This window comes from Companilactobacillus nantensis DSM 16982 (assembly GCF_001435815.1).
In the GTDB taxonomy this organism is placed as follows: Bacteria; Bacillota; Bacilli; order Lactobacillales; family Lactobacillaceae; genus Companilactobacillus; species Companilactobacillus nantensis.
Map to the genome: position 1 here is coordinate 1 of NZ_AZFV01000010.1, position 97,686 is coordinate 97,686.

At 36.6% G+C, this 97,686-nt stretch carries 82 protein-coding genes and 1 pseudogene; 62 read left to right on the forward strand and 21 right to left on the reverse strand.

What is annotated here, in order from left to right:
• The first annotated feature begins 231 nt into the window (after positions 1–231).
• From FD31_RS05590 to FD31_RS05600, 3 genes are all read left to right on the forward strand, one after another.
• Entirely contained in the window at positions 232–993 is a 762-nt protein-coding gene (locus FD31_RS05590) for a helix-turn-helix domain-containing protein (protein ID WP_147007305.1), read from the forward strand.
• 136 nt (positions 994–1,129) lie between these two features.
• Positions 1,130–3,133 carry a lectin-like domain-containing protein gene (locus FD31_RS13905; RefSeq protein WP_235805333.1) on the forward strand — a complete coding sequence of 668 codons (2,004 nt, stop codon included), beginning with the start codon at positions 1,130–1,132 and terminating at the stop codon, positions 3,131–3,133.
• A 270-nt stretch (positions 3,134–3,403) separates the two neighbouring features.
• The gene (locus FD31_RS05600; RefSeq protein ID WP_057891788.1) at positions 3,404–3,955 is read left to right on the forward strand and encodes a ClbS/DfsB family four-helix bundle protein; all 552 of its coding nucleotides are present in this window, start codon (positions 3,404–3,406) and stop codon (positions 3,953–3,955) included.
• A 391-nt stretch (positions 3,956–4,346) separates the two neighbouring features.
• On the opposite strand, the gene FD31_RS05605 is transcribed toward FD31_RS05600, so the two are convergent.
• Positions 4,347–5,456: an SLC13 family permease gene (locus tag FD31_RS05605; RefSeq protein WP_057891789.1), complete on the reverse strand. Its 1,110-nt coding sequence runs from the start codon at positions 5,454–5,456 to the stop codon at positions 4,347–4,349.
• A gap of 188 nt (positions 5,457–5,644) precedes the next feature.
• Between FD31_RS05605 and FD31_RS14570 the strand changes: the two genes are divergently transcribed.
• The 4 genes from FD31_RS14570 (at position 5,645) to FD31_RS05615 (ending at position 7,694) form a co-directional block, all read left to right on the forward strand.
• The gene (locus tag FD31_RS14570) at positions 5,645–5,797 is read left to right on the forward strand and encodes a DUF6095 family protein (protein WP_222592673.1); all 153 of its coding nucleotides are present in this window, start codon (positions 5,645–5,647) and stop codon (positions 5,795–5,797) included.
• Between the two features lie 57 nt (positions 5,798–5,854).
• Positions 5,855–6,025, forward strand: coding sequence for a hypothetical protein (locus FD31_RS14080; protein WP_157049147.1), 171 nt, complete (start codon positions 5,855–5,857; stop codon positions 6,023–6,025).
• Positions 6,026–6,244: 219 nt separating this feature from the next.
• Positions 6,245–6,982, forward strand: coding sequence for a class I SAM-dependent methyltransferase (locus tag FD31_RS05610; protein ID WP_057891863.1), 738 nt, complete (start codon positions 6,245–6,247; stop codon positions 6,980–6,982).
• 196 nt (positions 6,983–7,178) lie between these two features.
• A complete protein-coding gene (locus FD31_RS05615) occupies positions 7,179–7,694 on the forward strand; it encodes a hypothetical protein (RefSeq protein WP_057891790.1) in 516 nt (171 codons plus the stop codon).
• 87 nt (positions 7,695–7,781) lie between these two features.
• On the opposite strand, the gene FD31_RS05620 is transcribed toward FD31_RS05615, so the two are convergent.
• Positions 7,782–8,726, reverse strand: a complete 945-nt coding sequence (locus tag FD31_RS05620; protein WP_057891791.1) for a Dyp-type peroxidase — start codon at positions 8,724–8,726, stop codon at positions 7,782–7,784.
• A 545-nt stretch (positions 8,727–9,271) separates the two neighbouring features.
• Between FD31_RS05620 and FD31_RS05625 the strand changes: the two genes are divergently transcribed.
• The 8 genes from FD31_RS05625 (at position 9,272) to FD31_RS05660 (ending at position 17,967) form a co-directional block, all read left to right on the forward strand.
• On the forward strand, positions 9,272–10,261 hold the full coding sequence (locus tag FD31_RS05625; RefSeq protein ID WP_057891792.1) for a choloylglycine hydrolase family protein: 990 nt from the start codon (positions 9,272–9,274) through the stop codon (positions 10,259–10,261).
• Between the two features lie 143 nt (positions 10,262–10,404).
• The gene (locus FD31_RS05630; protein ID WP_057891793.1) at positions 10,405–11,133 is read left to right on the forward strand and encodes a GntR family transcriptional regulator; all 729 of its coding nucleotides are present in this window, start codon (positions 10,405–10,407) and stop codon (positions 11,131–11,133) included.
• A 337-nt stretch (positions 11,134–11,470) separates the two neighbouring features.
• Complete coding sequence (locus FD31_RS05635; RefSeq protein WP_057891794.1) at positions 11,471–13,822, forward strand: phosphoketolase family protein; 2,352 nt, start codon at positions 11,471–11,473, stop codon at positions 13,820–13,822.
• 320 nt (positions 13,823–14,142) lie between these two features.
• A complete protein-coding gene (locus tag FD31_RS05640) occupies positions 14,143–14,637 on the forward strand; it encodes a prolyl-tRNA synthetase associated domain-containing protein (protein ID WP_057891795.1) in 495 nt (164 codons plus the stop codon).
• Between the two features lie 457 nt (positions 14,638–15,094).
• A complete protein-coding gene (locus tag FD31_RS05645) occupies positions 15,095–15,280 on the forward strand; it encodes a hypothetical protein (RefSeq protein WP_057891796.1) in 186 nt (61 codons plus the stop codon).
• 130 nt (positions 15,281–15,410) lie between these two features.
• Positions 15,411–15,884 (forward strand): FMN-binding protein, encoded by a 474-nt coding sequence (locus tag FD31_RS05650; RefSeq protein WP_057891797.1) that lies wholly within the window; start codon positions 15,411–15,413, stop codon positions 15,882–15,884.
• A 15-nt stretch (positions 15,885–15,899) separates the two neighbouring features.
• On the forward strand, positions 15,900–16,700 hold the full coding sequence (locus FD31_RS05655; protein ID WP_057891798.1) for an FAD:protein FMN transferase: 801 nt from the start codon (positions 15,900–15,902) through the stop codon (positions 16,698–16,700).
• Positions 16,678–17,967: an FAD-binding oxidoreductase gene (locus FD31_RS05660; protein WP_057891799.1), complete on the forward strand. Its 1,290-nt coding sequence runs from the start codon at positions 16,678–16,680 to the stop codon at positions 17,965–17,967. The genes FD31_RS05655 and FD31_RS05660 overlap by 23 nt, the downstream gene beginning before the upstream one ends.
• Before the next feature lie 42 nt (positions 17,968–18,009).
• Here FD31_RS05660 and FD31_RS05665 read toward each other — a convergent pair whose 3' ends face one another.
• Together FD31_RS05665 and FD31_RS05670 are read right to left on the reverse strand one after the other, a co-directional pair.
• Complete coding sequence (locus FD31_RS05665) at positions 18,010–18,399, reverse strand: winged helix-turn-helix transcriptional regulator (protein WP_057891800.1); 390 nt, start codon at positions 18,397–18,399, stop codon at positions 18,010–18,012.
• 52 nt (positions 18,400–18,451) lie between these two features.
• Positions 18,452–19,660, reverse strand: coding sequence for an MFS transporter (locus FD31_RS05670; RefSeq protein WP_057891801.1), 1,209 nt, complete (start codon positions 19,658–19,660; stop codon positions 18,452–18,454).
• A gap of 1,094 nt (positions 19,661–20,754) precedes the next feature.
• Here FD31_RS05670 and FD31_RS05675 point away from each other — a divergent pair.
• The 4 genes from FD31_RS05675 (at position 20,755) to FD31_RS14330 (ending at position 26,614) form a co-directional block, all read left to right on the forward strand.
• Positions 20,755–21,723: an ABC transporter substrate-binding protein gene (locus FD31_RS05675; RefSeq protein WP_057891802.1), complete on the forward strand. Its 969-nt coding sequence runs from the start codon at positions 20,755–20,757 to the stop codon at positions 21,721–21,723.
• A 25-nt stretch (positions 21,724–21,748) separates the two neighbouring features.
• Entirely contained in the window at positions 21,749–22,699 is a 951-nt protein-coding gene (locus FD31_RS05680; protein WP_057891803.1) for an ABC transporter permease, read from the forward strand.
• The gene (locus tag FD31_RS05685; protein ID WP_057891804.1) at positions 22,644–23,402 is read left to right on the forward strand and encodes an ABC transporter ATP-binding protein; all 759 of its coding nucleotides are present in this window, start codon (positions 22,644–22,646) and stop codon (positions 23,400–23,402) included. Before FD31_RS05680 ends, FD31_RS05685 begins: the two co-directional genes overlap by 56 nt.
• An 803-nt stretch (positions 23,403–24,205) precedes the next feature.
• Positions 24,206–26,614, forward strand: coding sequence for a BspA family leucine-rich repeat surface protein (locus FD31_RS14330; RefSeq protein WP_157049148.1), 2,409 nt, complete (start codon positions 24,206–24,208; stop codon positions 26,612–26,614).
• Between the two features lie 64 nt (positions 26,615–26,678).
• Here FD31_RS14330 and FD31_RS05700 read toward each other — a convergent pair whose 3' ends face one another.
• On the reverse strand, positions 26,679–27,482 hold the full coding sequence (locus tag FD31_RS05700) for a tyrosine-protein phosphatase (RefSeq protein WP_057891806.1): 804 nt from the start codon (positions 27,480–27,482) through the stop codon (positions 26,679–26,681).
• Positions 27,483–27,547: 65 nt separating this feature from the next.
• Here FD31_RS05700 and FD31_RS05705 point away from each other — a divergent pair, with 65 nt between their 5' ends.
• The 21 genes from FD31_RS05705 to FD31_RS05810 all read left to right on the forward strand — a co-directional run bounded on the left by FD31_RS05705 (position 27,548) and on the right by FD31_RS05810 (position 57,980).
• On the forward strand, positions 27,548–28,660 hold the full coding sequence (locus FD31_RS05705) for a glycerate kinase (RefSeq protein ID WP_057891807.1): 1,113 nt from the start codon (positions 27,548–27,550) through the stop codon (positions 28,658–28,660).
• Positions 28,661–28,739: 79 nt separating this feature from the next.
• The gene (locus FD31_RS05710; protein WP_057891808.1) at positions 28,740–29,231 is read left to right on the forward strand and encodes a universal stress protein; all 492 of its coding nucleotides are present in this window, start codon (positions 28,740–28,742) and stop codon (positions 29,229–29,231) included.
• Between the two features lie 256 nt (positions 29,232–29,487).
• Positions 29,488–30,033 carry a DNA-3-methyladenine glycosylase I gene (locus FD31_RS05715; protein ID WP_057891809.1) on the forward strand — a complete coding sequence of 182 codons (546 nt, stop codon included), beginning with the start codon at positions 29,488–29,490 and terminating at the stop codon, positions 30,031–30,033.
• A gap of 406 nt (positions 30,034–30,439) precedes the next feature.
• Positions 30,440–30,928: a hypothetical protein gene (locus FD31_RS05725; RefSeq protein ID WP_057891811.1), complete on the forward strand. Its 489-nt coding sequence runs from the start codon at positions 30,440–30,442 to the stop codon at positions 30,926–30,928.
• Positions 30,928–31,755: an ATP-binding cassette domain-containing protein gene (locus FD31_RS05730; RefSeq protein ID WP_057891812.1), complete on the forward strand. Its 828-nt coding sequence runs from the start codon at positions 30,928–30,930 to the stop codon at positions 31,753–31,755. Before FD31_RS05725 ends, FD31_RS05730 begins: the two co-directional genes overlap by 1 nt.
• Positions 31,745–32,419: a hypothetical protein gene (locus tag FD31_RS05735; protein ID WP_057891813.1), complete on the forward strand. Its 675-nt coding sequence runs from the start codon at positions 31,745–31,747 to the stop codon at positions 32,417–32,419. The genes FD31_RS05730 and FD31_RS05735 overlap by 11 nt, the downstream gene beginning before the upstream one ends.
• 70 nt (positions 32,420–32,489) lie before the next feature.
• Entirely contained in the window at positions 32,490–33,014 is a 525-nt protein-coding gene (locus FD31_RS05740; protein ID WP_057891814.1) for a GNAT family N-acetyltransferase, read from the forward strand.
• Positions 33,015–33,133: 119 nt separating this feature from the next.
• Positions 33,134–34,303 carry a metallophosphoesterase family protein gene (locus tag FD31_RS05745; protein ID WP_057891815.1) on the forward strand — a complete coding sequence of 390 codons (1,170 nt, stop codon included), beginning with the start codon at positions 33,134–33,136 and terminating at the stop codon, positions 34,301–34,303.
• Between the two features lie 14 nt (positions 34,304–34,317).
• A complete protein-coding gene (gene asnB, locus FD31_RS05750; protein ID WP_057891816.1) occupies positions 34,318–36,231 on the forward strand; it encodes an asparagine synthase (glutamine-hydrolyzing) in 1,914 nt (637 codons plus the stop codon).
• Positions 36,232–36,584: 353 nt separating this feature from the next.
• Complete coding sequence (locus FD31_RS05755) at positions 36,585–39,257, forward strand: BspA family leucine-rich repeat surface protein (protein ID WP_057891817.1); 2,673 nt, start codon at positions 36,585–36,587, stop codon at positions 39,255–39,257.
• Between the two features lie 492 nt (positions 39,258–39,749).
• On the forward strand, positions 39,750–42,509 hold the full coding sequence (locus FD31_RS05760; RefSeq protein WP_057891818.1) for a BspA family leucine-rich repeat surface protein: 2,760 nt from the start codon (positions 39,750–39,752) through the stop codon (positions 42,507–42,509).
• A gap of 200 nt (positions 42,510–42,709) precedes the next feature.
• Entirely contained in the window at positions 42,710–44,020 is a 1,311-nt protein-coding gene (locus FD31_RS05765; protein ID WP_057891819.1) for a BspA family leucine-rich repeat surface protein, read from the forward strand.
• A 653-nt stretch (positions 44,021–44,673) separates the two neighbouring features.
• Entirely contained in the window at positions 44,674–45,894 is a 1,221-nt protein-coding gene (locus FD31_RS05770; protein WP_186811236.1) for a carboxylate--amine ligase, read from the forward strand.
• 17 nt (positions 45,895–45,911) lie between these two features.
• Positions 45,912–46,376: a universal stress protein gene (locus FD31_RS05775; protein ID WP_057891821.1), complete on the forward strand. Its 465-nt coding sequence runs from the start codon at positions 45,912–45,914 to the stop codon at positions 46,374–46,376.
• Between the two features lie 641 nt (positions 46,377–47,017).
• On the forward strand, positions 47,018–48,961 hold the full coding sequence (locus FD31_RS05780) for a M13 family metallopeptidase (RefSeq protein ID WP_164480486.1): 1,944 nt from the start codon (positions 47,018–47,020) through the stop codon (positions 48,959–48,961).
• 524 nt (positions 48,962–49,485) lie between these two features.
• Positions 49,486–51,432 carry a M13 family metallopeptidase gene (locus FD31_RS05785; protein ID WP_057891822.1) on the forward strand — a complete coding sequence of 649 codons (1,947 nt, stop codon included), beginning with the start codon at positions 49,486–49,488 and terminating at the stop codon, positions 51,430–51,432.
• Positions 51,433–51,824: 392 nt separating this feature from the next.
• Positions 51,825–53,078, forward strand: coding sequence for an MFS transporter (locus FD31_RS05790; protein ID WP_057891823.1), 1,254 nt, complete (start codon positions 51,825–51,827; stop codon positions 53,076–53,078).
• Between the two features lie 455 nt (positions 53,079–53,533).
• A complete protein-coding gene (locus FD31_RS05795) occupies positions 53,534–54,235 on the forward strand; it encodes an ABC transporter ATP-binding protein (RefSeq protein ID WP_057891824.1) in 702 nt (233 codons plus the stop codon).
• 9 nt (positions 54,236–54,244) lie between these two features.
• Positions 54,245–56,770 carry an ABC transporter permease gene (locus FD31_RS05800; RefSeq protein WP_057891825.1) on the forward strand — a complete coding sequence of 842 codons (2,526 nt, stop codon included), beginning with the start codon at positions 54,245–54,247 and terminating at the stop codon, positions 56,768–56,770.
• A gap of 15 nt (positions 56,771–56,785) precedes the next feature.
• Positions 56,786–57,490 (forward strand): SDR family oxidoreductase, encoded by a 705-nt coding sequence (locus FD31_RS05805; RefSeq protein ID WP_057891826.1) that lies wholly within the window; start codon positions 56,786–56,788, stop codon positions 57,488–57,490.
• 43 nt (positions 57,491–57,533) lie between these two features.
• On the forward strand, positions 57,534–57,980 hold the full coding sequence (locus FD31_RS05810; protein ID WP_057891827.1) for a MerR family transcriptional regulator: 447 nt from the start codon (positions 57,534–57,536) through the stop codon (positions 57,978–57,980).
• 208 nt (positions 57,981–58,188) lie between these two features.
• Here FD31_RS05810 and FD31_RS14575 read toward each other — a convergent pair whose 3' ends face one another.
• On the reverse strand, positions 58,189–58,389 hold the full coding sequence (locus FD31_RS14575; RefSeq protein WP_083483602.1) for a putative holin-like toxin: 201 nt from the start codon (positions 58,387–58,389) through the stop codon (positions 58,189–58,191).
• 330 nt (positions 58,390–58,719) lie between these two features.
• On the opposite strand from FD31_RS14575, the gene FD31_RS05815 reads away from it, so the two are divergent.
• From FD31_RS05815 to FD31_RS05850, 8 genes are all read left to right on the forward strand, one after another.
• A complete protein-coding gene (locus tag FD31_RS05815; RefSeq protein WP_041501259.1) occupies positions 58,720–59,043 on the forward strand; it encodes a carboxymuconolactone decarboxylase family protein in 324 nt (107 codons plus the stop codon).
• A gap of 2 nt (positions 59,044–59,045) precedes the next feature.
• Complete coding sequence (locus tag FD31_RS05820) at positions 59,046–59,456, forward strand: cupin domain-containing protein (protein ID WP_057891828.1); 411 nt, start codon at positions 59,046–59,048, stop codon at positions 59,454–59,456.
• A 9-nt stretch (positions 59,457–59,465) separates the two neighbouring features.
• Positions 59,466–60,101 carry an NAD(P)H-binding protein gene (locus FD31_RS05825; RefSeq protein ID WP_057891829.1) on the forward strand — a complete coding sequence of 212 codons (636 nt, stop codon included), beginning with the start codon at positions 59,466–59,468 and terminating at the stop codon, positions 60,099–60,101.
• A gap of 12 nt (positions 60,102–60,113) precedes the next feature.
• Positions 60,114–60,854 (forward strand): SDR family oxidoreductase, encoded by a 741-nt coding sequence (locus tag FD31_RS05830; RefSeq protein ID WP_057891830.1) that lies wholly within the window; start codon positions 60,114–60,116, stop codon positions 60,852–60,854.
• Positions 60,855–61,151: 297 nt separating this feature from the next.
• Positions 61,152–62,240, forward strand: a complete 1,089-nt coding sequence (locus FD31_RS05835) for an ABC transporter ATP-binding protein (protein WP_057891831.1) — start codon at positions 61,152–61,154, stop codon at positions 62,238–62,240.
• Complete coding sequence (locus FD31_RS05840) at positions 62,233–63,174, forward strand: carbohydrate ABC transporter permease (RefSeq protein WP_057891832.1); 942 nt, start codon at positions 62,233–62,235, stop codon at positions 63,172–63,174. Before FD31_RS05835 ends, FD31_RS05840 begins: the two co-directional genes overlap by 8 nt.
• On the forward strand, positions 63,174–64,001 hold the full coding sequence (locus FD31_RS05845; protein ID WP_057891833.1) for a carbohydrate ABC transporter permease: 828 nt from the start codon (positions 63,174–63,176) through the stop codon (positions 63,999–64,001). The genes FD31_RS05840 and FD31_RS05845 overlap by 1 nt, the downstream gene beginning before the upstream one ends.
• Positions 64,001–65,353 (forward strand): ABC transporter substrate-binding protein, encoded by a 1,353-nt coding sequence (locus tag FD31_RS05850; protein ID WP_057891834.1) that lies wholly within the window; start codon positions 64,001–64,003, stop codon positions 65,351–65,353. Before FD31_RS05845 ends, FD31_RS05850 begins: the two co-directional genes overlap by 1 nt.
• A gap of 18 nt (positions 65,354–65,371) precedes the next feature.
• On the opposite strand, the gene FD31_RS05855 is transcribed toward FD31_RS05850, so the two are convergent.
• Complete coding sequence (locus FD31_RS05855) at positions 65,372–66,298, reverse strand: DMT family transporter (RefSeq protein ID WP_057891835.1); 927 nt, start codon at positions 66,296–66,298, stop codon at positions 65,372–65,374.
• A gap of 107 nt (positions 66,299–66,405) precedes the next feature.
• Here FD31_RS05855 and FD31_RS05860 point away from each other — a divergent pair, with 107 nt between their 5' ends.
• From FD31_RS05860 to FD31_RS05870, 3 genes are all read left to right on the forward strand, one after another.
• The gene (locus tag FD31_RS05860) at positions 66,406–67,302 is read left to right on the forward strand and encodes an ABC transporter ATP-binding protein (RefSeq protein ID WP_057891836.1); all 897 of its coding nucleotides are present in this window, start codon (positions 66,406–66,408) and stop codon (positions 67,300–67,302) included.
• Complete coding sequence (locus FD31_RS05865; protein WP_057891837.1) at positions 67,295–68,518, forward strand: ABC transporter permease; 1,224 nt, start codon at positions 67,295–67,297, stop codon at positions 68,516–68,518. Before FD31_RS05860 ends, FD31_RS05865 begins: the two co-directional genes overlap by 8 nt.
• 156 nt (positions 68,519–68,674) lie before the next feature.
• Positions 68,675–71,605 carry a glycoside hydrolase family 84 protein gene (locus FD31_RS05870; protein WP_057891838.1) on the forward strand — a complete coding sequence of 977 codons (2,931 nt, stop codon included), beginning with the start codon at positions 68,675–68,677 and terminating at the stop codon, positions 71,603–71,605.
• 82 nt (positions 71,606–71,687) lie between these two features.
• Here FD31_RS05870 and FD31_RS05875 read toward each other — a convergent pair whose 3' ends face one another.
• Positions 71,688–72,407, reverse strand: coding sequence for an MIP/aquaporin family protein (locus FD31_RS05875; protein WP_057891839.1), 720 nt, complete (start codon positions 72,405–72,407; stop codon positions 71,688–71,690).
• Between the two features lie 776 nt (positions 72,408–73,183).
• On the opposite strand from FD31_RS05875, the gene FD31_RS05880 reads away from it, so the two are divergent.
• Together FD31_RS05880 and FD31_RS05885 are read left to right on the forward strand one after the other, a co-directional pair.
• Positions 73,184–74,128 (forward strand): D-2-hydroxyacid dehydrogenase, encoded by a 945-nt coding sequence (locus FD31_RS05880; RefSeq protein WP_057891840.1) that lies wholly within the window; start codon positions 73,184–73,186, stop codon positions 74,126–74,128.
• Positions 74,129–74,560: 432 nt separating this feature from the next.
• Positions 74,561–74,884, forward strand: coding sequence for a hypothetical protein (locus tag FD31_RS05885; protein WP_147007300.1), 324 nt, complete (start codon positions 74,561–74,563; stop codon positions 74,882–74,884).
• Between the two features lie 218 nt (positions 74,885–75,102).
• Here FD31_RS05885 and FD31_RS05890 read toward each other — a convergent pair.
• From FD31_RS05890 to proB, 4 genes and pseudogenes are all read right to left on the reverse strand, one after another.
• A pseudogene (locus FD31_RS05890) lies at positions 75,103–75,573 on the reverse strand (GNAT family N-acetyltransferase); the annotation flags it as partial.
• Entirely contained in the window at positions 75,554–76,801 is a 1,248-nt protein-coding gene (locus tag FD31_RS05895; protein ID WP_057891842.1) for a glutamate-5-semialdehyde dehydrogenase, read from the reverse strand. The pseudogene FD31_RS05890 and the gene FD31_RS05895, both read right to left, overlap by 20 nt.
• A 668-nt stretch (positions 76,802–77,469) precedes the next feature.
• Positions 77,470–77,892 (reverse strand): MarR family winged helix-turn-helix transcriptional regulator, encoded by a 423-nt coding sequence (locus FD31_RS05900; protein ID WP_057891843.1) that lies wholly within the window; start codon positions 77,890–77,892, stop codon positions 77,470–77,472.
• 21 nt (positions 77,893–77,913) lie between these two features.
• Complete coding sequence (proB, locus tag FD31_RS05905; RefSeq protein ID WP_057891844.1) at positions 77,914–78,726, reverse strand: glutamate 5-kinase; 813 nt, start codon at positions 78,724–78,726, stop codon at positions 77,914–77,916.
• A gap of 92 nt (positions 78,727–78,818) precedes the next feature.
• Between proB and FD31_RS05910 the strand changes: the two genes are divergently transcribed.
• From FD31_RS05910 to FD31_RS05920, 3 genes are all read left to right on the forward strand, one after another.
• Entirely contained in the window at positions 78,819–79,103 is a 285-nt protein-coding gene (locus FD31_RS05910; RefSeq protein ID WP_057891845.1) for a hypothetical protein, read from the forward strand.
• Between the two features lie 1,250 nt (positions 79,104–80,353).
• On the forward strand, positions 80,354–80,629 hold the full coding sequence (locus tag FD31_RS05915) for a hypothetical protein (protein ID WP_057891846.1): 276 nt from the start codon (positions 80,354–80,356) through the stop codon (positions 80,627–80,629).
• 74 nt (positions 80,630–80,703) lie between these two features.
• Positions 80,704–81,456 carry an alpha/beta fold hydrolase gene (locus tag FD31_RS05920; protein WP_057891847.1) on the forward strand — a complete coding sequence of 251 codons (753 nt, stop codon included), beginning with the start codon at positions 80,704–80,706 and terminating at the stop codon, positions 81,454–81,456.
• A gap of 323 nt (positions 81,457–81,779) precedes the next feature.
• Here the strand turns inward: FD31_RS05920 and FD31_RS05930 are convergent, their stop codons facing one another.
• The 3 genes from FD31_RS05930 to FD31_RS05940 all read right to left on the reverse strand — a co-directional run bounded on the left by FD31_RS05930 (position 81,780) and on the right by FD31_RS05940 (position 85,520).
• The gene (locus FD31_RS05930) at positions 81,780–83,150 is read right to left on the reverse strand and encodes a DHA2 family efflux MFS transporter permease subunit (RefSeq protein ID WP_057891849.1); all 1,371 of its coding nucleotides are present in this window, start codon (positions 83,148–83,150) and stop codon (positions 81,780–81,782) included.
• Positions 83,150–83,575 carry a MarR family winged helix-turn-helix transcriptional regulator gene (locus FD31_RS05935; protein ID WP_057891850.1) on the reverse strand — a complete coding sequence of 142 codons (426 nt, stop codon included), beginning with the start codon at positions 83,573–83,575 and terminating at the stop codon, positions 83,150–83,152. Before FD31_RS05935 ends, FD31_RS05930 begins: the two co-directional genes overlap by 1 nt.
• A 487-nt stretch (positions 83,576–84,062) precedes the next feature.
• Positions 84,063–85,520, reverse strand: coding sequence for an AMP-binding protein (locus tag FD31_RS05940; protein WP_057891851.1), 1,458 nt, complete (start codon positions 85,518–85,520; stop codon positions 84,063–84,065).
• 111 nt (positions 85,521–85,631) lie between these two features.
• Here FD31_RS05940 and FD31_RS05945 point away from each other — a divergent pair, with 111 nt between their 5' ends.
• The gene (locus FD31_RS05945; protein ID WP_057891852.1) at positions 85,632–86,000 is read left to right on the forward strand and encodes a PaaI family thioesterase; all 369 of its coding nucleotides are present in this window, start codon (positions 85,632–85,634) and stop codon (positions 85,998–86,000) included.
• Here the strand turns inward: FD31_RS05945 and FD31_RS05950 are convergent.
• A complete protein-coding gene (locus FD31_RS05950) occupies positions 85,997–86,518 on the reverse strand; it encodes a DUF308 domain-containing protein (protein WP_057891853.1) in 522 nt (173 codons plus the stop codon). The two genes, FD31_RS05945 and FD31_RS05950, sit on opposite strands and share 4 nt — an antisense overlap.
• Positions 86,519–87,280: 762 nt before the next feature.
• Here FD31_RS05950 and FD31_RS05955 point away from each other — a divergent pair.
• Positions 87,281–89,005 carry a pyruvate oxidase gene (locus FD31_RS05955; protein ID WP_057891854.1) on the forward strand — a complete coding sequence of 575 codons (1,725 nt, stop codon included), beginning with the start codon at positions 87,281–87,283 and terminating at the stop codon, positions 89,003–89,005.
• A 358-nt stretch (positions 89,006–89,363) separates the two neighbouring features.
• On the opposite strand, the gene FD31_RS05960 is transcribed toward FD31_RS05955, so the two are convergent.
• Positions 89,364–89,567 (reverse strand): hypothetical protein, encoded by a 204-nt coding sequence (locus FD31_RS05960; protein WP_057891855.1) that lies wholly within the window; start codon positions 89,565–89,567, stop codon positions 89,364–89,366.
• A gap of 226 nt (positions 89,568–89,793) precedes the next feature.
• Between FD31_RS05960 and FD31_RS05965 the strand changes: the two genes are divergently transcribed.
• The 4 genes from FD31_RS05965 to FD31_RS05980 all read left to right on the forward strand — a co-directional run bounded on the left by FD31_RS05965 (position 89,794) and on the right by FD31_RS05980 (position 93,801).
• Positions 89,794–91,158, forward strand: coding sequence for an aspartate aminotransferase family protein (locus FD31_RS05965; protein ID WP_057891856.1), 1,365 nt, complete (start codon positions 89,794–89,796; stop codon positions 91,156–91,158).
• A 19-nt stretch (positions 91,159–91,177) separates the two neighbouring features.
• The gene (locus FD31_RS05970) at positions 91,178–92,632 is read left to right on the forward strand and encodes an APC family permease (protein ID WP_057891857.1); all 1,455 of its coding nucleotides are present in this window, start codon (positions 91,178–91,180) and stop codon (positions 92,630–92,632) included.
• An 82-nt stretch (positions 92,633–92,714) separates the two neighbouring features.
• Positions 92,715–93,065, forward strand: a complete 351-nt coding sequence (locus tag FD31_RS05975; protein WP_057891858.1) for a DUF2200 domain-containing protein — start codon at positions 92,715–92,717, stop codon at positions 93,063–93,065.
• 487 nt (positions 93,066–93,552) lie between these two features.
• Positions 93,553–93,801, forward strand: a complete 249-nt coding sequence (locus tag FD31_RS05980) for a P8 family protein (RefSeq protein ID WP_057891859.1) — start codon at positions 93,553–93,555, stop codon at positions 93,799–93,801.
• A gap of 458 nt (positions 93,802–94,259) precedes the next feature.
• Here the strand turns inward: FD31_RS05980 and FD31_RS14090 are convergent, their stop codons facing one another.
• The 4 genes from FD31_RS14090 to FD31_RS05995 all read right to left on the reverse strand — a co-directional run bounded on the left by FD31_RS14090 (position 94,260) and on the right by FD31_RS05995 (position 97,243).
• Positions 94,260–94,430 carry a hypothetical protein gene (locus FD31_RS14090; RefSeq protein WP_157049149.1) on the reverse strand — a complete coding sequence of 57 codons (171 nt, stop codon included), beginning with the start codon at positions 94,428–94,430 and terminating at the stop codon, positions 94,260–94,262.
• 1 nt (position 94,431) lies between these two features.
• Positions 94,432–94,803, reverse strand: a complete 372-nt coding sequence (locus tag FD31_RS05985) for a hypothetical protein (RefSeq protein WP_147007392.1) — start codon at positions 94,801–94,803, stop codon at positions 94,432–94,434.
• 248 nt (positions 94,804–95,051) lie between these two features.
• Positions 95,052–95,900 (reverse strand): SLAP domain-containing protein, encoded by an 849-nt coding sequence (locus tag FD31_RS05990; RefSeq protein ID WP_057891861.1) that lies wholly within the window; start codon positions 95,898–95,900, stop codon positions 95,052–95,054.
• Positions 95,901–96,094: 194 nt separating this feature from the next.
• Positions 96,095–97,243, reverse strand: a complete 1,149-nt coding sequence (locus FD31_RS05995; protein ID WP_147007391.1) for an RNA-guided endonuclease InsQ/TnpB family protein — start codon at positions 97,241–97,243, stop codon at positions 96,095–96,097.
• Positions 97,244–97,686: the final 443 nt, after the last annotated feature.

Sequence of the window (97,686 nt, forward strand, 5' to 3'; positions counted from 1 at the left end):
CCTTGACTAAGGGTAGAAAAAAGCATCTCAAAAAAATATTTTTGTCTAGACCGTTTCTCAAATTTAAATTCTCGAAAAATCTATGTATAACAATACATTCAACCATAAAATAAAAATAATAATACGGTATTTTGAATCAATAACTGCGAGTTTATAAATAGATTTATATGCTTTTTTTTGTTAGGATAACTTCTTGTTTTGATGCAATCTAATTCTTTGGAGGGAATTTTCGTGGAACAGGATTTACAATATACGCAATATTTAGATTCGATGCGATCATATACCGAACGCAATCAAGCAGACAAAGCTTTAATTTTAATTGGCTACGTTGAACGAGATTTTATTCGTTTTTATCGAGCTGGAAAAGTTGAAAAAGGAATCCAATTTGCTCAAGAAAACTTAGCACGTTCTAAGACATTGTTGAATAAATTGACGCCTGAGGAAAAGGTGGCTCAACTACATGCGTTAGTTGATATTTTGTCATTTGAGGGGATTCAAAACCATGTTGAAATCTATGATTTTATCCATTTACGAACACGATATCATCAAAAATTAGTTAGCTTACCGTTCAATCAAAAAAAATATATTCCGTTGATGAGAAAAATTGCTGAAGACTTTGGTGAATTAACTAAAAAAGATGGTTTGTCATATTCTCATCGTTTGGAATCAACACTGGACGTAATTTATTACGTAAATTCACACTTACAACAAAAATTAACTGTTAAAAAGGTTTTATCCCACGTTACGAATCGTTGTAATACAAACGTTGTTCAACAGGGATTTAACATCGAAATGAAGATGTCAATTCGGGATTATATTAATGCCAAACGAATTCAAGAGTCCCAGCGAATTTTATTGACCAGTGATACTTCGATTCGCGATATTTCTCAAGAATTAAACTTTTATGACGCAGCTGATTTTTCGCGACGTTTTAAGCGTGAAATTGGGATGACACCGCTAGAGTACCGCCAACAACACAGTGAAATAGACTAAAATTTATAATTGTATTTTTAGCGTTATCTTTTAATATTTTTATACAAATTGCCGTTTTGACTGTCCTTAAACCGATATACTCATGGCTAGAAAATATACAAGTTGAGTTATTTAAGTTTAGGTGGGGGCAATGAACATGAAAAAAAGACGATTTTATCACCGAATAGCGCTTTTTGTGGGAGCGGCGATACTTGGGGTAACCTTTGGGATGAAGCCGATTCAAATTGAGGCTGTCGATAATACAAGCACAGCAGTTGGGTTAGCAGCAACTAAGGCTGATACTTTTTCACACGTTGATGCTAGTAATTTTTTGGATTATTTTAAACTTAATGGGTCGGCAGAGTATGACTCTGGCTCAGGAATAGTGACAATCACACCGGATGAAAATAATCAGGTGGGAAATTTTGCTTTGAAAAGCAAGATTGATATGAATACAAGTTTTGAACTGGATGGGCAAGTTAATCTTGGTGATAAGACTTCTGACAAGGGTGGTGCTGATGGTATTGGTTTTGCCTTTCATAACGGTAATATTGATGACATTGGTAATGCTGGTGGCAATCTTGGTATTGGTAATTTGATTGATGCTTTGGGTTTCAAATTAGATACTTGGCATAATTCGTATTATCAACCACAGGCCGGAATTCCTGGCTCACAAGTATTACCAGGAGATTCAAACGGATATGGATGGGCAGCTGATCCTAGTAACCCTCAATTCGGAGCCTTTGTGACAACTAGTCTCAAGCAGATTACTACTGCTGATGGTAAAGAGCATGACCGTTGGTGGGCTGAGACTGATAGGTCTTCAGTGCAAGATTTAGATGCAGCTGATTTGGACGGTCAGTTTCACGATTTCAATGTTAGCTATGATGGCTCAACACGTGAATTAACGATTAAGTATACTCAAACTAGTAAGACTGTTTTAACTTGGAAAAAAACTGTGCCAGATGCAGACCAAGCAATGGCAATGATTGTCAGTGCTTCGACAGGTGGCGCAAGAAATTTACAACAGTTTAAATTGACTAAATTTGATTTTCAACAAGCTGCCACAGTTAACGTACGATATCTAAGTACGACTGGTCGTCAAATTGGACAAGCAGCCGTTGATTATCCTTCTGGTGCAATTGTTGGTGGTGAGTATCAAACTTCACAACTAGATATTCCAAATTATCATTTTGTTCGGATGGATGATGATGGCAAAGTTAGTGGGACTCCAAGTTTACCAACGACCGGAACTTTAAAAACAGCAGGTAACAATGGAACCGTAGTTTACTTGTATGAACCTGAGTATCAAATTGATCAAAAAGTTGTGAATGAGACAATTCATTACGTTGATGAAGATGGAAATCCGGTGGCTGATGATTATCAAGCTAAGCCGATAACTTTTATTTCAGTTAAGAATCCCACAACTAGTGAGATCAAAGAGTACTTTGCAGTAGGAAAACAGGATAATCCTGCAGTCACTTCAGATGGAGTGCCCATCAGTCAAAATGGTATACAGTGGTTTGTGGGGAATGAAACTAGCTTTAATGCAGTTGACCACCCTGAAGTTGATGGCTATAAAGTCATTTCGAATGATGCTCCAGATGGTGATTTGACGAAAGTTACGGCTCAAGACATTCAGTCAGATAGTTCTGATTTAGTTTTCACGGTTGTTTATGGTAAGGATGAAGGAACACCTGGAAAACCTGTAGAGCCAGAGAAGCCCGTTTGTCCAGAGAAACCTGTCTGTCCATGTAAACCCGTTTGTCCAGAAAAGCCTATCTGTCCAGAGAAACCTGTTTGCCCATGGAAGCCGATTTATCCGTGGAAACCTATTTATCCGGGAAAACCAATTCATCCATGGAGACCAATTTATCCTGGTAAGCCAGTTGATCCAGAGAAACCAGTTTTACCAGTAATTCCGTTGAACCCAGATGTTCCAGCTGGAACTGAAAATTCTACAAATCCAAATGGATCTAATGGAACAAACAATAATATTTTGATAAATTCAGGTTTACCAACGACAGCAACTTCCAAAAGTGGTATCAATAAGTTTCCACAAACAGGTGAAAAGTCGTCTAAGTGGCAAGTTGGGCTTGGCTCAGCGTTGCTAATTGTTGTTGGAGTTTTCAGTCATATGATTTGGCGTCGCTCACATTAAAATAAAATATATATTCTCCCGTAAGGTGTTTTAATTCATTTCAATTAAGAATGAATTAAGGCATCTTTTTTAGTTTCCATATCTTTAAACAATGAAAACTGGCTGAACTAAGTAAAAAATCTGTGGATTTTTTTGCATAACTTATTAATATAACACAAATAAAACGTTTTCTAACAACAAATTCGCTATATCATGAGCGTTTTTTACCCATAGTGACAATTTCCGGGCTATAATAGATATTGGGACTTTCCCAGATTGGGATTAAAATCAATGAAAGGTAGCGAAGGCATGCAGGTATATAAAAATTCACAAGAATTAATAGACCAGATTAGAGAGAGTTATCATAAGTTCATTGATGAATATGAGGGGATTAGCGATGATGTCGCTGATGAAAGAATCGATCAGGTAGATAAAACACCTCGAGAGATGCTCTCATATCAAGTTGGTTGGATTAATATGATTTTATCATGGGAGAAGGCTGAAGCTGGTGGAGCTAAAATCACCACACCTACTCCTGGATACAAATGGGACCAAATGCGTGAGCTGTACCATGATTTCAATATTAAATATGGTTCAGATGGTATTAAAAACGAAAAGGCTGAATTAGGCAGTGTGGTAGCCGAGCTGATTGCTTGGATTGAGGACATGTCACACGACGAATTGTTCAAACCAGGAGAACGCAAGTGGGCTACAACTAAGGCTATGTGGCCTGTTGCTAAGTGGATCAGAATAAATGCCGTTTCACCATTTAATAACTATAGTAGACAAGTTAGAAAGTGGAAGAATTTTAATTTACGCGATAAAAAGCCAGTTAATTCATAGAAACTTTCTTTTAAAAAAGCACTCAGGTCATTAGACTTGAGTGTTTTTTTGTCTTCTAAGTTTTAGTATTTAGAGCATTTGATGATAATATCTTCTTGATATGTATTCTATTTGATAAACTTAAGGAGTCTATGATTGGTTTATACCATTTTTGAATGATGATTATCTTAAGAAAATAAATTAGTCGGAGGGAAGGAGAAATTTTAACCTGCAGTGAAGGTGGCGTTAGAGCTTTAGCTCTTACACCACGGGGCGAGTTTTGAGACTTGCGTTTTTTGCAAGGCTCAAAATCGAGTCTGGAGACCTTGGCTCCAGACGGTCCCCACAGCAGGTTAAAATTTTCTTCTTCCCGGAGACGGCAACAAAAAAAGACCGCCCCGAAGAGTAGTCTTTAAAGTCCTAGATCGATTAAGAAGTAACCAATTGTACCGATTATAATCAACATCGTAAAGTTGATTAGTGTAAAGTATAACAAATATTTACCAGGTTCCTTCTTAAAGAAGAATCTATATTGTTTGAAAGCCAACAAGTTAGCTAGTGAACCAACGACTGTACCAAGTCCACCAATATTCGTACCTAAGAAGATAGCGTGAACATACTTAGAGAATTTGGAAACTAAGATGGTTGTCGGAACATTACTAATGAATTGACTAGTAATAATCGATGTTAAGTAAGTACTTGTTCTTGTTTGCAAAAATTGATGTAGATTATTAACGATTGCTGGTTCACGGTTGATATTACCAACGGCAATAAAGAAACACATGAATATCAGCACGATAGAATAATCAACTGACTCAAGGATATGCGGGTTAATAAAAATTACTAACAGCAATGCCGCAATCAATGAACCCCACATTGGAATAACTGAAAAGATTCCAAGGAAAATTACGACTGTAACAACAACAGTTAAGCTTAAACTAGGAATATTCAATTCCACAGCAGGCAATTCAGTCAGTTCGATGGGATCTTTTGGAAAGAATCGAGTGACTAAGAAGACAGCGATGAAAGTAACAATTGTTATCGGTGTTGACATGATAAAGAATTGTTTAATTCCCAAGTTAAAGTGTGTTAACAGAAATAAATTATGGGTGTTACCAAACGGAGTAAAAATACTACCAAGGTTAGCGGCCATCGCAATGATGATCACTGGAAAAATTGGATTGACTTTTATATGTTTGGAAAGTTGATAAAATAAAGGAACTAAAGTTAAAATCGTAACATCATTTGTTAAGAACATAGCTCCAAAAAAAGCTAATGAAGCTAACATAAATATCATTTGTCGCGTCGTTTTCGCTTTATGCGTCATATACGCCGCGTAATATTTTAGAAAGTCCAAATAATCATAGATTTGGATTATAATCATCATAGATAGTAGCGATGCGAGCGTCTTCCAATTAATGTCCATCAGTTGCGGTGGACTAATGAAGATAGATGTCAAAATTGCTGCGGCACCAGCGATCCACAACACCCTATCTGAAAATACACGTTTTAATACGGCCATTTACGTTTCCCCTATAAAAAAGAAGTACCTTATATAGTATAAAGATAAAAGTACGGTTAAAAAAGATAATTATACAAAAAATACCAAATAAGTTTTCAATACTTAATTTTTTCAAAAATTATTTATATAAAAAGCATAATGTATTGTAACCTAACTATAATAAATATCAACATGAGGGAGGATAATAAATGCAAATAATTTTATCAATTTTAATGTTCGCAGTAGGAATCGCCGTAATGACCATATCTTTCAAAGCTAAGAAGGAATTGATATATTATCTAACCTTATCAATTGGCATAATTATATTTTTTGCCGGAATTTTCGTAATTTTTCCAAAATAGTGGTTTCAACCATTTGAGATTGGTATAATCTTCGTAATAAATATGGAGGGGATTACCATGGATTTGAAACGTACTTATATGTTGGTCCTTGTTTCGATGCTTGTGAGCGTCGTTGAAATGACAGTGGATCCTGGGTTCTTTGTGGGACGAATTTCGTTGGCATTTTCAGGACTATTAATGGTCGTATTGTCGTTGTCGTTTGTTAGAAGTTTGCGACGCGCTAAATAGTGGTGTTGAATCGTGTATTTTGAATTTAAAAAATTAAACTGAAGCGGTGTCTTTTAAAATGGGCAACGCTTTTTTGATATCCTTTGGAAAAGGTTTTAATTCGTAGATAATCGGGTTAATATGGTGATTAAATAACGAATCGTTGGAGGATAATAATGATTGCCTTTAAGAGAGTATTAATCCATGTGGTTTTAAGCTAAATCTAACTACATGGAGCGTATTATGAAAAATATATATGATAATAAAGATTTTTTTGAAAAGTATAATCAAATGAACCGAAGTCAAAAGGGATTAGCCGGTGCTGGTGAGTGGAGCACGCTGCAACCAATGTTGCCTGAATTTGATGGCAAAGACGTGCTTGATTTAGGCTGTGGCTATGGTTGGCATGATCGTTATGCTGTGGAAAATGGAGCTAATTCAGTTATTGGTGTTGATATGTCAGAAAAAATGTTAGGCATGGCAAGGTCTAAAACTGCAACTAAAAAAATCATTTATATGCATGATGATATTACGAAGGTCAATTTTAATCAAAATCAATTCGATGTTGTCCTCAGTTCGCTGGCATTACATTACGTGCCATCATTTGATAAAGTAGTTCAACAAGTCAGTGGTTATTTGAAACTGCAAGGAACATTCATTTTTTCCGTTGAACACCCAATTTTTACGGCACAAGGTCGTGAAGAATGGAATTACGATAATGATGGTAGGATTAAAGACTTTCCAGTTGATAATTACTTTTACGAGGGTAAACGAGAAACTGACTTTTTAGGTGAAACAGTTGTTAAGTATCACAAAACTTTAACCACTTATTTGAACGGTTTGCTTAAAAATAACTTTCAAATTACACAGGTAGTTGAGCCAATGCCACCGAAGAATATGATGAATTTGCCAGGTATGAAAGATGAAATGCGTCGACCAATGATGTTGATTGTCTCGGCAGTTAATCAAAACAAGTAATGTTTAAATGAGAAAAATAAAAGCAGACATTCCGATTTTTCGGATGCCTGCTTTTTTGAGTTAGGTATTATCACGATTTGAAAACTGTAGCAATAATTTAACAACAATAAATTAAAATTAATTCACTGTTTTCCATATTTTGAAGAGACATTGAGATGATACTATTTCCCTAAATCAGATAGGGAGAGTGAAAAGAATGAAAAAGTTTGTTAGATTGGTACTTGTTTCAGCTTTGGCACTTATTTCTTTTGAAAGTTTTAGTCAAACAGTTCATGCGGCAGGGGCTTCAGACAATGATTATGTGCATACTTTTAAAACAACTAAGTTGTATGCTATGAAACCTGAGACCAGCAATGATTGGACACCAGAATTTACTGAAGTAACAGATAGAGCACTTTCAGCTAATACTGATTGGTATACCGATGGATTTAGGCATGCCCCAGAGCAATTAAGAGGTTATCATAGAGTGGCGACTAATGAATGGGTCAAAGCAGAGGATATAATATATGTCGAAAATCCTGACATAAAATATCCAACAGAAGTTGATGGTCCACTTTATAGCTTTGATTTTAATTCTTATAAAGGAAAAGAATTGAATAAGACATTACCTTCAGGGAATTGGGTAATTGGTTCTACAGTGTCATTGCCAGATCACACCGGTTTTATGCAAGTTGGTGACAATGAATGGCTTAAGACTTTTGGTGAAGGCTAAAACTTTAAAAAGAGTCGAGTCTCTTAAGTAGAGGCCTGACTCTTTTAAATTACCATGAAACAAAAAATGTTTCACAAGAAACATCTTCTAATATTCACCTTCAGCAATTTTTTCCAAAGTAACTTTTGAAGGGATGAAGAACAACGTACCACTAATTGCTGTACTGAAGTCTAGCAGTCTATCGCTCTTCGTAAACATCCCCTCCAACATGCGATTAGTAATTGAGAAATCTTTTGTATAAGCAATGAAGTAAGTTCCCGTAATATCTTTAGCTGGGTCAGAGTAAGGCACATTCATTCTGACGATTTTATGCTCAACATCATCTTTCATATCTTTTGATACGACATTATGAGCGTTTGGCAATTTTTCATCGTCTTCAAGTTCGCGGTCAGAAAACTTATGACGTCCAATGGCACGTTCTTGATCATCAGTTGATAAGTTTTTCCAAGCTTCCATATTATGGATATATTTTTGAGCAAAAGCATAAGAACCATTCACAAATTCTGGGTCTTGGTCTTCGTCAATCAAGGTGTAATCCATTGATTCAACACCAGCGGGATTTTCAGTTCCATCGATAAATCCAATGATGGCACGACCTTCGATGTATCTAAAACCATGAGTTTCATCTTCAACGTCAGTAATAGGACGTAGTATTTCCATAAATTGATCCATTAGTTCGTAGCAGACTGCCATATTTTGGGCACGAACATGTAAGAAAATATCTCCAGGAGTGGAAACGGCAGTATATTTAGGACCTTTAATTTCTTCAAAAGTATTTAACTGAACTGGTTTGGGAGCATTAGGGAAGAGGTAATCCCAAGCATCCGAACCAAATCCCCAGGCAATGTTAGCCTGAGCTTCAGGGTCACGAATCCGCATACTATTAATAATTGAATTGGATAAATCGGCAAATTCAGCAACAGCAGCTTTTTCGTCAGGTTGATTAGTATGATTCAATAGTAAAGTTGCAAAAATAACACTTTCACCAGCATCTTTATAAACGTCTTGGGCTTGCTTGATATCTACAGTCATGAAATCCTACCTCCAAAGTATTTGATTACAAACATACTTTATCATATGGGATGATTTAAGTAATGCATTAGGAATGAATGGTAAAATAATTTAATTTATACTGTTAATCCGCATGATTGAGCGGAAATCAGACATTATACACACTCTAAAAATATCATGGATTACAAAGTGTATACATCAAGTTTATTTTGAAGTATATTTACAAAAATAACAGTTAATAATTATATTTTATAAACAAATTAGTCGGAGGAACTGAGAAAACTTAACTAGCAGTGAAAGTGGCGTTAGAGCTTTAGCTCTTACACCACCGGGCGTGTTTGGAGACTCGCGTACTTTGCGAGGCTTCAAACCGAGGTCTGAGACCTTGGCTCAGGCCGGTCCGCACAGCTAGTTAAGTTTTTCTCAGTTCTGGAGACGGCAACCTAAATAATGTTTAAAAAATATAAATTAAAATTCTTGATTATGCTTTAAATTAGGATAATAATTAAATTAATAATAGAAAAATGTTTTACTTAGGAAAAACGCCGAAAGGAAGTACCAATAATATGTGCACAAGTCTTAGTCTAGGAGCTTTAGATGGCTCAAAATTTTTAGCCAGAACCATGGATTTTGCGTTTGAATTAAATGGTCAACCAACATTCTTGCCTGAAAATTATGAATGGATTTCTTCATTTGATAAAAAAACTTATACAACTAATTACGCCATCATGGGAACTGGTGCCAAATATGGCAGCAATTATATGGTGGCTGATGGATTTAATGAATATGGATTATCTGCCGCAGAGTTGTATTTCGTCAATGCTGCTAAATATGATGAGGAACCAACTGCAGGTAAAACTAATTTAGTTTCTGAAGAGTTTATCCTTTGGGCATTAGGTAACAATAAGAATATTGAAGAATTACGCAAGAATTTGGAAAATGTTCGTATTGTTGAATCAGATGCTGGTGTTATGGGTCAAAATCAACCACTTCACTTCATTTTCAGTGATGCTACTGGTGCAACTTATGTTCTTGAACCAGAGGGTGATGGCTTAATTCTTGAAGAAGATAAAGTTGGTGTAATGACTAATACACCTGACTACGATTGGCACAAAACTAATTTGGCTAACTATTTAGGAACACAGACGACAGGCTTTAAGGCTAAGAAATTCGGCGATGAAGAAGTAGTCCCAGCAGGTTCTAATGGTACATTCAGATTACCTGGTGGTTTTACAGCCGTGGATCGTTTCGTGAGAACAGCCTTTATTCGTAATGAAATTGAAGAACCTAAGGATGCTAAACAAGCGGTTAACACGATTTTACACATTCTTGATAGCGTAACTGTTCCTCGTGGCATCAATATGAAAGATAACGGTGAACCTAGTTATACTCAATATCAAACTGTTTTGGATTTAACAAATAAGATTATGTACTACGTTCCATATGGCAATCGGACAGTCTTTGCATTAAAAATGACCGACGACATGATTAAGAATCAAAAAGAACCAAAGGAATTTGAAGTGGCACTTAACCAAGACTTTATAGCTTTAAATTAGAAAAACCAAGAGTGATACCTAAATTAAGGTACCACTCTTTTTTTGGTATCTAAGTTGGATATGTTATAAGATGTAGTTAAGAAAAAAGATAATCACCATGTCAAAAATTGGTGCGACCCAATTATGAAACGAGGAAATATATAATGGCCGATTTAGTTTATCAAAAAATTATTACATCACTTAAACAAGCAATTGATGCCGGGGAATTTTCAGATATGCGTTTACCTGACGAAAGATCACTTGCTGAAAGTTATAGTGTTAGCCGCAGTTCCATTAAGCGCGCTTTAGGATTAATGGCTGACCAAGGAATTATTTTTAAGAAACGTGGTTCAGGTACATTTGTGAATCCACTTTATTTAAAGCAAGGCTCATCATTCAATTACAGTGGTAAAAACCTTGGCATTACTGACAGTTTCAACGCCAATGGTCAAAAGCCAGGCGTGAAAGTTATGAGCTTTGATGTTGTACATCCTAATAAAGATTTACAAGACAATTTATTTCTCAAACCTTCTGAATTTGTTTATGCATTCAAACGTTTACGTTTATTAGATGATGTGCCATTTATGATCGAAACAGGCTACATTCCCATCAAATTAGCACCGGAATTGTCAGAACAAATTGCTTCCGAATCTATCTTCAATTATGTAGAATCAGAATTAGGTAAGGAAGTTAACAAAACTTACTTAACAATTTCAGCCGAACCATCAGATGAAGAGGGTAAGGAATTGTTGCATTTAAAGGACAATGAACCAGTCGGATTGATGGAAGGAATTTTCTTCTTAGACGACGGAACACCATTCGAATTTTCAACCATGAAGTTGCATTATAAGTATTTCAAGTATGACTCATTTGTTGATTTAGCAAATAAGTAAGAGTTTTCAGAAATTGGAACGCACCAATTATCTAAATGGTTGACTTTTATAACTATTGTAGTTATGATATCCAATGTAAATAGATAACCAAAGATTTGGAAAATGTACTTTATCTATACTAATTAAACTAGCCGGAGGGAGAGAGAAAATTAGGTAGCAGTGAAGGTGGCGTTATGGCTTCAGCCATTACACCACGGGACGAGTTTTGAAATTCGCGAACTTTGCGAAGTTCAAAATCGAGGTCTGAGACCTCGGCTCAGACCGGTCCCCACAGCAACCTAGTTTTCTCTCTCCCGGAGGCGGCATATTTTAAATATAATTAGGAGTGTGTGCTGTAATGACAGATTACTCATCAAAAGAATACTTAAACTTACTAGATAAATATTGGCAAGCAGCAAACTATGTTTCTGTTGGTCAACTTTACTTAAAAGACAATCCTTTATTGAGACGTGAATTAAAAGCTAGTGACGTTAAAGTTCACCCAATTGGACACTGGGGTACTATCGCTGGTCAAAACTTTATTTATGCTCATTTAAACCGTGCTATTAACAAGTATGGTCTCAAGATGTTTTACATCGAAGGACCTGGTCATGGTGGGCAAGTAATGGTTTCAAACTCTTACCTTGATGGTAGTTATACAGAAACTTATCCTGAAATTACCCAAGACACTAAGGGGATGCAAAAGCTATTTAAGCAATTTTCATTCCCAGGTGGTGTCGCATCTCATGCTGCTCCTGAAACTCCAGGTTCAATGCATGAAGGTGGAGAATTAGGTTATTCTCTATCACACGGTGTTGGTGCAATCCTTGATAATCCTGATGAAATTGCCGCTGTCGTTATCGGTGATGGTGAAGCTGAAACTGGTCCATTGGCTGCTTCATGGGTCTCCAATGTTTTCATTAACCCAGTTGATGATGGTGCCGTGTTACCAATTTTGAATCTTAATGGATTCAAAATTTCTAACCCAACTATTTTGTCACGCAAGAGTGATGAAGACTTAACGAAGTACTTTGAAGGTATGGGTTGGGACCCAATGTTTGTTGAAGGTACTGATCCTGAAAAGATGCACCCAGAAATGGCTAAAACTGTTGATGCTGCTATCGAAAAGATTCAAGCTATCCAAACAGAAGCTAGAAAACACCCAGCCTCAGAAGCTAAGATGCCTAAGTGGCCTGTTATCATCTTCCGTGCTCCTAAGGGCTGGACTGGTCCTAAGACTTGGGATGGCGAACCTATCGAAGGTTCATTTAGAGCTCACCAAATTCCAATTCCTGTTGATCAAAATGACATGCAACATGCTGACAAATTGGTTGAATGGATGGAATCATACAAGCCAGACGAACTATTTGATGAAAATGGTACTTTGAAGAGTGACATTGCTGCGATTGCTCCTAAGGGACAAAGCAGAATGGCAATGAACCCAATCGTTAATGGTGGGGTTGATCCTAAGCCACTTAAGTTACCAGACTATAAGAACTATGCATTGAACTTTGACAAACGTGGTACAAAAGTTGCTCAAGATATGATTGAACTTGGTAAATATTTGGAAGATGTTATCAAGAACAACCCAGATAACTTTAGACTATTTGGACCTGATGAAACAATGTCTAACCGTTTGTATGACATCTTTAAGACAACTAACCGTCAATGGATGGAACCAGTTCATGAACCTAATGATCAATATGAAGCACCAGCTGGTCGTATCATTGATTCACAACTATCAGAACACCAAGCAGAAGGCTTTAACGAAGGTTATACTTTGACAGGTCGTCACGGTATCTTCGCTAGTTACGAAGCATTCTTGAGAGTTGTCGATTCAATGTTGACACAACACTTCAAGTGGTTGAGAAAAGCCAATGAATTAGGTTGGAGAAAGAAGTATCCTTCACTAAATGTGATTGCTACTTCAACAGCTTTTCAACAAGATCACAATGGTTACACTCACCAAGACCCAGGTATCATTACACATTTGGCTGAAAAGAAACCTGAATACATTCGTGAATACTTCCCAGCTGATACAAACTCATTGTTGGCTGTAATGCCTAAGATTTTGGATGACCAAGAAAAGATTAATTTGTTGGTTACATCAAAACAACCAAGACCACAATTCTACTCAATTGAAGAAGGTCAAGAGTTAGCTGATAAAGGACTCAAGGTAATTGATTGGGCTTCAAATGACAACGGAGATCCCGATATCGTGATTGCTGCTGCCGGAACCGAACCAAACCTTGAAGCTTTGGCTGCAATTAGTATTCTTAGAAAAGAAAAACCAGAACTTAAGATTAGATTTGTAAACGTTGTTGATTTATTGAAATTAAGATCACCAAAAGTTGACCCTCGTGGCCTAACAGATGAACAATTCAATGAAATCTTCACCGTAGACAGACCAGTATTATTCGCATTCCACGGCTTTGAGGACATTATTAAAGATATCTTCTTTGATCGTGAAAACCATAATCTATATGTTCATGGTTACCGTGAAAATGGTGATATCACAACACCATTCGATATGCGTGTCGTTAATGAGATGGATAGATTCCACTTGGCAGAAGAAGCAGCCGTTGCCGTACAAGGAGACGCTGCAAGTGACTTTGCTGATGAAATGGAAGCTAAAGTTGATAAGCATAACAAGTATATCCGTGAATATGGTGATGACTTGCCAGAAGTTCAAGAATGGACTTGGGAATAAAAAGAGAGCGTAACAGGCCTGGGAATTTCCGAGCATTTTCGTAGGATTGTGAATTGCACACTGGTTTTGTGTGCGATTTACAGTCCTATGAAAAGCGGAAGAAATTGGCCTGTGTAGCTCGTTTCAGAGCCACTGCATGTCCAACCGTCCTAAAATACAACTGAATAATATATTTAATAAACAAACTAAAAAAAGACTAACTTCGCAATAAAGAAGTTGGTCTTTTTTGTTCCATGTGTTTTATTAGAAAGATTTTAATGCTAAAGTGAATATATAATTATTAATGTAATCGAAATCATAAAATGGAGGGAAAAACAATCATGGATCCAGCAAAACAAGTAGAAGAAGCATTGGATAAAATGGACATCAAGTATCAAATAGTTCATCACGGTGTTGCTCACACAACAGAAGAAGCCGATCATTTCATCGAAGGAATTGAAGGCGTACGAACAAAGACAATGTTTTTGACTAACAAAAAGAAAACAGAATGTTACTTATTAGTTATGGATGATTCTAAACGATTAGATTTCCATCAATTTGAAGATTTGACTGGTGCAAAGCGTCCAAAGATGGGACACAATGATTTATTGTTTGAAAAGCTTGGCTTGGAACCAGGAATTGTTTCTATCTTCGGATTATTAAATAATAAAGATCACGATGTCAAAGTTTACTTTGATAAAGCAATCTTGAGTGAGAAACGAATGAGTTTCCACCCCAACATTAATACCAGCACCATTTTTGTCGATAGTGATGATGTTTTGCAGTTTGTTAAGAATTTAGGTTATGATTATCAAATTTTGGAATTAGAAGAATAATATAAAAAATATATTTTTTAATAAAAGAAAGACTCAAATTTTATAGCAAAGTTTGAGTCTTTTTTTGCATCTAAGATTCGGAGTGCATATGAAATTCTTAAATTAGAGAACATCACATAATAACAAGCTAAACACTGTTCATACATTGTAAACACTTGTCTACAAACCCCGCCACACCAACCTTTATAGCAAAAATAAGTTTAAAAATAATTGTATAAGTTTAATTCTAAGAAACCTTCATAATTAATTTGAAAAAATGTGAGAGCTTTTTGTAGGCCTACTGCGAGTAGAATGTAAACTTTAATTTGTTCTAAGACAATAATAGGTATTATTAGAATGATACAAGTGTATTATTGAAAAGGCTGTAACGCCTGGTATGACGGGGTTGTTAAAGGCTTTTTAGCATGGTACTATCAGTTATGGAAAAAGAGAAAAAAGACACTAAGGGGTGGATGTTATGACAACAAGAAACGTAAAATTCATGAAAGTAGCACTAATGGCGGTAGTGGCCATATTATTAATGATGTTATTCGTTTTGCAAAGTCGATACATCATTCCAGCAGTTGCAATTGCCGCAATCGCATTAGCAGTCTACTCAGAAGATAAAATTTCAAAGACACACACATTCAAGTTTGTTGATTAATCAATCAACACAAACAAAAAATAACCTTTCGATATCCCAATCGAAAGGTTATTTTTTTTCGAATTTTAATCATGAATAATTCAAACAATGCTCTTATAATCAGCCTTAAATAAGTGAAAAGGTGATGCAAATGATCAAAAAAGTAGTTGGTGTGGCCTTGTCATTTGGTGTAGCAGTGGCTATGGCAATTGACGGTTACATCGTCTTTTTCAAAAATCAACAAACTAGTTCAGCGGCCAATTCCGATACTTCTAAGACAACGACTAAAACAACTAGTTCTACAAAATCTCAAGCATCTTCAACAAGTAGTTCAACGACTGGTAAATATAAAGACGGAACTTATACCGGTAGCTCCACAAGTACCCGTTGGGGTGATGTTCAAGTTCAGATTACAATTGCTGGTGGTAAATTGACAAAAATCAATGTTCTTAATTCGCCTAATTCTGAACAAAAGTCAGTTGAAATCAATGAACAAGCGTTGCCGACCTACAAGTCTGAAGCTATTAAAGCTCAGAGTGCCAGTATTCAACAGATATCTGGTGCCACTGAAACATACAAAGGTTTTACAGGTTCTCTTCAAAATGCTTTAAATCAAGCTGAATAAACGAGGTGTAACAATATGCGAGCGACTAAATATTATTTTCCTAATCAAGTGATTCAACAAATGAATATTCCCTTTACTGTCAAAATAGCAACGACTGATCCTGATGACATTGTGATGACACAGTTAAAGTCTGCTTCAACAAAAATTAATGAAAAACTAGCGCAAATTGATCAAACTTTCTCACCGTTTCGATTTGATTCACTAGTTTCAAAATATCAACGTGGTGACAATAATCCGCTGTTGTACTCGAGTGATTTTCAATCAGTTTATGGACAGACCATTTTGGCAGAGCAAATGACTGATGGCATTTTTACGCCTTACTTTGCTGGACGTTATGATCCGACTGGTTTGGTAAAAGGTTGGGCAATTGAACAATCATTTGATGAATTTTTGATGCCATTATTGGAAGATACAAATATCGATGGCGTTTCGTTAAATGGTGGTGGTGACCTGAAATTTGCGACGAAACCAAGCTCTGATTTTCACTGGGGCATTGGAATTGAAAACCCACATAATTTACAAAAAGTGATTGCAACGTATTATTTACAAAATGGAGCCATTGCTACGTCTGGGAACAGTAAACGTGGTGAACACATTATTCGTAAGTATCCTAGCGATGTTCAACAGGTCACTGTTGTTAGTGATAGTTTAGTTGATGCCGATATTTGGGCGACGGTTGGTGTGGCAGCAGGCTTAGCTAAATTCACTGATTTCGTTAACGAATATAAACTTTCAGGTATGCTGATAAATGGTAATCATGCCCCAATTAATTTTAACGAGGGGACGATAGCCAATGCTCAAAAGACACCGCTATAGCTTTGGATTATTTTGGTTGATAGCAATTTTTTTGTTACCACTACCATTTATCCAAACGCTCTCAAATGGATTACCAATTGTTTATCAAAGTGAATTTCGAGCGATTTATTACGGCACGATAGCTTATGTCTGGATGTTATTTGCAATCTATTTGAGTACTAAGCCCAAGTGGCTAGATAGATTAATTGGTTTGCCAGAAATGTATATGGTCCATGGCATGTTGAGCATTGCAGCGATTGTATTAGCTTATTTGCACAAAGAAGGAACGGCCTCAACTGGTTGGATTAAAACAACTGGCGATTGGTCGTTCGATCTCTTCTTAGGCTTAATGATTTATTCACTAATCTTCATGGCTGGATGGCTAACAAATCGAGTGCCAGTTTTGAAAAAGCTTAAGCAATTGCTAGAGAAAATTTTTAAACATGAATTGTCAATCTGGATTCATCGTTTGAATATTTTAGCAGTTATTTTGGTATTTATTCATGTGCAATTAATTAGTTATATTGTGGCAATTAAGCCATTTATTTACTTATTTGACGTAGCTAGTGCCTTCGTCTTGGGATGTTATTTGTTTAGTAAATTTGTACAACCACTAACGTATGAACAAGGTTATTTATTAGCTAATCGGACAATTGCCCAAAATGTCCAAGAGTTGAAAATTAAAATGCCACGTAGTTCACATCTGGATTTGTTAGCCGGGGACTATATTTTTCTATCGTTCCCAGACTATCCAGGATTGCGAGAAATGCACCCGTTTTCGATTGCTAATGCTCCAGATAAGACACGTGAAATCACATTGGCTATCCGTGGTGATGGTGATTTTACACGTCAACTGACAGAAGTAAAACCAGAGTCAATGGTTAAAATCGATGGTGGATATGGTCGCTATCAGGAGTTTCTCAATGATCAACCGAAGTCAGCAAATATTGTAATCTTGGCTGGAGGCATTGGAGTCACACCGCTGTTATCAACAATCGATGCTAATTTGAATCGTAATTTACAAATTTTTTATACAGCTCATAAGCAGGCTGATTTGTTGTATTTGGAACGATTCGATCAATGGCAAAAGTATTCTAATATTGGCTGTCATCTTCAAGTTGGTCGTTTTAAAGATGTCCAAGTACTTGAACAGTTGCCGAATGATTGGCAACATAATACTATCTTTTTAATTGGTGGGCCAAGTTCGATGATGCATCATTGGGTTAGATTTTTGAAACAACATGGTGCCGGTAATGGTCAGATTTATTTTGAAGAGTTTAGTTGGTAGATACAAAAAAACGTTGAATTCAATTAAGAATCCAACGCTTTTTTAATCGGCATAAGGCAAAGCATCGTTGGAAACATCTTCTTTATTTAAAAGAATAATATTTTCACCTTTTTGCTTGCGCATTTCGATATCATGCTCACCCCAGACACAGAGTGCTTCCAAAATTTTGTTTAGTGAATGTCCATATTCGGTCAATGAATATTCAACTTTAGGTGGAATTTGATTGTAAACTTTGCGAACAACAATTCCGTCATCTTCTAGTTCACGGAGTTGTTGGGTCAACATTTTTTGAGTGATGTTAGGGATGGCACGACGTAATTCACCAGTACGCATCTTGCCGTGTTTTAAATGACAAAGAATAATTGGCTTCCACTTGCCACCGATAATTCTCATAGTTGCCTCAACACCGATATTATAAATTGCCTGTTTCATTACTCGTCATCCTCTCAATCCAGTATTTGTATCTTAACATCACTAGTTAGTCTTAGCAATTTTCCAAATCTAAATCTTTTGAATCAACAGTTGAACCTTCCATTTTCATTAGAACCCAAATCAAGACGATACTTGCTATTAACATGATGATCCCGATAAATGGTGTATTCAAAATTTGATGATGAGCTACAGCTATACCACCCATTGTTGAAGCAGCAGAGATGCCGACGTTAAATGCTGAGATATTTAATGCTGATGCCAAAGGTACTTCATTAGGAGTATATTTTTCAGCTAATTGAACGATGTAGAGTTGAAGTCCAGGAACGTTCATGAAAGCAAAGAGTCCCATCAATAAAACAGCTAATAATCCAAGGAAGTGGAGATTGATTGTTGCTCTGATAACTAACAAAGCCACGCCAAGTCCAATAAACATACCCATCAAAGCCTTGAGTGGTTTCTTGTTAGCCCAGCGACCACCAAGAGTATTTCCAATCGCAACGGCTACTCCATAGAAAATCAAGATAACAACAATAGCACTTTCAGACCAACCCATATTTTTGTTCAAAATGGTTGTTAGGTAAGTGTAAACAGGGAAAGTAGCCCCGTATCCTAAAGCTGTGATAACTAAAATCAAAAGTAATTGTGGTTGTTTGATAATGCGCCAAATTCCCTTAACACTAGTTGGCTTTGGCAATGGCAATTCATTTGGTACAAGAACAGCGTTACTGATTAGTCCAATTAAACCAAGCGTTACGAGAAAGGCAAATGACATTCTCCAACCAAAAGTTTGACCAATAAACGTTCCAATCGGAACACCAGTAATGGTAGCAACAGTTAAACCTGTAAACATAACAGCAATAGCTGAAGCACGTTTGTTAGGTGCCACAACATCAGCAGCAATCAATGATGCAATTGTCATGAAAATTCCGTGTGACAAAGCAGCAATGACACGACCAGCCAACAAAATAGCAAAAGTTGGTGCCAAAGTTGCTAGCAGATTTCCAATGATAAAACTAATCATGATACCAATCAATAATTTTTTACGGTTCCAACGATTAGTTACTAAAGCTAAAACAGGTGCACCAAACATAACACCTAAAGCATAGATGGAAACAGTTAGTCCACCTTCAGAAATTGAAATGCCAAAAGTTTTGGTAAGTAATGGCATAATTCCGACACTGATAAATTCAGTTGATCCAATGGCAAAAGCACTAATAGCTAATGACAATAGAATCCAATTTGGAGATATTTTCTTGTTCATATTATTTTCGCCCCTTAAGTAAAAATTGAGTATGTGTAACATTATATGGGGTTGGGATAAATAAACAATTACGTACTTTAAAGTGCAGTAGGGACTAAAAAGTACCTATAACTTTGGGGGATGGTTTTGTTGCCGTCTCCAGTTGCGAGAAATTCAACCTGCTGTGCGGACCGACTCGAGCCAAGGTCTCGAGTCTCGGTTTGAAGCCTTACAAGCAAGTCTCCAAACACGTCCGGTGGTGTAAGACTGGCAAAAGCGGCCAGCCTAACGCCACTTTAACGGCAGGTTGATTTCTCGCAACTTCCGGCTAAATCATTTTTAAGCTTCTATGATACTTTTTTAGCTGCAACACTTTTGAACTTGTTTTTTTATTTGTTGGTTGTTTGGAGTGGAATTTTTGAAGTTAACTTTTTAACTTAATTTGAATGTGTTCATTTGTTAGAAAATATTAATTATTCAAAAAATTTTAAACTCAAATATATTGAATGTTTTTGAGCCTAACATTTAATTGAGAAAAAGGGTTTATTACTAAAATACTTTCCAAACCAAAGCCATACTCTAGTCGGAGGACGAAATGAAGAAGTCAGCAGTGGTAGTGGTGTTAGCGATTTATCGCTTACTCCACTGGACGTATTTTGAAATTCGCGTACTTTGCGAAGTTCAAAATCGAGCTCGGAGACCTTGGCTCCGGGCGGTCCTCACAGCGACTTCTTCGTTTCGTCCGGAGACGGCAATAATTAAATAATTCTAATAAACTTATTGACACATTAATTTTAAAATGTTTTACTAGTCATTGTAAATTGAAAACGAGGGGAACTTTATTATGAAAATAAATAATAATCTTAGCTCACATTTAAATAGTCAATTTGCCTTTAGCTTTTTCTTTAGATAGCGTTTGTATCCGGTTGTTGGATACGAACGCGTACGTGTTCGTATCTATCGATTGGCTAAAGCTTTTAAGCATGTCATTTAAAGCCAGATAGATACAGGGTTGAATCTATCTGGAGAAAATATTTGGGCCCAATTATTTAACCAGTTAGATTCGTATCCGAATCTAGCTGGTTTTTTTAATACATTTGGGAGGATGAATTTTCATGAAAAAGACATTAATCGGATTATTAACAATAACAATGGCAGCACTTTTACTAGTAGGCTGCTCAAACAAATCAGCAAGTTCAAGCAAAAATTTAAATGTTGGGATTTTGCAAATCGTGCCACATGGTTCACTTGACGCCGCACGTAAAGGTTTCAAAGAAGAACTTAACAAAGAAGTTAAGGACCACGATAAATCAATCAAAATTAACTACAATTATCAAAATGCACAAGGGGATCAATCAAATTTAAATTCAATGGCACAACAATTGACACAAAAGAAAAGTGATTTGATTTTAGGTATCGCGACACCATCAGCACAAGCTTTAGCTAAGAAAACTAAGTCAACTCCAATAGTTGTTACAGCGGTTACTAATTTGGAAAGTGCCGGCTTGATTAAAAATGACAAGAAACCTGGTACGAATGTTACTGGTACTAAGGATCTTGGCCCAGTCGACAAACAAATTAAGCTTTTAACTAGTTTGACAAAGAGCAACAAGCCTATCGGTGTAATGTACAACTCATCTGAAGAAAATTCGGTACTTCAAATCAAGATGGTTAATAAATACGCTAAAAATCACAATTTGAAATTAAATATCGTCAGCGTTACAAGTACTAACGATGTTGCCAGCGCTTTATCAGGTATGGCCGACAAGGTTTCTGGAATCTATCTACCAACTGATAATTTGATGGCCAGTTCAATGAAGACTATCGGTAAAAAAGCTCGTGAAGCTAAATTGCCCGTTGTTACAGGTTCAATCGAAATGGCTGAAGATGGCGGTACAGCAACTTACGGTATCAACTACAAAGATCTTGGTAAACAAACAGCTAAGATGGCTTACAAGATTTTGATCGACAAAAAGAAGCCTCAAGATATGCCAATTGAAACATCACACACATTGAGACTTTACGTTAACAAGGATAATGCCAAAGCAGTTGGAATTAATCCTGATCAAATTCAAAAGCCTTAGTTAGAAATTTTTGGAGGTAACAAATATGCTTATATCTAGTCTTGGACAAGGATTACTGTGGGCACCCTTAGCAATCGGTGTCTTTATCACATTTAGAATTTTGGATATTCCTGATTTAACGACTGAAGGAAGTTTTCCTTTTGGTGCAGCTATTGCAGTCAGCTTAATGTTAAAAGGTCAATCAGCTATTGTCGCTTCATTAGCCGGGTTCATTGCAGGCTGTTTGGCAGGATTGATCACTGGAATCTTGGATACGAAATTACGTATTCCATCACTTTTAGCCGGAATTTTAACAATGACTGGTTTGTACTCAATCAATATGCACATCATGGGCAAATCCAATGTGCCACTTTTAAACGAAAAAGTTTTAACTGAATATTTACCAGCTAGTTGGAATTTAGACATTCAAACAATTATTTTAGGCTTGATTGTCACAGGCATCGTCGTTACATTGCTTTATCTGATGTTCAAAACTAGATTAGGCTTGTCACTAATGGCAACTGGTAATAACAAAGATATGTCAGCTGCTAATGGTATCAATACTGATGGCATGATTATCTTCGGTTACATGATTTCCAACGGATTCATCGCTTTATCAGGTGCCTTGATTGCCCAAAGTAACGGTTACGCTGATATCGGCATGGGTATCGGAACAATCGTTATCGGCTTAGCATCAGTTCTAGTTGGAGAAATTTTCCTTCGTGGACACAATATTTTGACACGTTTGATTGCTATGGTCGTCGGGGCAGTCGTTTACCGATTACTTTTGACAATTGCGATGGGATTAGGCTTCCCACCAGATGATTTGAAGATTCTTTCAGCAATCATTTTAGTAATCGTAATCTGTGTACCAATTATTCAAAACCGCATCAGAACGAAACGTCAATTGAAGAAGTATTTAGAACAAGTGGAGGACAAAGATGATGAAAGTATTACAAGTGAAGCACCTGCAAAAAGTATTCTTTCCCGGGACTGATAATGAACGTCACGTATTAAAGAATATTAATTTACAAGTAGATGAAGGCGACTTTATTTCTGTTATCGGAAACAACGGTGCTGGTAAATCAACTTTGTTAAATACGATTGCTGGAACATTGCACGCAGATGCCGGAGAAATCGACTTGGCCTCACATAATGTTTCTAAGAAATCAGTTGCCTACCGTTCACGCTGGATGTCACGCGTATTCCAAGATCCTAAAATGGGTACAGCAGGTGACTTAACAGTGATGCAAAATTTGGTGTTAGCACAGAGCCATACCAATACGATTAATTTGAAATGGTATCAACGAAAAGGCGATGTCGAAGAATATCAAGAATTGTTAAAAACGTTGAATATGGGCTTAGAAAATTTCATGGATACGCAAGTAAAATATTTATCAGGTGGACAAAGACAAGCTTTATCACTTTTGATGGCAACATTAAGTAAACCCAAGTTGTTGTTACTAGACGAACATACAGCAGCGCTTGATCCAAAGACGAGCCAAGAAGTTATGAGAATAACTAACGAAATGGTTCAACGAGAACATTTAACAACCATGATGATTACACACAAAATGTCAGATGCCTTGAAGTATGGCAATCGCTTGGTGATGGTTCAAGATGGTCAAATCAAGCTAGATGTTCGTGGAGCTGAGAAAGATAACCTTGATACAGCTCAATTGTTGGAGGCATTTGAATAAAGTGGGTTTGAAATAAATCTATTTCACATATCTTGATTATTCTGGAGTCTTGTTTTGATTATTTTAAATATATGAAAAATCAATCATCATTCTTAAAATAAATTAGCTGGAGGTCGGTAGGGATTGATGTCAGCAGTGACAGTGGCGTTAGGGATTTATCCCTTACGGCACAGGACGTATTTTGAGATTCGCGAACTGTGCGAAGCTCAAAATCGAGGGCCGAGACCTTGGCTCGGGCCGGTCCCATAGCAGACTTCAATCCCTACCGACCTTCAGCGGCACCAAACCAACACAAATAAAAAGCCAATTGCTGAAGTAGAATTCAGTAATTGGCTTTATTTGTGTTAATCCATTTATCAGGGGGGAAGGATGGATTACGAATTGGTTATGTTTAATGAGAATCATTATCTATATCTATTTTTTATATGAAGAAGATTACTTTATAGGGGGGATAAGTTAAAGCTTTTTGATTTCCTTTAACTTACAAGTACATCATAACTAGCAAATGTGAAGAAATTATGATGCCAATGTTTTAAAAATGCGAAGATTGCTTAAAAATGTTGTTTTTGAGTGAGTTAGCTATTTTTAATCATTTTCTATAATCGAAACTATCGAAATTCTTTTATACAATTGAGACTACCGATATTTGTTTTCTTATGAAATCACTAAAGCGGCTATTATGTAAGATGTTTTAAATTAAAAATAATTTTTCTATTTACGGATTAGTATGTTTTACCTTTGATAAAATTTTAAAGCATTACAATTTTACATAGTTTTTTAAAACTAGGAGGGAAAATCACACTATGAGGTTTAATAAAATTAATGAAACCCCGGACTCAATTATGAGGAAGAAATGGATTATTGCATCAACACTTGCACTTGGGGGAGCTGCAGTGTTGGGAACTACAACAATTGTTACTGCGGAATCTATAACTCCAACTATCTTGAAATCATCTAATGTTCGTGATGTTATATCGAACGATAAAAATAATCTTGATTTTGAATTACCAGAAGGCTTAGGAACTGATGATGTTATAGCATATGGGAAAGATGGAACATCTAATTACGTTATTTCTAAAAAAGGTGTTCTGTACTTTCTAGGGGGAGAATTGTCAGTTAAAGATACTCAAGATATTGGTAAAAAATACGGTAATCAAATTAAAAAAATCCAAATTAACCCCCAAGTAAAAACTCCAGTAGATTCGTCGTCGTTATTTGCAAATTATTTTGGTAATGTTTCAGATTTCAATGCTTGGGGATTGGATTTAGGAAAAACAGAGAATGCATCTTTAATGTTTGCAAACATGACATCTTTAAAAAGAATTGAAAATTTAGGAATAACATTTTTTGAAGAAAATAAATTGATTAATATGCATGGGATGTTTAAAGATGATAAGAATCTTGAACAATTACGTTTAGAACATCTTTTTGAAACAAAAAACGTAACAGACATGTCAGAAATTTTTTCTGGAGTTTCTAAATTAAAGGAATTAGATATTTCTAATTTTGACATGAGGAAAGTTACTAATTCTATTAACATGTTTGAAAAAACTAATTTAGAAGAAATCACATTAGGAATTAATAATAAATTTACGGATTCGGATGTATTACCTAATGAAAATAATTTAACATGGAAAGCTGTGGACGCGGAAAGTGACCTAGAAGAACCAGATAAATTATTTTTTTCATCTAATTCCATTGCGGGGAAATCTTTAGTTAAGTATTATGACGGAAATCATCTAAGAGGAAGACATACTTTCAGAGCAAATTATCGTGTATTAATAATTCCTAGTAATTTAGGCAACCAAATTGTTGAAGATATTAAAGGTGATATTATGAAACATGTGGATATAGACGTTCCAAAGGTTACTGGTTATAAGTCTGACAAAAAAACAGTTAGTGCATATATAAATTACAATGGAATCGTGGTCACGGATGAAAAAGTTCAGTATACATTATCTAATATTATAAACCCAAACCCAAACCCAAACCCAAACCCAAACCCAAACCCAAACCCAAACCCAAACCCAAACCCAAACCCAAACCCAAACCCAAACCCAAACCCAAACCCAAACCCAAACCCAAACCCAAACCCAAACCCAAACCCAAACCCAAACCCAAACCCAAACCCAAACCCAAACCCAAACCCAAACCCAAACCCAAACCCAAACCCAAACCCAAACCCAAACCCAAACCCAAACCCAAACCCAAACCCAAACCCAAACCCAAACCCAAACCCAAACCCAAACCCAAACCCAAACCCAAACCCAAACCCAAACCCAAACCCAAACCCAAACCCAAACCCAAACCCAAACCCAAACCCAAACCCAAACCCAAACCCAAACCCAAACCCAAACCCAAACCCAAACCCAAACCCAAACCCAAACCCAAACCCAAACCCAAACCCAAACCCAAACCCAAACCCAAACCCAAACCCAAACCCAAACCCAAACCCAAACCCAAACCCAAACCCAAACCCAAACCCAAACCCAAACCCAAACCCAAACCCAAACCCAAACCCAAACCCAAGTCCAAGTAAACCAGTAGGGACTTCAAGACCATCAGGTTCCGGGAATGGATCTTCATCACATTCAAAAAATAAAGATAAAGTAATTAAAACTAATGTAAAAATCACTACAAATTTAGGTGATATTGAAGTTCCAGTATCAGGTAAGGCTAATGAAAAGAAGACTGTTGAAGTACCATATCGTGAAGGTTATACAGCAGATAAAAAAACAGTTACTATTTTGATTAATCATGATGGCACAGCAACAACTACAGAATCCGTTAAATATACAAAGAATAATATACAAGTTATTAGAAATAACTCACTTTTAACGACCTTCAGTGATAAAGGAAATGTTATCTTATATCACATTAATGGAGATAAATTAATTAGATCAGATAGATTATTAGCTCCAAATACGGATTGGTTTAGTGATCAACAAAAAACAATTGATGGCGTAACCTATCTACGTGTAGCAACTAATGAATGGATTAAGGCTACTAATGTTTATGCATATGAATCAAATAACCAATCAATTAAAACTAAGGGACTTACAGCATTGGTTGATACACATGGCAACAAAGTGAAAGATAGAGCGTTATATGGTGAAACAAGTTGGTTTACTGATAGATCTGTTATGATTAACGGAAAGAAATACTATCGGGTGGCAACAAATGAACTAGTTTCTGCAAATGACGTTTATTAACCATCAAAAAGAGCATTCCTAATTTAAGGGATGCTCTTTTTACGCGTATATAATTTTAAGTTAACTATTCAAGATAAATCTTCTTCAAAGACTCAATCTCTGAAGAACTAATCTTCAATTCGTTTTTGATATAATTGTTGATATTGCCGTAAGTTTTATCAATTGTCTTAATGGCTGTGGCTAAGTAATTATAATGAACGGTCATTAAATCTCTAACTGAATTTATAACATCAGGATCTTTGTAACCCTTAGAATCCAATAATCCCAACAGATCATCAACGAATTCTTTGTTGGCAACATTTGTTAATAGATAATCTTCTTTAATTGTTTCAAAAGGTACGCCTAAAGCTGTCAAGAAGAAGACGGCACCCATACCAGTTCTATCTTTACCAGCACTACAATGGAAAATCAAAACTTCGTTATCGTTCTTATTTAGTAATAATTGCGTAAAGAATTTTCGATAAGCAGCTTTTGAACTATCCTTTGTGATAATATCACGGTAAACATCAATCATATGTGCATAACCATCAGTTGGATCACCGTCAATTTCAGGAATGTAGCCGTCACTTTGGACCTCTGATGACTTAGTTTCATCTTCTTCAAAAACAGGTGCCCAAACGTAACGTACACCCTCAGGTCGTCTGTCTGGTTTCTTGTCGATTTCTTGTTTTGAACGGAAATCAACATCAATCTTCAAACCGTAATTTTTCAACGTTTGTAGATCATTGTCAGTTAAGTCAGCTAAACCTGCTGATCTCAAAACTTTATGATACTTAACTGTTTTCCCATCGGTTGTTTGATAGCCGCCAAGTTCACGGAAATTAACACCTCTTTCAAGGTTTAAAACACGTTCATTATCGTTAGCCATTCTCATTTACCTCGGTTGTTTTATTCTATTTACTATTATAACAAAAAGGAAGAGTCATCCTTATTATGAAGTTCATAATTGCACCCGGAAAATATAATAATCATGTTAGCTCGGAAAAAATCGGCCAAGCTATCTATAGTGGAATATTACGTGCCTTGCCAGATGCTGAAATTGCAACTATGCCGGTGACAGACAGCAAGGACGGTATGCCAGCGCTAGTTGAGCACACTATTGGTGGACAGTGGAATGAACTGCCTTTTTTTGATGCATTTTGGACGAGTAAAACAGGACGGTATCTTATTACTAATATCGATAGTCAAGATACCGCTATTATTGATTCGGAGCAAGTTGTCGGAGTCGATTTAGCTAAAAATAAATCCCGAGATCAATTGTTTCATGCGACAAGTTATGGTATCGGTGAATTAATTGTAGATGCTGTGACGAGTGGTATTCGCAATATTGTGCTTTGCTTGGGGAAGACTGCTGTGGCTGATGGGGGCTTAGGCGTCTTACAAGCCTTAGGAGCTAAAGTTTATGATGAGAGTGGGTCATTGATACCAGAAGGTGAAAACCCGCTAATAAGTGCTGATAGAATAGATTTGGAAGATGCTTATCAATTACTTGGCAAAAGAACCCGCATAACCGTATTATTAAACTATTCAAGTGCTTATAAATTATGTGATACAGTCGAGTATTTAAACGAAGCACAAGAAAGTTTTTTGGAAGATAATTTAGTTTATATTACCGAAAAAATGAATCAGAAGTATAATTTAGATATACACCCGATGCCACATTCAGATTCAATCAAGACTTTGGCAGGGGCGTTTGCAATGATTAATGCACGGATTTCGCGCTCGTCATTTGAATGGGTCGCTAAGGTAACAGGGATGAATGAAATAATTCGTTCCGCTGATATTCTAATTACAGCGACCGATAAAATTTCTGGCGATTCGATGCATGATGATATCTTGTATCACCTGAGTCGGATAGCTGGATCTGAGAAAATTCCAACGTTTGTTTTATGCAATAATTTTGTTGATAATTTTAATAATTATGAACAACTGTTTACAGGTATATTTTCAACACAAATGACAGAGTACGACGATGAAATCACTATTTTTGAAAACTATGAATCCACGGCAAACCAATTGGCGCGAACTCTTTTAGCCTTTAGATAGTTATTTTATTGAATAATAGATATGAATGCATTAATCTAAAATTAAAGGATTTTCAATAAGTGCATTGGAGGATTGAATTATGGAACAAGATTATAAGAGAATTTTGGTTCCGGTAGATGGATCAAATGAAGCAGAAATGGCTTTCAAAAAGGCCGTAACAGTTGCTAAGATGAACGGTGGTCACATCGACGTTTTGACTGTGCTAGATACAAAACAATTCATCGGTTTACATGGTGGAATGCTTAATGGGGACGTTATTTACCAACTATCCGAAGATGCCCAAAAGTATCTCAACGAATTAAAAGAAGATGCCGTTAAAGACGGATTTAAAGAAGACGACATCGACATTCACGTTCGTTTCGGTGAACCAAAGACAGTTATTTCACAAGAATTTATCGATGAATACAAGAACGACTTGATCATGATCGGTTCAACAGGTATGAACGCAGTTACACGTTTGTTAGTCGGTTCAGTTTCAGAGTATGTTACAAGAAATGCTAGAACGGATGTTATTATCGTTAGAACAGATATTGATAATAAGAAGTTAGTGGATAAGAAACACAAAAAATAGAGAGCGAAGATGGGGCGCTTAGCTCCCGAGCATTTTCGTAGTATTGTGAATTGCACGCTGGTTTTGCGGGCGATTTACAATACTATGAAAAGCGGAAGGAGTTGCCCCATCGTAGCTCGTTTCAGAGCCACTGCCTATCCAGACGCTCTAAAATAAAATTACCTATATAAAAATATTTTAAAATCACAACAAAATATATCAACATAAAACCCAAAAGCTGGCAACTGCCAGCTTTTTTGTTGGAAGGAAAAAAATTATGAGATGTGAATGGGGCAACAGTTCCGAAGAAATGAAATCGTACCATGACAAAGAGTGGGGAAAACCCAACCATGACGAACGCTACTTTTTCGAAATGTTAACACTCGAAGGAGCCCAAGCGGGCTTATCATGGGCAACAATTATCAAACGACGTCAAACATATCGTCAGGCGTACGATAACTTTGACATTGAAAAGGTAGCGGCTTTTGACCAAACCAAACGAGATGCCTTGTTACAAGATAAAGGCATCATCCGTAATCGTCTAAAAGTAGATTCATCCATCAACAATGCCAAATTAATTCAATCAATGCACGATAACGGTCAAACTTTTTTTGAATATATCTGGAAATTTGTTGATAATAAACCAATAATTAATCATTATAGTGATATGAGCGAAATGCCTGCACAAACAGAACTATCACAAAGAATCAGTAAAGATTTAAAGAAAAAAGGCTTCCGTTTTGTAGGCCCAACAATCATCTATTCATTCTTACAAGCAGTCGGGGTAATTAATGATCATCTAGATACCTGTGATTTCAAGTGAAAATTAGTATAATAGTACTGAACATTATAAGTATTACGTGAGGTGTTAGCTTTCTCGGTTCTTCCGAATGTTTTTTTATGGAATAATAAAAGCGACTTGCACTTTTGTTAATACTAATAAATTCGTCAGTGATGTTTAAAAACAATCTATTTATCTTAAATCCAAGAAAATAACTGAAATTTTTTGATTTAATTAGCCGGAGGTTGTAGGAAAATGAAATCAGTAGTGACAGTGGTGTTAGGGCTTTAGCCCTTACAGCACAGGACGTATTTTGAAATTCGCGTACTTTGCGAAGTTCAAAATCGAGGTTCGAAACCTTGGCTCGAACCGGTCCCACAGCAGATTTCATTTCTCCTACAACCGGAGGCGGCATATTTAAAAGCAACAGTAATATCGGAGGAGAATTATGAATTCTGAAACTATTAGTAAACTAGCTGAAAAGCTATACGAAGACCGTAATAAAATCGAAGACAAGTCTCAAAAATTTGATGCCCAAGAAGTTTATGACATTTTGGACTCACTAGAAGTCTTGAGAAAGCCTATCAAAACTTACCTTGATATGACAGAAGACGACTACTACCAAAATGAATCAGATCACCGTTTAACTTTGCAAAATCCTAAACAAAGCTTGAGTGAATTGCATGACCGTGTTCAAGTAAATCACGTTGATGGTTCATTGGATGCACATGAAATCAATTTTACTTATAACCACGAAGACCCATACGCAACTGGTGATTATAAAGTTAAGACTGACCTTAATTTAGTTAGCTTTGCTTTCACAGTTATTGGGGCAGTGTACGATAATACCATTGTCGCTGATGTAAGAAATTCACTTTCAAAAGATGCAGTTTTATCAATCGGATTGGCTGCACACGCAATTGAGGCTTGGCAATAATGAAATTAATATCAGTCAATGATTTATCATTGCAAAACAACGGCTACTTTGCATTCAAGCATGTAGCTTTTTCTTTATCTCAAAATGAAATTATCGGCATCAACGGTGACAATGGCACTGGCAAAACACAACTTTTGGAGGCAATTGCTAATAGTCAGACACCAGATAGTGGCACGATTGCTTATACACCAGGAGTCAGAATTGGCTATGTTCCGCAAGTAAATCCCCAATTAATTGATCAGACTGTGGCCAAATATTTGGAAGAAATTAGACGTTTGTCAAAAGATTTGGCTGTTCGAAAAGAGCAATTACAAGGGATGATTACTTTTCTGGGTGTCAGTCCTTATTTGAATCAACCAGTTAGACAGTTGTCGGTGGGGCTTCAGAGACGAATTGATTTCTTGGCGGCAGTGGCAGGACATCCGAATGTTTTGTTGTTAGACGAGCCCTTTGCTTTTCAAACTTCTAAGACGATTCAAAAGATATTGAGCTTGATTCAAGATTTAAAGACGAATGGTTCTGGGATTATTTTGAGTGGAGCCCATTTTGACGAAGAAATTAATCAATACTTAGATGCTGGTTATTTGCTAGAGAACAACACTTTGACCAAGATTGAATCGACTACGAATCACGAATTGAAATGTTTATTGGTTTTCAGCGTGCATCCTAATTCAGTGGCGGTCACGTCTGATATTGAACGTTACATCACTTCTAATCTCAATAATGTCGTGAAGTTGGAGTTACCTTTGGCGATGAAAGATGCGTTGGTAGAAAAAATGACACGTCTTAATTATCGACTAGAGGAGGTGAAACGTGTTGAAGATTAAAATTTTGTTGAAAAGCTATCTCCAATTATTCTTTCAAGACTTTTTGTATTTAACGGCACTTTTCACGTTGGTCGTCTTTGGCTTAACGGGTGATTATTTGTTAAATATTAATCCCATCAAAAAATACAGCTTATTGTTAATTGGAACTTTCTTTTTAGGGTTAGTCGTAACGATGAATATTTATCGTAAAGATAGTCGTCAAAATAAGTATCTCAAGCAAAAAGTTGCTAGTTATTGGGCTGATGTAATCAGTCAATTTTTAGTAGCGTTGATTGTCAATATTTTTTCTGGTGTGATGATTTTCATCTTTAGTTTGATTTTGAATCAAAACGTCAAAATGGATATGGTTGGAATCTTAACTTTGATTGGTGTTGGCTTGTTAGGTAGCGGAATTGCGACATTGTTTAAAATGCAGTGGGGCCGTTACACAACACTGGGTCAAATTGGCGTGTTGGTTTTCATATACTTAGCTTTATCTGGTAGCGTGGTCAATGTATTAAGTTATGTTGAATGGCTTTTGCCTCCTTTATCGAAAGCAGTTGTAGCTTTACAAAATAAACCATCAATAACGCAACTTTTGCCGATTACAGGACAAATTTTTCTATATGCGTTGGTTTTATTCGTTATTAGTAGTCTGGTTTATTATAAAAAGAAAAAAAGTTAACTAAAATTGTTGCAATGTGGTGTACTTTTCTGTTTTAATACTCTGATGAAATAAGGAGGCAATATCATTTATGAGTAATATTTATTTACGTCAGGCTACTGTTGACGATTTGCCAAGAATTGTTGAAATTATTGATAGTGCGAAGAAAACCTTACGGGACCGTGGCGTTGATCAATGGCAAAGTGGTTATCCTAATAAAGAAATCCTGAAACAAGATATTCAAGAAGATATAAGTTATGTTTTAATACTTAATGGTGAGGTCGTTGGAGCAGCTGCTTTACAACAGGGCTACGATCAAAATTACCAAAACATGACTTCTGGTACATGGGACAGCAATTCTGAAGTGACTTACTCCGTGATTCATCGGATTGCAATTGAAGCAGATCATCAAGGCGAACACCTCAGTGCAGCGTTGATTCAACAACTATTGACGATGTCACATTACCTTGGTTATCGTGACGTTAGAATCGATACACATCCAGATAATCTAGTGATGCAACACATCATTCAGAGTAACGGTTTTGAAGAAAAAGGAACTATCACAATGGATGAAGATCATGGAATCAGAAAGGCTTACCAAATTCTTTTGAAATAAGCTAAGATAGATTATTTTTCATATTTTTGATATATAATTGAACCATAATTAACCATCGTTAAGATGGTTTTTTTAATATATTTGTATCCATGGTTTGGATATTAGGAGAGAACGGTAAATTGAAAATCAAAAATATTGCAAGAAGTGTGCTTTCACCTAGACCTTCAGAATTTATTTCAACTCAAACAGATAATTTTTTGAGAAGATTAAAGCCGAGACTTTTTGTCGTTGATTATATCGAAGGTGTTTATAAAAATAATGTCTTACCACATGTCAATGATGATACAGTGACAATTTCTGTTCTAACCGATACTCATGCTAAGGCCGTTGTTAGTGCTTCCTACTATGGAATCAATGGCATGCGGCACATCATTGAGGCCAATAAAGTCAGCGATGACGTTGGGGTTGACCTGAATGTTCATTTAGGCGATCTGATGGATGGCAGTGATAAACCTGAGATTAGTCGTGGTATTTTACGATTTGCGGTTGAAAATTATCAAGCAAGCAAAGCTCCATTTTTCATCATTGAGGGAAATCACGATGAGAATGATAAATATGACGAACATCGATTCTTTAAAACTGCATCATTTCATCGAGATGATTATGATTCATTAGTTACAAAATATGATTATGAACAACCTGAGATTCTACGTTTGAATCCCGTTTCTAGAGTGGGTTGGTATGATAAAGGTGACATCCGAGTTATCTTTATCGATACTAGTGATATTCCTTATATTCTAAGTAATGGTTCGAAGAAGTACGATTTTAAGAAGGTTCGTGGTGTCCGAGAACAACAATTAGAAGATTTGACCACCGTTTTAGAGCGTACTGTTGATAAGCATGTAGTCGTAATGGGACATGCCAATATCGTTAGTCCAAGTGGGCGCAGTGCGTTAAACTTTAATGGTGATCTTGTGCAACAACTATTGGTCGCATTTAATAACAAAGCTTCGGGACAATTGAAAAATGAATTAACTGGAGATTTTGGTGTTAATATCCGCTATGATTTCTCGTCTACCGGCATTTCTAAGGTGACAACTTATCTTTGTGGACATATGCATTACGAAAAAAACTACAAAGTTTCTGAAATTAATCATATAATATTAAATTGTTCGGCCCTTATGGGGAAGAAGCACGGTTTAACGACTGATTACAATAAAAAATGGGACAGACGATATAATGAAATTTCCGAATTAGCCGGATATTTCATTAATATCGACCCGAATAAACTACGCTTACAGATTTTTGGTTACGGAGCCGCAACAAGGTATGTAAGTTTTGAAATATAAGGGAGAATTATTTTATGTGTGGAATTGTCGGATTCGTAGATAAAAACATTGCAGATAAAAAACCTGTAATTGAAGCGATGATGGAAACAATCAAGCACCGTGGACCAAACAGTTCTGGTGAACTATTTGAAGGAGACGCTGCTTTAGGCTTTCGCCGTTTGAGTATCATTGATATTAACAGTGGTATGCAACCTATTTATAACGAAGATAGATCAAAGGCCATTATTTTTAATGGTGAAATTTACAATTATCAAGATATTAGAAAAGATTTGAAGAAAGACGGACACATTTTCACAACTGATACTGATACCGAAGTTCTTTTGCATGGTTTTGAAGAATGGGGCATCGAAGGTTTATTGAAAAAGGTTCGTGGGATGTTTGCATTCGTTATTTATGACCTTAAGACTGGTGATATGACTGGTGCTAGAGACTTCTTTGGTATCAAGCCTTTGTATTACTATAACCGTGAAGGTACATTTATTTTTGGTTCAGAAATTAAAGCATTCTTGAAGGAACCAAACTTCAAGATGGAACTAAATAAAGCTGCTTTGAAGCCATATTTGACTTTCCAATACTCAGCTATGAACGAAACATTCTTCAAGAACGTCTTCAAGATTCCTGAAGGCCACTACTTTACATTTAAGAATGGTAAGTTGAGTATCAAGAAGTACTGGGATATGGAATTCAAAGCTAACAACTTGTCATTTGAAGAAACTGTTAAACGTATCGACAAGTCATTGCGTGAATCTGTTGAAGAACACTCAATCAGTGATGTGCCAGTTGGTTCATTACTTTCAAGTGGTGTTGATTCAAGTTACGTTACAGCTATCTTGAAGCCACAACATACTTATTCAATTGATTTTGATACAAGTACTTATGAAGAAGGTACAGCTGCCAAGATGTTAGCTGATAAGCTAGGTCTTGAAAATACACGTGGTATCGTTACAAAAGAAGAGGCCATCAAGTCACTTCCTTTGATTCAATACTATATGGATGAACCAGACGCTAACCCTTCATCAGTGCCACTATACTTTTTAACAAAACTAGCTAGTCGTGATGTTACGGTTATCCTTTCTGGTGAAGGTGCCGATGAATTGTTCGCCGGTTATGCTAACTATGGTTTCCACTCACATTCCAAGGCAATTCGTGTAATTGCTGAAGATTTGAAGAAACTACCTAAGGGTGTTAAGTACAAGTTGGCTCATGGTTTGAAGAAGATGCCAAACTTCCCAGGAAGATTACACTTGTACGAATCAACAGCTAAGGCTGAAGAATTCTTTATCGGACAAGCTAAAGTCTTTACTGAAAAAGAAGCTGCTGCTTTAGTTAAGCCAGAATTTGAAAAATCACGTTCTGTACATGACATCGTTATGAAGAGTTATAACAAAGTTCGTGACTACAATGATGAAGTTAAGAAGATGCAATATCTTGACCTTCACCAATTCATGGCTGGCGATATCATCCTTAAAGCTGACCGTATGAGTATGGCCAACTCAATGGAATTACGTGTACCATTCCTAGATAAAGAAGTTGCAAAAGTTGCTGCCGGCGTACCTACAAAGTATCTTTTGAACAGTAAAGATAGTAAGTATGCATTGCGTGTTGCTGCTGAACGTGCACTTCCTTCAGAATGGGCTAAGCGTGAAAAATTAGGTTTCCCAGTACCAATTCGTGACTGGATTAGAACTAAGGAAGTTTACGAAGACTTCCGTAAGTTGTTCAGTGCTGATTTTGCTGCCGAATTCTTTGATCAAGATGCTATTTTGAAGATGCTTGATGGTTGTTATCGTGGTGAAAACGATGATCGTCGTAAAGTATGGACAATTTATTCATTCTTGATTTGGTATAAAGTATTCTTCATCGATGGTGGTAAGAAACCAGATGTTGATCCTCAAGTATTTGTACCTGAAGATGAAAACAAAGATTAGTTTTATAGTCTTAATATAATAATTGTAGAAAAGTAAAAGAAGTTGTTTCTAACTTGATGATATTTCAAGTCGGAGACAACTTCTTTTTGTTATAGTGAAAAATTAGTTAAGTGAAAATCTCACCTTTTTGGTGAATTATGGGTTATGGCATTTCACAACCAAAATAACGCTTATGAAAGCGCTTTATTAAATTGCTTATAGAGTTATTATTAAATGTATCAAGGATGTTTTTGCTTTAAAGTTAAAGATTTAAAAGGAACCCATGGCTCTGGTATTAAAGGTATTGATTGATGTTTATTGTTTGGCAAGAGAATTTATTAATTAAGTAAATAAATTTTTCCGGGAGGCAACGAATGAGATTTAATCAATTGAAAAGAGACCCTAACACGGTTATCAGAAAAAAACTTTATAGGAAAGGTAAGAGTTGGGTAGTCGCTTCGTCTTTAGCTTTGGCAAGTGGACTGATATTTTTAGGAACTAGTGGCATTTCAGTACAGGCTGATGTAGTTAACTCAGATACAGAAGAGCGGTCTGTGGCAGATGTTGATGATATTCAACAAAAAGAAACTACTCCAACAGAAACCAGCCAATCTACAGGATTGTTAGATACTCCAGCTGATGAAACACAAGATAAAGAGGGATTAGTTTCTACAGAGGAACCAGTTTCTGATGAAACATCTTCAAACGATGCAACAGATGAAGACCAACAATCAATTGAAAATGCTAATTCTGATGACCCTCCAGCTGGAACTGAAACACAACAAACAATAATAAAAGATTATAATCCCGATGCAGACTTTGTTGATAATACCAATGAATATTACCAGTCTGGAACAGATTATACGATTCCAGATGAGCAAATTCCGGATAAAATTCATCAAGAAGGTATTTTTCAAAGTGGAATGGATGGGACGTCTCCTTACTTTGTAACTAACGAAAAAAATCTTTATTTTCTTGATGGGACATTGGATGCTACTTATACTAGAAACTTGATTGGTGATTCTGATTTTATGAAGAAAAATGTTCTTAATATTGATACATCATTAGCAGATCGCGTATATTTTCCAAAAAAATCGGATGGAATGTTTTCCCAACTTGGAAATGAAGAGTTTTGGGGGATGATTGCGGAATATTCTCCAAAGTTGAATCTTTCTAAAGTTGATACAAGTAATGTGACGAGTATGAATGGATTGTTTAGTGGTGACTATCTTTCATCACTTGATTTAAGTAGTTTTAATACACGGTTTGTGACTAATATGTCTAATATGTTTGGTGGTACGACAGTACCCGAGCTTGATTTAAGCTCCTTTGATACAAGTAATGTGACCGATATGTCTGACATGTTTAATAGTACAGCGATACCAGTGTTGGATTTAGGTGGCTTTAATACAACTAACGTGAAGAATATGTCTAATATGTTCAGTGGTATTAATTACCAAAAAGCAATTTCAGGACAAGCTGTTACATCACTTGATTTAAGTAGTTTCAATACAGGTAATGTAACTAATATGTCTAATATGTTTAGTTCTTCAGTGTTCTCAACACTTAATTTAAAGTCCTTTGATACCAGTCAAGTGACTGATATGTCATATATGTTTTCAGAAGCAGCAGTTCCCATACTTGATTTAAGTAGTTTCGATACAAGTAATGTTCAAACAATGAAGTGCATGTTTGATCAATTTAATGCGGTGCAAAATAGTAGTAATAATGAGTTTGCATACCCTCTGGCTACTTTAAATGTTTCTAGTTTTAAGGGTGGTGGGTTAAATACCTCAGACGCTATTGATAATATGTTTAGCAGTGCAAGAGTTACAAATATAAATATGCCTAATTTTAAGATCGATTCAGATGCAATTACTTCTGAAACTTCAATTTTTAACGGACTTACTGCGGATACAGTTTCGATTCCTAATTTCGATGGTTCAAAGATTAAAAATTGGGATAAGACCTTTACGGATGCGCGCATAAATAAACTAGATATTAGTAATTGGAGTATGTTAACTAATTCAGATACGGAAATGTTTTTTGGAGCAGTTATCAAACAAATTACGTTAGGACCAACCAATAGTTTTATAGAGGACATAATCCTGTCTTTTAGGGACAATAATGATGGGATGAATATTCCGGATAAAGATGATCAATGGATAAGCATTGGTGAAAATGGTGTAGTTGATCCTACAACGACTTTCTACGCACTTCCAATAAGTGAAGAGGCTGCGAAATATAACGATGATGATGCAGTTCAGTATGGTGTAGGTCATTATTACAATGGTTCAGGAGAATTAGGAGTTAAAACCTTCGTGCCAGATGTCGATATCATTGGTAAAGTTACTTTGAATGTTTCTACTACAGTTGACGGCAAAGATGATGAAGATGTGACATATCCTGATTTATATGGAAAAATTGGTATTCCAATCACCCTTGATGTACCTCCTAAGGAAGGCTATCAAGCAGATAAAAAGACTATCACAGCAACCGTAACGGATAGTGGCATCACAACGGAAGATGATATTAACTATACAAAGATTTCAACCGGAGGAACTGGTGGAAGTAGCGGCACCTCACAAAATATTTTCATCTCTGACAGACCTCAAACAGCAAATTACCAAAGAATAGCCATTTATCCCGACCAAGGTAGTGTGACTTTATACAAACAAGAAGGTCAGAAATTTGTACCTATCACAGACCGTGCATTGGAAGCGGATAGTGGTTGGTATTATGATAAAGTGGCTTATGTTGGTAGTGAAAATTCTGGGATGAAGTATTATCGTGTATCGACCAATGAATGGGTTAGAGCTAACCAAGCGTATCTTTATCAACCTAATAAAGTTGTTATTAGAACTAAAGCTGGTGACCCAAAGCAATTGATTCATTCAGAGGGAACTTTGGCAACAAGTAGAATGATCAGTCCAAATACCGATTGGTATAGTGACTTGATTGGCTACCTCGGTGAAGGACAATATTATCGAGTAGCTACGAATGAATTTGTTAATAAAGCAGATGTTACAGTAATTCAAGATGCATAGATTTGAAATGAATTAGAATAAAATTTAAAAATAGACCGGATAAATTTATCTGGTCTATTTTTTCGTACTGGTGTAAAAAGTCATGATATTTTTAATACGACTTTCTATATTTTAAAAACTAAATATGTCTTAAAAATTAATAAAGAAAGAATAATTTATTCGATATAAATTGACCGATAAATTTTATATAGCGTTATTATTAAGGTATTAAGGAATTGGCATGTTAATTAAACACAGTATAAGGAAATAAAGAATATCACTAGAAAAGATGCATGTATTTAGTTGACCGCCTTGAGGAAGGTGAGAGCTACAAACTAGTTACCAGTAAGCTTGTATAAAATTCAAACGTTAATTGATATTTAAAGTTAAAGGAATAACTGAAAAAAATAACTTATAGGAGAGTTTATTTTTTTAGTTTTGATATTTTTGGAAAATTTTATTATTTGTAAGAGAACCGTGCAATTATAAATGAGTTCTCCAGGGAGACGACTAATGAGATTTAATCAATTGAAAAAAAATCCTAATGCAATTATTCGGAAGAAACTTTACAAAAAAGGTAAATGTTGGGTTGTCGCTTCATCTTTGGCTTTTGCCAGTGGACTGATGCTTTTAGGAGCTAGTGGGATGTCAGTTCAGGCAGATGCAGTTGGTAATAGTGTGACTCAAGGACAAACTGTTATGGATAGTGACACTTCAACATCTAATGGAAACGAGTCTACCGGAACTCAGACTCCTGCACCCGCTGCCGCTAAAAATGGTACATCAGCGGATGACGTTAACCAGAAATCTGTTCTGAATACTCAAGATAAGCAACAACCTCAGAATGTGCAAGGCAACCCTGAACCAGTAGATAATCAAAACCTAGCAACGGGTAATGGAAATGGTGGAAATACAGAACAACCAAGTGGTATGACAAAGCCTGAATCTCTTACTGTTGCAGAGGAATCAGCAGCAGGTGAATCTCAGCCTCAGCAAGTAACGGGTGATTCTGAAATTGTACAATATGACCCAAATACAGGATATACAGATACAACTAATTGGGTTAAATCAGGTACGCAATACAATATTGATGATAGCCAAATTCCTCCTGAGATTAAAAAAGAGGGTATTTATCAACAGGGGATGGACGGAACATCACCTTATTTTATAACGAATGCTAAAAATTTATATTTTCTGAATGGTACCTTAGATGCAATTTATACTAAGACTATGTTAGAGAATTCGGACTTTATGAAAGCTCATGTTCTTAACATTGATACATCAGTGGCTACTAAGAAAGTGTATCTTCCAAAAGATTCAAGCGGTTTATTTAGTGAAATTGGATCATCACAAATGTTAGACTCGAAAGGGCACGTCTTTTTTCCAGAATATGCTCCAAAAATGAATTTATCTAAAGTTGATACAAGTTATGTAACAAATATGAATTCAATGTTTAAAGATGATGTTTTGCCATCACTGGACTTGGGCTCCTTTATAACCAAGAATGTAACGGATATGTCAAGTATGTTTAGTGGTACTAAAGCCTCAGAGTTGAACCTAAGTTCCTTTGATACAAGTTTAGTGACAAATATGTCGTACATGTTTTCAGATTCAGATCTGCCAATACCTGATTTAAGTAACTTTGATACGCATAAAGTGACTGATATGTCATTTATGTTTACTGATGTTAATTCTTCTAATGCATACTCAGGATTATCAGTTCCAACACTTGACTTAAGTAGTTTTAATACAAGTTCGGTTACTAATATGTCGTCTATGTTTGCTCGAGCAGTATTCTCTGCACTTAATTTAAAGTCTTTTGATACAAGTAAAGTTACTGATATGTCATATATGTTTTCAGATGCGGAAGTTCCATTACTTGATTTAAGTAGTTTTAATACAAGCAATGTTCAAACAATGTATTCAATATTTAATGGACTTAATTCATTAATAAATAATGGCACGTATATACAATCTCCCGGTGTTTTAAATGTTTCCAGTTTTAAGGGTGATGGTTTAACTGCTTCAAATGCCATTGAAAGTATGTTCATGAATGCAAGAGTTAAAAATATAAATATGCCAGATTTTAAGGCGGATTCAGACACCGTGACGTCAGCCAATTCGATGTTTAATACAATAATGGCAGATACGGTTTCAATCCCTAACTTCGATGGCTCAAAGATTCAAGATTGGGGCAGTGCATTTTACGGTGCACACATAAAAAAGTTGGACATTAGTACGTGGAATATGCTGACCAATTCAGATATTGGGATGTTTTATCAGGCCATTATAAATCAAATTACCTTAGGACCAGCTAATAAATTTCCAGAATATACGAATTTATATTTTAAAGATTATAGTGATACAGATACAGATGCAGACTCAAGTGATCAATGGGTCAGCATTGGTAAAAATGGAGTGGTTGATCCTTCAACGAGTTTTTATGCCCGTTCAGGTTATAAAGATGATTCGGGAAATATACATGATTCGGGAAATGTACATGACGGAATAGACCATTCTTATGATGGTTCAGGAAAAGTAGGCGTTAAAACATTTGTACCTATGGTAGGAATTATTGGCAAAGTCACCTTGAATGCTCCTACTACAGTTGATGGGAAAGCGGGAGAAGATGTAGTTTATCCTGATTTATATGGTAAAATTGGCGTTCCAATTACGCTTGATGTGCCTTCTAAAGAGGGTTATCGAGCAGACAAAAAGACTATTACAGCAACTGTAACAGATAAAGGTATTACAACAGATGACGTTATTAACTATACAAAGATTCCAACTGGTGGAGGCAGTGGTACCTCGGAAAATATTTTCATTTCTGACAGACCTCAAACATCAGATGCTCATAGAATTTCCATCTATCCCGACCAAGGAAATGTAACTTTATACAAGCAAGAGGGTCAAAAATTTGTCCCTATCACAAACCGTGAAGTAGAAGCCGGTAGCGATTGGTACTTTGATAAAGTAGCCAACGTTGGTAGTGAAAATTCTGATATGAAATATTACCGTGTTTCAACTAACGAATGGGTCAGAGCTAACCAAGCTTACCTTTACCAACCTAATAAGGTCATTATTAGAACTAATGCCGGCGCTCCTAAGCAATTGATTCACGCTGAAGGAACCTTGGCAACAAGTAGAATGTTGAGTCCTGATACTGATTGGTACAGTGATTTAATTGGTGATCTTGGTGAAAGTCAATACTACCGAGTAGCTACAAATGAGTTTGTTAAAAAATCAGATGTTACGGTCATTAAAAATGCTTAGTTAAATATAAAGAAGACAATCAGTCGATTAAGCTGAATGTCTTCTTTTTTGTCTCTTTTTTTGGATAAAGTTAAGAAACAATAAAACTATTATCAAACCTAAATAGTGGATAAGATTATTTGATATAGTAGACTTGATATTTTTCTAAGTTGAAAAAGCACTCGGGGATTTCGACTAGAAATTGAATTAGGGGTGGAAAAATGGATACTAGCAATGTTACGAATATGAGCCAAATGTTTTTAAATTGTCGGTCACTAAAAAAACTAGATTTATCCAGTTTCAATACTAATAGTGTCCAAGACATGTCACAGATGTTTGGTGGATGCAGTGATTTACGTATGCTCAACATAACTAATTTTGATACGAAAAAAGTAACTAATATGAACGGAATGTTTGCAGGTTGTGAAACATTGGAGGAACTAGATTTATCTAACTTTGACACTAAGAATGTTAAAAGTATGGATAATATGTTCCAAGCAACCGATGCTTTGAAGTCACTTAAATTGGGCGATAAATTTGTCGTGCCCGAAAATAAGGAAAAGGATTTGAAGTTGGTCAACCGGACTTGGATTGATGTCGGTACAGGTACAACGAAGAATCCGAAACCAACTAACAAAATCGGCATTAGTTCTGATGAACTTTTGAAACACCATGATAAAGGCAACTGGGTCGTTAAACCTGAAAAAGAATACCTCGGTAATTTTAGAATTATGGTTGCTAATAATTTGCACAAAGATATCGTTGTGACAGTACCAGATGAAATCCGTCCAGAGTACGTTGGCAGTGTCTTTGAAGTTGCCGTACCACAAATTACTGGATTTAACGCTGATAGAAAGACTTTAACCGTAACAGCAACTGATGAAGGGTTGATCAGCAATGAAGAGGTCACTTATACAGAAGTTGTCGAAAAACCAGCTGTAGTCCAATCCGCAGCTCAAACAACTTCATCAGTACAATTGGCCGAAAAAGTTATCAAGCCAAAAGCCGTTACAACGCCTACACCAACAGTCGAAAAGGCAGCAGGACCCCAAAAGACGGTGGAAACTGAAACAGTTGTAACAGCTAAACCAGAGCCAGAACCATCAGAGGAACAAGGTAAAGTTACAAAATTTATGAACTATATTTCCGTTCACCCAGATTTAAAAGCTGCTAAAACATACAGCATGAATGGAAAAATTAATGACGGCAATACACTTAGACCAGGATACAGTTGGTTCAGTGATAAACAATTGCAACTAGGCAATCAAAAGTATTATCACGTCTTGGGTGATTCATGGATCAAAGCTGAAGATGTTTTTATTTATCGTGAAGCTCAAAATCTAGTTAAGACTAAAGATGTTGTAATGACGAACTTGTTCAATAGTCGAGCAGAGCTGTTAACAAACCGTGGCTTAGGCGCATTGAGCACATGGCAAACATCAAAAGAAGTAATTCTTGGCAATCACAAATACTACCAAATTACTGCCAACGAATTTGTTGATTCAGACAATGTTGAAATAGTAAATGAGTAATTGAATCTAATATAAATATATTAGCCAATATATTAGTTATCTAAATATACTAAACAAAAAAAGAAATAACCTAGCCGGAGGGGGAGAGACAGTCTGCCAGCAGTGAAGGTGGAGTTAGGACGGTGATTTTCCGTTCTTACTCCACGGACGTCTTTTGAAATTCGCGGGTTTTGCGAAGTTCAAAAGCGAGATTTGAGACCTTGGCTCGAATCGGTCCCACAGCAGGCAAGACTGTCTCTCACCCTCCGGCGGAATAATTCAAAAAAAACAAAGCCAAGAATCGTATTCGTTTTACATTATGGATATGATTCTTTTTTTACCAAAAAGACGAAAAATATGATAACCGGGTAGCGTTATGACGTTACTGTCGATATATGATATATTAATAAATGCCGACATAAAATAATTATCGGATTATGTGAGAAAAATTATGATAAAAACGCCATTTCAAGCCTTTTTCAAGCAATAAATTAAGAAAATAATAAGGCTCTAAAATTAAAACCCATAGCGATACTCGTTGTGATAAATTGAGTATGGTATAATTTTGTTTGAAATGTGTGAAAAATTAAAAATAGAATTAATATAGTAAGAGGTTGATCCTTATCGAAACTGAATCAGGAAAAAAATTCACGCCTATTTTATTAGGTAGTGATATGAATGTTTACGGAATGGCTCGTGCTTTCCATGAACTTTATGGGGGCACTGTTAAGGCCTATGCTGATATCCAATTGGCACCTACAAGATATACAAACATCTTAAACTTAACACTTCACCCAGGATTTTCTGAAGACCCTGTTTTTATTGAAAAAATGCGTGAAATTGCGAAAGTTTACCAAAACCATGATGAACCAGTTATTTTAATTGGTTGTGGTGATGGTTATGCCGAACTTATCAGCAAACACAAAGATGAATTATCAAAGACATTTGTCTGCCCATATGTCGATTATGATTTACTAAAATCATTGAATAATAAAGAGAGCTTTTATAAGGTTGCTGACGAACACAATTTGCCACATCCTTTGACGAAGATTATTACCAAAGATATGTATGAAGATAAGCAGGATATGGATGTGCCATTTGATTTCCCAGTGGCTCTAAAACCTGCTAATAGTGTTGAGTGGTTGGATATTCACTTTGAAGGACGTAAAAAAGCCTTCACTATCCATTCACAAGACGAATACATGAGTATCGTCGGCAAAATTTATGACAACGGCTACAAGTCTGATTTGATTTTGCAAGACTTTATCCCTGGTGATGATTCCAACATGCGTGTGTTGAATGCTTACGTTGATCAAGAACATCACGTTAAAATGATGTGTTTAGGTCACCCAATTTTGGAAGACCCCACACCACAATCAATTGGTAACTATGTGGCTATCATTCCTGAATTCAATCAGGATGTTTACGACCGTGTTCAAAAATTCCTTGAAGATATTGAATTCACAGGTTACGCAAACTTCGATATGAAGTATGACGCTCGTGATAAGACATTCAAATTCTTTGAAATTAACTTACGTCAAGGAAGAAGTAGTTTCTTCGTAACTCTTAATGGTTACAATTTGGCTAAGTATGTAGTTGAAGATTACGTTGAAGGCAATCTTGAAAACGAACCAACCGTTTATGCTAACAAGAACAAGGCTCAACATAAACTATGGCTAGGTGTACCAGTTAAAGTCTTCAAGAAGTATGCTGCTAAAAATGACGCCACTGAATATGCTGATGAATTGATCAAACAAGATCGCGTTGGTACAACAGTCTTTTATGATAAAGATAAGTCATTCAGACGTTGGTTGTTGTTAACATACATGTTCCACAACTATGTAAAGAGATTTGATGAATACTTCCAAGAAAACAAAGGACGCGACTTTAAATAATTTAGGAGGATTTATTGATGGACGAAATAAAAGGATACAAAGTTAAAAAGGTAGATTATTCTAAGATTTTGATTTGTGTCGATTCAGACGATTTTGTGTCATCGAAAAACGCTTTTAATTATGCCTGTTCATTAGCAAAACATCACGACGCTGAATTAGGAATTGTTTCAGTATTGGAAACAGGAGATTTGAACATTTTCCAATCCCTTGATCCAGAAGTTTTGAAAGAACGCCGTGAGGAAATCAAGGAATTACTTGAGATGTACGGAGAAAAGGCCGAAGATTTTGGAGTTAAAAATATTCATTTGATGGTAACAGAAGGAACACCGGGAACAACAATCGTTGATAAAGTGATTCCAAGCTTTGAACCAGATCTAGTAATTGTTGGTGTTGAAGAAAAGAATAGAACACGTAATACAATAGGTTCACAGGCTGCTAAGATTGTTAATAATTCTAGATGTTCGGTTAGTGTGATTAGATAGAGAGGGCGAAGACAGGGCGCCCAGCTCCCGAGCATTTGCATGACTTCACGAATTATCCGCGTACTGTGCGGATGATTTGTGAAGTTAGGCAAAGCGGAAGGAGTTGCCCTGCCGTAGCCCGTTTTAGAGCCACTGCCTAACCAGCCGCTCTAAAACAGAACTGCCCAAAAGTAGAATACATAACATCAAGCTCCCCCCAAATGAAAAGCGGTTTTAAAAAATAACTAACATCAAAAAATAAACAAAAAAATAGTGGACAATCCCCAATCAGGGCCTGTCCACTATTTTTAGTAGAAACAAAGAAGCTTTTGAACTAGCATTTTTTTATTTCACTTCACTGGATTTTGAACTCAGTATTAAAATGAACAATCTAAATCTAATACATCATTTCCAACTAAAGAGCCGGAGGGAGGGAGCAGATAGTGCCAGCAGTGATAGTGGAGTTAGGACTTTAGTCCTTACTCCACAGGACGTCTTTTGAAATTCGCTGATTTTTGCGAAGTTCAAAAGCGAGCCTGGAGACCTTGGCTCCAGGCGGTCCCACAGCAGGCACTATCTGCTCCCTCCCGGAGGCGGAAATTTCTAATAAAATAAAAATAGTGATATAGTAGTCACTAAAAAATAACGGCGGTGGATTAAATATGTTAATGAGTAAAGTTATCGGTGGTTCAGGCGACATGGTTGACGCCAAACCAGCCGACTTCAAAGATAATTTGTATTTAGCAGTCAATGGAGCTTGGCAAGAAAATGCTAAGATTCCAGCTGATAAATCACGTACTGGTGGTTTCATGGATCTTGACGAAGGTGTCGAGAAGAAGTTGATGAAAGAATTCCATGAATACGCTGATGGTGAAAAAGAACTTGATGATGATTTAATGACACAAGCAGTTAAACTATATCGTTTAGCTAATAACGTTGATCATTTAAGTAAATTTCACCAACAACCAATTTTGAAAGATATGCAACGTATTAGCGATTTAAGCAATTTACAAGACTTAAGTGAAAATATGGCACAACTTTCTAAAGATGGTTTTCCACTACCAATCAATGGCGATGTTGATGCTGATATGAAAAATACAGCTAAGAATGCTTTTTACATTGGTGGAGCTGGCTTGATCTTGCCTGATAAGTCATACTACGCTGAAGACAATGAATCAGGTAAAAAGTTATTGGCTAAGTACGCTGAAATTGCTGGCCGTTTGCTTTCAATGATTGGTTACAAGCTTGAAGATGCTAAAGAAATCGTTGAAAAAGCTTTGGCATTCGATAAGTCATTAGTTCCAATCGTTAAGAGTTCTGAAGAATGGGCTGACTATACAAAAGTTTATAACCCAATGGACTTTGCTGAATTCATTACTAAATCAGATAAGCTTGATTTGAAGAGCTTAGTTGTTGATTTGATCAATGACACACCAGAAAAAGTTATCATCACAGAACCAAGATATTTGGACAATTTGAACAAACTTGTTAACGACGATACTTTTGAAAATATCAAAGCTTGGATGATGGTTAAATTCTTAACTGGCAATGCTTCAATCCTTGATGAAGAATTCCGTCAAACAATTGGTGAGTATCAACTTGCTAAGAGTGGGGCTAAAGAACTTCAAAACAGAACGAAGTATGCTTATCACTTTGCTTCAGGTATTTTCAGTGAAGTGGTCGGTGCTTACTATGGTAAGAAATACTTTGGTGAAAAAGCTAAAGCTGATGTTCGTAATATGGTCAAAAAAATGATTTCTATTTACGAGCAAAGACTTTCTAACAATACTTGGTTGAGTGCAGATACTAAGAAAAAAGCTGTCGTAAAGCTTGATAAGATTGTTATCAAAGTCGGCTATCCTGATAAGATTCAAGATATTTACAGTAAATTTGAAATTAACGAAAATGATTCGTTGTATGACAATGTTTCACGTATTAAGAAAATTATTACGCAAGACTCATTGGATCAATATCACAAGCCAGTTGATCGTGAAAAATGGTTGATGCCAGGACACATGGTTAACGCTTGTTACGATCCATCACGCAATGACATCACTTTCCCAGCTGCTATTTTACAAGCACCATTCTACAGTTTGGAGCAAACAAATAGTGAAAACTTTGGTGGAATCGGTGCCGTTATCGCCCATGAAATTTCTCACGCCTTTGATAACAATGGTGCGCAATTTGATGAATACGGTAATATGAACAACTGGTGGACTGAAGAAGATTACGCTAAGTTCAAAGATTTAACTAAGAAAATGATTGAAGAATTTGACGGCATTCCATACGCTGGAAGCAAGGTCAATGGTACTTTGGTAGTCAGTGAAAACGTAGCCGATGTCGGTGGATTGCGTTGTGCTTTGGAAGCAGCCAAACAAGATTCAGACTTCGATGCCAAAGCATTCTTCACCAACTGGGCTAAAGTTTGGAGAAACAAGTCAACTAAACAATTGACAGAAATGTTCCTATCAATCGACGTCCACTCACCAGCCCCATTACGTGCAAATGTCATGGCTCAAAACATGGATGAATTCTATGATGCCTTTGACGTTAAACCAGGCGATGGCATGTGGTTAGATGAAGATAAGAGAGTGAATATTTGGTAGAGGGCGGAGACAGGGCGTTCAGCTCCCGAGCATTTGCATGACTTAACGAATTGTCCGCGAACTTTGCGGATGATTTGTTAAGTTAGGTAAAGTGGAAGGAGTTTCCCTGTCGTAGCCCGTTTCAGAGCCACTGCCTATATAAAACAACAAAAGCAATAAATCAAATAAAAAAAGATAGCCAAAGGAAATGAAATTATCATTGATATTTCTAATGGCTATCTTTTTTGTATGTAGTATCAATCTTAATAAACAAATATAAGAATAAATTAGTCGGAGGTCAAAAGCGAGAAAACCTGCAGTGACGGTGGTGTTAGCGATTTATCGCTTACAGCACAGGACGTATTTTGAAATTCGCGTTCTGTGTGAAGTTCAAAATCGAGGGTCGAGACCTTGGCTCGAGCCGGTCCCACAGCAGGGTTTCTCGCATTTTGACCGGAGACGGCATATTTTAAAGACTTACGATTGTTCTAATATGATTAGAAGAGTATTATAGAAACACAAAACTAGTTATGGCGGTGAGTTAATTGAGAATTAATAAAATTATTGGTGGTGCAGGCGATTTAGCCTTAGATACTAAGCCAACCGATTATAAAGATAACTTGTATTTAGCGGTCAACGGAGCTTGGCAGGATTCAGCCCAGATTCCAGCAGATAAATCTAGTGCTGGTGCTTCAGTCGATTTGGAACTAGAAATCGAAAAGAATTTAATGCAAGAATTCCATGACTTTGCTGAAAATGACAGTCAAATTGATAACCCCGAATTGTTACAAGCAGTTAAACTTTATCGCGTTGCTAACAATTCCGAGACATCACAGATGGTGCAAAATAATTCACTGTTAAAAGATATTGACCGTATCAAGGCTCTAAAGTCACTAACCGACTTGAACAAAAATATGGCTGAGTTAGATAAAGATAATTTTCCCTTGCCATTGTCGATTTTTGTAGAAGCTGACATGAAGGATACTGCTAAAAACGTTGCCTATGTTGGGGCAACTGATTTGTTTTTACCTGATAAATCATATTATGAAGCTGATAATCAATTTGGACAAAAGCTATTAGCCAAGTATCTCGACGTTGCAACACGTCTATTACAGAAACTAGGTTACAATCCCGATGATGCCAAAACCACTGTCCAAAAGGCTGCTACATTTGATAAGACACTTGTCCCAATCGTAAAGAGTTCTGAAGAATGGGCTGAATATACGAAAATTTACAATCCATATGATTTTGCGGACTTTACTAAGAAGTCGGCATCATTGAACTTACAAAACTTTGTGACAGGTGAAATCAACGACCAACCAGAAAAGGTTATCGTGGTGGAACCAAGATTTTTAGATAACGTGGATAAATTAATCAATAATGCCAGTTTTGAAAACATCAAAGCTTGGATGATTGTCAGATATGTTATGGGCAATGCCGAAATGGTCAGTGAGGAATTTCGACAAATTTATGGTGAGTTTAGATTAGCTCGGAGTGGTGCAAAGGAACTGCCTAGTCGGGTCAAGTTTGCATATCATTTAACTTCTAAAATGTTTGATGAAGTCGTTGGTGTCTATTATGGACGGAAGTATTTTGGTGAAAAAGCTAAAGCTGACGTTACGAAAATGATTCAACAGATGATTGCAATCTATAAGCAACGTTTAAGCGATAACGATTGGTTAAGCGAATCAACTAAGAAACAGGCCATTGTTAAGTTAGACAAGATTGTTTTGAAAGTTGGCTACCCAGATAAAATGGAAGATATTTATCGCAAATTAACCGTAGACGAGTCAGCTACGCTTTACGACAATATGATTCGTTTGAACCGAATTTTGACACAAGATAATTTGGCCGAATATACACGTCCAGTCGATCGAACAAAATGGTTGATGCCAGGGCACATGGTGAATGCCTGTTACGATTCATCAAGAAACGACATCACTTTCCCAGCCGCTATTTTACAAGCACCATTTTATAGTTTGAAACAAACAAGCAGTGAAAATTACGGTGGTATTGGAGCCACAATTGCCCATGAAATTTCTCACGCGTTTGATAATAATGGCGCCCAATTTGACGAATATGGAAATATGCATGATTGGTGGACCAAAGAAGATTACGCTAAATTTAAACAATTAACCCAACAAATGATTGATCAATTCCAAGGTATCGTTTATGCAGGTGGCAAAGTTAACGGTAAGTTAGTTGTCAGTGAAAATATCGCTGATGTCGGCGGTATGCGTTGTGCAATTGAAGCAGCCAAATTAGAACCAGATTACGACCCCAAACAATTCTTCATCCAGTGGGCCAAATCATGGTGTTTCAAAGCTACTCAAGAATACAACGAAGACCTATTAGCAACCGACGTCCACGCACCACAACCAATGCGAGCCAATGTGATGTCACAAGATTTGAATGAATTTTATGATGCGTTTGATGTCAAACCAGGCGATGGTATGTGGTTGGAACCTGATAAACGTGTTGTAATTTGGTGATAGAGTTATGGTTTTAAAATTGATGTTATAAAAATAAGCTAGATGTTCTCGAGTAAATGAGAATGTCTAGCTTTTGTGGATTAGAAGTATATTAATAATTCTAAAAACTAATACGCTACAGCTAACAAATAGCCGGAAGGAACAAGAAATTAGGTCGCTGTGCAGGTGGCGTTAGGGATTTATCCCTTACACCACGGGACGAGTTTTGAAACTCGCGTATTTTGCGAGGTTCAAAATCGAGATTCGAGACCGCTCTTTGGCTCGAATCGGTCCCCATAGCGACCTAATTTTCTTGTTCCTGGAGGCGCCAAATATAAAATTATTGCTAACCAAAAACAAATATGATAAAATTCTTCAGCTTGTTACAAATCCAATATAAGGGGGGGATTTTTATGGAACAAGAAGCATTTTCTATCAAGGGTTGGCGTCGAAATATTTATTTATTTTTAACCGGACAATTTTTATCTGGTATCACAAGTATGATTGTTCAATATGCGATTATTTGGTACTTAACGAAACAGACTGGGTCGGCGACGGTCTTGAGTATGGCAACGTTATTAGGGATGTTGCCAATGATTTTATTAAGTCCATTTGTGGGACCTTATGTAGACCGAACGAATAAGAAAGTCTTGTTGATCGTACCGGATATTATCGCGGCACTAGTAGCGGTCGTTTTAGCGATTGTAGGTTTCGTAACACATGACTTTCCAATTTGGCTAGTTTTCATTTCCTTAGTTATTCGTGCAATTGCCCAAACTTTCCAAATGCCAACGATTCAGTCGATTTTACCAACCATGGTACCGAAAGACCAGTTGACAAAAATTAATGGACAATTGGGAATGGTACAGTCGGCTAACTATATCATTGCTCCAGCGTTAGGGGCGTTCTTATTTGCCATCATTTCCATGCCAGTGTTGATTTTATTTGATGTTTTAGGAGCAATTATCGGGGTGACAATTATCTTGTTCGTAAAAATCCCTGAGAATGCACAAATTGACGAAAAAGTTCACGTTTGGACAGACGCCAAATTTGGCTTGGATCAATTACGTGCCAAAAAAGGTTTGTGGTACATCACTTTAATGGGGGCCGCCTTTACCTTGATGTTCATGCCAGCTGTCAGTATGTATCCGTTGATGACCATGTCATACTTTAAAGGTACAGTTGCTCAAGCAGGAATAATTGAAATGATTTATTCAGTTGGGGCATTAGTGGGTGGAACAATTATTGGTTTCTTAGGAAATTGGTCAGATCGAATCAAGCCAATTTTGATTTCAATGTTGGTCATGGGAATCACGATGGGAGCTAGTGGATTTCTACCAAGAAACTATACAGGGTTCCTATGGTTCTTCGCGTTAAATGCCATCGGAGGAATTGCTGCACCATTTTTCAATACTTTGTTAATGGCAATCATTCAACAGAGTTATCCACCAGAAAACTTAGGACGAGTATTAGGAATCATGAATTCACTAATGAGTCTAGCAGGACCAGTCGGATTGGTTTTTGCCGGACCATTAGCTGATAAAATTGGAGTTAACAACTTATTTGTAATTGCAGGAGTCGGAACGTTAATCTGTGGCGTCTTTGTCTTGATGAATTCAGCTACACGAAACTACGATAAACAATTACAAAAAGAGTTGAAAGATTAATTCGGTTTCCGTGCGGGAATTAGAATATGTATAAATAGTATTAAGTCAGATATTCAATTGTGGGTATCTGGCTTTTTTGTATTTAGATTTCGCTAGTTTTTTCAGAGGTCAATATAATCTTTAATTTGTTGTGAAAAATATGATTGTTTCTAAAAAATTAGACTATTAATCATATCATCATACAACGAACACACTAGTCTCTGTGAGCAAGAAACTTTGGCAGCAGTGCAGGTGGCGTTATGGCTTTAGCCATTACACCACGGGACGAGTTTTGAAACTCGCGGTCTGTGCGAGGTTCAAAATCGAGGATGGAGACCTTGGCTCCAGCCGGTCCCCACAGCGCCAAAGGTTTCTTGCTCACAGAGACGGCAGATAACAAAAACTTTTTTATTATTTTTTGTACTGTATCCGTTTTCTTATATAATGGTAGATAACGAAGAAAGGTGAGGGAAACGATGGCATACATTGAAGTCAGAAACGAATCGAAACGGTATCAAATGGGAGAAACGACGATTATTGCGAATAATAATCTGAATTTTGACGTTGATAAAGGTAAGCTAACAGTTATTTTGGGACCTAGTGGTGCCGGTAAATCAACTGTCTTGAACATTTTAGGTGGGATGGACACACCAACTGAGGGTCAGGTGATTATTGATGGTACCGATATTGCCACCTTTTCTGAGCGTGAATTGACAACTTATCGCCGCAATGACGTGGGATTTATTTTCCAATTCTATAACTTGATTCCAAATTTAACGACTAAAGAAAATGTTGAACTCGCCTCTGCTATTGTTAAAGATGCTTTGGATGCTACGAAGACATTGCAAGCAGTTGGTTTGGGTGATCGTATTGATAACTTTCCGTCCCAATTATCTGGTGGTGAGCAGCAGCGGGTGGCGATTGCTCGGGCTTTAGCTAAAAATCCCAAACTTTTATTGTGCGACGAACCAACTGGAGCCTTAGATTATGAGACTGGGAAACAAGTTTTGACCTTATTACAAAATGCGAGCCATATGGATAATAAAACAGTTATCGTGATTACGCATAATTCAGCTTTGGCAAAAATGGCTGATCGAGTGATTCGGATTCATGATGCAAAAGTTCAGTCAATTGAAGATAATCCTTATCCAACTCCAGTCCAAGATATTGAATGGTAGGTGATGAAAATGAGTCCTCTAACGAGAAATATGTGGCGTGATATTCGCAAATCAAAAGGACGTTTTATTGCCATCATCTTGATTATTATGTTGGGTGTCTTGATTTTTGTTGGTGTCAAAGCAGCCGGTCCCAGTCTAGATGACTCTTTGGACAAAACTGTATCTGATAAAAATTTGTCGGATATCCAAGTGATTTCGACCACTGGCTTTTCGGAAAATGATTTGCAATTAGCAAGGAAGGTTCCAGGTGCCCAAGTTGAAGCTACTAAATTTAAATATGTTATCGGTGGCAAAGATAAAGTAGCGGTGGCCTTGTACGGTTATGACGATAATGCCAAACAAAATCAATTGATTATGCGCAGGGGTCGGTTACCGGAAAAAGCAAATGAGATTGTTTTGGATAAAAATGCCAAATCAAAATATGATTATAAACTTGGTCAACAATTTAAATTTGCTAGTGATTCAGGTTTGAAGCAAAAGTCATATAAAATTGTCGGTTTCGCCGATTCACCACAATACATTGATAATCAGTCCCGTGGATCAACGAATATCGCCGATGGACAAGTCCAGTTATTTGCGTACATTCCGCAAGCACAACTCGATATGTCCGTGGCAACAATGTTGAATCTACACTTTGCTCCTTTGAAAGATAAAAATACTTTTAGCGACAGTTACAAAGATGGTGTAGCTAAGAAATTAACGCTACTCAAAAAGAAATTCAAGAATCGAAGTTATCAACGAACCAATGAGGTCATGTCAGATTATTTGACTCAATTTGATCAACAACAAGCCCAACTAGATCAATTACGAGCCAGCAATCCCCAACTAGCTAGTGAACAGCAAGTTCAGTTGAATGCCGCTCGGACGAAGGCTTTGAAGAAAGCTAAAACAAGCTATACTTGGCAAACACGTGATGATTTACCAGGCTTTTCAGCTTATGGTGAGAGTTCTGACCGAATTGCGGCAATTGCTAATGTCTTTCCAGTGTTCTTCTTCTTAATTGCAGCATTGATTACGTTCACGACGATTACGCGGATGGTTGAAGAAGCCAGAAGTGAAATCGGAACGTTCAAAGCACTAGGTTATACGAAATGGGAAATTTCTAAAAATTATTACTATTATGCCATTTCAGCAGGTGTGATTGGGGCCGTTTTAGGTGCCTTGATTGGAAATGAGAGTTTACCACGGATTGTTTTAGCACTCTATAAACAATATATGGCCCTCGATTGGGTCGTTGGCTTGCAGTGGTGGGTCATTCTAATTGCGTTAGTCTTCTCACTCTTGGCAACGTTGGGAGCAGCTGTTATCGTTATTCGCAAGGAATTAGTCGAAGGTCCAGCTGCCTTAATGCGTCCGAAGTCTCCCAAGTCAGCTAAGAAGATTTTGTTGGAACGGATTAAGCCATTGTGGAATCACCTTAGTTTCAACAGTAAAGTTAGTTATCGAAATCTATTCCGTTTCAAGTCACGAATGTTTATGACAATTATCGGAATTGCTGGAGGGACGGCTTTGATTTTGACTGGTTTCGGGATTCAAAATTCAATCGGAGCCAGTGGTGATCGTCAGTATAGTGATATTTTCGATTATCAAGCAGTCGTAAAATTAAATGACGATGCTAATTTGACGAATGTTAAAGATATTTTGAATCAAAATGACCAGTATCAAAGTAGTACAGCCATCAATTCAACCACAGCTAAGTTAAAAGTTAACGGTCAACAAGTTAATGATGTCAACATTTATACGCCTAAGTCCATCAAGCAATTTGATAAATATGTCCATTTAGGTACAAGTTTACAAAAAGATGGCGTAATTTTATCTAAGAAGACGGCACAACTGTTGGATGTGAAAAAAGGTGATCAAGTTAAAGTCACGACAACTGATGGTAAGAAAGTTACTGTCAAAGTTGGTGCGATTACCGAAAACTTTATCGGCCATTTCTTGTATTTGAGTCCCAACGTTTATCAAACTAAATTTGATGAGACTGCCAATGCCAATACGTTGTTATTACATTTGAAGTCACAAACTAGTTCTCAACGGAAACACTTGGCTAATAAATTGTTGAACTCTGGTGAAGTGATGGGCACTAGTTATACGCATGATGTTTTGAGTACCGTTTCGAAAATGTCATCATCATTGAAACCAATTATTTTGATTTTCGTCTTGCTATCAGGAGTTTTATCATTTGTCGTCTTGTACAATTTGACTAATATCAATGTTTCCGAACGGATTCGGGAACTTTCAACGATAAAAGTTTTAGGTTTTTATAATAATGAAGTGACGATGTATATTGTTCGGGAAAATATTATTTTGACGATTATCGGAATTATTGTTGGATATGGAGTCGGAAATTTATTGACGGCCTATATCTTGCATCAAGCCGCGACTGAACTAGTTATTTTCCCACTGACAATTAGTTGGTTTGGATATTTAGTTGCTACTTTATTGATGATAATTTTCACAGCTATTGTTATGCTAGTTACGCATAAGAAATTGCAGCATATCGATATGATCGGTGCGTTAAAATCTAATGAATGATTGAAGGTAAGCAATATGAGTTTAGAGAATGATAAAGTTCTAGTTATCGGTGGAACGTCTGGTTTTGGAAAAGAAGTTGCTATTATGGCAAAACATAAAAAGGCAGACGTCTATGTTATTGGCCGTGACCAAGAACGTGTGAACGAATTAAGATATGACGAAAATGTTCAAGGCAGTTCATTAGACGCACAAGATGAGAAACAATTGGAACACTTTTTCGAAAAATATGGTTCCTTTGATCATATAGTTTCAATGCTCGGTGGTGCTATGGGTGGTGGCTTTTTGAACAGTTCCGTGGCTGAAATTCGAACAGCCGTTGAAGATAAATTCTTTGCCAACTTACAATTAGTTCAAATCGCTAGTAAACATCTTCGCAATAACGGATCAATTATTTTAACTTCAGGTTCTGGTGGTCATCCATATGATGCATCAGGTGCTATCATTGGGAACCAAGCGATTAATACGATGGTTCAAGGTGTAGCTGTGGAATTAGCTCCAGATCATCGAATCAACGCTGTATCGCCAACTTGGACACCAACTGGACTGTGGCGTGATATGAATTCCAAGCAATTAGCTAAACAAAAGACAAATGTTTCCGAGAATGTACCGCTAGGGCGAGTGGCCGAAATTGGCGAAGTAGCTTCTGCCTATATTTATTTAATGGAAAACGACTATATCACGGGACAAGTTTTAAAGGTCGATGGTGGTGTGGATCTTTAATAGGTGTTATACTTAAAGCCAACTTTAAGTAGAGGTGAAAACAATGCCAGTAGAAATTGAAAGAAGATATCGTATCGGTGACTTTTCTGAATTGGTTGGTTTGAATAGCCCAACACTTCGTTATTACGAAAAAGAAGGCTTGATCAAGCCACATCGGACCGATAATGGCGTTCGTTATTATACTGATATGGACGCTAAATGGGTCAGATTCTTATTACATTTGAAGAGTACAGGGATGACGATTGAGCAGTTGAAACGATACGTTAAATTACGTGCCGAAGGCGATTCAACCATCAATCAACGCATCGAATTACTCGAAGAAGTTCGAAGCAATTTTGAAGTCGAATTTCAACAGATGCAAGATAGTTGGACGATTTTAAACGATAAGCTTGATTGGTATAAAGGTAAGATGGGTGGCCATATTGAAGATAGTGAACAGTTCTCTGATTACTTGCAGAGCTTGAACCATGGGTATTTGGAAGAACGTTAGTTGTCTTAAATGAATCAATTTATGTTGCTTAATTTACTTTTGGTTAGAGAGTAAATTAAGTAGCTGTTCAATAAATATCATGCTACAATACTGATGTAATAAAAAAGAGAGATGCCAGAAGCATCTCCCCGTGCTGATAGCCCGTTTAAGACGGTAGCTATTCTAAATTATTTAAAAAATAACCGTCGACTCGCCAAAGTTGGGACGGTTATTTTTTTCGGTCAATATAGATCATTATCGAAACAATCAAGCCGATTAAGGAAATCGTGTAGATTCCAAAGTTAAGCATCAATTGTAACGAGTCCGATAGGGACACCGCACTACTCCTTTCACTAGGATGACAGTCACTCAAGTAGAACAAAACCTCATAAGCAACACCTACTTTCCAGAATAGCAAATCGTCTTTCACTTGCTATCAAGAAGTATTATCTAATAATTTTTCAATGTTAGATAGTAAATAATTAAAGTTTAAAAATTAAATTCAAAGAGTGGGACAAAACATGTTCAGCTTTCGAGCATTAAGGCAAATAGCCCCAGTAATCTGATTTTTGATTGCTGGAGCTATTTGTTTTAAGCGGAAAAAGCTATGTTTTGTTCCACGTTTATGCAGCAAGTTTAAAGACAATAATAGTTTTGTCCCATGTTGTTTTATTTTTAAATAGCTAAAAACTTTAAATATACCCTTGACTTAAAGTCAACTTTAAGTAGTTTAATAGAAATCGTCAAGGAGGAATTGATTATGGCAAAACAAACAGCAGGACATGACTTATTAGGAGATTTTGCTCCACAATTTGCAGAACTAAATGATGATGTACTTTTCGGAGAAGTTTGGAGTAAAGAATCCGAACTCTCAGCACATGATCGTTCACTCATTACAATTGCAAGCATCATCTCAGCAGGAAATCTTGAGCAACTAGATGCTCATTTAAAAATTGGTAAGAAAAACGGTATCACTAAAGAAGAAATCGTCGCAGAAATTACACATTTATCATTTTATGCAGGTTGGCCTAAGGCTTGGTCCGCATTTAATCGTGCAAAAGAAATTTGGAAGGATGAAAAATAATTATGGCAAAAAATGAAGAATTAAAAACAAATGGCGTTTTCCCCGTTGGAGATAAGAATGACGCTTACGCACAATATTTTATTGGACAAAGTTATCTTAAAGGACTAGTAAGTCCTGAAGATAATATCGACTTCGGAGTTGGCAATGTCACCTTTGAACCAGGTTGTCGTAACGATTGGCACATTCACCATGATGGTTTCCAAATTCTTTTGGTTACTGGTGGAGAAGGTTGGTATCAAGAATGGGGCAAACCTGCTCAATTATTGAAGACTGGTGACGTTGTGGTTATTAAAGAAGGTGTTAAGCACTGGCACGGAGCAACTAAAGATAGCTGGTTCAGTCATGTAGCCATCACTAAAGGTCAATCAGAATGGCTCGAAAAAGTTACTGACGAAGAATATAACAAACTATAAGAGGTTAATATGGCAGAAAAAGTTTTAATTTTGGGTGCCGCAAGTCAAATAAGTAATTATTTGATTCCTGACTTATTAGCACAAACTGATGCTCAATTAACATTATTTGCCCGGAATGGACAAAAACGATTAAGTGAGTATCAGACACAAGCCAAGATTGTAGATGGCGATTGGACCAAATCTGCCGAGTTGCTAGGCGTATTAGATGGACAGGATATCGTTTATTTAGCCACAGTTCCTAATACACAGACAGCCCAAATAATTGTTGACGCAATGAAGAAAGTTAGTGTTAAACGGCTGATTGTCGCGGGTGGACTCGGAATTTTTGATGAGGTTGCCGGTAAATTTGGTGAATGGAATTCCCGAATGATAGGCGATTATACAGCTATCAAAAAGGCTTCATTTATTCTATGTGATAAAGATTTGGACGTGACATTTTTAAGAATGTCATGGCTTTATGATCAAGATAACAATACTAAATACGAAATTGTTCCTGAGGGAGAACCCTATAAAGGAACACAAGTGACTCGCCAAGCGGTGGCGCAATTAATTACTAATATTGTTAAAAGGCCATCGCTTTACAGTCAACAAAATATCGGTGTCGTTGAACCCAATACAGAATGGGATAAGCCATCGTTTTATTAAAGAAGGAAATTTATGATTAAAGATAAAGTCGTAGTAATTACCGGTGCATCAAGTGGTATCGGTGAAGCAACAGCCAAAATGTTAGCTAAAAACGGAGCCAAAGTTGTTTTAGGCGCTCGTCGTGAAAATCGTTTGCAAGCGATTGTTAATGATATTAAAAATGCTGGCGGTCAAGCTACTTATAAAGTAACTGATGTTAGGGATGCGCAAGAAGTTGCTGATTTAGTAACACTAGCTAAAAACGAATTTGGTAGCTTAGATGTGATTTTCAATAATGCAGGTATCATGCCAAGTTCACCCATCAGTGCTTTACATACCAAGGAATGGAATGACATGATTGACATCAATATCAAAGGTGTCTTAAATGGAGTTGCCGCAGTTATGCCTGATTTTGTTAAAAATAAACAAGGGCATATCATCACAACTTCATCAGTGGCCGGAATTAAGAGCTTCACGGGTGCAGGCGTTTATGGTGCCACTAAGTTTGCCGTTCGTAATTTGATGGAAGTTATTCGGATGGAAAGTGCTCAAGAAGGTACCAATATCAGAACCACAACCCTTTATCCAGCAGCAATTAATACTGAACTTTTGCATACGATTACCGATGAAGAAACTAAGAAAAACATGGATTCCTTCTATCAACAAGTTGGTATTTCACCCGAAGCAATCGCTCGAGTGGTCAATTTTGCAGTAGACCAACCAGCAGATGTTAATGTTAATGAATTTACAATTTATCCAACCAAACAAATGTAAAAGAAGTAAATAATTTACATATATTTCTCAGCAATTAACTTTTTCAAAGCAAATAGATTGGAATTAAATTTCAATATTATTTTGTAAGGAAATATCAAAATGATGTGAGTAAAGAGAGGGTATTCAAGTACTTCACAGGTATTTATTGTTTTCATCACGACCAAAAATGTATAGTTAAATAACCGAAAGTAGACCATGAAAATGGCCTATTTTTTTACACTATTTTTACATTAAATAGATTATATATATACATCACGTCCCCATACTGTAGGTAATGACTTATTTGGAGGGAAGATAATGTCGACAGTATTAACAAATATTACTAAGAGCTACGATTCAGAAAAGAATGTGTTAACTGATGTTAACGCCGAAATTCAAACCGGGGAATTTTTTGTAATCGTTGGCCCATCAGGTTGTGGTAAAAGTACGCTGTTACGCATGATTGCTGGTTTAACACCAATCAGTGAAGGTGAAATTCGCATCAATGATGATGTTGTGAATGATTTACCACCAAAGGATCGTAACTTAACAATGGTTTTCCAAAGTTACGCCTTGTTCCCATTTTTGAGTGTTTGGGATAATGTAGCCTTTGGTTTAAAGGCTAGAAAGAACACATCTCAAGCTGAAATCGAAGAACGCGTTAACGATGCCTTAAAGATGGTTAACTTGGAAGATCTCAAGGAAAGAAAACCACGTGAACTTTCTGGTGGTCAAAGACAACGTGTTGCTTTGGCTCGTGCCGTTGCTAGTGATGCCAAGATTTGTTTGATGGATGAACCATTATCTAACTTGGATGCTCAATTGAGAATCAAGATGCGTCAAGAAATTTATGCACTCCAAAGAAAACTAGGATTAACTTTGATTTACGTAACTCATGATCAAGTTGAAGCAATGACTATGGCTGACCACATCATGGTTTTACATGATTCAAAGGTTCAACAAATTGGTACACCAGCAGAAATCTACAAATATCCTGCTAATGAGTTCGTTGCTGGATTCTTCGGTGTTCCACCAATCAACATTTTGCCAGCTGTAAAAATTTCCGATGGTCGTCTCAATGTTAATAACGACTTTGAAGTAACTGTTGACCAACAAGTTCCAACTGATGATTTGAAAGTTGGTATCAGACCAAATGAATTAATGATTGAAAAAACTGATGAATTGCATGCTAATGCAACGGTTAAGACAATTGAATTCTTAGGTGATGAAAAAATTGTTTATATTAAGATGAGTAATAATGACCTTGAAGTAGCGGCTGTTGTTGCTAGTGACGCTGAATTTAAGGCTTACGACAGTATCAAAGTATCTACAACTGAAAAGGTACTCTTGTTTAATGGCGATGGCGTTAATATCACAAGAAACGCGGAGGATGCAGTTAATGCTTAAGACTTCGACAACTGACGTTGTTTCCGAGAAGAAAGCTGCAACGACACAACGCCATGGATTCCGCTTAAATGCGAAAGATAACTACTATGCTTCAATCTTTTTAGGTCCATCATTGTTAGTTCTAGGTTTGTTCGTTTTTTATCCAATGCTTAAAACACTTTATATCAGTCTCTTTTTAACTAACACATTAGGTAAAACAACCGTTTATGTCGGACTAAGTAATTATGCAAAATTGATTTCTTCACCTGATTTTATTTCTAGCATGGGTGTGACGTTATTCTATGTTGCGGCTGTGACTGTTTTGACAGTCGGACTAGGGTTATTACTTGCTAATTTGGCTAGTCAAAAACTACCAGGGATTGGTATTTTCAGAACGCTATATTCAGTGACAATGGGTGTATCAGTTTCCGTAGCCGCTATTTTCTGGCTTTTCATTTTCAATCCCTCAACTGGATTCTTTGCTTTACTAAGCAATGCTTTGAACTTACCAGTTGTAAATTGGTTGACTAATCCAACTAGCGCTATGTGGGCCGTTATTATTACGACTGTTTGGATGAATCTAGGCTTCACATTCTTGATTTTACTAGGTGCTATTCAATCAGTTCCTAACACATTATATGAAGCTGCTGACGTTGAAGGAGCTTCACCTAGATTCCAATTTTTCAATATTACTATTCCAATGATTTCACCAACACTATTTTTTGTTTCAACAATTACGATTATTGGTTCATTCAAGAGTTTTGGTTTGATCGATTTGATTACTAAGGGTGGCCCAACTAACGCTACTAACATGCTAGTTTACCGCATTTATAAAGATGCCTTTTATAGTGGAAACTATGCTAAATCTAGTGCAGAAGCGATTATTTTGACGATTATTATTGCCTTCTTCACATTGCTTCAATTTAAATTCTTAGAAAAGAAGGTGAATTACTAATGGAATTAGATGAACGTGCTGTTTTAAAACGTGTTTTTAATTATATGATTTTGATTCTATTAGCAGTCGTGATCCTAGCACCATTCTTTATCGGAATTTGGACTAGCTTTTTGCCAACAATGGATATCGCTAAGGGTAATCTTTTTGGAACTAATGTTTCTTTAGATAATTATGTAGCGGCATTTACAAGAACACCGATTTTACGTTACTTGGCTAATACAGTAGTAATTGCAACTATTACCATGTTTGCTCAATTACTTTTCTGTTCAATGAGTGCGTATGCTTTTGTCTTTCTCAAGTTCAGATTTAGAAAAACCTTCTTCACATTACTTCTTATAACAATGATGCTTCCGTTTGAAGCAGAAATTATTCCTAACTTTGCGACTGTAAAACAAATGGGCTTGTTAGATAATTATGCAGCTTTGATTATTCCATTCTTAACATCTGCTTTTGGGACATTCATGTTGCGTCAATCATTCTTGCAGACACCAGCGGAATTGAAGGAAGCTTCAGATATCGAAGGCTTGAATCATTTCCAATTTTACTGGCATATCGTTTTACCATACAACAAGATTAGTATGATTACTTTAGGTGCTTATAGTTTCTTAGGTGCTTGGAATCAATACCTCTGGCCAATGTTGACAACATTCAGTAATAATTCACGTGTAATTCAAAATGGTTTGAAGCAATTACAATCTGAAGAAACGTTCAATGACTGGGGTATGATTCAAGCTAGTGCCGCTATTATCGTGATTCCAACGATTATCGTACTCTTCATTGGTCAACATTACTTCAAGTCGGGGATGAATGAGGGGGCTGTCAAATAATGGCTAAATATAAAAAGTTAACTTTGCCACTGATTTTAATTTTAGGAATTGTCCTAGTTGCCATCTTTGGTAAAGCTATTTCAGCTAAGTCAGCTACCAATGATAATCGAACAGAAGTTGTCTTCTGGCACGAAATGGGTGGTCCTTCTGAACAAGCTTTGGAAAAAGTTGTTGATGGCTTCAACAAGTCACAAATAAAATACAAAGTAGTTCCTAAGTATCAAGGTTCTTATGATGAAGCAATTCAAAAGATTCTTCAAACACATAACACAAGTACTTCACCAGCTGTTTTCCAAGCGTTCGATATTTCAACAGCTCAAATGTTACACAGTGGGTACACAACACCTGTGCAAGACTTTATTGATGAAGATCATTACGACGTAAGTAAAATTTCATCAGTTGCTCGTGCTTTCTATGCCAATGATGGTAAGCAACAAGCAATGCCATTCAATACTTCTCAACCAGTCTTGTATTACAATGCTTCGTTGTTGAAGAAGTATGGTATTACACCACCACCAGTTTCACCTTCATATAGTGACATTACTCGTGTTGCCAAAGAATTATACGAGAAGTCAGGTCACAAAACTAAAGGTATGACTGTTCAAGTTTATGGTTGGTTTATGGAACAAGCTTTAGCTAATGCAAATCGCCAAATTGCTAACAACAACGACGGACACACAGGTAATCCAACTAAAGTTAATATTGATAACCCTGATACTGTTGAATTCTTGAAGTGGATCAAAGAAAACATCAAGGCTGATGATTTTATCGACTATGGTTCTGGTGCTAGTGCCGGAGCTAACCAAACTGCTGGTTTCTTATCAGATAAGGTTGGTATCTTTATTCAATCTTCAGCAAGTATCGGTCAATTAAGCAAGAACAATAAGAATGAACTAGGTATCACTTACTTCCCACATCCTGATGGCAAAAAGGCTAACGGTGTGGCAATTGGTGGGGCAGCTCTTTGGATCTCAAACGATAAGCCAAAGAATGTTCAACGTGGTGCCTTCGAATTCATTAAGTATACTTTGAAGCCAGAAGTTCAAGCTGAATGGCAAAAAGCAACTGGATACTTAGCACTTAATAAAGATTCTCAAAAAACATCTACCCTAAAGGATTTATATGCCAAGAATCCTGCGTCAAAAGTTCCAGGTGAACAATTAGCTAATGCCAAAGCTAACTTCGCCAACTCTGGTATTTTGATGGAAGGGATGCAATTAGCTCGTCAATTAGAAGAAGTTGCAATGGAAACTGTTTATAACGGTGGCGATATTAATTCAGCATTAAAGACTGCTGACAGAAGTATCAACGAAAACTTAACTCAATTGAACAAGGCTAACGGTTATAAGTAAAAGAAAAAATCATTCCTCCTAATCGGAAGAATGATTTTTTTGATACCGTCGTAAATTGAATAAGTTGGGCGGTAAAGCTTGTAAGAAAGTGATTCCTAAAATTAATAGTGCACCTGCAATTTCAGCACCACTGACATGTGTTTTTAAAACGGTAACGGCTAAAACAGTCGCTGTTAATGGCTCAAAGGCACTCAACATCCCAGTTGTAGCTGGTGTTAAATAGTTGAGGCTTTGTAAATAGAATAGGTATGAAAACATGGTACCGCCAGTAACGATGAAAATAATGCATATCCAAGCAGTGCCAGTTAAGTGTGGCATGTGTGATAAATCAGCAAATGGTGCGAAGACGATACCACCTAGTAACATAGACCAACCAGTAACGATTCGAGCGTCAAAACGTTTCAACAATTCTCGTGGCAATAAAGTATATGAAGCCTGACTAATACCAGCACCCACACCCCATAAAACGGCTGCAGGGGACAACATCAATTGATTAATGTGTCCGTGGGTAACTAAGAGAAAAGTGCCTAGAATCGCTAGAAAGATGGAAATGATATCAATTCGGCGTGGCATCTGTAGTTTTCGCAGTGAAATATACAAAATGATGAATAATGGTCCTAAAAATTGTAAAACGGTTGCTGTTGGTGCGTTGCCGTATTTAATCGCCATAAAGTAGGTGTATTGAGCTGGCAACATTCCTAATAAGCCGAATGCTAATAATTGCACGACATAGCGTGGTTTTTTCAAAATAGCGAAAAGTTCTTTAGAATCGACAAAATAGCACCAAATGACGAGCATCAAACCGGCAAAAATCAAACGGATACCAACGATCCATTGAGTGGGGATGCTCTCTTGGGTAAATAAATACTGTGCGATACTGCCGGAAAATCCCCAAAGAACAGGACCGGCAATCGCATAAAAGAATCCCTTTTGTTTATCAGTCATGAAAATCCCCCTAAAACATGTTAAATCTCATGCTAACACTGATGATATCATGCAAGCAAAAAAATATTGTATCCTGTATAATTTGCCCTATATAGGGGGATACACATATGCTCAAAATCCAAGATATTAGCAAGGATTTCGGATCATTAAAGGCATTGAATGATGTCTCATTTGATGTAGCAGATGGTCAAATCCTTGGTTTGATTGGTCAAAATGGGGCCGGAAAATCGACGACTTTTCATAGCATTTTGAACTTCCTGAATTACCAAGGAACCATTACTTGGAACAATCAGCCGATAACTGAAACTGCTTTTGACGAAATTGGTTATTTGCCAGAAGAACGTAGTTTGATGCCTAAGTTGACGATTGAACAGCAAATTATTTATTTAGCACGTTTGAAAAATAAATCCGCGAAAGAGATTAAACCGCAGATTGATGACTGGCTCCAACGTTTTGCCGTCAAAGGAAATAAAAAAGATAAGATCAAAGACTTATCAAAAGGTAATCAACAAAAGGTGCAGTTGATTTGCACATTGATCCATCATCCCAAGTTGATTATTCTCGATGAGCCATTCAGTGGCTTGGACCCTGTCAACGCTGACCTTTTAAAGCAAGCAATAATAACAGCAAAAGAACAAGGAGCCGCCATTATCTTCTCGAGTCACGATATGGAAAATGTGGAAGAAATTTGTGACAAACTCGTTATGTTACGAAATGGACAAGTTATTTTGAATGGAACTGTTCGCGAAGTCCGGCAGTCATTTGGTAAAACAAGAATCTTAGTTACGACTGACTGGGATAAGGAACAACTATTGAACTTACCGCACGTTATCCAAGTAGATTGTCATGAAGAAAAACGGTTCGTACTGACATTGGATGATGAAACAGCAGGACCAGCAATTTTTGACGAACTGACTCAAGGAAAATATATCGAAGAATTCAGTCAACAGCCACCAACACTAGATGAGATTTTCCGTTTGAAAGCAGGTGAACGCCATGAATAAATTATGGATTGTGACAATGGAAACTTTTTTGCGGCAAGTGAAGTCATGGAGTTTCGTGATGCTTATCTTAGGACCGTTTATTATGTTCGGCATTACGATTGGAGCAGGGTATATTGGTGCTAGTAGTGGCGCTGGGTCTGATCAGATTGCTGTGATTAGTCAGCAACTGGCATTGAGAAAGAGCTTTATCAAGAGTGATAAAGACGATGTTGATAAGTCAGTAACCGATAAAAAGATAGCCGTTAAAAAAATGGACAAAAATAAACTGGCCGGTTATCTTGAGTTAAAAATAACTGAAGGTAAAGTTAGTGGTCATTATTATGGAACAAGTTCATTAAGTTCAGGTATGAAATCACGAATCAATAATTATTTAATGCAGACGCAGCAGCAAATTAACGTCACTAGTGCCCAACTAACAACTAGTCAAATGCAAGCTTTGCAACAACAGCCAACTCTGAAAGAATCAATTAAAAAGAAGACTGGAACAGCCAATTTAGCTAAAATTATTTCCTTCTGGATCACGGTCATTATGGTCTATATGATTCTCAATACATATACTTCGATTACCGCTCAAGAAATTGCCTCTGAAAAGGGTACAAAGATTATGGAAATCATTTTCTCCAGTACCACAGCTGTGAAATATTTCTTAGGTAAAATTTTTGGAGTATTGCTAGTGATTTTGGCACAGGTATTGGTCTATCTTGTCGGAGGTTGGGGTGCGTACATTTTTGCTCAAAACTCATCCTTGACTAAAGGCTTCCTTACCCAGTACCATGCGTTGATCGCATCAGTATTGAAAAATCTGCTGAGTGTCAATTTGATTTATCTACTGCTGGGAGTAATTATTTATACAATTTTAGCTGCCTTTTCTGGAGCTTTAGTGGCAAAAGCAGAGGATGCAGCCAAAGCAGCACAACCAGTTATCATGTTGAACTTAGCCGCGTTCTTTATCACGTTCCCATTCCAAAATAATTTGGATTCTATTTTAGTAAAAATTTTGTCGTATGTACCATTTTTCTCATCGTATTTCATGCCATTACGAATCATCAATAACGACGCATCAGGCTTAGAAATAGGCTTGTCATTAGTTATTTTGTTCGTAAGTATCGTGGGATTAGCCGCATATATTGGCAAGATTTATCAAGGATTGATGTTGCAGACAGATGACTCTAGTTTCTGGAAGAGATTCCGTCGTGGTTTGTCATATAACAAGTAGAAAAATACGACTACCAGATGTCTTTAATAGTAAAAAATAAATACCGCTATATTTACATATCAAATTGTAAGTATAGTGGTATTTTTTAGACAAAACGTCTATAAAAGCGTTTTCTTTCCCTGTATACTCCAAATATACAGGGAAGGGGTATTAAATATGTCTGCAAAACAGAATCAACATCATGGTTTCAAAAGTAGTCAAAAATTATTTTTATTCGGTGTGACAACTTTCGGTGCAATGCTAGCTTTCATTAGTTCGCCAACTTTGGTTCACGCTAATGAGACGGATAGTTCGGTTCCAACGAGTAAATCGGAAGATAATGTAAATATTTCTAATGATAATACTGATTTGGCTCCACAAGTTCCAGATGATTCTATTGATAAAGAAACAAGTGAGACTGCAACAGACAATTCAATAAATTCCAACAGCAATAATAATGTCAGCGCCTACTATACGGTTAAGTTGGCTTCAGATACATCCCAAGATAAAATAGTGGCTAAACCAAAGGTCCAGCCAGTCGCTACGAAAACTGAAAAAAATACCACAACAACGATTGGAAATTCGGTTGAAGATACGCAAACTTATCAAGCCGTTCAAAAGGTTAATGAAAAAATGAATTCCGAACAAGTTAATGTCGAGCAAGCTTATTTTGGATTATCAGGGGACAAGGTAGTTGATCAACAATTAACCAATCTAGATTCAACGACAGCCGCAAAATTAAATGACGATGGTTATTTAATAAAAAGTGGCGTCGTTAATAATAAGAGAACTTTGGTAGTTCAAGGTAAGGATTCTACAGGCTTATTTTATGCGATTAATCATTTAAATAATTTAATTGATCAAAAAGCCGATTTAGCTAAAGTTAATATTTCTGAATCGCCCCAAATGTCCATCCGCGGGGTAATTGAAGGATTTTATGGGGAACCTTGGTCACAACAAGCTCGAAAAGACCTCTTTCAGTTCATGGGTAATCATAAAATGAATGTTTATATTTATTCTCCTAAAGATGATGATTACTTGCGGAAGAATTGGAAAGATTTATACCCACAAGATAAATTAGATCAAATTAAAGATTTAATTGAAGCTGCTAAGAAGAATCACGTCCAATTCGTTTATACATTATCGCCTGGAAATGATATTACATACTCTAGTAAAGCAGACTTTGACAAGACGGTCGCAAAATTAGACCAGTTGAGATCAATTGGAGTGACACAGTTTTATATAGCTTTGGACGATATTCCTCTGGGGATGACTGATGCGGATGCCGCTATATTCAAAAATCATCCAACAACTAATTATCCAAATAATCCTTGGTCAGGTTTAGCCGATGCCCAAGCTTTTTATGTCAACAAGGTTCAACGTGATTATGTGAAGAAAAACAAATTGCCTGATTTATGGTTAGTGCCAACTAATTACAATGGTTCTAAGCAAGATCCATTTAAAGAAGCTCAAGGTGAAGCTCTGGATAAAGATATTCGTTTGCAATGGACGGGTGAAGGTGTTTTCTCTGGTGATATTACTAAAGAATCAGTTGAGCAAGCTAAGAAGACTTATCATACCAATCATATTTTCATTTGGGATAATTTCCCAGTTAATGATTCTGATCAAGATCGTCTATACCTCAATCCTCTTAAAGGTAGAAGTAAGAACCTTTATCAAGTTATGGATGGTTTTACGAGTAATCCGATGGTTCAGTCATATGCTTCTTGGTTCGGTTTATCTGGTTACGGTGATTACATGTGGAATGCCAATACTTATAATCCGGATGCTAACTTACAAGCAACAATTCGTGAATTAGCAGGGGATGACCCTGAGGCTATCACGGCTTTACAACAGTTTGTTGATTTAAATCAATATTGGGATTACGCAACTGATGCTAATAAAGTAAATGCACCGATTTTATCCAGTTTTATTAATAATTTTGAAAAAGCAGAATATGGCACTGCCGAATATCAAAATGCCAAGGATAAACTGCTTGAGCGATTGAATATTATTGTTGCTCTGCCCACTACCTTGAAGAATATGAAGACAAGTGGTTTTTACAACGATTCACTGCCTTGGATTAATGCTGCCAGTCATTGGGGCAAGGCTATGATAGCAAGCGTCGATATTTTGGATAGCATCAAGAGTGGTCAGACTGATAGTTTAGGGACTAACTTTGATACATTGAATAATGAGGTTAAATTAGCCAATGTAAAATCTTTGCCGGACAATCGAACTGGAGAACCTGACTTAGTTATCACACCGTCGGTTGGTGATGGAGTTTTCCAAAACTTTGTTGAAAAAGCTAATCAGGCAATTAACGAATTCCTTGGCACACAACCATTGTTAACGACAAGTAGACAGATTTCGAGTGAGGCGACAACTGATATTCCACAAAATGGTGATTATGCACCAGCAAATATGAATGATAATAATCTTGATACAAAATTTTGGAGTAATCGTAGTATTAAAAAGGGCGATACAATTACTGTCGATTTGAAAGAAAGTCAAGACATTCAACGGATTAATTTACACCAAGGTTCAGCGGATGATGTAACATCAGGAGATATTTTTAAAACAGCGACAATTTATGCCAGTAATTCAGTTGATGGAAGTGATAAAGTAGCTATTGGCGAAGTAACACCAACAGGTGATTATCAATTAGATTTGAATCAACCGATGAAAGCACGTTATATTTTTGTAACAGCAACTAGTGATTCAGATAATTGGCTTCAAGTTAGAAATATTTCAGTATTCGGAAAGACTGGTTTAAATATTGAAAATATCAAATCTTCCGACAGCGCCAAAGCAATGTTTGATGGCACGGTACAAACTGGTTATGAAGGTAAGTTAAATAATAATCAAGCAACAGGTGTAATTGAACAAACATTTGATAGTAGGGCAGTAAATACTGTTTATTTAGCTGGTAAAGTAAATGGAACCATTTTTGCCCATACAAATGGTAAATGGCAAGAGTTAGGACGTGTTGGGAGTAAACAATCATTAACGACATTAAAAGTTAACCATGAAGCAATTGATGGCATTAAGTTGGTTATTGATAGTAGTGCCTCCGATTTCGTAATTAATGAATTTGGAATAAATTAATATTTAGAGAAAAAATATTGCCAAATAGCAAATAAAAAGGCGGTCCACTTTTAATTAAGTAGACCGTCTTTGATTTTATTATTTAAAAGAAAACACCATAAAGTTTAACTGCCGCAATAGCACCAAGGATTGGAGCTAGTACTGGCACCCAACTGTATTTCCATTGGGAAGAACCTTTAGGATTCAAAGGTAATAATGCATGCAAGACACGAGGACCAAGATCACGAGCAGGGTTCAACGCTGGACCAGTAGGACCACCGAATGAAACAACTAAACACATAACCAAGAATCCAAGGCCAATAAAGTCAGCACGTGGATCGATATGATCGGAAGTTAAAGCTACGGCACCGAATACCAAGATGAATGTGCCGATAAATTCGTTGATGAAACCATTCAAACGACTATTTTCAGCATCGATAGTTGAGAAAGTACCAAGAATACTTTCCACATTTTCTGTTTGATTGTAATAAGGTTTGTAAGCAGCCACAATCATCAATTGACCAAAGATGGCACCTAAGAATTGTGAGATGATATATGGACCAACTTCAGCCCATGGAAATTCACCGTTGAAGGCTAAAGCCAAAGTCATGGCTGGATTAATTTGACCACCAGAGATGGGACCGAACATCATGGCTGGAATCATAACACCGATACCATAACCAAATCCAATCAAAATCCACCCACCGTGGAAACCTTTTGTACCTTTTAATTCAACGTTGGCAACTGAACCATTACCGAGGGCAACCATGATAGCTGTTCCGATAAATTCAGCGACACAACGTACTAACAATGTATAGTGCATAATTAATACTACCCCTAAATTTAATTGTTTGTCTCTTCATGACCTATACTATCAGTAAAACACGAATATTAGAATTCACTCAGAAATGGGTTAAATTGTATAAATTCGTAATAATTTGTCTTTAAGGAGTGAATAATCCCTAAAATTCACATAAAAAAATTGCTCCACCAATAAGGGGCAATTTTAGCTAACATAAATAGTAAAATAAATCAAATGATGAGCAACGTGTAATATTGTATCATACATTCCGAATATTTATTGGCATTTTCAGAAAAATCGACAAGAATTTGCGGGGAAGGCCGCCTCTGGGAGCGAGAAATACAGGCTGCTGTGGGAACCGCCGAAAGCCAAGGTCTTTCGGCTCGATTTTGAACTTCGCACAAACCGCGAATTTCAAAACTCGTCCCGTGGTGTAAGGGCTAAAGCCCTAACGCCACCTGCACTGCTGCCTGTATTTCTCGCTCCCAGAGGCTAGTGTATTAGTTATATGGTTATAATTAAAAACTGAGGTAGTTATGAAAAATATGGTTCTTTGCTTTAAATATATGATGGTATTATCGGTTAGATAAGAACTCAATACTTGTGTTCTTTAGTTTCAAAATATCAAATAGTAAGGTTTCTACATAAAATGACTAGAGATAGTGACAATATTTAATTTCCCAATAAAAAGAATCCAAGTGAATTGACTTTTTGCTCAAAAGCGCTAATTTAGTAACTAATTAGGTTGTTCATGATCCTTTCAATCTGACAATTAATCCTAAAAACGAGGTAGAAAAATGAAGGTTCTTAGTTTAGTTAATTTAACAAAGAAACAAACAGAGAAGATTCAATCGATCTCTGGTGTTGACTTAAAGGTGGTTTCTCCTAAAAAGGTTACCCCTGAAGATCTTGACGGAGTCGAAGTGCTTTACGATTGGTCTAATACTTTAAAAGATGCTGTTTTAAAGAGTGATACTTTGAATTGGATTCAAGTAGTCCGTGCTGGCGTTGATGCTTTGCCACTGCCTGAATTGAAGGAAAAGGGTGTTATCTTAACTAATGGTTCTGGAGCTAATGCAATTAATATAGCTGAACAAACTTTGGCTTACATGTTGATGTTTGAACGTCGGATGAATTTAACTGCCAGACATCAAGATGCTCGTGAATGGAAGCAAGACGATGGTTATGATGAGGTTTACAACAAAACTGTCATGATTGTTGGTGTTGGTCATATCGGAAAATTGATTGCTAAGTATGCTAAAGCTTTAGGCATGAAGACAATCGGTGTTCGCAGAACTGACCAAGCAACTGACTATATTGACGAAATGATTCCAATGTCAGAAATGAACGCTAGAATCAATGAAGTCCACTTTGTTGTTAATACATTGCCTGATACTGAAGAAACAATTGGGATGTTCAATAAAGATATTTTCAAAGTTATGTCAAAGAAAGCTTACTATATCAACGTCGGCCGTGGCAAAACAACTAACATGGAAGATTTGATTGCAGCTTTACAAAATGAAGAAATTGCTGGAGCAGGTTTGGACGTTACAACTCCAGAGCCACTACCAAGTGACAGTCCACTTTGGGACATGAAGAACGTGATCATCACACCACATGATGCTGGAGCCAGCGTTCACTATGAAGAAAGAGCGTTTGATATTTTCAAACAAAACTTGAAGTCATACGTTGAAAATGGTGAAGTTGTGGTTAATGAAGTAAATTATTCAACTGGTTATTAAAAAAACGAAGGTTCTGAGTAGAAGATATATTTGTACTCAGAGCTTTTTATTTTGGATATTAAAGATAATAAGTAAAAAAGTTATTATAAAACCACCTCTTAATGTCATAAATATGGTCTATTATCAGTAATACTAACAATCAAGATAATAACTAGTCGGAGGGATGAAGCGATATAGTCCAGCAGGGTCGAGACCTTGGCTCGAGCCGGTCCTCACAGCAGGACTATATCGCTTCATCCCGGAGACGGCATATTTAAAATATCAAATGACGACGCTTTCGAGACTAATTGCTGTTGAGAAATCACCAAGATGTATTAAAATTGAATCAGATACGTGAAAGGAAAAATAATGTCATCTGGTGATTGTTTTATAGGATTCATGCTTGTTTTCTTATTTTGGTTATTATTATTAATTATGGAAATAATTTTAAACATGAGAAACACGATTATAGAATTATCTTTCTTTTCTGATGAAAAACTAAATACTTTAGATAGTGATCTAAATAAAAAATTTGGTGTCCGCTTCCAAGCTCCGTTTGAATTATTGGAGTTTTTGCTAGTTGGATATATCGTTTATGCACTATTAACGGACTTGCGGTTCCAAGGAATCCAACTGGACCCAGCTTCATTAAATCAAATCATGTTCTTGTTCGTCATTGTTATAGCAGTGATGTTTGGGGACATGCTCTTGATTGCTAAAGATTTACATATTTATAAGTTCATCAAGAACTATGTAGCAGTAAGTAGAAAGAATTAGAGAGTGGGACAAAACGTGTTCGACTTTCGATTAAAACAAAAAAGACTAGCAATCCAAATTGGATTACTAGTCTTTTTTGAAATTAAATTCTATTCATCATCTTCAGAATTCTCTTTTAACCAACGGACAACGTCTTCTTTAGTATTGAGATATTGTACTGGTATATTTTTGATTGCTTGATTTAACTTGTCACTAGCTTCTTTTCTATCATTGGACTGTAAATTTTTTTCCAAACGAATCATATCCTTTAGCAATAGTTTATTTTCCATAATAGGTTCATCATAATTATCCACAAAGAAATCACGATCAATGCTAACAACTCGAAAGCCACATTTTTGATAAAGGTAGAGCTGTGCAAAACTGGTGCTGCCTGTTCCGATGGAAACTGTTCGATAATGATGCTGTTTTGACCAATCAAGAGCAAATAAAATTAATTTTTCACCCAATCCTTGGTTACGAGCTGTTTCATCCACAGCAATATTCACAATTTCCACAGTTTCAGGTCGCGTATCCAACAGTAACAACACGCCCAATAGCTCACTATTATCAACCAATTCAAATTGATAAGCTCGGTCAACGTAATCATTCACTATTTTTCGAGATGGATCTGCTTCTAAAAATAGTTTGAAATGTTTAGATGTAATTTGTTCAATAGGGCGGATCAACAAGTTATTCTCTGATTTGTCCATCGCCTTGAACCAAATACTTCGTTGTAGTTAATTCATTAGCACCCATAGGACCTCTGGCGTGCAATTTTTGGGTACTGATACCAATTTCAGCCCCGAAACCAAATTGTTGACCGTCAGTAAAACGAGTTGAAGCGTTGGTATAAACAACCGCAGCATCGATTTGTTTCATAAATTGGCGGCTAGCTGAGTAGTTTTCAGTAATGATTGATTCACTGTGCTTGGTGTTGTACTTGTTAATATGTTTAATGGCATCATCAATACCGTCGACAATTTTAATGGCAATGATGTAATCGTCATATTCAGTACCCCAGTCCTCGTCAGTAGCAGGGACGATATCAGGCACGATTGCTTTAGCTAAAGTGTCACCACGAACTTCGACGTTATTAGCGCGCAAAGCATTGTAAAGTTTTGGCAAAAATTGGTTAGCAATATCTTTGTGCAAGACAACTTTTTCAGCAGCGTTGCAGACAGAAGGACGTTGAACTTTAGCATTGATGATAATCTTCAATGCTTTTTGTAAATCAGCATCCTTATCAACATAAATGTGGCAGTTACCAGCACCAGTTTCGATAATCGGAACCTTAGCTTTGTCGACGACCATCTTGATAAATTTACCGCTACCACGAGGAATTAAAACGTCGATATAACCAGTTAATTCCATCATCTTTTGAGCCGTATCATGACTTACATCATCAATCAATTGAACTGCATCAGGGTTGATGCCAGAGTCTTTCAAAGCAGAACGTAACGTTTCTGACAAAATAATATTAGAGTTGATAGCTTCCTTACCACCACGCAAAATAACCGCATTACCAGCCTTAAAACAAAGACCAGCAGCATCGACAGTTACGTTAGGGCGAGCTTCATAAATCATTCCGATAACACCTAAAGGAACGCGCTCTTGCGTAATATCTAAGCCAGTGACAGTTTCCCAGCCACGGTCAACTTTTCCGATAGGGTCAGGTAAATCCATCACTTGACGTAAGCCATCAGACATATCATTGATACGATCCGGTGTTAACAAAAGCCGATCAACCATCGCATCTTTCATACCATTTTTCTTGGCGTTAGCGATATCTTCCTTGTTAGCTTCGATAATTTTACTAGTATTGAGCACCAAAGCATTTGCCATATTCAAAAGGGCATCATTTTTCTTTTTAGTACCAAGTTGTCCTAATTCAAAAGCAGCACTTTGAGCATTTTGACCCATTTTTTCGAGATCTGTCATTGTTGTTCACTCCTAAAACGCTTTCTATATGGTTCTAGTATACACAAAAAATATATAGTGGGGTTATTAACCTGTGTTCAAGTATAGAAGCCAAATTGAAAGTACGATATATTCTTTCGACATTGTGCTATATTGAATAAGTTTAAGTTATGTAACTTTAATATAATTAACTAAAGGTTGAAAGGTTCAAAACGTACTTTAGGTCTTGGTACTCTAGTCATCATTGATACAAAAGTTACCAAGTTAAACAATAATAGTCCAGTTTATTTACTCTTAATCCAAAACAAAGAATAAACTAGCCGGAAGAAGCAGGAATTTAGGTCGCTGTGAAGGTGGCGTTAGCACTTTAGTGCTTACACCACGGGACGAGTTTTGAAATTCGCGTACTTTGCGAAGTTCAAAATCGAGATTGGAGACCGTTCTTTGGCTCCAATCGGTCCCCACAGCGACCTAAATTTCTTGCTTCTGGAGGCGGCCTATCACCATCTCCACAGCATATTTAACTTTCAACCTTCAGTTTAAAGAGCAAAAAGAGATAGTGAACGGCTGTATTCACTATCTCTTTTAACGTCTAAGTAATTTTGATTTTTAATTTATCGTTGATTAATACGTTGCCGTCAACGTAATGCTAATCTAGCATTATTTTGTGTTGCCGTCAACATAAATGACTACTTATTCAAATTTTTCGTAATGTGATCAATCATTTCAATAAACAAGCGTTGTTCTTCAGTACTCAATCCTGATGTAGCTGCTCGTTCAGAAGTGACGCAGATTTTTTCAACCTGTGTAGCCAAATCACGTCCGTGTTTAGTCAGACTGACTAGTGTAACGCGTTTGTCTTCAGTTGATTTTTCAGTTTGAACAAGGTCGACACTGACCATACGACGAACTGATTTGGCAATAGTGGAATGATCGACACATAGTTCCGTAACAAGTTTATTTTGGGAAACTTGGCCGTGCTTTAACAGTGTCAGTAAAATCAAATCCTGACCAGGGTAGAGTCCCAATGGACGCATTTTTTTAGTAACTTGATTCTTGTAACTCGTTATTAGGTTAATAATGGCTTTTTCAATTGGAAATTGTGAATTCATTATTGACCTCCTAATCGTTAATTATTCACGTGCAGTAGAAAAGAGGGTTCCCACAGGATCGCCTGATAAAATATTGAAGATAATATCAGGATCTTTCCCATTAGTTAAAACCATTTGCTGATTATGCTTTAAAATTCGCTCAGCGGCTTTTAATTTAGTTGTCATACCACCAGTACCATATTTAGTTCCGTGACCTCCAGCGGCTGCAATAATGGCAGGACTGATTGTATCAATGTGAGAAACTAGATGAGCATCAGGCACTTTCAAAGGATTGGCAGAATAAAAACCATCAATATCGGATAACATAATCAATAAATCAGCATCGACTAAGTTAGTTACGATAGCTGAAAGTTGGTCGTTATCACCAAACTTAGTGTGATGGTCCAATTCGGAAACGGTCACCGTATCATTTTCGTTGACGATTGGAATAGCATTGTCCATTGAGAGTAACTCTTGGAAACTATTCATCACATTAGTATGACTTTCCGGATAATCGATTATATCACGAGTGATCAACATTTGGGCAACTGACATACCGTATTCGTGGAAAGCTTCATTATAAATTTGCATAAGTTCAGCTTGGCCAACAGCTGCAACGGCTTGTTGCTTTGAAATTTTTACCGGACGACGGTCGATTCCTAAGACACCCATACCAACGCCAATAGCACCGGATGAAACCAGGACAACATCTTTACCATCCTTTTTAAGGCTACTCAATACTTTAGCGAGTTTCTTGATAACATTTAAATTAATTTTGCTATTTTGACGAATCAAAGTGCTGGTACCGATTTTGACAACGATTCGATCAGCATAGATCTGACGCTTATTTTGCATTTTTTATTCCTCATAAGTAGTTTTAAACTAGTAATTAATTTCCATAACTATTACGATAGAACAATAGGAAGAATAAGAAAAGGGTGTATTTCATGTATAAAATATTAATCATGCTTCATGACGGTGACGACTATATCCGAATGAACAAAGTTTACATCGAAAGTATGCCAGTCGCTGGGCAATATATTATCCACTCTGACGGATTACCATACTACGTTGAGGAAGTTACAACCTTTGTTGGATATGTTAGTAGCAAGGGTGCAATTGCGATTGTGGTCGTTCATCCAGCTCCAAAAGATGAAGCAGTCAACGATTTGTATGGTGTGGATATTGTGCAAGATCTTGATGATCCAGAATATAATAAAAAAGATAAATAGATGTTTAAACATATGCTATTTTTCAGTTCAAAATAAGTAAATAAACTTTAAAATATATGATAGTTATAAACCAACTCAACGATATATCATGATGGTGGGTTGGATAGCTATGAGGACAAAACAACTCAACTCCCTTTGATGATTGTTTTGCCCTTTTTTTATCCCTTTTAATGCCGCTTGCGGGTTCGAGTGATGGAGTCCTGCTGTGGGACCGCCCCGAGCCAAGATCTCGGAGCTCGATTTTGAACTTCGCAAAGTACGCGAATTTCAAAATACGTCCTGTGGAGTAAGTGCTAAAGCACTAACACCACTATCACTGCCGGACTCCATCACTCGAACCCTTCAGCTAGGGTATTAAAAGATGCTGTTGTTTAAGTTATATAGTGGTTGATTTAGTGGAAGAATTAAAGATTTTCAATATTTTGTTGTAATAAGAAATTATTATCAAATTACCTAAAATAAAAAGATTAAGTTCAAAGCGATTTTTCTCATTTTTTATTTAAATTGTTTTTATTCGAAATAATTTAGATCAGTGAACATTGAAAATATAATAGTTTTACCAGATATTTAGCCGGAAGGAGTTTGGATGGGTTGACACCAGCAGTGAAAATTATGTTAGGACTTTAGTCCTTACATAATGGACGTATTTTGAGATTCGCGGGTCTTGCGGAGCTCAAAATCGAGGCTCGAGACCGTACTTTGGCTCGAACAGGTCCCACAGCAGGAGTCACCCATCCAAACTCCTGGAGGCGGCATTTTAAAAAAGACAAAAAAAATAAAGGCCTACCACTAGCCTTTATTTTTGCGAGAAATTAAAATCAGAGCCTACCACTAACTCCGATTCCTAAGCAGTTGAGAAGGAGTACTACTTTTCAAAAAGGATAACAATGAAAATATTGTTAGGTTTATACATCTCGCTTATATAACCAAATTAATTATAAGTCCAATATAAAAACATTTCTACAATTAAGGAAATATATTTTGATTAAAATAGCAATATATTAAAACAATTCACTTAATGGCATGCATTATTTTGTTGAGTTTGTGAAATCCACTGACACAAATTAGTTATCATGTCATAATCTAGATATTGAGAATCTGTTGATTTCATATGAAATATTCAAAATAGTATAAGTATTTTATATAAAGTTGAAAGCATACGCCGATAAATATGAGGCATAATGATGACAATAAATGAGAAGAATTGCATATGGGTTTCTAAGGTATTTTGATAGAAGGGTGGTAACATTTTGAAACAAGTTAAGGTTTCCAATGTTGAACGAGATAATTTTATTCGTTCCATTGAAGAGTCTGTTGGATCCTTCAATTTAGGTTCAGAAGGTTCGTTGATAGACTTGGTGTTTAAACAACTTAAACAATTTGAGTATAACGATAACCTTGAGGTTGAGTTGATTAATTTTCGACGTGAATTAATTAAATATGATATGGATACAGGTCATCGCCACAGTCGCGATGTTGAGGAACTGTTATTTAAAATTAAAAATCGTAATTTACCATATATTTAATATAATGTAGGAATATTTAATTATTCCTGCATTTTTTTATTTTTAAGATGATATTATGATTTTGAGGTGATTAAATGACAAAAATTTATCAACAAATGATTCAAGATGTTCCTATTTTAGAAGTTACACCTGAAGAACCATTTCACAAACAATTGCCGTTAGTCATTTTTTATCACGGCTGGCGCTCTAGTAAAGAACTAGTTTTGACCCAAGCTCGAAAATTAGCACAAAAAAATATCCGAGTTGTCTTACCCGATGCTATGAATCATGGGCAAAGAATCACAGATATTTCGTCAATTCCATCATTTACTTTTTGGAATAGCATTCAAGGAAATTTATCCGAATTTTCTTTGATCAGAGATTATTACAAGGATAAGGATTTGATCAAAGATGGAAAAATTGGAGTTGGCGGTTACTCTATGGGTGGCATGACGACTGGTGCTTTGTTGACAGCTCATCCGGAAATCACTGCAGCCGCCATTATTATGGGGACACCTGATTTAGCTTTGTATGCCAAGTTAGTTCGTCAAGATGCCAAACGTCGGGGAATTTATGTGCCTGAAGATTTAGAAAAGTTGACTGGCTGGATCAATGATTATGATTTGAGTCAGCATCCGGAAAAAATCAATCATCGTCCACTGTTATTTTGGCATGGTACTAATGACTATCGGATTCCTTATCGGCAATCGAAAGACTTCTTTGATCGAGTTCATGGTGAAAGTTATGCTGACCAAGTGGCTTTTATTACTGGTTATAAAGCAGGACATTTAGTTGAAACACGATTGATGGATAAGGTGGCTAATTTCTTCGAGTATTATTTAGAGTAGGTGGGAGTGCCGCAGGCAGGAGCAATAATTTTTTTGCTGCTGTGGGGACCGACTGGAGCCAAGGTCTCCAGTCTCGATTTTGAGCCTTGCAAAAACCGCAAGTCTCAAAACTCGTCCCGTGGTGTAAAGGCTAAAGCCTTAACGCCACCTGCACTGCTGCAAAAAATTATTGCTCCTGCCTGCTAGTTGGTTGGTTATATGATGGTTATTGTTTTAAATCTTTTTGATATAAACCCAAAATGGAATAAGACTATTACAGTTAAAAAGCTCCTATTAAAAAATAATTGAATTTTTTAATAGGAGCTTTTACTATAGAGCCATTATTATTTTGCTGCTTTAAATAAGATAAATAAATTAATCAAACCAAGGATAACTAAAACGATAAAAGCATGTTGTGTCCCGATGGCTGTTGCTGTGGCGGTGCTTAGATGAGTGTTGCTTTGACTTTGGGCGATAATGGCTGCCACGATTGAGGTTCCGGTTGCTCCGGCGAACTGTTGTAATGTGGTTAAAACGGCATTTCCGTCGGCTTGATTTTTATCTGATAAGTATTTCAATCCGTTGGTCATAATATTTCCGGATGATAATCCCATACCAAACATGTAGAGGATATATGTCCAGATGATCATGTTGTTGGTCAAATGCATGCTGAAAATGGCGAATAGGATTAGGGAAATATCAGCACAAGTTACACCGAATAAAATTGGTCGTCTTGCACCTAGTTCGTCAAGAATTTTACCACCTAGTGGCGCTAGAATGGCACCAACGACACCGGCTGGGAAGACTGCTAAACCGGCGATGGTTGCTGAACCATGATTTACTAGTTGAATATAATTTGGCAAAATAAAGGCAAATCCTAGGGATAAAATTTGGAAAATAAAGAAACTTAGGACATGACTGCTGAAGTGAATGTTTTTCAAAACGTTTAAATTAATAATTGGTTCATCAATTTTGGTTGAGCGCATAACGAAACTGACTAAACCGATAATTCCAATCAAAAAGGCGAGGATAACAATTAGATTGGGATTGCTCATATTACTGAATCCAAAAATTAAACCGGAAAAGGTTAATATCAAACTGATTAAACTGAGAAAATCAAACTTGGTTTTCTGAATCGGGCTTTTTTGGTGAATATTTTTAATACCTAGGAAAAATGAAATAATTAAAATTGGTAATAAAATGACGAAAATATAACGCCAACCGAATGAATTAATTACTAGACCACCGAATGTTGGTCCGATGGCTGGAGCAACGGCAGTAATTAAAGTACCAATTCCCATCATGAAACCAATTTTTGATTCAGGTACATTTTCTAAAATAATGTTGAACATTAGTGGCAAGGCGATACCTGTTCCTAAACCTTGGATAACTCGTCCCAATAGTAGAATTGGAAAAGTCGGTGCAATGGCATCAACAATAACACCACAGATGAAAAATAAGTTAGCAAAAATAAAAAGTGCTTTAGTTTTGAAATTCTTTTTGAAAAATGATGATAGGGGAACAACGATAGCAACGATTAACAAATAGATTGTTGTCATCCATTGAACGGTTGAAGTAGTTACGTTGAACTCTTTCATCAAGGTGGGGAATGAAATATTCATGGATGTTTCGACGATTACCCCACAAAAGGACATTAATCCTGTGGCTATGACAGCTAGCAGAACGCGCACAGGAATCTTTTCTGATTTTGGCATTAAATGTTATCTCCATTGGTATAGAATTTAAGAATTTTTTCAAAAGTCGCAATTTCGTCTTTAGAAAAGTTTTCTTCGAGTATTTCTTGTTGGCGTTTCATAAATTGATTGATATCTGTTTCTAAACTATGCGACTTTTCAGTCAGATAAACTGATTTTTGGCGTGCATCAGATTTGGCAGATTGTCGCCGAATTAAGTCTCTTTTCTCCATTCTTTGAAGTAGAACGGTGGCAGTTGAACGTTGAATAAAGAATTCTTTTTCAATATCACGTTGCAATATTTCTTGGTCACCTTGGCGACTTAAATAGTCGATAATGGACATTTGCATCCAAGTCATATCATATTTACGGGCGAAGAGATCAAAGCCTTTAGTGATTTGATTTGCGGCGACCTTTAACAGTCGATTTGTGTATTTTTTTGACATACTGAACCTCAACTTTTATACAAATCGTTAGTTGACTAACGTTTTGTTATCATACACCATTTTTTTGTAAATTCAAAGAGTTTATGAGGTTTTAGAAGAATGGTATTCAAAAAGGACCAGATAAATTTTTCTGGTCCCTTTAAGTGGGTGTAAATATTCGTTTTTGAACTGAATTTATTAGATTATAAAGTTTAAAAGATTCAAAACATACTTTAAGTCTTGGTAATCAAAATTAACCAATCTAAACAGTAATACTCCAATTTAAAGAATAAACTAGCCGGAAGAAACAAGAATTTAGATCGCTGTGAAAGTGGCGTTATGGCTTTAGCCATTACACCACGGGACGAGTTTTGAAATTCGCGTACTTTTCGAAGTTCAAAATCGAGATTGAAGACCGTTTTTTGACTTCAATCGGTCCCCACAGCGACCTAAATTTCTTGTTTCTGTAGGCGGCCTATTATCATTCTTCCATATTTAACTTTTAGTTTTAAATAACCCGATATTGTAAGTTTAACAACCGATTTCTCAAGATTTTGCCATTAGTTGATTTAGGAAATTTATCAATCAGTCGGAATTCGGTCGGAACTTGATAATCAATTAGATTATGTTTCCCAAATTCATTTAAACTTTCGCTAGTTAAAAAGGCGTTATCCTGTGTCGTCAAATAAGCAATGGGAACTTCCTTACCATCTTGATCATCAATGCCAACGACACAAATATCAATGATTCCGTTGATACTGTGATAAATATTTTCAACTTCTTCGGGATAAATGATTTCATTATGTGAATGAATCAAGTCGGCTTGACGTCCCTTGATATAGAGAAAGTTGTCGTCATCTAAGTAACCAACATCGCCTGTTTTGAAAAAGCCATCTTCAGTGAATCTTTGTTGATATAGTTCATGATTATTAAGATAGCCAACAGCGACGGTTGGTGATTTAACTTCGATGTTACCGATATTATCTTGGTTGATATTAGTGATCCGAATTTGCGTAGTGAAGAATGGTTGTCCGCAAGAACCAGTTTTAATTTCGGCGTCATTGAAGTTCAATGCTGAAATATTAGAAGTGGTTTCGGTCATGCCGTAAGATTGTAAAACCGGAATATCGAGCATATTGCAGCGCAACAAAGTCCAATTGTCGATTTGACCCGTTCCTAAGAAAATACATCTGAATTTATCGTTATAACGCTCACCTTTAGGCAAAGCATTCAATAATTCACGTAATCTTGTCGGAGTTAGAGAAATAATCGTAGCGTGTTCGTTGATTAAAACTTTATTGATGTGATCAATATCGAAACCGTCAATCAAATAGACACCGATACCATAGATTAATGAACGCATGATAATAATAAAACCAGGCACGTTGAAAAGTGGCAATGACAATACCCAAGCGTCTTGTTTATTAATACCAAGGTTCAAAGCTGTACCAATGGCAGAGTAAAAGTAGTTTCCATACGTTAACATAACGCCTGTATCATGTTTGTCAGCGTTAGGAGTATAGAAAATAGCCGATACATCTTGTTCATTAAATTCAGTTAACGGTTGATAACTGTAATTCTTTTTCAGACTCAAAATATCGGACATCATCGTTTTAGACCAAACTATTTGATCGAGTTCAGTTTTATTAACAGAATCACTAATTAAGATTGTTTTGGGTTGGCAATCGTTTATTTGATAGCGCAAAGTTTCTTGAGGTAGTTCGGTATCAAGGAAAATAGTTCGTGCTCCCAACTGTTGAAGTGCTAAAATGGCAACGTAGCCATTAAAACAATTATCAGAAAATAAAGCGACGGGGTCATTTTGGCGAATACCGCTGGCAAATAATTTACTAGCAAATAGCTGAACTGTCGAATTGAGTTCACTGAAAGTAAAATCCGCGTGTTCAAGAATCAATGCGATTTTATCTGGATCGAGTTTTGCACGTTTGACTAACCAATTTTCCAAAATATGACCTCTTTTCGTTTAGAAATTTGATACGATTGAAATACTATATATGATTGTAAAACATAATTTGAGTGAATTTTTACTAATTATTGAAAAAAACTGAGGTATGAAATGAGTTTATTAAGCGATATGGGAATAGAAGTTGTCGAAAAGGGCAAACACAAGGTTGTTTTGGAAATGGAGTTAACACCAGAACATCTTGAAATGGAAAAAAACAAAGTTGGCAGTATTAATGCAATGCTTTCGGAAACAGCTGCCAGTATCGGAGCCAATTTGAATCTTGAACAAGACGATTCTGCTGCTATCACAGGTGTGAATGTTCACAACTTGAATTCATTTAAGCTGGGCAAGTTAGTGGTTGAAGCTATTTCAGTTCGTAACGGGGAAAACGTTCAAACTTGGCAGGCCACTACTCATTTTGATAAGAGTGCAATTGCTAACGGTTTGAGTATCGTAATGTTAAAAAAAATCCAGATCTAGCCACGGTAGATTCTGGAGTTAATAATTTCGAAGAAGGCTAAGATGATTAAGCTTAATCCGAATAATTGATAAATAAAAATAATTGTTTTTGAAGGGTTCAGGATAAACACAATACCTGCCAGCATCAAAAGTGCTGAATAAAAGTAGTCCAGGTATGGTGTTACCGGAACCCTTTTTGTCATCTCATGAGAATCACGATATTGGTTGATACCGTTGACTAGAAGGATAATACCCAAAACTGGTGGCACAAGCGGAACTAGCAAACGGGCAAAGAGCAGGACAGCTAAAGCCAAAAATAATTCCCCAACACCTAGACCGACCGCAATATTATTTTCCCCGGTTGTTCGTCGAATACTAAGCCCATCGAAAATTGATAGAATCCCATAAATAGCAATGTAACTAGATACAATATAAATAACGATGTCAAAACTTTTAATCGGTTCAATGACAATCAAAATACCTGCAACAAGCAGGAAGATAAAACGTAACCAACGGTAAAGTTGGAATTGTCTAACCATTTTTTAACTCCCCCAATAATAACTTTGTGTTTGCCGTCTCCAGAACCGAGAAAAGCTTAAACTGGCTGTGCGGACCGGATCGAGCCAAGGTCTCGCTCCTCGGTTTGAAGCCTTGCAAGCAAGTCTCCAAACACGCCCGGTGCTGTAAGGCCGAAAAAAGCACTCGACCTAACACCACTTTCACTGCCAGTTAAGCTTTCTCGGTTCTTCCGACTATTTTATTTTATGAATTCATTTTTCTATAACTTGATATGTATCTAATGATTAAAAGGTTCTAAATAGTCTTTAAGTATCGATACTCTAATAATTCAGAAAATTAAAAAGCAACAAATAAACTAGCCGGAAGGAACAAGAATTTAGGTCGCTGTGCAGGTGGCGTTATGGCTTCAGCCATTACACCACGGGACGAGTTTTGAAACTCGCGGTTTATGCGAGGTTCAAAATCGAGATTCGAGACCGTTCTTTGGCTCGAATCGGTCCCCATAGCGACCTAAATTACTTGTTCCTGGAGGCGGCATTCCCAAAAACAAACACAATTTGTTAACTTATAAATACATAATACCAGAAATGTCTTAAAATAAAATCACTGTTAGAAAAATATTTCACAATCTTTCAAACTGGATTATATAATATGACACTATATCAATGCTGGAGCAAATTTCTTTTATTGTGAAAATATTGTGGTACGTTATATATGATGTTAAAAGATATCGCTTTCTTTAGCGGTAAATTTAAATAACGATGTGTTAGGAGACTGGTATTATGGCTGTTCGTGCATCTGATAAAATGGTTGATGTTTTAGCAAAGTGGGGTGTAGATAATATCTATGGTCTGCCAGGGGATTCGGTTGATACGACGATTGATGCGTTATATCGTGCTCAAGATAAAATTACGTTTACGCATGTTTTGCATGAAGAGGTAGCGGCATTGTCTGCCGCAGCACATGCTAAATTAACGGGTAGATTAGGCGTCTGCTTGTCGATTGGTGGTCCGGGAGCGATTCACTTGTTGAATGGACTTTACGATGCCAAGATGGATCACGTACCAGTGTTGGCAATTCTGGGACAAGTACAATCAAAATTGCTCAATACGGACTTTTTCCAAGAAGTTGATACACATGTCTTGTTTGATGATGTAGCTGTTTACAACAAAATAATTATGGACCCACAATCGTTACCACGGATTATGGATGAAGCTATCAGAACGGCTATTTCGAAAAAAGGTGTAGCTGTCTTGACGATTCCAGATGATATTCCTGATCACATGATTAAAGATAATTTCACACCAAATGTCGATAATTTTCAAATGGAAAACTATAAGGTCGACGACAACCAAATCAAGCATGCTTTGGAACTAATCAAAATCCACTCCAATCCGATTGTTTTAGCTGGTGTTGGTATCAAGCATGCTAAAAAAGAAATGAAGGAATTTATTGAGAAGTATAAAATTCCAATTATTTTAACAATGCCTGCCAAAGGATTAGTTGATGATGATCATCCATATAATTTAGGACAGCTTGGTAAATTGGGGACGAAACCTTCGTTTGAAATGATGCAAAAAGCTGATTTAGTCATCATGGTTGGGACAGATTATCCATATGCACCTTATTTGAATAAGAAAGTCGATGCTATCCAAATTGATGTTAACGCTGATCGATTAGGCAAACGTCGACATGTCAACCTTGCTATTCAAGCCGATGCTAAGGAAGCCTTGGCGCGTCTCAATGAATTAGGTGAAACTGTTAGCGAACGGCCTTATTTGGATGAAGCAATTAGTAAAATTGGACAATGGCGCAGTTGGATGCATGATGTTTATTCTAAGAAGCACCAAGGTGTCTTACCATCATTGATGTTCCACAATCTTAGTCAAAGCGCTCCTAGTGATACGATTTGGTCAATTGATGTCGGAACTTCAACAGCCTTTGGCGCACGTTTTCTAACAGCTAAATCCAGTCAAGATTACACAATTTCGGCATGGTTAGGAACAATGGGCTGTGCATTACCAGGTGCCATTGCTGCTAAAAAAGATTTCCCAGACCGTCCCGTTTATGCTGTAGCAGGTGATGGGGCCACAGCCATGGTCATGCAAGATTTTGCCACGGCCGTCAGATATAATTTGCCAATGTTGTATGTTGTTTTGAATAATAAATTATTGGCGTTTATCGAATATGAGCAACAATCAGCTGGCCAACAAAATTACGGTATTAGTTTGCCAGAAATAGATTTTGCTAAAGTAGCTGAAGCTTGCGGTGGAATTGGCGAACGAATCACAACTGATGAAGAATTCTCAGCAGCTATTAAGAAATACCGTCATCCTGAAAAGCCAGTATTGTTGGACGTGGCAGTGACAGATGAAGCTCCATTGCCAGGGAAAATTATGATGGACGAAGCTAAAGGATATGCTAAATTTGGCTTTGATCATTTAGTCGATAAGAAGTCATTACCAGAGTTACCACCAATGAAAGAAATTCTACGTTCATTCTTATAGAATATTTATTATGATCATAATAGGAAATTATTAAGAAATATGATATAAATAATACTTAACGAAAAAGAACACCTCATAAAGAAGTGTTCTTTTTTAATGGAATTGATTATATTTTCTGATAGTGTTTTTCGTATAAAAATTAGTTAAGTTAAAATCCCTAAAATAAAAGAGTAAACCTAGCCGGAGGGGGAGAAGATAGAGCCAGCAGGAGGGTACTGTTAGGACTGCGAAGCAGTTCTTACAGTACGGGACGAATTTTGAGACTTGCGAACTGTGCAAGGCTCAAAATCGAGCTCCGAGACCTTGGCTCGGAGCGGTCCCCACAGCGGCTCTATCTTTCTCCCCCTCCGGCGGCACTTTACAAGGGACTGAATTCCTTTATAACATACTCACTAGGGAATGATTTATTTTTATTTAAATACTTTTGATACCGAGTTTTATTATTAATCTCGTTATAAGCATCTTCGAGTTGTGACATCGTATATTTTTGTGTCAACTCGTCGGCAGATATTTTGTAGAAATTGGACATGTATTCTAACAACTTTTTTTCATCGTTAATCATGATAAAAGCCTCCGACATCATAATAATTCCGGAGTTCATTATTAGCAACTCTTCATAAATTAAAATATCTTTAATTTTTCTTTAACCTGAAGATACCGTCATGACGCCTCGTAAACCTGTTTACCCTTAATTGTGTAGGATTTAACTTTCATAAAAATCTTGCAACTAAATTAAAAAACCATTAAAATGGCAATATTTCAATAATAAAAATTTAGGGGGTGTTATTATGACGACGCAAAATATAGATCATGATCACGAGGTGGACCACCGCTTGATTAAGAACGAAAATAAGTACTATGCACAAGCTTCACGAATCAATTACTACGATTTGGTCATAGAATCAGCACACGATGCAACTTTGATCGATGCTGATGGAAATGAGTACATTGACTTGTTAGCCAGTGCATCAGCTATCAACGTTGGTCATACGAATGAAAAGGTTGTTAAAGCTATCCAAGAGCAGGCCGAAAAACTGATTCATTACACACCTGCCTATTTCCATCATCGTCCAGCTCAAGAATTGGCCGAACGTTTGGCTAAATTGGTGCCAGGTAGTCCGAAGAAGGTTGTTTTTTCCAATTCTGGTTCAGAGGCCAATGATGCTATCATCAAGTTTTCTCGAGCATATACTGGACGCCAATATATCGTTTCATATATGGATGCGTATCATGGCTCGACTTACGGTTCCATGGCGCTATCTGGAGTTAGTTTGAACATGACTCGTAAAATGGGTCCGTTGATGCCGGGAGTTGTTCATGTGCCATATCCTGATTTATATCGACGATATCCTAACGAAACAGAACATGATGTGGCGTTACGTTATTTTGAAAGTTTTAAGGAACCATTTGAAAGTTATTTGCCAGCTGATGAGGTTGCTTGTGTTTTGATCGAACCTATTCAAGGGGATGGCGGAATTCGTAAAGCACCTGAGGAATATATGCAGCTAGTTTATGAATTTTGTCATGAACACGGAATCCTTTTTGCCGTTGATGAGGTTAATCAAGGCATGGGACGAACTGGTAAAATGTGGAGCTATCAACAATTTCAGGGCATCGAACCCGACTTGATGTCTGTTGGAAAATCGCTAGCTTCTGGAATGCCTTTGTCGGCTACGATTGGGAAAAAAGAAATTATGGAAAGTTTAGATTCACCAGCTCATGTATTTACAACTGCTGGTAATCCCGTCTGTTGTGCCGCTGCTTTAGCCACATTGGATGTACTGGACGAGGAAAATCTTTTTGAAAGATCGATAACAGAAGGTGCCTACGCTGAACAAAGATTTCAAGAGATGCAAAAGCATTACCAAGAAATTGGCGATGTAAGAATGTATGGCCTTGACGGCGGAATTGAACTAGTCAAAGACCGTGAATCAAAAGAACCTAATCCTGATTTTGCTAACAAAGTGATTTATTATGCATTTCAACACGGAGTGGTTATGATTACACTAAAGGGCAATATTCTTAGATTTCAACCACCACTAGTCATTAGCCGTGAAGAATTGGACGAAGCGCTCGACGTTTTGGATAACGCTTTTGCCGCAGCAGAAAATAATCAAGTAATTATTCCAAGTAATGAGAAAATTGGTTGGTAAAAAGGGAGAGAATTTTTTTATGAGTGATTTTTTTAAACGTTTGACCTTAAAAGAAGATCCGAGTATATACGAGGATAAAGATTCACATTTAGTTCGAGTTTTAACAGTTAAGGATTTCTTGGCATTAGGTGTTGGGACAATTGTTTCCACATCAATCTTTACATTGCCAGGTGTCGTTGCCGCTGAACATACTGGTCCATCAGTTGTCTTTTCATTTATCGGTGCCGCAATTGTGGCTGGCTTAGTTGCTTTTGCCTATGCTGAAATGGCTGCTGCTATGCCGTTTGCTGGTTCGGCGTATTCATGGATCAATGTTATGTTTGGTGAATTTTTCGGCTGGGTCGCAGGTTGGGCCTTGTTAGCTGAGTATTTCATCGCGTTAGCCTTCGTTGGATCGGGGTTATCCGCCAACTTCAGGGGGCTGTTGGAGCCGATTGGGATTCATTTCCCGAATGCCATTGCTAATACTTTTGGCAGTAATGGTGGAGTCGTTGATTTGGTTGCTGTCTTGGTAATCGCGGCTGTTGCGTGGCTGATTTCCCATGGTGCCGGTGGTGCCGCTAAAGTGGAAAATGTTTTGGTTATTTTAAAAGTGTTAGCTGTTCTAACTTTTATCGTGGTTGGATTGACTGCCATTCACGTTGAGAATTATTTCCCATTTATTCCTAAATATCGTGTTAATCCCGATGGGACAGCCTTTGGTGGTTGGCAAGGAATTTATGCAGGTGTTTCAATGATTTTCCTATCATATATCGGATTCGATTCAATTGCTGCTAATTCAGCTGAAGCTAAAGATCCTGGGAAAACGATGCCGCGTGGTATTTTAGGCTCATTGTTGATTGCTGTTGTCTTGTTCGTTGCCGTTGCACTTGTTTTAGTTGGAATGTTTAAATATTCATCATATGCAAATAATGCTGAACCTGTTGGCTGGGCCTTGAGACATGCGGGTCATCCTATTATTGCTAGTGTGATTCAGGCAATCGCCGTTATCGGGATGTTCACGGCTTTAATCGGAATGATGTTAGCTGGTTCACGACTAGTTTATTCATTTGGACGTGATGGAATGTTGCCTAGTTGGTTAGGAAAATTGAATAACAAAAATCTTCCCAATCATGCCTTACTGGTAATTTCTATTGTCGCTATCGTTATCGGAGCCTTTTGTCCATTCGCATTCTTAGCACAATTGATTTCAGCAGGTACCTTGATTGCATTTATGTTCGTTTCCTTAGGGATTTATCCATTGAGACGTCGAGAAGGTAAAGATATTGCTATGCCAGACTTCAAAGTGCCATTGTATCCAGTCTTACCAGCACTTGGTTTTATCGGATCACTAATTATTTTCTGGGGACTTGATATCGAAGCTAAGACATACGCTGGTATTTGGTTCGCTATTGGCTTAGTTGTTTACTTTGGTTATGGAATGCATCATTCAACGTTAGGTAAAAAAGCTGATGCAGAGAAGAAAAATAAATAATAGTTTCAAACAAAGCAGGCTGGTTTGAGCCTGCTTTTTTGATACACTTTAGTTCAAGATAAAACTAATAAGAGGATTGATTATGGCTAATACACGAATTTTTCAGATGACATTTAGTAGTATTTATCCAATGTATATGCAAAAAGTGGAACGAAAAGGGCAGCCTAAAGAGAATGTTGATACGGTGATTTGTTGGCTGACCGGTTATGATAAGGCTGGTTTGGACAGGCAAATTACTGAGGAAACTACTTTGACTGAATTTTTTGAACAAGCGCCACAGATGAATCCCAATGTTTCGCTCATAACTGGTGCGATTTGTGGTGTTAGGGTGGAAAATATTGATGATCCTTTGATGCAGAAAATTCGTTATATGGATAAATTAGTTGATGAAGTTGCCAAGGGTAAGGCGATGGAGAAGATTTTACGGAAATAGAACGCAAAAAAAAGAGCCTGCAGGAAAATTCTGGTCTCTTTTTTGAGTATATGGAAATTCATATTAAAACTGGCTTGTTTTTGTCTAAAAAATGAATCTGGATACAAAAAAAGCCCCCATATGTGGACGGATATGGGAGCATCTATGTTTTCCTCTATGTTGTCAGCTGACTTGTAAGGAGAAAACTAACCGAAGAAATCCGATAATATTGAAGGAAAACAAGTATTATCTACTTGCACTCGCATCCGGACAAATGCGAGACCTAAGTATATCATGAGTATGTCAAGATATAAACTCAAAATTCAATCGAATTTGTTTTACAATTTGTATAAAAAGTATTATTTATTTCTAAAAGTCAATGATATCAACTCTTATCGGTGAAAAGATAATGCCAATTTAGAAAATAGTAAAAAATTATGAGTATTTAATGTGTCACTTTTTCAGATTAGAACTATAATGGTCTTGTAACAAAGGAGGTTGTTGAATTATGGCAGAAGTAGATCCATCAAAGATGGCTGATGCAGCCATTGCAAAAGAACCAGAAGTATTAAACCTAAAGATGAGTGAGGCTTTCGACTGGAGCGATGATGATACAGTTGTTCGTGACGCAATCTGGGATTATTTCATGGAGAACAACAATCACGATACAGTTAAGACAGAAGAAGCTGAAAAACCATTCCTTGATATGAAGGATGAAGAAGTACGCGATTTTGTTGAAAAAAACCTTAAAAAATAAATCTTTAATTTTCCTTTAGACTTCGAGATGCGATGTCTAAAGGATTTTTTTTATGCACTTTTTTAAAATAATTTGATATAACATGAGGTTATTTTGGGGATGGTAATAGGCCGTCTCCAGAAGCAAGAAATTTAGGTCGCTGTGGGGACCGATTGAAGCCAAAAAGCGGTCTTCAATCTCGATTTTGAACTTCGCAAAGTTCGCGAAGTTCAAAACTCGTCCCGTGGTGTAAGGACTAAAGTCCTAACGCTACCTTCACAGCGACCTAAATTCTTGCTTCTTCCGACTAGTTTATTCTTTGATTTGGGTTGTAAATAAATTGGAGTATTGTGGTTTATGTTTACTTTTGCATAAATGATGACTATAGTATCAAGGCTTAAAGTATATTTTGAATCTTTCAGCATTTAGTAAGTGATTAAAATAAATACAAAAGACCATACCAATAAAGGCATGATCTTTTATTTTTCCTTAGAATCTTTATAAACCATAGTCACCACGTCATCGACAACACTAAATAGGAAGTCCATGACTCGTTTTTTAAATGCGTTACTAGCAATAAAGTTGGTGGATTGATGAACAATAAATTCCGTAACGACTTTTGGTGCATGAATTCTCGAAATTTTCTTCATATTATCTCATCCTCCGACGTAATTTTTTGAACATCTTCTTGAGAAAACGATTGGGAGTCTCGTTTGCCAAATGGTCGTATGCTAAATAGTGCAGTTGCCGTTTAGAAAGCGATGGATCTTCAGCCAACTTCAATTCAAGATAGCCGTATAGTTCTTGGGGTTTGAGTTTGGTATTCTTGGTAAATTTATCCATTCGTTGATCAACTTCATGTTCAATCGCTTCATGGATATTGCCATAAGACAAACCATTGGGCAAAATTTTCCTATGGTCGTGTAGTTCATGTTCGACATGTAATTTTAAATTAAGTTTCGTTTCGTCATTAAAATCATCGATTTTTTGCGTTACGTCAGATAATTTTTTGTCATGAGTCAAATCATTCACCCCTCGCATCTTGCTATCTACAATTATAGTCGCAATTATGGGGGATGCCAAAAATGTGCATTAAAAAAGCCTCCTGTGCCAGGAGGCTTTCTTCTATATTAGGGAGGAAGGTTATATTAGTTTGTTTATATATATTTCGCATATATTAGTAAATTATCATTCTTGTTTACCAATTACTATATTAGATGATAAATGTGAAGAAAATGTGAAATACGGAAATATAATTTTCGAATCCCTAATTATTGTGTAACTGATGTAGCAAATTCAGGCTCGCTTGTAACGTTGTTTTGAGCATCAGCTTGATTTAATTGCATGTTTGAACTTTGTGTCCATTCATTAGTCGAAACTTGATAGAAAGTGTGACCATATTTATTTTGAACCATTTGACCAACTTTCCATTGTGAACCATCTTGGAGTTGACGACCGGAAAATGAATCCATTGACGTATCATAGACATCTGCTGGACCATTGACGACTGTACCGACGACTGGTTGTTGTGACTGTTGAGTAGTTTGTGTTTGCGTAGTTTGAGGGCTAGCAATATTTAAATTACTTGCAGCAACATATTCATCAGTGGCGATTTGAATGTAACTAGCACCATTGATTGTTACTGTAGGACCAACATTCCAAACTGAACCAGCTGGCAACATGACACCACTAACTGCTTGACCTTGGCTATTAACCACGGCCGTAGTCCACTTAGTTGTACCTGTTTGACCAGAGTTAGCAACTTGAGTTTCGTAGGAACTTTGTGCCTGTGCTTGTGTCTGTGTTGTTTGAGCTTGATTGCTGATATTCAAATTATTGGCAGCAATCCATTCGTTTGTCGCAACTTGATAGTAAGTTACGCCATTGAGTTGTTTAGTACTGCCGAGCTTCCAAGAACTATTGTTTGGAAGGAAAGTACTGGTGATAGCTTGACCCTGATCATCAACCAAGATGCCACTACCATTAACAGTGCCAACTAAACCAGTTTCTGTTGTATCTATATCTGCCGCACTTACGGTTTGAGGTGACAAATTAGACAGAACGGTTGGAGCAATTAATAAAGCTAATGCTGAGCCGATTAAAACATTATTCTTTTTCATCGAGTACGTGCTATGTAAAATATGGATAAATGTAAAAATTATTTGGGTTCTTACATTTAGAAAAGTTACATATTTCCTTTCTTAATTTTACTTACTGCCGTTATAACATTAGTATTCCAATATTCCACGGAGGAGTAATCACATTGACCAACTATGACAGTTTAAGGACTTAGCCAGCCCCATTAAAATTGTTTTTATATTAAGTCTAGTAAATTGGCAACGGCATTTTTATCACGATCAAGTACTAATCCACAGTTGTAACAAACGTATTCGTTATGCCTTGTTTTATGATTTGTGTTTCCCTGGAGAGTAAGTTTGTCATTGCCAGTTTTAATATGTTGGCATTTTGAGCATCGTTGTGTTGAAGGGTAGTATTTATCAGCGAGGATTAGCTCTTTACCATACCATCTGCACTTATAGCTTAGTAATTGTCGAAAATATCCGAACATGGAGCGGTGCAATCCTTTAGAAGCAACGTGACTCATTTTCATGTCTTTAACTGATAAGTCCTCAATAACAATCTTGTCATAATCAGTAACAAGTTTTGTGGTGAATTTGTGAACTAGATCATGTTGTATGTAGGCAACCTTATGGTAGTTGTTGCGCAACTTGATTTTCATTGCTCTATAACTATTACTTTTGGTTGCTTTTCTGCCATTGACAATTCGTTTGTGAGCTAGTTTTTTTTGGTAGAACCTAATTTGCTGATATAAATCATCCAATTGTTTGGGTAATGTTCTGATAATACCATTAGTGTAATTAAAATGTCCGACATTTACATCAACAGCAGAATTATTACCAGTTTTAATCTTTGATTTAAGGTTGACATCAAAAAAGAAATTAGCCCAATATTTATCATCTTCACGATAAATATTAGTGATTCTAAGTGTTCCGAATAAGTCAATGTTTTTACTAATCCGTATATCGTACCAATATTTTGCACCACAGGGTCTATCTAAACGAAGTTTACCATTAACTACTTTTGCTCGATCAGTTTTAAAACCCTGACGTGGGGCCCTTTTAGATTTAAAAGTTGGCTTGCCCCAATCAGGTTTTGCTTTGGTAAGAAAGTTTTTCCAAGCTTTTCCCAAATCCGCGATTGCCAGTTGCAGAGTCCGAGCCGACAGATTGTATTGCCAATCAGCCTTATTAGCTACTAGTTCATTCCGCACAGCGTATGCGCTGGGACGTGGACTGGTAGAATCAATTGTATATAAATCATACATATCATTCCAAATGGCTAAACCGTGGTTCCAACAAAAACGTCTATAATCACAAAGTTTATCAAGATTTTCTTTCATGTGACGATTTGGATACAATCTAACCTTTTGCGATTTAATCATAAATTTAACCTCCATCAGAACTCATGTTCTGATGTGGTAATTTTAACATCATAAACTATCCACAAACAACAAGGTAAAATTCTCCAAAACGTTGATTCTATGCCATAGCTAATCCTTAAATATCGGTACTCCTATTTGGAATAATAAAACTAAGCTACACCATACCTGTACGATTCATTCCATATTTATTTTCTATGAATTAGGTAGATGCTAATAAATTGTTTTATATTTGTTGCTTGTGTTTTTTCACCTCGTTATATTCTGTGGTTCAGTATAAAACTATAATGCAATGGTGAAATTCGCAATAGGTTTAAGGAACAGTTAAGAGAAATGTTATCAATTCTTTAAAATTACATTTTACTTTTTTAAGTTTTATGCTATGGTCCATAGTTATATATAGTTTGAATAATAAAAAAATGGAAACAAAACAGACTAAGCTTAGT

What these genes read in the sequence shown, in the direction of transcription:
- FD31_RS05715 (WP_057891809.1), top strand. Translation starts at nt 29,488, where the DNA reads ATGAGATGTGAATGGGGCAACAGTTCCGAAGAAATGAAATCGTACCAT.
- FD31_RS05685 (WP_057891804.1), top strand. Translation starts at nt 22,644, where the DNA reads ATGATGAAAGTATTACAAGTGAAGCACCTGCAAAAAGTATTCTTTCCC.
- FD31_RS13905 (WP_235805333.1), top strand. Translation starts at nt 1,130, where the DNA reads ATGAAAAAAAGACGATTTTATCACCGAATAGCGCTTTTTGTGGGAGCG.
- FD31_RS05805 (WP_057891826.1), top strand. Translation starts at nt 56,786, where the DNA reads ATGAGTTTAGAGAATGATAAAGTTCTAGTTATCGGTGGAACGTCTGGT.
- FD31_RS05840 (WP_057891832.1), top strand. Translation starts at nt 62,233, where the DNA reads ATGCTTAAGACTTCGACAACTGACGTTGTTTCCGAGAAGAAAGCTGCA.
- FD31_RS05955 (WP_057891854.1), top strand. Translation starts at nt 87,281, where the DNA reads ATGGCTGTTCGTGCATCTGATAAAATGGTTGATGTTTTAGCAAAGTGG.
- FD31_RS05665 (WP_057891800.1), bottom strand. Translation starts at nt 18,399, where the DNA reads ATGAAACAGGCAATTTATAATATCGGTGTTGAGGCAACTATGAGAATT.
- FD31_RS05620 (WP_057891791.1), bottom strand. Translation starts at nt 8,726, where the DNA reads ATGACTGTAGATATCAAGCAAGCCCAAGACGTTTATAAAGATGCTGGT.
- FD31_RS05770 (WP_186811236.1), top strand. Translation starts at nt 44,674, where the DNA reads ATGAATGTTTACGGAATGGCTCGTGCTTTCCATGAACTTTATGGGGGC.
- FD31_RS05680 (WP_057891803.1), top strand. Translation starts at nt 21,749, where the DNA reads ATGCTTATATCTAGTCTTGGACAAGGATTACTGTGGGCACCCTTAGCA.
- FD31_RS05980 (WP_057891859.1), top strand. Translation starts at nt 93,553, where the DNA reads ATGGCAGAAGTAGATCCATCAAAGATGGCTGATGCAGCCATTGCAAAA.
- FD31_RS05935 (WP_057891850.1), bottom strand. Translation starts at nt 83,575, where the DNA reads ATGTCAAAAAAATACACAAATCGACTGTTAAAGGTCGCCGCAAATCAA.
- FD31_RS05675 (WP_057891802.1), top strand. Translation starts at nt 20,755, where the DNA reads ATGAAAAAGACATTAATCGGATTATTAACAATAACAATGGCAGCACTT.
- FD31_RS05760 (WP_057891818.1), top strand. Translation starts at nt 39,750, where the DNA reads ATGAGATTTAATCAATTGAAAAAAAATCCTAATGCAATTATTCGGAAG.
- FD31_RS05625 (WP_057891792.1), top strand. Translation starts at nt 9,272, where the DNA reads ATGTGCACAAGTCTTAGTCTAGGAGCTTTAGATGGCTCAAAATTTTTA.
- FD31_RS05835 (WP_057891831.1), top strand. Translation starts at nt 61,152, where the DNA reads ATGTCGACAGTATTAACAAATATTACTAAGAGCTACGATTCAGAAAAG.
- FD31_RS05865 (WP_057891837.1), top strand. Translation starts at nt 67,295, where the DNA reads ATGAATAAATTATGGATTGTGACAATGGAAACTTTTTTGCGGCAAGTG.
- FD31_RS05830 (WP_057891830.1), top strand. Translation starts at nt 60,114, where the DNA reads ATGATTAAAGATAAAGTCGTAGTAATTACCGGTGCATCAAGTGGTATC.
- FD31_RS05825 (WP_057891829.1), top strand. Translation starts at nt 59,466, where the DNA reads ATGGCAGAAAAAGTTTTAATTTTGGGTGCCGCAAGTCAAATAAGTAAT.
- FD31_RS05730 (WP_057891812.1), top strand. Translation starts at nt 30,928, where the DNA reads ATGAAATTAATATCAGTCAATGATTTATCATTGCAAAACAACGGCTAC.
- FD31_RS05975 (WP_057891858.1), top strand. Translation starts at nt 92,715, where the DNA reads ATGGCTAATACACGAATTTTTCAGATGACATTTAGTAGTATTTATCCA.
- FD31_RS05605 (WP_057891789.1), bottom strand. Translation starts at nt 5,456, where the DNA reads ATGGCCGTATTAAAACGTGTATTTTCAGATAGGGTGTTGTGGATCGCT.
- FD31_RS05755 (WP_057891817.1), top strand. Translation starts at nt 36,585, where the DNA reads ATGAGATTTAATCAATTGAAAAGAGACCCTAACACGGTTATCAGAAAA.
- FD31_RS05960 (WP_057891855.1), bottom strand. Translation starts at nt 89,567, where the DNA reads ATGATTAACGATGAAAAAAAGTTGTTAGAATACATGTCCAATTTCTAC.
- FD31_RS05700 (WP_057891806.1), bottom strand. Translation starts at nt 27,482, where the DNA reads ATGGCTAACGATAATGAACGTGTTTTAAACCTTGAAAGAGGTGTTAAT.
- FD31_RS05845 (WP_057891833.1), top strand. Translation starts at nt 63,174, where the DNA reads ATGGAATTAGATGAACGTGCTGTTTTAAAACGTGTTTTTAATTATATG.
- FD31_RS05900 (WP_057891843.1), bottom strand. Translation starts at nt 77,892, where the DNA reads ATGAATTCACAATTTCCAATTGAAAAAGCCATTATTAACCTAATAACG.
- FD31_RS05800 (WP_057891825.1), top strand. Translation starts at nt 54,245, where the DNA reads ATGAGTCCTCTAACGAGAAATATGTGGCGTGATATTCGCAAATCAAAA.
- FD31_RS05615 (WP_057891790.1), top strand. Translation starts at nt 7,179, where the DNA reads ATGAAAAAGTTTGTTAGATTGGTACTTGTTTCAGCTTTGGCACTTATT.
- FD31_RS14570 (WP_222592673.1), top strand. Translation starts at nt 5,645, where the DNA reads ATGCAAATAATTTTATCAATTTTAATGTTCGCAGTAGGAATCGCCGTA.
- FD31_RS05710 (WP_057891808.1), top strand. Translation starts at nt 28,740, where the DNA reads ATGGAACAAGATTATAAGAGAATTTTGGTTCCGGTAGATGGATCAAAT.
- FD31_RS05660 (WP_057891799.1), top strand. Translation starts at nt 16,678, where the DNA reads ATGCTCAAAAGACACCGCTATAGCTTTGGATTATTTTGGTTGATAGCA.
- FD31_RS05725 (WP_057891811.1), top strand. Translation starts at nt 30,440, where the DNA reads ATGAATTCTGAAACTATTAGTAAACTAGCTGAAAAGCTATACGAAGAC.
- FD31_RS05910 (WP_057891845.1), top strand. Translation starts at nt 78,819, where the DNA reads ATGTATAAAATATTAATCATGCTTCATGACGGTGACGACTATATCCGA.
- FD31_RS05765 (WP_057891819.1), top strand. Translation starts at nt 42,710, where the DNA reads ATGGATACTAGCAATGTTACGAATATGAGCCAAATGTTTTTAAATTGT.
- FD31_RS05820 (WP_057891828.1), top strand. Translation starts at nt 59,046, where the DNA reads ATGGCAAAAAATGAAGAATTAAAAACAAATGGCGTTTTCCCCGTTGGA.
- FD31_RS05655 (WP_057891798.1), top strand. Translation starts at nt 15,900, where the DNA reads ATGCGAGCGACTAAATATTATTTTCCTAATCAAGTGATTCAACAAATG.
- FD31_RS05930 (WP_057891849.1), bottom strand. Translation starts at nt 83,150, where the DNA reads ATGCCAAAATCAGAAAAGATTCCTGTGCGCGTTCTGCTAGCTGTCATA.
- FD31_RS05650 (WP_057891797.1), top strand. Translation starts at nt 15,411, where the DNA reads ATGATCAAAAAAGTAGTTGGTGTGGCCTTGTCATTTGGTGTAGCAGTG.
- FD31_RS05795 (WP_057891824.1), top strand. Translation starts at nt 53,534, where the DNA reads ATGGCATACATTGAAGTCAGAAACGAATCGAAACGGTATCAAATGGGA.
- FD31_RS05880 (WP_057891840.1), top strand. Translation starts at nt 73,184, where the DNA reads ATGAAGGTTCTTAGTTTAGTTAATTTAACAAAGAAACAAACAGAGAAG.
- FD31_RS05895 (WP_057891842.1), bottom strand. Translation starts at nt 76,801, where the DNA reads ATGACAGATCTCGAAAAAATGGGTCAAAATGCTCAAAGTGCTGCTTTT.
- proB (WP_057891844.1), bottom strand. Translation starts at nt 78,726, where the DNA reads ATGCAAAATAAGCGTCAGATCTATGCTGATCGAATCGTTGTCAAAATC.
- FD31_RS05645 (WP_057891796.1), top strand. Translation starts at nt 15,095, where the DNA reads ATGACAACAAGAAACGTAAAATTCATGAAAGTAGCACTAATGGCGGTA.
- FD31_RS05855 (WP_057891835.1), bottom strand. Translation starts at nt 66,298, where the DNA reads ATGACTGATAAACAAAAGGGATTCTTTTATGCGATTGCCGGTCCTGTT.
- FD31_RS05780 (WP_164480486.1), top strand. Translation starts at nt 47,018, where the DNA reads ATGTTAATGAGTAAAGTTATCGGTGGTTCAGGCGACATGGTTGACGCC.
- FD31_RS14090 (WP_157049149.1), bottom strand. Translation starts at nt 94,430, where the DNA reads ATGAAGAAAATTTCGAGAATTCATGCACCAAAAGTCGTTACGGAATTT.
- FD31_RS05775 (WP_057891821.1), top strand. Translation starts at nt 45,912, where the DNA reads ATGGACGAAATAAAAGGATACAAAGTTAAAAAGGTAGATTATTCTAAG.
- FD31_RS05995 (WP_147007391.1), bottom strand. Translation starts at nt 97,243, where the DNA reads ATGATTAAATCGCAAAAGGTTAGATTGTATCCAAATCGTCACATGAAA.
- FD31_RS05945 (WP_057891852.1), top strand. Translation starts at nt 85,632, where the DNA reads ATGAGTTTATTAAGCGATATGGGAATAGAAGTTGTCGAAAAGGGCAAA.
- FD31_RS05860 (WP_057891836.1), top strand. Translation starts at nt 66,406, where the DNA reads ATGCTCAAAATCCAAGATATTAGCAAGGATTTCGGATCATTAAAGGCA.
- FD31_RS05850 (WP_057891834.1), top strand. Translation starts at nt 64,001, where the DNA reads ATGGCTAAATATAAAAAGTTAACTTTGCCACTGATTTTAATTTTAGGA.
- FD31_RS05740 (WP_057891814.1), top strand. Translation starts at nt 32,490, where the DNA reads ATGAGTAATATTTATTTACGTCAGGCTACTGTTGACGATTTGCCAAGA.
- FD31_RS05875 (WP_057891839.1), bottom strand. Translation starts at nt 72,407, where the DNA reads ATGCACTATACATTGTTAGTACGTTGTGTCGCTGAATTTATCGGAACA.
- FD31_RS05990 (WP_057891861.1), bottom strand. Translation starts at nt 95,900, where the DNA reads ATGAAAAAGAATAATGTTTTAATCGGCTCAGCATTAGCTTTATTAATT.
- FD31_RS05600 (WP_057891788.1), top strand. Translation starts at nt 3,404, where the DNA reads ATGAAAGGTAGCGAAGGCATGCAGGTATATAAAAATTCACAAGAATTA.
- FD31_RS05670 (WP_057891801.1), bottom strand. Translation starts at nt 19,660, where the DNA reads ATGAACAAGAAAATATCTCCAAATTGGATTCTATTGTCATTAGCTATT.
- FD31_RS05790 (WP_057891823.1), top strand. Translation starts at nt 51,825, where the DNA reads ATGGAACAAGAAGCATTTTCTATCAAGGGTTGGCGTCGAAATATTTAT.
- FD31_RS05635 (WP_057891794.1), top strand. Translation starts at nt 11,471, where the DNA reads ATGACAGATTACTCATCAAAAGAATACTTAAACTTACTAGATAAATAT.
- FD31_RS14330 (WP_157049148.1), top strand. Translation starts at nt 24,206, where the DNA reads ATGAGGTTTAATAAAATTAATGAAACCCCGGACTCAATTATGAGGAAG.
- FD31_RS05885 (WP_147007300.1), top strand. Translation starts at nt 74,561, where the DNA reads ATGAGAAACACGATTATAGAATTATCTTTCTTTTCTGATGAAAAACTA.
- FD31_RS05810 (WP_057891827.1), top strand. Translation starts at nt 57,534, where the DNA reads ATGCCAGTAGAAATTGAAAGAAGATATCGTATCGGTGACTTTTCTGAA.
- FD31_RS05965 (WP_057891856.1), top strand. Translation starts at nt 89,794, where the DNA reads ATGACGACGCAAAATATAGATCATGATCACGAGGTGGACCACCGCTTG.
- FD31_RS14080 (WP_157049147.1), top strand. Translation starts at nt 5,855, where the DNA reads ATGGATTTGAAACGTACTTATATGTTGGTCCTTGTTTCGATGCTTGTG.
- FD31_RS05970 (WP_057891857.1), top strand. Translation starts at nt 91,178, where the DNA reads ATGAGTGATTTTTTTAAACGTTTGACCTTAAAAGAAGATCCGAGTATA.
- FD31_RS05705 (WP_057891807.1), top strand. Translation starts at nt 27,548, where the DNA reads ATGAAGTTCATAATTGCACCCGGAAAATATAATAATCATGTTAGCTCG.
- FD31_RS05640 (WP_057891795.1), top strand. Translation starts at nt 14,143, where the DNA reads ATGGATCCAGCAAAACAAGTAGAAGAAGCATTGGATAAAATGGACATC.
- FD31_RS05815 (WP_041501259.1), top strand. Translation starts at nt 58,720, where the DNA reads ATGGCAAAACAAACAGCAGGACATGACTTATTAGGAGATTTTGCTCCA.
- FD31_RS05630 (WP_057891793.1), top strand. Translation starts at nt 10,405, where the DNA reads ATGGCCGATTTAGTTTATCAAAAAATTATTACATCACTTAAACAAGCA.
- FD31_RS05870 (WP_057891838.1), top strand. Translation starts at nt 68,675, where the DNA reads ATGTCTGCAAAACAGAATCAACATCATGGTTTCAAAAGTAGTCAAAAA.
- FD31_RS05950 (WP_057891853.1), bottom strand. Translation starts at nt 86,518, where the DNA reads ATGGTTAGACAATTCCAACTTTACCGTTGGTTACGTTTTATCTTCCTG.
- FD31_RS05920 (WP_057891847.1), top strand. Translation starts at nt 80,704, where the DNA reads ATGACAAAAATTTATCAACAAATGATTCAAGATGTTCCTATTTTAGAA.
- asnB (WP_057891816.1), top strand. Translation starts at nt 34,318, where the DNA reads ATGTGTGGAATTGTCGGATTCGTAGATAAAAACATTGCAGATAAAAAA.